At 57.3% G+C, this 114,076-nt stretch carries 113 protein-coding genes and 4 pseudogenes (2 of these 117 cut by a window edge); 60 read left to right on the top strand and 57 right to left on the bottom strand.

Annotated elements, in window-relative coordinates; translation table 11 throughout:
* Positions 1-770, top strand: partial view of a DMT family transporter gene (locus LOY36_RS09730; protein ID WP_258673066.1) — the 3' portion only. It extends 127 nt beyond the left edge of the window; 770 of the gene's 897 nt are visible here — the last part of the coding sequence; the start codon falls outside the window, past its left edge; its stop codon occupies positions 768-770.
* Positions 771-912: 142 nt separating this feature from the next.
* Positions 913-1,458: an Hsp20/alpha crystallin family protein gene (locus LOY36_RS09725; RefSeq protein ID WP_026345838.1), complete on the top strand. Its 546-nt coding sequence runs from the start codon at positions 913-915 to the stop codon at positions 1,456-1,458.
* 76 nt (positions 1,459-1,534) lie between these two features.
* Here the strand turns inward: LOY36_RS09725 and LOY36_RS09720 are convergent, their stop codons facing one another.
* The 3 genes from LOY36_RS09720 to LOY36_RS09710 form a co-directional block, all read right to left on the bottom strand.
* Entirely contained in the window at positions 1,535-2,902 is a 1,368-nt protein-coding gene (locus LOY36_RS09720) for an MBL fold metallo-hydrolase RNA specificity domain-containing protein (RefSeq protein ID WP_258673065.1), read from the bottom strand.
* 79 nt (positions 2,903-2,981) lie between these two features.
* Positions 2,982-3,917 carry a universal stress protein gene (locus LOY36_RS09715; protein WP_258673064.1) on the bottom strand — a complete coding sequence of 312 codons (936 nt, stop codon included), beginning with the start codon at positions 3,915-3,917 and terminating at the stop codon, positions 2,982-2,984.
* Between the two features lie 105 nt (positions 3,918-4,022).
* Positions 4,023-4,943, bottom strand: coding sequence for a universal stress protein (locus LOY36_RS09710; protein WP_019649444.1), 921 nt, complete (start codon positions 4,941-4,943; stop codon positions 4,023-4,025).
* A 224-nt stretch (positions 4,944-5,167) separates the two neighbouring features.
* On the opposite strand from LOY36_RS09710, the gene LOY36_RS09705 reads away from it, so the two are divergent.
* Positions 5,168-5,734: a GNAT family N-acetyltransferase gene (locus LOY36_RS09705; protein ID WP_258673063.1), complete on the top strand. Its 567-nt coding sequence runs from the start codon at positions 5,168-5,170 to the stop codon at positions 5,732-5,734.
* A gap of 62 nt (positions 5,735-5,796) precedes the next feature.
* On the opposite strand, the gene LOY36_RS09700 is transcribed toward LOY36_RS09705, so the two are convergent.
* Positions 5,797-6,714, bottom strand: a complete 918-nt coding sequence (locus tag LOY36_RS09700; RefSeq protein WP_192351359.1) for a universal stress protein — start codon at positions 6,712-6,714, stop codon at positions 5,797-5,799.
* Between the two features lie 107 nt (positions 6,715-6,821).
* The gene (locus LOY36_RS09695; RefSeq protein WP_019649447.1) at positions 6,822-8,060 is read right to left on the bottom strand and encodes a DUF4010 domain-containing protein; all 1,239 of its coding nucleotides are present in this window, start codon (positions 8,058-8,060) and stop codon (positions 6,822-6,824) included.
* A 259-nt stretch (positions 8,061-8,319) separates the two neighbouring features.
* Between LOY36_RS09695 and LOY36_RS09690 the strand changes: the two genes are divergently transcribed.
* Together LOY36_RS09690 and LOY36_RS09685 are read left to right on the top strand one after the other, a co-directional pair.
* Positions 8,320-9,240 (top strand): universal stress protein, encoded by a 921-nt coding sequence (locus LOY36_RS09690; RefSeq protein WP_258673062.1) that lies wholly within the window; start codon positions 8,320-8,322, stop codon positions 9,238-9,240.
* A gap of 186 nt (positions 9,241-9,426) precedes the next feature.
* Positions 9,427-10,794 carry an erythromycin esterase family protein gene (locus LOY36_RS09685; RefSeq protein WP_258673061.1) on the top strand — a complete coding sequence of 456 codons (1,368 nt, stop codon included), beginning with the start codon at positions 9,427-9,429 and terminating at the stop codon, positions 10,792-10,794.
* Positions 10,795-10,828: 34 nt separating this feature from the next.
* On the opposite strand, the gene LOY36_RS09680 is transcribed toward LOY36_RS09685, so the two are convergent.
* Both LOY36_RS09680 and LOY36_RS09675 read right to left on the bottom strand, forming a co-directional pair.
* Positions 10,829-11,479, bottom strand: a complete 651-nt coding sequence (locus LOY36_RS09680; protein ID WP_258673060.1) for a dienelactone hydrolase family protein — start codon at positions 11,477-11,479, stop codon at positions 10,829-10,831.
* Complete coding sequence (locus tag LOY36_RS09675; protein ID WP_408981118.1) at positions 11,472-12,176, bottom strand: phosphoribosyltransferase; 705 nt, start codon at positions 12,174-12,176, stop codon at positions 11,472-11,474. The genes LOY36_RS09680 and LOY36_RS09675 overlap by 8 nt, the downstream gene beginning before the upstream one ends.
* A 187-nt stretch (positions 12,177-12,363) precedes the next feature.
* Between LOY36_RS09675 and LOY36_RS09670 the strand changes: the two are divergent.
* Positions 12,364-12,489, top strand: a pseudogene (locus tag LOY36_RS09670) (phosphoribosyltransferase); the annotation flags it as partial.
* Between the two features lie 13 nt (positions 12,490-12,502).
* On the opposite strand, the gene LOY36_RS09665 reads toward LOY36_RS09670, so the two are convergent.
* Complete coding sequence (locus LOY36_RS09665) at positions 12,503-13,087, bottom strand: Spy/CpxP family protein refolding chaperone (RefSeq protein ID WP_258673058.1); 585 nt, start codon at positions 13,085-13,087, stop codon at positions 12,503-12,505.
* A 459-nt stretch (positions 13,088-13,546) separates the two neighbouring features.
* On the opposite strand from LOY36_RS09665, the gene LOY36_RS09660 reads away from it, so the two are divergent.
* From LOY36_RS09660 to LOY36_RS09625, 8 genes are all read left to right on the top strand, one after another.
* Complete coding sequence (locus LOY36_RS09660; RefSeq protein WP_258673057.1) at positions 13,547-14,404, top strand: polysaccharide deacetylase family protein; 858 nt, start codon at positions 13,547-13,549, stop codon at positions 14,402-14,404.
* The gene (locus LOY36_RS09655) at positions 14,401-15,672 is read left to right on the top strand and encodes a putative glycoside hydrolase (protein ID WP_258673056.1); all 1,272 of its coding nucleotides are present in this window, start codon (positions 14,401-14,403) and stop codon (positions 15,670-15,672) included. Before LOY36_RS09660 ends, LOY36_RS09655 begins: the two co-directional genes overlap by 4 nt.
* A complete protein-coding gene (locus tag LOY36_RS09650; RefSeq protein WP_258673055.1) occupies positions 15,624-18,002 on the top strand; it encodes a serine hydrolase in 2,379 nt (792 codons plus the stop codon). The genes LOY36_RS09655 and LOY36_RS09650 overlap by 49 nt, the downstream gene beginning before the upstream one ends.
* A 94-nt stretch (positions 18,003-18,096) precedes the next feature.
* The gene (gene ftsH / locus LOY36_RS09645; protein WP_258673054.1) at positions 18,097-19,923 is read left to right on the top strand and encodes an ATP-dependent zinc metalloprotease FtsH; all 1,827 of its coding nucleotides are present in this window, start codon (positions 18,097-18,099) and stop codon (positions 19,921-19,923) included.
* Between the two features lie 55 nt (positions 19,924-19,978).
* Positions 19,979-20,404, top strand: coding sequence for a potassium channel family protein (locus tag LOY36_RS09640; RefSeq protein ID WP_019649457.1), 426 nt, complete (start codon positions 19,979-19,981; stop codon positions 20,402-20,404).
* 116 nt (positions 20,405-20,520) lie between these two features.
* Positions 20,521-21,267: a fumarate/nitrate reduction transcriptional regulator Fnr gene (gene fnr, locus LOY36_RS09635; protein ID WP_258673053.1), complete on the top strand. Its 747-nt coding sequence runs from the start codon at positions 20,521-20,523 to the stop codon at positions 21,265-21,267.
* 34 nt (positions 21,268-21,301) lie between these two features.
* Complete coding sequence (locus LOY36_RS09630; protein ID WP_258673051.1) at positions 21,302-22,285, top strand: zinc-dependent alcohol dehydrogenase family protein; 984 nt, start codon at positions 21,302-21,304, stop codon at positions 22,283-22,285.
* A 169-nt stretch (positions 22,286-22,454) separates the two neighbouring features.
* On the top strand, positions 22,455-24,269 hold the full coding sequence (locus LOY36_RS09625; protein ID WP_258673050.1) for a sensor histidine kinase: 1,815 nt from the start codon (positions 22,455-22,457) through the stop codon (positions 24,267-24,269).
* A gap of 152 nt (positions 24,270-24,421) precedes the next feature.
* Here LOY36_RS09625 and LOY36_RS09620 read toward each other — a convergent pair whose 3' ends face one another.
* Positions 24,422-25,240, bottom strand: a complete 819-nt coding sequence (locus tag LOY36_RS09620) for an aldo/keto reductase (protein ID WP_258673049.1) — start codon at positions 25,238-25,240, stop codon at positions 24,422-24,424.
* 246 nt (positions 25,241-25,486) lie between these two features.
* Between LOY36_RS09620 and LOY36_RS09615 the strand changes: the two genes are divergently transcribed.
* The 7 genes from LOY36_RS09615 (at position 25,487) to LOY36_RS09585 (ending at position 32,017) form a co-directional block, all read left to right on the top strand.
* The gene (locus LOY36_RS09615) at positions 25,487-26,275 is read left to right on the top strand and encodes an alpha/beta hydrolase (RefSeq protein WP_258673048.1); all 789 of its coding nucleotides are present in this window, start codon (positions 25,487-25,489) and stop codon (positions 26,273-26,275) included.
* Positions 26,276-26,554: 279 nt separating this feature from the next.
* Entirely contained in the window at positions 26,555-27,532 is a 978-nt protein-coding gene (locus tag LOY36_RS09610) for an NAD-dependent epimerase (protein ID WP_019649464.1), read from the top strand.
* 46 nt (positions 27,533-27,578) lie between these two features.
* Positions 27,579-28,319 (top strand): glycosyltransferase family 2 protein, encoded by a 741-nt coding sequence (locus LOY36_RS09605; protein ID WP_019649465.1) that lies wholly within the window; start codon positions 27,579-27,581, stop codon positions 28,317-28,319.
* Positions 28,316-28,594 (top strand): lipid-A-disaccharide synthase N-terminal domain-containing protein, encoded by a 279-nt coding sequence (locus LOY36_RS09600; RefSeq protein WP_018928220.1) that lies wholly within the window; start codon positions 28,316-28,318, stop codon positions 28,592-28,594. The genes LOY36_RS09605 and LOY36_RS09600 overlap by 4 nt, the downstream gene beginning before the upstream one ends.
* Before the next feature lie 3 nt (positions 28,595-28,597).
* Positions 28,598-30,118: a glycosyltransferase family 39 protein gene (locus LOY36_RS09595; RefSeq protein WP_019649466.1), complete on the top strand. Its 1,521-nt coding sequence runs from the start codon at positions 28,598-28,600 to the stop codon at positions 30,116-30,118.
* Complete coding sequence (locus tag LOY36_RS09590; RefSeq protein ID WP_258673047.1) at positions 30,115-31,050, top strand: SdiA-regulated domain-containing protein; 936 nt, start codon at positions 30,115-30,117, stop codon at positions 31,048-31,050. The genes LOY36_RS09595 and LOY36_RS09590 overlap by 4 nt, the downstream gene beginning before the upstream one ends.
* A gap of 217 nt (positions 31,051-31,267) precedes the next feature.
* On the top strand, positions 31,268-32,017 hold the full coding sequence (locus tag LOY36_RS09585) for an SDR family oxidoreductase (protein ID WP_258673046.1): 750 nt from the start codon (positions 31,268-31,270) through the stop codon (positions 32,015-32,017).
* A gap of 15 nt (positions 32,018-32,032) precedes the next feature.
* On the opposite strand, the gene LOY36_RS09580 is transcribed toward LOY36_RS09585, so the two are convergent.
* Entirely contained in the window at positions 32,033-33,394 is a 1,362-nt protein-coding gene (locus LOY36_RS09580) for an MATE family efflux transporter (RefSeq protein ID WP_258673045.1), read from the bottom strand.
* 210 nt (positions 33,395-33,604) lie between these two features.
* Between LOY36_RS09580 and LOY36_RS09575 the strand changes: the two genes are divergently transcribed.
* Entirely contained in the window at positions 33,605-33,973 is a 369-nt protein-coding gene (locus tag LOY36_RS09575) for a hypothetical protein (protein WP_082920835.1), read from the top strand.
* Positions 33,974-34,044: 71 nt separating this feature from the next.
* A complete protein-coding gene (locus LOY36_RS09570) occupies positions 34,045-34,467 on the top strand; it encodes a hypothetical protein (protein WP_258673044.1) in 423 nt (140 codons plus the stop codon).
* A 36-nt stretch (positions 34,468-34,503) separates the two neighbouring features.
* On the opposite strand, the gene LOY36_RS09565 is transcribed toward LOY36_RS09570, so the two are convergent.
* Positions 34,504-35,277, bottom strand: a complete 774-nt coding sequence (locus LOY36_RS09565; protein ID WP_064616896.1) for a nuclease-related domain-containing protein — start codon at positions 35,275-35,277, stop codon at positions 34,504-34,506.
* 318 nt (positions 35,278-35,595) lie between these two features.
* Here LOY36_RS09565 and LOY36_RS09560 point away from each other — a divergent pair, with 318 nt between their 5' ends.
* Positions 35,596-35,868, top strand: a complete 273-nt coding sequence (locus LOY36_RS09560; RefSeq protein WP_007935387.1) for a hypothetical protein — start codon at positions 35,596-35,598, stop codon at positions 35,866-35,868.
* 81 nt (positions 35,869-35,949) lie between these two features.
* On the opposite strand, the gene LOY36_RS09555 is transcribed toward LOY36_RS09560, so the two are convergent.
* Genes LOY36_RS09555 through LOY36_RS09545 form a run of 3 tightly spaced genes read right to left on the bottom strand, consistent with a single transcriptional unit; the run spans position 35,950 to position 36,503 of the window.
* Entirely contained in the window at positions 35,950-36,192 is a 243-nt protein-coding gene (locus LOY36_RS09555) for a hypothetical protein (protein WP_064616894.1), read from the bottom strand.
* Between the two features lie 12 nt (positions 36,193-36,204).
* Positions 36,205-36,357, bottom strand: a complete 153-nt coding sequence (locus tag LOY36_RS09550) for a hypothetical protein (RefSeq protein WP_258613426.1) — start codon at positions 36,355-36,357, stop codon at positions 36,205-36,207.
* On the bottom strand, positions 36,342-36,503 hold the full coding sequence (locus LOY36_RS09545) for a hypothetical protein (RefSeq protein ID WP_258673043.1): 162 nt from the start codon (positions 36,501-36,503) through the stop codon (positions 36,342-36,344). The genes LOY36_RS09550 and LOY36_RS09545 overlap by 16 nt, the downstream gene beginning before the upstream one ends.
* Before the next feature lie 347 nt (positions 36,504-36,850).
* On the opposite strand from LOY36_RS09545, the gene LOY36_RS09540 reads away from it, so the two are divergent.
* Positions 36,851-37,411, top strand: a complete 561-nt coding sequence (locus LOY36_RS09540; protein ID WP_258673042.1) for a lipid-binding SYLF domain-containing protein — start codon at positions 36,851-36,853, stop codon at positions 37,409-37,411.
* Positions 37,412-37,509: 98 nt separating this feature from the next.
* On the opposite strand, the gene LOY36_RS09535 is transcribed toward LOY36_RS09540, so the two are convergent.
* Positions 37,510-38,448 (bottom strand): LysR family transcriptional regulator, encoded by a 939-nt coding sequence (locus tag LOY36_RS09535; protein WP_258673041.1) that lies wholly within the window; start codon positions 38,446-38,448, stop codon positions 37,510-37,512.
* Between the two features lie 100 nt (positions 38,449-38,548).
* Between LOY36_RS09535 and LOY36_RS09530 the strand changes: the two genes are divergently transcribed.
* From LOY36_RS09530 to LOY36_RS09510, 5 genes and pseudogenes are all read left to right on the top strand, one after another.
* A complete protein-coding gene (locus tag LOY36_RS09530; RefSeq protein WP_258673040.1) occupies positions 38,549-38,839 on the top strand; it encodes a DUF3077 domain-containing protein in 291 nt (96 codons plus the stop codon).
* Between the two features lie 184 nt (positions 38,840-39,023).
* The gene (locus tag LOY36_RS09525; protein ID WP_258673039.1) at positions 39,024-39,311 is read left to right on the top strand and encodes a hypothetical protein; all 288 of its coding nucleotides are present in this window, start codon (positions 39,024-39,026) and stop codon (positions 39,309-39,311) included.
* Between the two features lie 129 nt (positions 39,312-39,440).
* Positions 39,441-40,199: a TSUP family transporter gene (locus LOY36_RS09520; RefSeq protein WP_018928231.1), complete on the top strand. Its 759-nt coding sequence runs from the start codon at positions 39,441-39,443 to the stop codon at positions 40,197-40,199.
* Positions 40,200-40,288: 89 nt separating this feature from the next.
* Complete coding sequence (locus LOY36_RS09515) at positions 40,289-40,828, top strand: hypothetical protein (protein ID WP_258673038.1); 540 nt, start codon at positions 40,289-40,291, stop codon at positions 40,826-40,828.
* A 212-nt stretch (positions 40,829-41,040) separates the two neighbouring features.
* Positions 41,041-41,478: pseudogene (locus LOY36_RS09510) on the top strand (phage infection protein); the annotation flags it as partial.
* 355 nt (positions 41,479-41,833) lie between these two features.
* Here LOY36_RS09510 and LOY36_RS09505 read toward each other — a convergent pair.
* Positions 41,834-42,766, bottom strand: a complete 933-nt coding sequence (locus LOY36_RS09505; protein ID WP_258673036.1) for a Ppx/GppA family phosphatase — start codon at positions 42,764-42,766, stop codon at positions 41,834-41,836.
* A 520-nt stretch (positions 42,767-43,286) separates the two neighbouring features.
* On the opposite strand from LOY36_RS09505, the gene LOY36_RS09500 reads away from it, so the two are divergent.
* Positions 43,287-43,592, top strand: coding sequence for a hypothetical protein (locus LOY36_RS09500; RefSeq protein WP_018928234.1), 306 nt, complete (start codon positions 43,287-43,289; stop codon positions 43,590-43,592).
* A 262-nt stretch (positions 43,593-43,854) separates the two neighbouring features.
* Here LOY36_RS09500 and LOY36_RS09495 read toward each other — a convergent pair whose 3' ends face one another.
* From LOY36_RS09495 to LOY36_RS09485, 3 genes are all read right to left on the bottom strand, one after another.
* A complete protein-coding gene (locus LOY36_RS09495; RefSeq protein ID WP_018928235.1) occupies positions 43,855-44,190 on the bottom strand; it encodes a hypothetical protein in 336 nt (111 codons plus the stop codon).
* 117 nt (positions 44,191-44,307) lie between these two features.
* Positions 44,308-44,697, bottom strand: a complete 390-nt coding sequence (locus LOY36_RS09490) for a cytochrome c family protein (protein ID WP_258673034.1) — start codon at positions 44,695-44,697, stop codon at positions 44,308-44,310.
* 100 nt (positions 44,698-44,797) lie between these two features.
* Entirely contained in the window at positions 44,798-45,763 is a 966-nt protein-coding gene (locus LOY36_RS09485) for a GlxA family transcriptional regulator (RefSeq protein WP_019649485.1), read from the bottom strand.
* A 106-nt stretch (positions 45,764-45,869) separates the two neighbouring features.
* Between LOY36_RS09485 and LOY36_RS09480 the strand changes: the two genes are divergently transcribed.
* Positions 45,870-46,430, top strand: a complete 561-nt coding sequence (locus tag LOY36_RS09480; protein ID WP_026345845.1) for a thioesterase family protein — start codon at positions 45,870-45,872, stop codon at positions 46,428-46,430.
* Between the two features lie 189 nt (positions 46,431-46,619).
* On the opposite strand, the gene LOY36_RS09475 is transcribed toward LOY36_RS09480, so the two are convergent.
* Entirely contained in the window at positions 46,620-47,996 is a 1,377-nt protein-coding gene (locus LOY36_RS09475) for a dicarboxylate/amino acid:cation symporter (RefSeq protein ID WP_258673033.1), read from the bottom strand.
* Positions 47,997-48,103: 107 nt separating this feature from the next.
* The gene (locus tag LOY36_RS09470; RefSeq protein ID WP_007935426.1) at positions 48,104-49,159 is read right to left on the bottom strand and encodes a tartrate dehydrogenase; all 1,056 of its coding nucleotides are present in this window, start codon (positions 49,157-49,159) and stop codon (positions 48,104-48,106) included.
* A 137-nt stretch (positions 49,160-49,296) separates the two neighbouring features.
* Between LOY36_RS09470 and LOY36_RS09465 the strand changes: the two genes are divergently transcribed.
* The gene (locus LOY36_RS09465; RefSeq protein ID WP_258673031.1) at positions 49,297-50,220 is read left to right on the top strand and encodes a LysR family transcriptional regulator; all 924 of its coding nucleotides are present in this window, start codon (positions 49,297-49,299) and stop codon (positions 50,218-50,220) included.
* Between the two features lie 6 nt (positions 50,221-50,226).
* On the opposite strand, the gene LOY36_RS09460 is transcribed toward LOY36_RS09465, so the two are convergent.
* Complete coding sequence (locus tag LOY36_RS09460) at positions 50,227-50,628, bottom strand: DUF1801 domain-containing protein (RefSeq protein ID WP_258673030.1); 402 nt, start codon at positions 50,626-50,628, stop codon at positions 50,227-50,229.
* 164 nt (positions 50,629-50,792) lie between these two features.
* Between LOY36_RS09460 and LOY36_RS09455 the strand changes: the two genes are divergently transcribed.
* From LOY36_RS09455 to LOY36_RS09445, 3 genes are all read left to right on the top strand, one after another.
* The gene (locus LOY36_RS09455) at positions 50,793-51,356 is read left to right on the top strand and encodes a histidine phosphatase family protein (protein ID WP_258673029.1); all 564 of its coding nucleotides are present in this window, start codon (positions 50,793-50,795) and stop codon (positions 51,354-51,356) included.
* A 97-nt stretch (positions 51,357-51,453) separates the two neighbouring features.
* Entirely contained in the window at positions 51,454-51,957 is a 504-nt protein-coding gene (locus tag LOY36_RS09450) for an SLATT domain-containing protein (RefSeq protein WP_258673028.1), read from the top strand.
* A gap of 48 nt (positions 51,958-52,005) precedes the next feature.
* Positions 52,006-52,491, top strand: coding sequence for an adenosine-specific kinase (locus LOY36_RS09445; protein WP_019582007.1), 486 nt, complete (start codon positions 52,006-52,008; stop codon positions 52,489-52,491).
* 48 nt (positions 52,492-52,539) lie between these two features.
* Here the strand turns inward: LOY36_RS09445 and LOY36_RS09440 are convergent, their stop codons facing one another.
* The 3 genes from LOY36_RS09440 to LOY36_RS09430 all read right to left on the bottom strand — a co-directional run bounded on the left by LOY36_RS09440 (position 52,540) and on the right by LOY36_RS09430 (position 54,815).
* Positions 52,540-53,361, bottom strand: a complete 822-nt coding sequence (locus LOY36_RS09440; protein WP_019649494.1) for a MinD/ParA family protein — start codon at positions 53,359-53,361, stop codon at positions 52,540-52,542.
* Positions 53,362-53,531: 170 nt separating this feature from the next.
* Positions 53,532-53,906: a cupin domain-containing protein gene (locus tag LOY36_RS09435; RefSeq protein ID WP_258673027.1), complete on the bottom strand. Its 375-nt coding sequence runs from the start codon at positions 53,904-53,906 to the stop codon at positions 53,532-53,534.
* Positions 53,907-54,002: 96 nt separating this feature from the next.
* Positions 54,003-54,815: an AraC family transcriptional regulator gene (locus LOY36_RS09430; protein WP_258673026.1), complete on the bottom strand. Its 813-nt coding sequence runs from the start codon at positions 54,813-54,815 to the stop codon at positions 54,003-54,005.
* Between the two features lie 247 nt (positions 54,816-55,062).
* Between LOY36_RS09430 and LOY36_RS09425 the strand changes: the two genes are divergently transcribed.
* Positions 55,063-55,923 (top strand): CAP domain-containing protein, encoded by an 861-nt coding sequence (locus LOY36_RS09425; RefSeq protein WP_258673025.1) that lies wholly within the window; start codon positions 55,063-55,065, stop codon positions 55,921-55,923.
* Positions 55,924-56,173: 250 nt separating this feature from the next.
* Here the strand turns inward: LOY36_RS09425 and LOY36_RS09420 are convergent, their stop codons facing one another.
* The 5 genes from LOY36_RS09420 to LOY36_RS09400 form a co-directional block, all read right to left on the bottom strand.
* The gene (locus LOY36_RS09420; RefSeq protein ID WP_258673024.1) at positions 56,174-56,626 is read right to left on the bottom strand and encodes an N-acetyltransferase; all 453 of its coding nucleotides are present in this window, start codon (positions 56,624-56,626) and stop codon (positions 56,174-56,176) included.
* A gap of 24 nt (positions 56,627-56,650) precedes the next feature.
* A complete protein-coding gene (locus tag LOY36_RS09415; protein ID WP_018928249.1) occupies positions 56,651-57,304 on the bottom strand; it encodes a peroxiredoxin in 654 nt (217 codons plus the stop codon).
* A gap of 168 nt (positions 57,305-57,472) precedes the next feature.
* On the bottom strand, positions 57,473-58,885 hold the full coding sequence (locus LOY36_RS09410) for a cytosine permease (protein ID WP_258673022.1): 1,413 nt from the start codon (positions 58,883-58,885) through the stop codon (positions 57,473-57,475).
* Between the two features lie 36 nt (positions 58,886-58,921).
* Positions 58,922-60,787 (bottom strand): amidohydrolase, encoded by a 1,866-nt coding sequence (locus tag LOY36_RS09405; RefSeq protein WP_258673021.1) that lies wholly within the window; start codon positions 60,785-60,787, stop codon positions 58,922-58,924.
* A gap of 140 nt (positions 60,788-60,927) precedes the next feature.
* Positions 60,928-61,950, bottom strand: coding sequence for a helix-turn-helix transcriptional regulator (locus tag LOY36_RS09400; protein ID WP_258674160.1), 1,023 nt, complete (start codon positions 61,948-61,950; stop codon positions 60,928-60,930).
* A gap of 135 nt (positions 61,951-62,085) precedes the next feature.
* On the opposite strand from LOY36_RS09400, the gene LOY36_RS09395 reads away from it, so the two are divergent.
* The gene (locus LOY36_RS09395; RefSeq protein WP_258673020.1) at positions 62,086-62,376 is read left to right on the top strand and encodes a DUF3630 family protein; all 291 of its coding nucleotides are present in this window, start codon (positions 62,086-62,088) and stop codon (positions 62,374-62,376) included.
* A 77-nt stretch (positions 62,377-62,453) separates the two neighbouring features.
* On the opposite strand, the gene LOY36_RS09390 is transcribed toward LOY36_RS09395, so the two are convergent.
* Both LOY36_RS09390 and ggt read right to left on the bottom strand, forming a co-directional pair.
* Positions 62,454-62,987, bottom strand: a complete 534-nt coding sequence (locus LOY36_RS09390; RefSeq protein ID WP_258673019.1) for a cysteine hydrolase family protein — start codon at positions 62,985-62,987, stop codon at positions 62,454-62,456.
* A gap of 252 nt (positions 62,988-63,239) precedes the next feature.
* Positions 63,240-64,967 carry a gamma-glutamyltransferase gene (gene ggt / locus LOY36_RS09385; protein WP_086945328.1) on the bottom strand — a complete coding sequence of 576 codons (1,728 nt, stop codon included), beginning with the start codon at positions 64,965-64,967 and terminating at the stop codon, positions 63,240-63,242.
* Positions 64,968-65,119: 152 nt separating this feature from the next.
* Between ggt and LOY36_RS09380 the strand changes: the two genes are divergently transcribed.
* Positions 65,120-65,635, top strand: a complete 516-nt coding sequence (locus LOY36_RS09380) for a methylated-DNA--[protein]-cysteine S-methyltransferase (protein WP_096480759.1) — start codon at positions 65,120-65,122, stop codon at positions 65,633-65,635.
* Here the strand turns inward: LOY36_RS09380 and LOY36_RS09375 are convergent, their stop codons facing one another.
* On the bottom strand, positions 65,636-67,447 hold the full coding sequence (locus LOY36_RS09375; protein WP_258673018.1) for an ABC transporter ATP-binding protein: 1,812 nt from the start codon (positions 67,445-67,447) through the stop codon (positions 65,636-65,638).
* Positions 67,448-67,693: 246 nt separating this feature from the next.
* Between LOY36_RS09375 and LOY36_RS09370 the strand changes: the two genes are divergently transcribed.
* The 5 genes from LOY36_RS09370 to LOY36_RS09350 all read left to right on the top strand — a co-directional run bounded on the left by LOY36_RS09370 (position 67,694) and on the right by LOY36_RS09350 (position 72,812).
* Positions 67,694-68,107, top strand: a complete 414-nt coding sequence (locus LOY36_RS09370) for a VOC family protein (protein ID WP_258673017.1) — start codon at positions 67,694-67,696, stop codon at positions 68,105-68,107.
* 609 nt (positions 68,108-68,716) lie between these two features.
* Complete coding sequence (locus LOY36_RS09365) at positions 68,717-69,445, top strand: winged helix-turn-helix domain-containing protein (protein ID WP_019649509.1); 729 nt, start codon at positions 68,717-68,719, stop codon at positions 69,443-69,445.
* 12 nt (positions 69,446-69,457) lie between these two features.
* The gene (locus tag LOY36_RS09360) at positions 69,458-70,213 is read left to right on the top strand and encodes an EAL domain-containing protein (protein ID WP_258673016.1); all 756 of its coding nucleotides are present in this window, start codon (positions 69,458-69,460) and stop codon (positions 70,211-70,213) included.
* Positions 70,214-70,251: 38 nt separating this feature from the next.
* Positions 70,252-70,920, top strand: a complete 669-nt coding sequence (locus LOY36_RS09355; protein WP_019649511.1) for a winged helix-turn-helix domain-containing protein — start codon at positions 70,252-70,254, stop codon at positions 70,918-70,920.
* Between the two features lie 497 nt (positions 70,921-71,417).
* Positions 71,418-72,812 carry an undecaprenyl-phosphate glucose phosphotransferase gene (locus tag LOY36_RS09350; protein WP_019649512.1) on the top strand — a complete coding sequence of 465 codons (1,395 nt, stop codon included), beginning with the start codon at positions 71,418-71,420 and terminating at the stop codon, positions 72,810-72,812.
* 417 nt (positions 72,813-73,229) lie between these two features.
* Here LOY36_RS09350 and LOY36_RS09345 read toward each other — a convergent pair.
* From LOY36_RS09345 to LOY36_RS09270, 16 genes and pseudogenes are all read right to left on the bottom strand, one after another.
* A pseudogene (locus LOY36_RS09345) lies at positions 73,230-73,454 on the bottom strand (VanZ family protein); the annotation flags it as partial.
* A 230-nt stretch (positions 73,455-73,684) separates the two neighbouring features.
* A complete protein-coding gene (locus LOY36_RS09340) occupies positions 73,685-74,044 on the bottom strand; it encodes a VanZ family protein (RefSeq protein WP_258673015.1) in 360 nt (119 codons plus the stop codon).
* A complete protein-coding gene (locus tag LOY36_RS09335; protein WP_258673014.1) occupies positions 74,041-76,131 on the bottom strand; it encodes a YjbH domain-containing protein in 2,091 nt (696 codons plus the stop codon). The genes LOY36_RS09340 and LOY36_RS09335 overlap by 4 nt, the downstream gene beginning before the upstream one ends.
* 8 nt (positions 76,132-76,139) lie before the next feature.
* Complete coding sequence (locus tag LOY36_RS09330; protein WP_258673013.1) at positions 76,140-76,907, bottom strand: capsule biosynthesis GfcC family protein; 768 nt, start codon at positions 76,905-76,907, stop codon at positions 76,140-76,142.
* Positions 76,904-77,563, bottom strand: coding sequence for a YjbF family lipoprotein (locus LOY36_RS09325; protein ID WP_309475237.1), 660 nt, complete (start codon positions 77,561-77,563; stop codon positions 76,904-76,906). The genes LOY36_RS09330 and LOY36_RS09325 overlap by 4 nt, the downstream gene beginning before the upstream one ends.
* 14 nt (positions 77,564-77,577) lie before the next feature.
* Positions 77,578-78,690 carry a polysaccharide biosynthesis/export family protein gene (locus LOY36_RS09320; protein ID WP_172901206.1) on the bottom strand — a complete coding sequence of 371 codons (1,113 nt, stop codon included), beginning with the start codon at positions 78,688-78,690 and terminating at the stop codon, positions 77,578-77,580.
* A gap of 87 nt (positions 78,691-78,777) precedes the next feature.
* On the bottom strand, positions 78,778-79,071 hold the full coding sequence (locus LOY36_RS09315; RefSeq protein ID WP_258673009.1) for a hypothetical protein: 294 nt from the start codon (positions 79,069-79,071) through the stop codon (positions 78,778-78,780).
* A 431-nt stretch (positions 79,072-79,502) separates the two neighbouring features.
* Entirely contained in the window at positions 79,503-80,042 is a 540-nt protein-coding gene (rfbC, locus tag LOY36_RS09310; RefSeq protein ID WP_019649523.1) for a dTDP-4-dehydrorhamnose 3,5-epimerase, read from the bottom strand.
* The gene (gene rfbA / locus LOY36_RS09305; RefSeq protein WP_258673008.1) at positions 80,039-80,917 is read right to left on the bottom strand and encodes a glucose-1-phosphate thymidylyltransferase RfbA; all 879 of its coding nucleotides are present in this window, start codon (positions 80,915-80,917) and stop codon (positions 80,039-80,041) included. Before rfbA ends, rfbC begins: the two co-directional genes overlap by 4 nt.
* Positions 80,918-80,962: 45 nt before the next feature.
* Positions 80,963-82,033, bottom strand: coding sequence for a dTDP-glucose 4,6-dehydratase (rfbB, locus tag LOY36_RS09300; protein ID WP_258673007.1), 1,071 nt, complete (start codon positions 82,031-82,033; stop codon positions 80,963-80,965).
* 2 nt (positions 82,034-82,035) lie between these two features.
* The gene (locus LOY36_RS09295; protein WP_258673006.1) at positions 82,036-83,160 is read right to left on the bottom strand and encodes a DUF1972 domain-containing protein; all 1,125 of its coding nucleotides are present in this window, start codon (positions 83,158-83,160) and stop codon (positions 82,036-82,038) included.
* Positions 83,150-84,244, bottom strand: coding sequence for a glycosyltransferase family 4 protein (locus LOY36_RS09290; RefSeq protein WP_258673004.1), 1,095 nt, complete (start codon positions 84,242-84,244; stop codon positions 83,150-83,152). The genes LOY36_RS09295 and LOY36_RS09290 overlap by 11 nt, the downstream gene beginning before the upstream one ends.
* A 301-nt stretch (positions 84,245-84,545) precedes the next feature.
* Entirely contained in the window at positions 84,546-85,679 is a 1,134-nt protein-coding gene (locus LOY36_RS09285; protein ID WP_258673003.1) for a polysaccharide pyruvyl transferase family protein, read from the bottom strand.
* Positions 85,680-85,825: 146 nt separating this feature from the next.
* A complete protein-coding gene (locus LOY36_RS09280; RefSeq protein WP_258673002.1) occupies positions 85,826-87,211 on the bottom strand; it encodes a flippase in 1,386 nt (461 codons plus the stop codon).
* Between the two features lie 122 nt (positions 87,212-87,333).
* Positions 87,334-89,558, bottom strand: a pseudogene (locus tag LOY36_RS09275) (polysaccharide biosynthesis tyrosine autokinase).
* A 46-nt stretch (positions 89,559-89,604) separates the two neighbouring features.
* On the bottom strand, positions 89,605-90,045 hold the full coding sequence (locus LOY36_RS09270; RefSeq protein ID WP_258673001.1) for a low molecular weight protein-tyrosine-phosphatase: 441 nt from the start codon (positions 90,043-90,045) through the stop codon (positions 89,605-89,607).
* Positions 90,046-90,704: 659 nt separating this feature from the next.
* Here LOY36_RS09270 and galU point away from each other — a divergent pair.
* The 3 genes from galU to rfaH are packed head-to-tail and all read left to right on the top strand — an operon-like array spanning position 90,705 to position 92,522.
* Positions 90,705-91,538, top strand: a complete 834-nt coding sequence (gene galU / locus LOY36_RS09265) for a UTP--glucose-1-phosphate uridylyltransferase GalU (RefSeq protein ID WP_018928284.1) — start codon at positions 90,705-90,707, stop codon at positions 91,536-91,538.
* A 49-nt stretch (positions 91,539-91,587) separates the two neighbouring features.
* Positions 91,588-92,019 carry a phosphomannomutase gene (locus LOY36_RS09260; RefSeq protein ID WP_258673000.1) on the top strand — a complete coding sequence of 144 codons (432 nt, stop codon included), beginning with the start codon at positions 91,588-91,590 and terminating at the stop codon, positions 92,017-92,019.
* Positions 92,016-92,522, top strand: coding sequence for a transcription/translation regulatory transformer protein RfaH (rfaH, locus tag LOY36_RS09255; RefSeq protein ID WP_019581966.1), 507 nt, complete (start codon positions 92,016-92,018; stop codon positions 92,520-92,522). The genes LOY36_RS09260 and rfaH overlap by 4 nt, the downstream gene beginning before the upstream one ends.
* Positions 92,523-92,591: 69 nt before the next feature.
* Here the strand turns inward: rfaH and LOY36_RS09250 are convergent, their stop codons facing one another.
* Positions 92,592-93,428 (bottom strand): undecaprenyl-diphosphate phosphatase, encoded by an 837-nt coding sequence (locus LOY36_RS09250; protein WP_019581965.1) that lies wholly within the window; start codon positions 93,426-93,428, stop codon positions 92,592-92,594.
* A gap of 278 nt (positions 93,429-93,706) precedes the next feature.
* On the opposite strand from LOY36_RS09250, the gene LOY36_RS09245 reads away from it, so the two are divergent.
* Together LOY36_RS09245 and LOY36_RS09240 are read left to right on the top strand one after the other, a co-directional pair.
* Positions 93,707-94,123 (top strand): hypothetical protein, encoded by a 417-nt coding sequence (locus LOY36_RS09245; protein WP_258674159.1) that lies wholly within the window; start codon positions 93,707-93,709, stop codon positions 94,121-94,123.
* 539 nt (positions 94,124-94,662) lie between these two features.
* Positions 94,663-95,790 (top strand): UDP-N-acetylmuramate dehydrogenase, encoded by a 1,128-nt coding sequence (locus tag LOY36_RS09240; protein WP_258672999.1) that lies wholly within the window; start codon positions 94,663-94,665, stop codon positions 95,788-95,790.
* Between the two features lie 324 nt (positions 95,791-96,114).
* Here the strand turns inward: LOY36_RS09240 and LOY36_RS09235 are convergent, their stop codons facing one another.
* A complete protein-coding gene (locus LOY36_RS09235) occupies positions 96,115-97,161 on the bottom strand; it encodes a glycoside hydrolase family 99-like domain-containing protein (RefSeq protein WP_258672998.1) in 1,047 nt (348 codons plus the stop codon).
* A gap of 651 nt (positions 97,162-97,812) precedes the next feature.
* Between LOY36_RS09235 and LOY36_RS09230 the strand changes: the two genes are divergently transcribed.
* Positions 97,813-98,991 (top strand): O-antigen ligase, encoded by a 1,179-nt coding sequence (locus LOY36_RS09230; RefSeq protein WP_258672997.1) that lies wholly within the window; start codon positions 97,813-97,815, stop codon positions 98,989-98,991.
* 165 nt (positions 98,992-99,156) lie between these two features.
* Here LOY36_RS09230 and LOY36_RS09225 read toward each other — a convergent pair whose 3' ends face one another.
* From LOY36_RS09225 to LOY36_RS09205, 5 genes are all read right to left on the bottom strand, one after another.
* Positions 99,157-100,071 (bottom strand): universal stress protein, encoded by a 915-nt coding sequence (locus LOY36_RS09225; RefSeq protein ID WP_258672996.1) that lies wholly within the window; start codon positions 100,069-100,071, stop codon positions 99,157-99,159.
* A gap of 189 nt (positions 100,072-100,260) precedes the next feature.
* The gene (locus LOY36_RS09220) at positions 100,261-100,860 is read right to left on the bottom strand and encodes a trypsin-like peptidase domain-containing protein (RefSeq protein WP_018928290.1); all 600 of its coding nucleotides are present in this window, start codon (positions 100,858-100,860) and stop codon (positions 100,261-100,263) included.
* 338 nt (positions 100,861-101,198) lie between these two features.
* Positions 101,199-102,419, bottom strand: a complete 1,221-nt coding sequence (gene arsJ, locus LOY36_RS09215) for an organoarsenical effux MFS transporter ArsJ (protein ID WP_018928291.1) — start codon at positions 102,417-102,419, stop codon at positions 101,199-101,201.
* Positions 102,420-102,428: 9 nt separating this feature from the next.
* Positions 102,429-103,433, bottom strand: a complete 1,005-nt coding sequence (locus LOY36_RS09210; RefSeq protein WP_258672995.1) for an ArsJ-associated glyceraldehyde-3-phosphate dehydrogenase — start codon at positions 103,431-103,433, stop codon at positions 102,429-102,431.
* Between the two features lie 47 nt (positions 103,434-103,480).
* On the bottom strand, positions 103,481-103,843 hold the full coding sequence (locus LOY36_RS09205) for a metalloregulator ArsR/SmtB family transcription factor (RefSeq protein ID WP_258672994.1): 363 nt from the start codon (positions 103,841-103,843) through the stop codon (positions 103,481-103,483).
* Positions 103,844-104,032: 189 nt separating this feature from the next.
* Between LOY36_RS09205 and LOY36_RS09200 the strand changes: the two genes are divergently transcribed.
* Positions 104,033-106,156 carry a TonB-dependent siderophore receptor gene (locus LOY36_RS09200; protein WP_258672993.1) on the top strand — a complete coding sequence of 708 codons (2,124 nt, stop codon included), beginning with the start codon at positions 104,033-104,035 and terminating at the stop codon, positions 106,154-106,156.
* Between the two features lie 109 nt (positions 106,157-106,265).
* Here LOY36_RS09200 and LOY36_RS09195 read toward each other — a convergent pair whose 3' ends face one another.
* Positions 106,266-106,613 (bottom strand): hypothetical protein, encoded by a 348-nt coding sequence (locus LOY36_RS09195; protein ID WP_019581959.1) that lies wholly within the window; start codon positions 106,611-106,613, stop codon positions 106,266-106,268.
* Positions 106,614-106,762: 149 nt separating this feature from the next.
* Here LOY36_RS09195 and LOY36_RS09190 point away from each other — a divergent pair, with 149 nt between their 5' ends.
* From LOY36_RS09190 to LOY36_RS09150, 9 genes are all read left to right on the top strand, one after another.
* Positions 106,763-107,434, top strand: coding sequence for a GntR family transcriptional regulator (locus LOY36_RS09190; protein ID WP_007935506.1), 672 nt, complete (start codon positions 106,763-106,765; stop codon positions 107,432-107,434).
* A gap of 114 nt (positions 107,435-107,548) precedes the next feature.
* Positions 107,549-108,481 (top strand): 4-hydroxyproline epimerase, encoded by a 933-nt coding sequence (locus LOY36_RS09185; protein ID WP_258672992.1) that lies wholly within the window; start codon positions 107,549-107,551, stop codon positions 108,479-108,481.
* Positions 108,478-109,593 carry an FAD-binding oxidoreductase gene (locus LOY36_RS09180; protein WP_258672991.1) on the top strand — a complete coding sequence of 372 codons (1,116 nt, stop codon included), beginning with the start codon at positions 108,478-108,480 and terminating at the stop codon, positions 109,591-109,593. The genes LOY36_RS09185 and LOY36_RS09180 overlap by 4 nt, the downstream gene beginning before the upstream one ends.
* A complete protein-coding gene (locus LOY36_RS09175) occupies positions 109,586-109,822 on the top strand; it encodes a (2Fe-2S)-binding protein (protein ID WP_008074690.1) in 237 nt (78 codons plus the stop codon). The genes LOY36_RS09180 and LOY36_RS09175 overlap by 8 nt, the downstream gene beginning before the upstream one ends.
* On the top strand, positions 109,819-111,072 hold the full coding sequence (locus LOY36_RS09170; protein WP_258674158.1) for an FAD/NAD(P)-binding oxidoreductase: 1,254 nt from the start codon (positions 109,819-109,821) through the stop codon (positions 111,070-111,072). Before LOY36_RS09175 ends, LOY36_RS09170 begins: the two co-directional genes overlap by 4 nt.
* Positions 111,073-111,143: 71 nt before the next feature.
* Complete coding sequence (locus tag LOY36_RS09165) at positions 111,144-111,893, top strand: AraC family transcriptional regulator (protein WP_258672990.1); 750 nt, start codon at positions 111,144-111,146, stop codon at positions 111,891-111,893.
* A gap of 451 nt (positions 111,894-112,344) precedes the next feature.
* Positions 112,345-112,704, top strand: coding sequence for a DUF6124 family protein (locus LOY36_RS09160; RefSeq protein ID WP_019649546.1), 360 nt, complete (start codon positions 112,345-112,347; stop codon positions 112,702-112,704).
* Positions 112,705-113,132: 428 nt separating this feature from the next.
* On the top strand, positions 113,133-113,951 hold the full coding sequence (locus LOY36_RS09155; RefSeq protein ID WP_019581953.1) for a transporter substrate-binding domain-containing protein: 819 nt from the start codon (positions 113,133-113,135) through the stop codon (positions 113,949-113,951).
* 10 nt (positions 113,952-113,961) lie between these two features.
* Positions 113,962-114,076 carry the beginning of an aconitase family protein gene (locus LOY36_RS09150; protein WP_258672989.1) on the top strand. 1,664 nt of this gene lie beyond the right edge of the window, so only the first 115 of its 1,779 coding nucleotides appear in the window; it begins with the start codon at positions 113,962-113,964; its stop codon lies beyond the right edge, outside the window.

The following is a 114,076-nucleotide window of genomic DNA, read 5'->3' as shown; positions in this document are numbered from 1 at the left end:
TCGACCCGGTTTTCCTGACGGTTGCCCGGGCCAGTATCGCTGCCATTGTGGCGCTGTGCTTGCTGTTGCTGTTCAAGGAAAAACGCCCGGCCAGGCATCAACTGTTCTCCCTGGCCATCGTGGCCCTGGGCGTTGTATTAGGGTTTCCGCTGTTGACCGCACTGGCGCTGCAATATGTAACGTCTGCGCACTCCATTGTCTTCGTTGGCCTGTTGCCGCTCGCCACCGCAGCGTTCGGTGTCTGGCGCGGTGGCGAGCGGCCTCGGCCGGTGTTCTGGTTCTTCTCGGTGCTGGGCAGCCTGCTGGTGGTGGGGTTTGCCGTCTCCCAGGGCCTGACAGCTTCTCCGGCGGGGGACATTCTGATGTTGCTGGCCATCCTGGCGTGCGGGCTGGGCTATGCCGAAGGTGCGAAGCTTTCCAAGACACTGGGAGGCTGGCAGGTGATTTCCTGGGCCCTGGTGCTGTCGCTGCCCGTCATGGTCCCGCTGACCTGGTTGCTGGCCCCGCCTTCATTCTCGGCAATCACCCCGCCCGCGTGGTTGAGCCTGGCATACGTGTCGCTGTTCAGCATGTTGATCGGCTTTGTGTTCTGGTATCGCGGCCTGGCTCAGGGCGGAATCGCCGCCGTCGGCCAGCTTCAACTGCTGCAGCCGTTTTTTGGCCTGGCGCTGGCGGCCACGTTGCTGCATGAGCAGGTCAGCCTTGGCATGCTGGGGGTGACCGTCGCGGTGATTCTTTGCGTGACCGGGGCACGCAAATTCTCGAAATAGACAGCTCGGTCAGAAACCGACTGTTGGTCGGCCTTCGGGATCGCAGGAAGACTAATCTTTTAATGTAGGGACTGAATTGTCGTGGTGGACCGGCCTCCGGGATGTTACCGGTCCATCGCAGTACTGGAGAGGAGGAATGAAAATGGCCAACTTCGCGAAAAAATTGCCGGTACACACCGACGAAGACAAAACCAGTCGGCAGCCGACGGTACAAGACCCTTGGCGGCCCCTGGAAAAACTGCGTCAACAGGTCGATCACCTGTTCGAAGACTTCAATCGTGGCTCTATGCTGACGCCCTTCAGACGTGGTCTGTTCGATGTCGAACCGTTCTGGAGCCGGGATTTTATCGGTCGAAGCCTACCTGCCGTGGACATCACCGAGAAAAATGAAAGCTTCGAAATAACCGCAGAGCTGCCGGGCATGGACCAGGATAATATCGAGCTCACACTGTCCAATGGCAACCTGATCATCAAGGGTGAAAAGAAAGAGGACAAGGAAGAAAAAAGAACAGGCTATCACCTGTCGGAGCGTCACTATGGCTCCTTTCAGCGGGCATTCAGCCTGCCTAAAGGCGTCGACACCGACAAGATCGAAGCCAGTTTCAACAAAGGTGTGTTGAGCATTTCGCTGCCAAAAAGGCCCGAAGCCATCAGCGCAGATAAACGGGTACCCATCAAATCCCGTTAACTCGCCGAGACCGCCCTTGACGCAACCAGAAGCCCCTTGTCGGGAAACCGGCGAGGGGCTTTTTTGTGGCTGAGCCCTAAAGAGGCCCCGTCAGCTCCACGCTGTCGCGGTACTCCGGCACCGAGACCGACCAGCCCAGCTCCAGGCTGATTCGCCGGCGCAATACATCCGAGGCATTGGGTTCGCCATGTACCACATAGGTGTGTTTCGGCGGCCGCTTGAAGCCGCGCAACCACAGCATGATTTCATCGCAGTCGGCGTGCGCGGACAGGGTTTCCATCGGCACCACTTCGGCGCGGATCGGCACATCCTTGCCGTGAATACGTACCGACGGGGCGCCTGCGATGATCTGCGCGCCGCGGGTGCCGCCCGCCTGAAAGCCCGGCACCAGCAGCGTATTGAGTGGGTTGGGCGCCAGCGCCTTGAGGTGGTGCAGCACCCGCCCGCCAGTGGCCATGCCGCTGGCGGCGATGATCACCGCGGGTGTGCGCTGCTGGTCCAGCTCGATGGAATCTCTGGTGGAGCGCACAAAACGCGTGACACGGCACATGCCTTCGCACTCTTCCAGGGACAACCGGTGTTCACTGCGAAAGCGCTGGTACAAGCGCGTGACGTCGGTGGCCATGGGGCTGTTGAGGTAGATCGGCAGGTCGGGAATCGCGTGTTTCTGTTGCAAGCGATACAGGTGATACATCAGCAATTGCGCGCGACCGACCGCGAACGATGGCACCAGCGTGATGCCGTGGCGCAGTGCGGTACGGGTGATGACCTCGGCCAGTTGATCTTCCGGGGATTCGTCGGGATGCCGACGGTCACCATAGGTCGACTCCACCAGCAGATAATCGGCCTGCTCGATCGTCTCCGGGGCAAACATCAATGGATCGTTCGGCCGCCCCAGATCCCCGGAGAACACCAGGGTCATGCCATCGGCGACGACTTCCACGGTCGCTGCGCCCAGAATATGCCCGGCACCGCGCAACAGAATGCTCATCCCCGGGACAATGTCGACCCGGTGGTGCAACTGCACCGGCCGCAGCAATTTCAATGCCCGCTCGGCGTCTTGCTCGGTGTACAGCGGCAAGGCCGGAGAGTGTTTGGAGAAGCCGTGGCGATTGGCGAACTCGGCCTCTTCTTCCTGCAAGCGGCCGCTGTCGCACAGCAGGATTTTCACCAATTCACAGGTGGCTGGCGTGGCATATACAGGGCCGCGATAGCCGTTGCGCACCAACACCGGCAGGTAGCCGCTGTGATCCAGATGAGCGTGGGTCAGCACAATGGCTTCGAGGTCACGAACCGGCAACTGGAACGGGTCCCAGTTGTGCAAACGCAGTTGTTTATAGCCCTGGAACAGGCCGCAATCGATCAGCACATGCTGGTCGCGATGTTCCAGCAAGTACTTGCTACCCGTGACCGTGCCCGCAGCACCGAGAAATGTCATTCGCATGGCCGTTTCCTTGAGCATTCATGGAGCACTATTGATCGCTCCTTTGCGCTTGTGGGCAGTTGATTTTTATCAATCGAGGTCACACTGGTTCATCTTCTCTGTCGAGCCGGGGCAATGGCTTGATGATCGTCAGGCTGCAGGGCGACCGGTTCAATACGCTTTCCGCCGTACTGCCGATGAATATATCGATCCCGCGATGGTAGGTCGTTCCCAGCACCACCATGTCGAAGGCATGTTGTTGCGCGAAATGGGCAATGACCTTGGGAGGGATGCCGGGCAGCAGATGGCGCCGTTGTTTCTCGACTCCGTAGCGTTCGGCAAGCGCTTCAAAGGCCTCCAACTGGGCATCGTTGACGGCGTCTTCCAAACTGCCATCGAGAGTCGCCGTCGGCACATTCACTTGCGCCTCGCCCAACTCCGACCAGCCGCTGACATTGAGCAGGTGCAAGGTGGCGCCGCAAGATTCGGCCAGGCTCGAAGCCAGGTCGAGAATCCGGTCATTGAGCCCCTGGGTCAGCTCCTCCAGATGGGACAAATCGATGGTCGCCAGTATGCTCAACGGCTTGGGATTTGTGGTATCGATGACCAGGTGCAAGGGCGCCGGACAGTCGCGCAGCAACTGCCAGTCCAGCGGCCGATGGAAAGCACGATCAAGCGCTGATACGCGGTGGGTGTCCTTGATCACCAGGTCTGCATGGAAGTCATTCACGTACTCCAGCAGATGCGCCAGGGTCGGTCTGGCCCACACCACTTCAGTGCTCACTTGCACGCCTTCGCATCGTTGAAACCGGGCTTGCTGCTCCAGCCATTGACGATGTACCTGCAAGTAACCTTCCCGCGCCTGGGCCATTGCGTCGTGGTCAAACAGGCCGGCCGCCGCCAGCGCCTGGACATAATCGAAAGCGACAATGTGCAACACCGCACCGGTTGCACAGGCCAGGGCCCGCGCCCGTTCGAACGCCGGGGTGCGGACCATTTCGGTCGGGGCAATCAATAGCAAACGTTGAATTTTCACCCTCACCCACCTCATCTGGATAGCTTCAGGTTGTGGCTCAAGTATCGGGGGGCTCTCGCCAGGCGGCTCTGATTTTTATCAACTAATGGCCGGCCAGCGATCGGCTTACCACCCGACGCTCGAACCCGGCTGCCTGACCGCCAGAATGCTGCCCGGCACCGAGTACAACGCCCGCTCGGTGTTGCTGCCGATCAAGCGGTCGATCCCCACGCGATGCACAGTGCCCATCACCACCACATCCGCCAGGTATTGCTCGACAAACTCACTGATCACCGGCACCGGCAGGCCCATGACAAAGTGCCGACGCTCGGGAGGAACACCGTAGCGATCCGCCAGGGTGATAAACGCCCGGTGCAGGGATTCGCGCAACTCCTCGACGAAGTCCATGCCCCAGCCACCGGCGATCAGCGGCGCATCGCCATTGAACGCCGGCGACAAGTCATAGGCGTACAGCAGGTGCAGCGGTGCATCGCATTGCAGCGCCAGTGCGTTGGCCGTCTGGATGATGGTGTCGTTCAGGCCACTGATTTGCGTCGCCGGATCGAACGGGTCCACGGCGGCCACGACCCGGTGCGGCAACCCGTAACGGACCTGATTGACCAAGTGCACGGGGATCGTGCATTCGCGCAGCAGATGGCAATCGAGCGGCGTGATGAACACCCGTTTGAGCGCCGGTTCCAGGGTGACATCCTTGATCAGCAGGTCGGGCTTGAGGTCTTCGATTGTCTTCAAAATATCCAGCAGCGGATGGGTGGTGAAGACCGCTTCAACCGTCACGTCCACGCCCTGCCCACTGAGCCGCTCGACCTCGTCGGCCACCCAACGATGACAGTGGCGCAGATAGCGCTGATACCCCGCCTCGTCGATTTTTTCTTCCCATAAATGAACAATCGGTGCCGGATCGACAAAGGCCCGCACATCCAGCGCGGCCCCGCTCGCCTTGGCCAGCGCGACGGCACGGAGCAAGGCAGGAGACTGATGCAGGGTTCGGTCGGCGATCAGCAACAAACGTTGATATTGACCCATCACACACCTCCGCTCGAAACCGGGCCTTACCCGCCGGCATGGGCCAAGACTGCGCCCGTTGCCCCCTCCCCGAGGTTGATTTACATCAAATACCCGCAAATGAACGCCCTCGTGACGGGTGTCTGATCCAGATCAGATTCAAGGGCTGCCAGTGGCGTAGAAAGGAATCAACCGCGTGATGGGTGAATACGCACCGACCTTTCAAACAAGATGGAGGATCATCCATGCTCACTGTCAAAGACCACAATGATCGGGCCGCGGCCGCCTATGCCGCAGTCACTGGAAAATACTGGATCGAAGCGCTCAAGGACGGGCGCCATGTGCTGATCCGGCCACTGCTGGAAAAGGACCGCGAACTTGAATACGCCTTCATCAAGCGCCTGTCGCCCGAGTCCCGGCACATGCGTTTCCTCGCACAGATCAACGAGCCCGGCGCCGCCATGCTCGATCAGTTGATGGACACCGATAACAAACAGCGCATGGCTTACATCGCGCTGGTTCACGAAAACGGCCAATTGATCGAAATCGGCATCAGCCGCTACGCCGCCACGTCGGAACATGAGTGTGAGTGCGCGGTGACAGTCGCCGATGAATGGCAGCATCTGGGCCTCGGCACCGCCTTGATGGAGCATCTGATCAAGGCCGCCCGCAGAAACGGTTTTCAGCAGATGTATTCGATCGACGCGGCAAGCAATACCTCCATGCGCGACCTGGCCAAAGCCTTGGGTTTCGAGAGGCACAATGACCCCAACGACAGCCGTCAGGTCATCCATCGTCTGTATATGTCATAAAGGCCGATTGCCCCACGACGTACCGGCCAACGGTCCGCCGTGGGGCAAGTCTACGTTCAGGGTTACAACGACCTGTCGGGTTTGATCGCCAGCACACTGCAAGGGGCCCGGTGCAAGAGCTGTTCGGCAGTGGTCCCCAATAGCTTGTTCAACCCCGAGTGCTGCACCGTCCCCATCACAATGACATCGGTGTGATGGTCCTCGGCGAACTTGCAAATACTCGGCACTGGCGCACCTTCGATGAAGTGCCGACGCTGCGACGGCACGCCGTGACGCTCGGCCAGCGCCGTGAACGCCTGGTGTTGCGCCGTGCCCATGGCTTCGTAAAGACCGGAGGCCAACGGGAGTGCGCCAACGCCCATGTCCAGGGCATACACGGCTGTCCAGTCATACGCATGCACCAACTCGATCTGCGCCTCACACTGTTCAGCCAGCTTGGTGGCGGCGTCGATAATCTGGTCATTGAATACCAGGTCCTGCTCTTCGCTGCGCAGCACATCGACGATGGCCAGCACGTTACGTGGCCGCGCGTTCCGGGCGTTGGTCACCAGATGCACCGGCACCGGGCAATCGCGCAACAACTGCCAGTCCAGCGGGGTGAAAAACACCCGTTTCAACGCCGACTCTTCCTGGGCGTCCTTGATGATCAGACTCAGCGACATCTCGTTGACGAATTGCAGGATTTCCTCGTAAGGGTGCTGCACCCACACCACCTCGCTGGTGACCTCGACGCCGTGTTTGCTTATCAAATGGGCTTGCTCGGCAAGCCATTGCCGATGGGTTTGCAAATAGCCTTCCCGGGCCTGGGCAATTTGCTCGGGGGCGAACAGGCCGGCGACGGCCAAGGCCTGCAAGTAATCGAATGCCACGATGTGCAGCGGCGATTGCATCGCGCGGGCCAACGCGGCGGCCCGGTCGAACGCAGGAGTACGGGTCATGGAATGGGGGGCGATCAACAGTAAGCGCTGAGTCTGCGACATGGGACACCTCGGCACGCGGCCATCTCGATGCAATGAGTAGAAGCCTAGAGTGATCGCGGCAGATTCAGGCGACTTGATCTTTGTCAGCTACAGCGCTCGGATGCCCGTTAATGCAGCAACATGCCCACCCACATCGCCAACGTCAGCAAGACCTGGCCGGGAATGACATACGCGGCGAACCGTCGCCCACCGCTGATCCAGGCCACCAGGCATTTGCTCAGGGAGTTACTGCTCACGGCAACCAGCGTGGGCCCGGCAATGGCGTCGAACGGCAACAGCCCGGCCTTGGCCAGGGCGCCAATGGACGCCGTCGAAGAATGGGCATCGGCGAAACCGGTGAGCGTCGTCGTGACCATCACGCCCACTTCGCCAAAGTGATTGAGCACCATCGAAGACACAAAGGTAACGCCGGTCATGGTCAGTGCGATGACCAACGCCAGCTTGAGGTTGAACGCACCGCCGACCTTGACCGGCTGATTGTCGCCACTCGCAGGTTTGGGCAACATCAGGCTCAAGCCATACAGCGCCGTGGCGGCGGCACCCAACAACAGCGGCCCCCACATGTAGCGCAATAGACCGATGTCGACCGCCCCCAGGATCAGGCCGACCTGAATGATGGTCGCCAGGTTGGACAGCATCGCTGCCGCACTCAAGACTTTGATGTTGCCTGGCTCCTTGGCGACAAGGTGCCCCATCGCGGCGATGGTCGCGATGCTGGAAGCAAACCCGGAGGCGATGGCGCTGACCACATAGCCGTAACGGGCACCCAGGGTACGAACGGCAATATGCCCGACCGCCCCGACGGCCATCAGCAACACCGTCAGGGTGCAAATGGTGCGCAGATTGATGGCGGCATAGGGGCCGATAAAGCGATCCGGCGCCAATGGCAACACCACCAGGGCCGCGACCAACAGCACCAGACCGTCGCGCATCTCCCCTTCAGTCAATTGGCTGCGCGCAAAATGATGCAGTTTTTGGCGATACGTCAGCAGCCCCGCCACCACCACGCCAATGGCGATGGCCAGTTCGGGCGCGCTGTTACACAACGCCCCCAGTGCCAATACCGTGAATAACGCCACTTCACTGGTGACACCAGGGTCAGTGCCCAGGCTTCGCCAGTAAGCCACAGTGACCAGCAAGGCCACCGAAACCGCCATGATGCCCACCAGCAAACCACCACCGATTTGCATCGCCACATAACCCAGCAATGCGGTGATCGCGAACGTACGCAATCCGGCACAGGCGCGACTGTCCCCACGCCCCTTGTGCCGTTCACGTTCAAGGCCGACGAGCATGCCGATCCCCAGCGCAGCTGCCGCCCCTGCCAGGCCCAAGGTTTCGTTCATGTGATTCCTGTCCGGGTAAGCCACAACCCCAAGACTGCACCGGCATGACGCAGGAGAGATTGATAGTGGTCAATGTTTTATAGATGGACCTGGCGCCCCCCGCCACACGTCGGGCCGCAAGCTGGATCACTCGCCAGATTGATAAAGATCAATCCCGCCCCCCCGGTCATCGGCAGGATAAAAGCCAGAGAACCACTGCCCAAACGCAGCGGTGCCAGTGAGTACAGGAATATCTACGATTATTGACGGGAGTTTGGTCATGTCTGAGCAATCACGCTTCATGCTGGTCGTCTCGCCCCTCATGGAAAACAGCCCCGCGTTCGACCGCGCCGCTGCGTTGGCCAAGGCCTCGGGCGCGGCCCTGCATATCGTCGCCTTCGATTACCTGCAAGGGCTGGCAACGGCGAGCATGGTCAACGAACAAGCGCTGGAGGAGATGCGGCTGGGGTATGTCGAGCGCCATCGGCAATGGCTCGAAGAACAGGCCCGCCCCTTGCGTAAAATCGGCGTGCCCGTCACCACGGAGGTGATCTGGGTTGAACGACCTTTGCAGGAAATCCTCATTCATCTCAAAGAACAGCCGATGGCGGTACTGATCAAGGCACTGGAATACGAGTCGCTGCTGTCACGGATCATGTTCACGCCCCTGGATATTCATTTGCTGCGCGAATGCCCGGTACCGCTGCATTTTGTCAGCCACGTGAAGCACGCGCTGCCGCGCAAAATCGTCGCCGCGGTCGATCCCTTCCATAGCAATACCCAGTACAAGGATTTCAACGACAGGATTTTGCGCGAGGCCTCAAAACTGGCCAGCAGCTGTAACGCCCAGCTCGACGTAATCTACGCCCACGACCTTTCATCCCTCAGTGCGGACGAGTTCGATTTCGACAGTAGCTCAGCGCTGTTTGCCCCAGGCAAGGCCAAGACGTTATTCGATGCCCAGGCCGATGCCTTCCGCGAACTGGCCGAGCGCAATGGTATTGCGCCAGAGCAGCAGCACATGATCATGGGCAACCCGACCAAGGTTCTTACCCAATACGCCGATGCCTACGACATCGACGTACTTGTCATGGGCCGGGTCGGCCACCGGGGCGTGGGCCGACTGGTGGGCAGCACGGTGGAGCATCTGCTGTACAAAATGCCGTGCAGTGTCTGGGTGGTTTCACCTGAGGAACTGTAGAGAGCTATTTCGTGCCGATCAAAGCCGAGTGACCGCTGGCCCGGCCCTTTGTCGGGAAGCCGGCAGGGGGCTTTTTTTTGAGAGGGAGCGGATCAAAAATGTGTAAGTCAGCACGGCCTCTGGCCGTCGACATGACACTACGCAGCACTGCACGTCGACCAACCCGCCTTTATGGGGATGACGTTCATGAACACACCTTCCCAAAACATGCTGAACCAGCTGTATGGCTCGCATACCCACATTGACGAGGCCTCCATCGTCCCGCTCTTGCGCCAATACGCCGAACCCCTGCCGGAACTGAATTCACCGGCCTTTGGCGAAATGTTCGACCGCTTCGCCGATGCGCGCGTGGTGATGATCGGTGAAGCCAGCCATGGCACCAGTGATTTCTATCGGACCCGGGCGGCGATTACCCAACGGCTGATCGAGCAACACGGATTCAATATCGTGGCCGTTGAAGCAGACTGGCCGGACGCGAGTCATGTAGACCGTTATGCCCGGGGGCTGGCGCGCTCGGCCTGGGCACGACACATTTTCAGCCGGTTCCCGACCTGGATGTGGCGCAACACCGATGTGAGAGCGTTCACCCATTGGCTGCATCAGTACAACCACCAACACGCGCCTGAACAGCGCGTCGAGTTTCGCGGTCTGGACGTTTACAGTTTGCGCAACTCCATCCATGAGGTGCTGAGCTATCTGGACCGTGTCGACCCGCAACTGGCACACGAAGCACGGCGTCGCTATGGCTGTTTGACCCCGTGGCAGGATGATCCTGCGCTGTACGGCCACTTCGTCGAACGCGACGGCATAATGCCCTGCGAGCATGCGGTGGTCGAACAGCTCAATGCCATGCTGACCGAGCAACTGGCCGGGGATATCAAGGACGATGAAGCGTTCTTCGATGCGACCCAGAACGCCCGGGTCATCCTGGCGGCGGAACAATATTACCGAGCGATTTATCGAGGTTCGACGGCCTCCTGGAACCTGCGCGACAGGCACATGTTCGACACCTTACGTGCGTTGCTCGAACACCGCGGTCCGCAAGCCAAGGCCGTGGTGTGGGCGCACAACTCCCATATCGGCAATGCGGCCGCGACGGAGATGGGTTGGAAAGGTCAGTTCAATATCGGTCAACTGTGCCGCAATGCCTATGGGCGCGATGTGGTTCTGATCGGCATGAGCACCGACCGTGGCCAGGTGGCCGCGGCCGACGACTGGGATTGCGAGATGCTCATCAAGGACATCCGGCCGTCCCGGCCAGACAGTTGGGAGCGCAAGTTCCTCGACGCCGGCGTCCCGGCTTCATTGACCGACTGGCGGGATCCACAGCGAAAAGAGCTGCGCCGGGCCCTGTCCAAACCGCTGCTGGAGCGAGCCATCGGTGTGATCTATCGACCCGCAAGCGAGCGCAGCAGCCACTACTTCGAGTCAGTGCTGACCGAACAATTCGACGCCATGGTCTGGATTGAACAGACGCAACCGCTAACAGCGTTGCCCCTGCCAAAAAGCCAGGCGCTGGAACCGGAAGACGAAACCTTTCCATTCGGCATATGACAGGTGTCAGACGGCGGTTGTCTGCGTGGGATGACTACCGTCGCAAATACTGCTCGAACCAGTCGCCAGCCAGTCTGGCGACTTCTTCGAGGGTTCCTGCTTCTTCAAAAAGATGTGTCGCGCCCGCCACCACTTCCAGACGTTGCTCGCACTGCAGGGCGCGACTGCTTTGCACATTGAGATTGAGCACCACCGGGTCCCGCTCACCGACAATCTGCAAGGTCGGGGCCTTCACGCGAGACAGCGCCGCACCCGCAAGATCGGTCCGCCCTCCCCGGCTCACCACCGCATGCACCACGTCCGCCCGCTCGGCCGCTGCCATTAGCGCCGCCGCAGCACCGGTGCTTGCGCCGAACAATCCGATCGGTAGCGGTTGCAGTTCGGCGTCCCGACCCATCCAGTCGATCACCTCCACCAGTCGGCTGGTCAGCAGCGCAATATTGAAACGCAATTCCCGGGTCTGGTTGTCCAGGTATTGCTCCGGCTCCGTGAGCAGATCGAACAGCAACGTGCCCAATCCCCGCTGAGCCAGAGACAGCGCAACGTATTGATTACGCGGGCTTGAACGACCACTGCCGCTGCCATGAACGAACACCACCAGACCACCAGCGTGCACCGGCAGACGCAGATCGGCAGACAGCTCCACGTCCCCCAGGTCGAGCTTTCGATAGCGAAGCTCAAACATCGGAATCCTCCTGACCGGAAACACGCGTACCGGACTCTCTGCGCCAGGCCCGTTGCAAACGATCCATGACTTCTTCATCCGAGGTCTGGGAAAAATTCATGTACCAATTGCCGATCGACATCAGCCACTCGGGGGTGAGCGGGCAGATCACCTCATCGACTTCGCCATACATCGCCGCTACCGTCTCGGGTGGAGCCACCGGCACGGCGACGACAATACGCGACGGTGCTTGCAGGCGCGCCGCCTGTATCGCCGCCATCATCGAGGCGCCGGTCGCCAGGCCATCGTCGACCAGAATCACCACCTGATCCTTGAGCGCCACGGGGGCACGCGAGCCCCGGTACAGGCGCTCGCGACGCAACAGCTCCTGGGTTTCCCGTGCCACCACGTTATCGAGCGTGCGCTGATCGATACGGTTCGCCCGCAGCGTATCGTCATTGACGATCTGGATACCGCCACTGGCAATCGCGCCCATGGCGAACTCCTGATGGAATGGCACCCCGAGCTTGCGGACCAGCATCAGGTCCAGGCGAACCTCCAGGGCCGTGGCAATTTCATAGGCAACCGGCACGCCGCCACGGGGCAAGGCGAGAACGATGACATCCGGTCGATGAGCGTATTTGAGCAGCGGCTCCACCAGCCTTCGACCGGCATCAACCCGGTCGCGCAGGAGGGTTTGCGTTGAGGGACTATGAATCACTTGAAAACCTCCCCAGGCGAGCACACCTGTCGGTTCGTATCACACAGCCATGAGCTCTCCAGACCGCAGGAGCGCTGCAAGGCATCTGAATACTGCAAATGTTCGCGTCCTTACCGGATCAAGCATCTCGCCATAGTTGATCAATATCAATCGGGTTGGGGATGGATGGGTTACGTTACCGACATTGGACAGCGGCTCTCGACGGGAGATTGCCATGCCGACTTTACTTGCGAGCCCGCGATTGCGCTTGTACGACAGCGATGAACTCGACTCGGTGCTGCAGGCAATGGCGCGCCAGGCCGCGACACTACAATGAGTACCGCTCACTGTTTACTTTTTTCGTCCTGGTCGCCTTCCATCATTCGTGGTCTGAACATGTGCATCGGCATCTGCCAACGGTCATTGCCGTAAAGCCGGTGATGCACCACCGTCCAGAACAGATCGAAAATGGTTTTCTGCTCAGCATCCAAAACCTCGTAGAAAGTTTTGGTACGCACCAGCGCAGCATCCATGCGCTCCAGATGCGCCTCCATCCACTTGGTTTGTGTGCGCAAACGCTCTATCTCTCTGGCCATTCTTTCGGGGGTCGTTTCATTCATCGGCGCCCTCTTCGTGCCCGCCCTTTCATCACGTTCGACCTTGGCCTTTTCCTGATGCTGATTGGCGTCCGCCATGACCCCCGTGGCCCATGTATCCCAGGCAGCCATTTGCTCCGGCTTGAGATTGAGCTTGCCCTTGAGATCGTCCAGGGTCTGTTGCGTGTATTTGACCCAATCGAAATCCTGAAAATGATGATACATGCCACCTTGCGCAGACATCGGCGGGTTGGCAAAGACGCTGGAGGATGGCACCAGCAACATGCTTGCCGCCATCAACATGCATTGGCCAATCAGGCTTGATTTGTTCATTTGAGTTCATCTCGATACCGTGGGTTGATTCGAGAATAGGAGTCGGCCTGGGGGCGTATCTGATCCACATCAGAAAACAGGCAGACCGTCGGGCAAGTGGATAAACGGTCGAGCTGCCCCCGTAATTGGAAAAGCAGCCAGCAATCGTTATCGGCGGTGCTAATCCAGCGGATCACTGGCTCCTTCCGGGGGACGGGTACCGGGGCGGGGGGCCCAAGATCGTCTTATCGATGTTCATGGGGGGCATACCTCAAAAGAGTGTCATATCCTTTATAAAGTCATCCGCCCACGAGGGCTTGCTGTTGATCTAAATCAAATCAAGGCACAACCGGCCTCCCGTTTTGTCTGACGACTCGCCCCCCTCGGAGCGGACCACATTGCGCGAAATTGATCTGCATCAGATAGACGATGAACGCTCAATACACACTGCAAGCGTCTGGCTCGCGCAGGAGCGCTGACATGTGCGGGAAAATCATGGTGTGTATCGGTGGGGGTGTCGCGTTCCGGCTGCTGATCCGCATCATGCTGACAAGCGTCTGCGCACTGGCCTGGAGCACGGGCGGCGCCGCACAGAGCGCCGCACAGAACGTCGAACCACGCGTCACGATCCTCGTTTACCACCGTTTCTCGGACACGGCGGACGACTCGATGACCGTGCGCATGAGCACCTTCGAAACCCAGTTGCGCGTCCTGCGCGAGCACGGTTATCACATTGTGTCGCTGCGCGAGGTGGTCGACTGGCTGCGCAATCCCGACGCGACATTAGCGTCGAAGCCGGTGGCGATCACCGTCGACGACGGGCATCGTTCGGTCTTCGACAAACTGCTGCCCGTCATCCAGCGCGAGCGTTTTCCGGTGACCCTGTTTATCTATCCATCGGCCATCTCCAATGCGTCCTATGCGCTGACTTGGGAGCAGTTGCGAACCCTGAAGCAGACCGGGCTCTTCGACATCCAGTCGCATACGTACTGGCATCCCAATTTCAACGTCGAACGCAGGCACCGCACGCCGGCGGACTTCCAGCAATTCGTCCGAACCCAACTGCAAAAATCACGTCAACGCATCGAGTCGCAAACCGGTGTGCAGCAGGTCGACATGCTCGCGTGGCCGTTCGGTATCTATGACGACGAGTTGATCGCACTCGCCTCCGACGAGGGTTACGCAGTGGCCTTCACACTAGACGCGCGCAAGGCCGACCGGCACGCGCGACTGCTCGCCCTGCCGCGCTTTCTGATGAGTGATGCCTACGGCGCGCACGCGTTCGCGCAGTTGCTCGGTGAACCGGACACTCAGCCGACCGCGGGGAACCCGCGATGACCTTCATCCGCGCATTGAGGCGCTATGCGATCCCGGCGCTGCTTGTCGTCACTGCCCTGCTGACCGGGCAAGGCGCACTGGCCCTCACCGGTGTCGTGCTCGATTCGAGCACGCAGAACCCGCTTGCCGACGCGATCATCACGACCTCTGCCGGCGTGATGCGTACCGACGAAAACGGGCGGTTCGAGACGGCCGAGGCGGTCGAGAGTGTCGCCGCCCGCGCCCCTGGGTATTTGCGCACCGAGGCCAAAGTGAGTGACGAAACGCCCGTGACGCTCGCATTGACCCCGTTTCGCCCCAAAGCGGTCTATCTGTCGGTGTTCGGCGTGACCAGTTCGACCCTGCGCAACAACGCTGTCAGCCTTGCTGAAAACACCGAGATCAATGCATTGGTGATCGACGTCAAGGGTGACCGTGGCCTGACGCCCTATCGCAGTGCGGCGCGCGAGGCGATCGGCGCAACGGCCCACTTGACCACACGGGCACCTCAGATGCGCGACTTTCCGGCGCTGCTCGCCAAGCTGCGCGCGCAACACCCGTACCTGATCGCGCGCATCGTGGTGTTCAAGGACGATCCTTTCGCCAGCGCGCATCCAGAGTGGAGCGTGCACACCGCTGACGGCCAGCCGTGGCAGGATCTCGAAAAACTGCAATGGATGGATCCGTTTTCGCACGAGGTCTGGCAGCACAATCTCGATATCGCCGAGGAGGCCGCGCAGATGGGTTTCGACGAGATCCAGTTCGACTATGTGCGTTTTCCCGACAAGAGCGGGCTACGCTTTGCCCTCCCCAACAACCGCGCCAACCGGACCGCGGCGATCATCGGCTTTCTGCAGGCCGCACGCGCACGACTCGCGCCCTACAATGTATTCGTCTCTGCAGACATCTTCGGCTACGTCTGCTGGAACCTCGACGATACGGCGATCGGCCAGCAAATCGAACTGCTGGGCGCGGAGCTCGACTACATCTCGCCAATGTTGTACCCGTCCGGTTTCACATGGGGGCTGCCGGGCTTTACCAACCCGACAGCCGACCCCGGCCAGATTGTCAGGCGTACCCTGGCGGAGGCGATGAAGCGCACCCACCTGCCGGGCGTGCGCTTTCGTCCCTGGTTGCAGGCCTTTCGCGACTATGCCTTCGACCGTCGCCCGTTTGACGAGGCCGCGATCAGTGCGCAGGTTCACGCCGCCGACGACGCCGACACCGATGGATGGATGTTATGGAACCCACGCAATCACTACGAAGCCGCCGATCTGCCACAGCGCTGAAGCGCTGGGCGATGCTGCTTGGCCTGGCGATGGCGGCGCACATTGCATGCGCCGCCGATCTCGATGCGACGACGCGCCTGCAAGCCGCACAGATCGTCGAGGGCCAGATCGCCGCCGGGCGCGTTCCGGGGGCGGTTGTCCTGATCGGTGACTCCACGCAGGTGTTCTATCGCCAGGCCTTTGGACAACGCACAACGACGCCCCCCCGCGAGCCGATGACGCTGGACACCGAGTTCGATCTGGCATCGCTGACCAAAGTCATCGCGACGACCACGGCCATCCTGCAACTGGCCGAAACGGGCCGCATCAACCTGGACGCACCCGTTGCACGGTATTGGCCTGCCTTTGGGTCGCACGGCAAAGAAGCGGTGAAGGTGCGTGACCTGCTTACGCACACGTCCGGGCTGCGGCCAGGTTTGCCTGGGCGGCCACCCCGTGCGGGCCGCAAAGGTGTGTTGAGTGCCATCGCGGCGCAGCAGCTGCGCAACGCGCCGGGTGCCCAAGTCATTTACAGTGACCTGAATTTCGTGGTGCTCGGCGAGCTGGTCGAACGCATCACCCACAGCCCGCTCGACGCCTATTGCCAGGCTCACATCTTCGGGCCGCTGGGCATGCGCGATACGGTTTTTCTGCCGGATACCCTGCGAGCGATACGCAGCGCACCGACACTCGCCACCAAGACTGGCACGCTCCGGGGGCGCGTACACGATCCGACGGCGCAATGGATGGACGGTGTATCCGGTAACGCCGGGCTGTTTTCCACGGCGGACGACCTTGCGCGTTTCGCGCAGATGGTGCTGAACCAGGGGCGCGCAGGCAGCCGGCAGATCCTGCGGCCAGCGAGCATCGCCGCCCTCACGAGCGCCGCCTCGCCGCTCGACAGCGTGCCGTGGCGCGGCCTCGGCTGGGAACTGGCCGCACCGTTCGTATCGAACCATGATCGTCTGCCGCCGATTGGCGTCATCGGCCATACCGGATACACCGGCACGGGGCTGTGGATTGATCTGGTGACCCGCCAATTCATCGTCATCCTGAGCAACCGGGTGTATCCCGATGACCGCGGTGACGCTCGCCCGCTTCGTGCGCAATTGCTCGCATTGATGGCCAGTCGCGGGGCGCCTGCAAGCGGCGCGCAAATCGGCCGGTTGCTGCCCTCAGCGGTGCCGGCGCTGCGGGCCGCCGATCGCCTGCCCACCTCGACAGGCCCGGTGCAGACAGGTATTGACGTGCTTGAGGCACAGCAGTTTGCCCCGCTCGCCGGCCTGCGCGTGGGCTTGATCACCAATCGCAGCGGATTCGACGCCAAAGGCCGACGCACCGTCGACGTCCTCGCCCATGCGCCAGGCGTCAGACTGGTGGCGCTGTTTTCGCCCGAGCATGGGCTGAACATCGACGTGGACGAACGAGTCGGCGACACCCGCGACCCGGCGACGGGCCTCACCGTGCACAGTCTCTACGGCGCAACGAAACGTTTCCCAGCCGGTTCGCTCAAAGGGCTGGATGCGCTGATCTTCGACATTCAGGATGCCGGCGTGCGCTTCTTCACCTATGAGACGACACTCGGCTACGCACTCGAAGCCGCCGCGGCGCAAGGCATTGCGCTGTTCGTGCTGGACCGGCCCGACCCGCTCGGCGCACAACGTTTCGGCGGCCCGGTGATGGACAGTCGCCGCGAATCGTTTACCGGCTATTTCCCTGCACCGCTACGGCCCGGCATGACCGTCGGCGAGCTGGCGAGTCTATTCAACCGCAACAAGCACATTGGTGCGGATCTGCGCGTGGTGCCGATGCAGGGATACCGGCGCGCGATGACCTTTGCCGACACCGGGTTGGGATGGGTGCCGCTCTCGCCAAACCTGCGCACGCTCTCCCAGCTGGACCTGTACCCGGATATCGGTTTGCTCGAAGGCGCGAATCTGAGTGTGGGCCGCGGCACACCGCACCCGTTCGAGTGGGTCGGCGCGCCGTGGATCGACGCGACCCGGCTCGCAACCGCGCTGAATGCGTTTGACGTCGGCGCGCATTTCGAGCCGGTCGACTTCGTCCCCACCGAATCAAACTGGCATGGTCGGCTCTGTCATGGTGTGAGCATCACCCGCCTCTCAACGCCTGCGCAACGTCCTGTAGCCAGCCTGGGCCTGGCCCTGCTCGCCACCTTGCACACGCTCTATCCCCACGTACTCGACCTGGCGGCGACCCGTGATTCGATCGGTTCGCAAAGCGTGTGGCAGGCGATTCACGACGGCGCGACACCTGACGCGGCGCAGGCGCTCGACGCAGTGCCGCTTGCGCGCTTCGCGCGGCTACGGCAGGAGAACTTGCTGTATTGACCCTCTGCGCGAGGGAGAAGCTGAAGCAGTCTATCTTTATTAAACGGGTTGGCCGTTGTCTTACCGATACGCGTTCCCACTCTGAGCCAAGGCCATGAAAAAGAACGACCAGTGGAACCTGTCCTACTTGGCGATCGCATTTATCGTGATGGGCCTCATGCAGGTTTTCTTTGTCGAGCGCCAGGCTGTGCAGCCCCTCCCCTACAGCCAGTTCATGCAATTGTTGAACGAGCAAAAAGTCAGTGACTTGCAGATCGACAAGGACCGGATCAGCGGCAAATTGGTGGAGCCCATCGACGGACGCGACCGTTTCTCCACGGTGCGGGTCGATCCGTCGCTGGCGACCGAACTCTCCCAATCGGGCGTCGGCTTTACCGGGGTCAACGAAAACACCTTTATGAACAGCCTGTTGGGCTGGTTGTTGCCGTTCATAATGATCATGGTGTTCTGGCATTTCCTGTTTCGCGGGATGGCGGACAAACAAGGCCTTGGCGGGTTGATGAATGTCGGCAAGTCGCGGGCCAGGATCTTTGTCGAACGCGACACCGGAGTGACCTTCGCCGATGTCGCGGGCATCGACGAAGCCAAGGCCGAACTGGTGGAAATCGTCTCGTTCCTCAAGGACAAGGCCCGATACGCACGCCTGGGCGCGCACATTCCCAAGGGCACTTTGCTGGTCGGCCCGCCAGGCACCGGCAAGACCCTGGTGGCCAAAGCCATCGCCGGTGAAGCCGGTGTGCCGTTTTTCTCGATTTCGGGGTCCGAATTTGTCGAAATGTTCGTCGGGGTCGGTGCGGCCCGGGTCCGCGACCTGTTCGAACAGGCACGCCAGGCGTCGCCCTGCATCATCTTCATCGATGAACTCGACGCGCTGGGCAAGATGCGTGGCGTCGGCGTGTTAGGCGGCAATGACGAGAAAGAACAGACCCTCAACCAGTTACTGGCCGAGCTGGACGGCTTCGATCCGCGTGAGGGCGTGGTATTGCTGGCTGCGACCAACCGGCCGGAGGTCCTTGATCCGGCGCTGTTGCGCGCCGGGCGCTTCGACCGGCAGATTCTGATCGACCGCCCCGATCGCACCGGCCGGGAAGCGATCCTCAAGGTTCACCTCAAGAAAATCACCGTGGAACCAGGGCTCGATGGCGCACGTATCGCCGAAATCACCACTGGTTTCACCGGCGCCGACTTGGCCAACCTGGTGAACGAAGCGGCCATCGTCGCCACCCGTCGCGGCGCCGAGGCGGTCAGCCTGAACGACTTCACCGCCGCGGTGGAACGCCTTATCGCGGGGCTTGAACGCAAGAGCAGCCTGCTCGATGCCGACGAACGCCGGGTGGTGGCCTATCACGAGATGGGGCATGCCCTGGCCGCGAGCAGCCTGCCGGCCATGGACCCGGTGCATAAAGTCTCGATCGTGCCCCGGGCCATCGGCTCGCTGGGCTATACCTTGCAGCGACCGACCGAGGATCATTTCCTGATCAGTTGCCAGACACTCAAGGACCGGATTGTCGTGCTGATGGCCGGACGCGCCGCCGAGGACCTTGTCTACGGCCAGATCTCCACCGGGGCCGCCGACGATCTGGGCCGCGCGACCGATATCGCCCGGCAACTGATCACCCGCTTCGGCATGAGCCCCGAGCTCGGGCAGTCGGTGCTGGAAAAGCAAACCCCAACGTACCTGGGAGATCGCATGGCCACGATGGGCGAAAAGGATTATTCGGAACAGACAGCCCGGGAAATCGACCTGGGTATTCGCGCCCTGCTCGATGAAGCCTACCAACGGGCCAAGGCGCTGCTCCAGAGTCGTCGAGCCGACCTGGACGAGGGCGCCCGCCTGTTGCTGGAAAAGGAAACCCTCACGCCCGAGGAGTTCCCGCCGCTGATGCCATTCAAGCCCACCCCGGCATTACCTGCACCGTGACGCACCGATCAATCGCCCGCAGACGGCGCCCTGCCCCCATCGCTGAAGGATCATCATGTTCGCAGTCACGCTGATCAATACGTTGGTGGTGGTCATCACGGTGGTGATCCACTACGAATGCCTGCTGCGTCTGAACGATTGGCTGCCCAGGCTCAAACTCTGGAGCCGCTTCCGGATCGTCGTCGGGGTATTCGGCGCGATGGTGGCTCATGCGGTAGAGGTCTGGTGTTTCGCGCTGGTCTATTACCTGCTGATCCGCTCCGGTGAATGGGGCAGCCTGAGCGGCAATTTCGATGGTTCGTTCATGGACTGCGTGTACTTTTCCTTCACCACATTCACGACCATCGGTTTCGGCGACATTTCACCCATGGGTAACCTCAAATACCTGACCGGGTTGGAGGCACTGACGGGGCTGGTGCTGATTTCCTGGACCGCTTCGTTCCTGTTTCTGGAGATGCAGAAATACTGGAAGAGCAAGTAACGCCCGCGTCTCAACAGGGGCAAGCCTTTTCCCGCTCATCGATTGAGCCTGTAAACACCCGATTGAAACGGTGATCCGAACTATGCTCTAAGCTCCTGTTACAGGGGCTTTTCGCAATGCCTGAAACCCGGCCATATCAACATCATTATCTGAAAGCTGCGTGTTCCAATTGCAGCGTTCTGGAGTTGTGTCTGCCGATTGGCTTGACCAGCCACGAAGTCGAACGGCTGGATACCCTGATCATTCAGCGCGTAAAGGTTAAAAAAGGTGCGGCCCTGTACCGGGCCGGCGATCCGTTGCGCTCGCTCTACGCGGTACGGATCGGCTCATTCAAGACCAGCATGCTGTCGGTCGACGGTCGCGAGCAGGTCACCGGGTTTCAGATCCCCGGCGAGATGCTCGGTCTGGACGCTATCAGCGACGATCATCACACCTGCAGTGCCTTTGCCCTGGAGGACAGCGAAGTCTGTCCCTTCAACTTCGCCCAACTGGAGAAACTCGCCCTGGAGCTGCCCTCGTTGCAGCACAACATGAACAAGATCCTGAGCCGGGAAATCGTCCGTGAGCACAACCTGCTGATGATGATGGGCAACATGAACTCCGATGAACGCCTGGCCGCCTTCCTGCTGAACCTGTCGCAACGGCTGAGCATTCGGGGGTACTCGTCCCGAGACTTTGTACTGAAGATGCGTCGCGAAGAGATCGGCTCCTACCTGGGCCTGCGTCTGGAAACCATTTGTCGGGGCATCGCTCATCTGCGGGACTCGGAACTGGTCGAGATTTCCGGGCGTAACGTCAAGGTGCTGGATCTGGACGGGCTCAAGCAACTGGTCGCCGGCTGCCACCGGGAATCCCCCCTGTAACGCCTTGCGGTGCATCGGCTTTTGGAGAATCGTCATGCGCGCCATGGTTCTGCATGCCCCCGGCCAGCCGCTGCAACGCGAAGAGCGTCCCGTGCCGCAGCCCGGCGCGCAGCAACTGTTGATCAAGGTGTTGGCCTGTGGCGTGTGCCGCACCGACCTGCATTTGGTGGACGGTGAACTGCCGCAAGCAGTGCTGCCGCGGGTGCCGGGCCATGAAATCGTCGGTGAAGTGACAGCGGTGGGTGGCGACGTTGCACCCGACTGGGTCGGCAAGCGCGTCGGCGTTCCCTGGCTTGGCTGGACGTGCGGTGAGTGCACGTTTTGCTGCTCGGGCCGGGAAAACCTCTGCGACCGGGCACAGTTCACCGGCTGTCATCGGGATGGCGGTTATGCCGACTATACGGTTGCCGATGCCCACTTCTGTTTCCCCCTCCCGGACGCGCTCTCGGCCACCGAAGCCGCACCGCTGCTGTGTGCCGGGCTGATCGGCTTTCGTGCCTTGCAAATGGCCAAAGGCGCACGCCACCTGGGCCTCTATGGCTTCGGCGCGGCGGCGCATCTGGCGATTCAGGTGGCGCGGGGCCGGGGACAGCAGGTGTACGCCTTCACTCGACCAGGCGACAGCGAGGGCCAGGCCTATGCCCGGACTCTGGGAGCCGTGTGGGCAGGCCCTTCGGATCAGCCGCCACCACACCCGCTCGACGCCAGCCTGATCTTCGCCCCTGTCGGTGCACTGGTGCCACTGGCGCTGGAAGCCACCGTCAAGGGCGGTTGTGTGATTTGCGCCGGCATCCACATGAGCGACATCCCCGGTTTCCCTTATCGACTGCTGTGGGGCGAACGCAGCGTCCGCTCGGTGGCGAACCTGACCCGCGAAGATGGCACGGCGTTTTTTGCAGAGCTGCGCCATACGCCCGTGCACAGCGACGTCACCTGTTTTGCCCTGGACGATGCCAATCAGGCGCTGGCCAGCCTGCGGGCCGGTCAGGTCAAAGGGGCGATCGTGCTCGTCCCCTGACGCTCGCCCCAGCCGTGCGGTGTTTTTTCCGGCACCGTCCACCAACAACGCTAGGCTTACGGATGACGTGGCGATGACTCGTCATTTTGCAGGGAGCGCAAAAAATGGAATTAATTGACCATTGGCAGCCTCTCTCTCAGTACAGCCTGTATCAGGGAGGAATGCCGCCATGCAGATTTCTAATCATTACAAATGGTCTGCCTTGGCAGCCATTGCACTGACCCTCTTCAGCGTACTGATATTTTTGCTGATCAAATCCTACACGTACGACACATCGACCTACTTCGAGTCGCGCGACTTCGTTCGTCAACTCAAGCAATACGATGCCAATTGGAACGTGAAGCTCCTGCGAGCCAAAATCGGCATGAACAACAACCTGTTGCTGGTGGCGCCGCCTGAAGCGGAAGAGCGCTGGCAACAGCTCGATAGCCTCAACGCTGTCGGCCCGCTCCCGACCCTTTGGCAAACCCGACGCCAGGGTTATCTGGAGGCGGTAGAAAACAAAGCCCGGTTGGTTGAGCAATTCAAACAGCACAACACGGCCTTGCGAACAGCATTCGAGGCCCTGCCTACGCTGGAAGATGCCATTCGGGTGTTGCAGGAAGATTCCAACGACAAACTCTCGTCGGTGGATGCCCGGGCGGCCTCAGTGGTGTTCGACCTTACCTTGGACACCCTTGAATACGCCCTCTATGTCAGCAGCGAACGGGCCGAAGAAATCTCCGGGCATCTGGAATATCTGAATGAGTACATCAATCAACTGCCGCCTGAACGGCGCCCGACTTTCACTGCACTTGTAGACGCTGTGAATGCCATTGTTCGAGAGCAGCCCATTGTCAATGACCTGGTTGATCGCATCAGTGTCATTCCGGTTGCACAGCAACTGGACAGCATCAACGAGTTATTGAACGAGACACAACGGCGCACAGCCGCGACAGATCGCCAATACCACCTCTACCTGGGGATCTGCGCCGGCATCATGGCGCTACTGTTGCTGTACCTGGCGGCCCGTCTGATTCGCAGTTATGCGCTGATCAACAAGATGAACAACCAATTGCAGACAGCGAACGAGCGGCTGGAGCAACGCGTCGAGGAACGCACCCGCGAACTGTTGGAAGCCGAGCGCGAGCTGATCGACGCCGCGCGGATGGCCGGTATGGCAGAGATCGCGACCAACGTGCTGCACAACGTCGGTAATGTGTTGAATAGCGTTAATGTCTCCGCGGAGTTGATCACCCGCAAATTGTCGACCAGCAAAACCCTCGGCCTGGGCAAAGCGGTAAAAATGATCAATGAACATGCCGAAGACCTGGGGCAGTTCATGACGCACGATGAAAAAGGCAAACTGCTGCCCCTTTACTTCAATCAACTGGTCGATTCCATCGCGACCGAGCAATCGAGCATCGTTGACGAGCTGGCGCAACTCACCAAGAGCATCGATCACATCAAGGATATCGTCGCCACCCAACAGGCCTATGCCGGCGCCGCCAGGCTGGTCGAGCCGTTGAATGTCGTCGATCTGTTCGAGGATGCGTTACGCATGAATTCCGGCGCCTTGAGTCGGCACCATGTCACGGTCATTAAAGACTACCAGGCCACACCGACCATCATCGGCGACAAACACCGACTGCTGTTGATCCTGATCAACCTGATCAGCAATGCCAAATATGCGATGTCCGAGGTGAGCAATCATGAGCGCCGTATGACGCTGGGTGTCCGGATTATCGACAACGCAACGCTGCGCTTCAGCGTCGAGGACCAAGGTGAAGGGATCGCTGCCGAGAATATGACTCGCATCTTCAATCACGGCTTTACCACGCGCAAGGAAGGTCATGGTTTTGGCCTGCACAGTTGCGCACTCGCGGCGGTGGAAATGAACGGGCACCTTCGCGTCCATAGCGATGGACCCGGCCAGGGAGCGATTTTTACCCTGGAAATTCCGCTGGAGATGGCGCAAGTAATGCCAGCCGCCGTAAGCCTGTAGCAGCTGTCGAGCCTGCGAGGCTGCGTTCGGCGGCGAAGCCGTCGTCAAACCAGAGCTTGCGGTGCATCAGGCAGACCGCGTCAGTCGGACTCACGACTGCTGCGCAGCCGAACGCAGCCTCGCGCTGCTCGGCAGCTGCTACAAGGTAGCCGTCAACCCACCAGCGCAATCAATTGCTGGCGCTGTGCATCCGTGAGCATCGGTCCTCTACCTGCACCGGCGTTTTCCGTCATGTAGCGCGGGTTGCCGGTGCCGGGGATGACGCAGGTCACCGCCGGATGAGCCAGCAGGAACTTGAGCGCCAGTTGCGCCCAGCTGTTGATCCCCACTTGCGCAGCCCATCCCGGTAACGGTTTGCCTTTCAATCGAGCGATCAGGCCGCCACCACCGAAGGGCCGATTGCAGATCACCGCCACACCGCGCTCACGACACAGCGGCAGGATTCGCTTCTCGACAGCGCGGTCGTCCAGGGCATAGTTGATCTGCAAAAAATCCATCGGCTCGGCTTTCAACACCGCCTCCACTTCGTCGTAGGCCGACGCCGTGTAATGGCTGATGCCGATGTAGCGGATGCGCCCTTCTGCCTTCCATTGACGCAAGGTCGGCAAATGGGTTTTCCAGTCCAGCAGGTTGTGAATCTGCATCAGGTCGATCCGGTCGGTCTGCAACAGTTTGAACGACTGCTCCATCTGCGCGATGCCTTCTTCGCGGCCACGGGTCCAGACCTTGGTGGCCAGGAAGGCCGGTGAGCGAGGGCGATGGATCGACAACAGCTCACCGGTGGTCTGCTCGGCGCGACCGTACATGGGCGAACTGTCGATCACCTTTCCACCCTTCTCGAACAACGCGCTGAGCACCGCCTGCAGTTGCTTGTAAGCGGCATCGGCAGGCGTGACATCAAAACCGCGATAAGTACCCAAGCCGACGATGGGCAACGGCTCGTTGCTGGAAGGAATGGCTCGGGTCAGCATGTTCTTGCCTCCGTGTGGCGAGGGGGCTTGCCCCCGTTCGGCTGCGCAGCAGTCGTAAAACCATTGCATGTGGTGTACCGCGATTGCAGGTTTTGGGGCCGCTTCGCGACCCAACGGGGGCGAGCCCCCTCGCCACAGGTGCTCGCACCTACACGGGCATTGGGCGGCGCTTCTGCACAGCTGAAATTGCTGGACTACACTCTGGCGACGCTCCAGCAATAGCTGTCTCAAGGCCCGAAGCAGTCCATGCCGTCCACTAAACTTAGCCGAATGTCGCGAACCCTGGTGTCTCTCTTCGCTTTCATTGCCGTTGCATACCTGCTGCTCTGCATCGCGCTGTTCGTGTTTCAACGGGCCCTCATCTACTACCCGCAACCTCGCACCATCGACACACCCGAATCGCTGCTTGCCTTGTCAGTCGCCGACGCGCAGGTGCTGGTGACCGTCAGGCCGCACGACGGGCCGAAGGCGTTGATCTACTTTGGTGGCAATGCCGAGGACGTTTCCCGCAGCCTGCCCGGGTTTTCGCAGGCGTTTGCAGATCATGCGATCTACTTGCTGCATTACCGAGGCTACGGTGGCAGTACCGGGTCGCCGTCCGAGGAGGCGATTCAGCGTGACGCCATGACCTTGTTCGACTATGTCTACAATAGCCATCCCGATATTGCAGTGATCGGACGCAGCCTGGGCTCAGGCGTTGCCGTGCGCCTGGCCAGCCAGCGCCCGGCGTCGCGGCTGATCCTGATCACGCCCTACAACAGCCTTGAAGACCTCGCCGCCCGCCAGTTTCCCTGGTTCCCGGTGAAATGGCTGTTGCAGGACAAGTTCGAGTCCTGGAAATACGCCGCTCACATCACCGTTCCGACGCTGTTGGTTGCAGCCGAGCACGACGAAGTCATACCACGCGCAAGCACAGACCAGCTCTACACCCATTTCGCCAAAGGCGTGGCCACGCTGCAGGTCATACCGGACACGGGCCACAACTCGATTTCCGAGAGCCCCAACTACCTGCAAATGCTGGGCACCGCGTTGTGAGCGCCCTCACACCAGCACGCGTTTAAGCAAGCGGTCAGAAAAACGAAGTAATTACTTAACGTTTTTTTTACAATCCAACTGGCAGGGTATACGGCTGCCATTTCTGCGGCTCATGATGTGCACTGCACAGAACTTTACCAATACAATGGAGCAAGGCATGGAGCCAATGGTGGCAACAAGCCCAAAAAATATACTGATCAGCGAGTACTTACAGGGGATTGTGATGCAAAAGCGCCCTTTGCGCAGAATCGGAATCAGTCACGCACAGGCGCAGGCCTCATGACTGTTCTGGTTACTGGCGCCGCCGGTTTTATTGGGTATCACACCGTCAAGCGTTTGTGTCAAGAAGGCCTTGAAGTCGTCGGCATCGACAATCTCAACGACTATTACAGCGTAGAACTCAAACACGCACGGCTCAAGGAGCTGGAATCCTTGCCGGGCTTTCGTTTCCAGGCCATGGACATCGTCGACAAACCGGCCTTGATGGCGTTGTTCAAAGACCATGCTTTCACCGAGGTTGTGCACCTGGCCGCCCAGGCGGGTGTTCGCTATTCACTGGACAACCCGGATGTTTATGCGCAGTCCAATCTGGTGGGCTTTCTGAATGTGCTGGAAGCTTGCCGGCACCATCGCCCCGCGCATCTGATCTATGCCTCGAGCAGCTCGGTGTACGGCACCAACAGCAAAATGCCGTTCAGTGTCGAAGACGCCGTCGATCATCCTATTTCGCTGTACGCCGCCAGCAAACGCGCCAATGAACTGCTGGCGCACAGCTATTGCCACCTCTATGGCCTGAAAGCCAGCGGCCTGCGCTTTTTCACCGTATACGGACCTTGGGGGCGCCCCGACATGGCGCTGTTCAAGTTTACCGAGGCAATCCTGAAAGGCTTGCCGATCGACATCTATAACCATGGCCAGATGTCGCGCGATTTCACCTATGTCGACGACATCGTTGAAAGCGTCGCCCGCCTGCGCTCCAAACCACCGGTGCCGAACGAGCCGGGCGCTGGCGTAAACCGGATTTTCAACATCGGCCGTGGCCAACCCGTGCCACTGCTGGAGTTTGTCGACTGCCTGGAGTCGGCGCTGGGCATCAAGGCCCAACGCAATTTCATGCCGCTACAGGCAGGCGATGTGATCAAGACCTGGGCCGATATTTCGGCACTGGCCGAGTGGGTCGACTTCCGTCCTCAAGTGACGGTCGAGACCGGTGTAGCAGAATTTGTGAAGTGGTATCGCCACTTCTATCAGATATGAATCGAGCCCTTGATAAACAAAAGACCAAGGAGCAAGGGGGGACTCTATGAGCCAAGACATTTTTGTATCTGTACTGATTCCAGCAAAGAACGAAGCGAACAACCTCAAACCGTTACTTGAGGAAATCCGCGTCGCATTGGCCGATGAGGCCTACGAAATCATCGTGGTGGACGATGGCAGCACCGATTCCACCTTGCATGAACTGCGGCAGTTGAAAAACAACGGCCTGGACGCGTTGCGTATCCTGCGCCATGAGCGCTCGCTGGGGCAAAGCACCTCGCTCTACCACGCGGCAATCGCCGCCCGGGGGCAATGGCTGGCCACGCTTGATGGCGACGGTCAAAACGACCCTGCGGACATCCCCGGGATGTTGGAGCTGGTGCGCGGTGAAAAGGGTCTGGTCGACGTTCAGCTGGTGGCCGGGCACCGAGTCAACCGCCGCGATACCGCGAGCAAACGCTGGGCTTCGCGCTTCGCCAACGGGCTGCGCAGCCGCCTGCTCAATGACTCGACCCCGGACACCGGCTGCGGGCTGAAGCTGATCGAACGCGCGGCGTTTCTGCGCCTGCCGTACTTCGACCACATGCATCGGTACATTCCCGCGCTGATCCAGCGTCACAACGGCCGAATGATCGTTCACCCGGTCAACCACCGGCCCCGCACCGCGGGTGTGTCCAAATACGGCAACATCGACCGCGCCCTGGTGGGTATTCTCGACCTGTTCGGTGTGTGGTGGCTGATCAAGCGCACGCGGTTGAACACCAACGCGCAGGAGATCGAAGGATGAACCTCTCCCGCGAAACCCTGTGGCTGGTGGTCGGCTTCGCTGGCCAGATCGCCTTTACCGGTCGCTTCATCCTGCAGTGGCTGTATAGCGAGTACAAAAAACGCAGCGTGATCCCGGTGAGTTTCTGGTACCTGAGCATTGTTGGCAGCGCCCTGCTGCTCGCTTATGCCATTTACCGGGCAGACCCGGTGTTCATTGCTGGCCAGGCCTTTGGCTCCATCGTCTATCTGCGCAATTTGCAATTGATTGCCCGCACCAAACACCTGAAGGACTGAGCCATGCGTAAAACCCTGTCGCCCAGCATCGAATGCCTGGGCCTGGTGCTGCTTGCCTTGCTGTTGATCGGCGCTGGCCTGGGGCTGCGTCAACCGCAAAACGTCGACGAGGAACGTTTCCTCGGCGTAGCGCTGGAGATGCTGCACAACGGGTCATGGTTCATCCCTCACCGCGCTGCGGAGATCTACGGCGATAAACCGCCGGTCTTCATGTGGATGGTGGCGTTCTTCGCATGGCTCACCGGCCTGCCCGCCCTCGCCCTGTATATTCCGGGGATGTTGTCGGCGGCGACGGTCACGGCCGTGGTCTACGACCTGGGCCGCCGGTTGTGGAATCAGCGCATCGGTCGAATAGCGGCGCTGTTGTACCTGGCCACGTACCAGACTTACAGCATCCTGCGTACCGGCCAGATCGACAGCCTGTTGATTCTGTTCACCTCCCTGGGCCTGTACGGACTGGCGCGGCACCTGTTGCTCGGGCCAGCCTGGCGCTGGTTTTACGTGGGCTGCGCCGCCATGGGCATTGGCATAATCACCAAAGGGGTCGGCTTCGTCCCGGCCTTGATGCTGATTCCGTATGCCTACGCGGTGCGCAAAAACTGGTCCGGCGTGGTGGCCATGCCTGGCCAGAAGCGCAAATGGTTCCTGGGCTTTTTGGTGGCGCTCGGGGCTATCGCAATCTGGCTGCTGCCTCTGGCACTGTCCATTGTGCTCAATGGCACCGCGGAAGAAGTCGCCTATGCGCGAGAAATCCTGCTGCGCCAGACAGCGGCACGCTATGCCGCCGCGTGGGACCATCGCGAACCGTTCTGGTACTTCTTCGTCAACGTGATCCCGCAATACTGGCTGCCGTTGGTGCTGGCCCTGCCGTGGCTGGTGCCGGCCTGGCGCAAGCAACTGCGCAAGCACGACGGTCGAGTGCTGGTGCTGTTGAGCTGGGTCGTGCTGGTGGTGCTGTTTTTCTGCCTGAGCACCGGCAAGCGCAAGTTGTACATCTATCCGGCGTTGCCCGGTCTGGTGCTGGTGGCGGCGCCACTGATTCCCTGGCTGCTCAAGCGCTGGTTCGGTAAACGTCCACGCGCTATGCGGGTATTCCAGGCGCTGGTGGTGAGCTGGTTCGTTCTGTGGTTCGCCCGCGGGTTTATCGAGCCGATCAAGGAAGGTCCGAACCCCCACGAAGCGATCATGGCGCAGGCGGCGACCATGACCCACGGCGCCGACCTGGTACTGGTCAACTGGCGCGAGGGCCACTGGTTATTCGCCCGGCAGCCGATCGTACATTTCGGGATGAGCAGTTCCTCGGTCGAACAAGCGGCGCAATGGCTACGCGAACACCGTGACGCTTACGCCCTGGTGCCCGACGAAGTGCTGAGCCAGTGTTTCAATCCCGAGGCCGCTCATGAGCTCGGCGAAACGTCTCGTGCGCAATGGTCGATCGTGGGCGCCGATGCCGATAACGGCAAATGCCAGCCCGGACAACCCAAAAAGGTCTATCGCTTCAGCTGGGACAAGGACAAGTCATGAGCAAGAGAGGGAAGCTGGGGATACTTCTCATTGTTGTATTGCTTGGCGCCTATGTGGTTTCCGCACGCTTCATGGTCCACCAGCAGCTGTATGCGTACTGGAAAACTCTTTGGCATGGTAATCAGGCGCCCGATAAAAATATCTGGCTGCCAGACTATAAAGCCGTGATCCAGGCCAAGCCTGTCGCGGACATCACCAATCTGTCCGGCATCGCCTATGACCCGGACCATGATCGACTGCTGGGCATCACCAATGGTGGGCCCATGCAGATTGTGGCCATGAACCGCAACGGCGATCTGCTTGAACGTTACCCGCTGATCGGCTTCCAGGACACCGAAGGCCTTGCTTACATAGGTAACGGACGCGTAGTGATCGCCGATGAACAGTTGCAGCGACTGTATGTCGTCACCTTGCCGGACAGCCCAGGCCCGATCAATGTCGAGAACGCCCCGTTCGTTGCCATCGAGATCAACTTGAGCGAACACAACAAGGGGTTTGAAGGCGTGACCTATGACGCGGCCAATGATCGTATCTTCGCGATCAAGGAACGCGATCCGCGGCAGCTGTTTACGGTCACGGGCATGCTGGCGTCCATCGGCAGTCCGTTGCAGGTGCATATCCAGGACTTGACCCACTGGATCGACCGTAGCGTCTTCGGCCTGGATCTTTCCGAGGGTTACTACGACCCGCGGACCGGTCACTTGCTGTTATTGAGCGAGCAATCCAGCAACGTGACCGAACTGGACCAGGACGGCAACTTCGTCAGCTTCCGCTCCCTGCTCGGCCTGAATGACCTGAAAAAAACCATACCGCAAGCCGAAGGCATGACCATGGACACTTCCGGTGAGCTCTACATTGTGAGCGAGCCCAACCTGTTCTACCGGTTCTCCAAGTCCAAGGCTGCTGTGGCGGAGAATCAGCAGAAGCAATAATGGGTTTTGCACCGGATGGGCCGGCAGCTGCTACGGATCGCATCACGGCTGAACTGACCACCTATCGGACAACTTCCCGCCCCTTGCGCCATTAAGCCGATTCCGGGTCTTTAATGGTTGCAGGATTCCAAGCCAGCCCCCCACTCCGACCAGAAACACGACGTCCAAGCGGGGCTGACACCTCGCACCCCACTGCACACGCATCGGGAGACTCGTCATGAAAATCGTCGTGATTGGCGGTACCGGGCTGATCGGCAGGCAGCTCTGCAAAAACCTGCAAGACCTGGGGCATGAAACCTTGGCCGCGTCACCGAGCACCGGCGTCAACGCCCTCACCGGCGAGGGCTTGCAAAACGCCTTGCAAGGCGCCGATGTAGTGGTCGACGTGGCCAACTCGCCCTCCTTCGAGGACGCTGCCGTGCTCGAGTTCTTCGAAACCTCCGGGCGCAACCTGCTCGCCGCCGAGAAGGCCGCCGGGGTCAAACACCATGTCGCGCTGTCGGTGGTAGGCACCGAGCGCATGCTCGACAGCGGCTATTTCCGGGCAAAAATGGCCCAGGAAAAACTCATCAAGGCATCAGGCATCCCTTACACAATCCTGCGGGCCACGCAGTTCTTCGAATTCATCGGGGCCATTTCCCACTCGGGCGTACAGGAAGGCGACACCGTGCGCTTGACCTCCGCCGCGTTGCAGCCGATTGCCGCGTTCGATGTCGCGACAGCGCTGGCGAAAGTCGCGGTGCAGGCGCCGAGCAATAACACCCTGGAAGTGGCCGGGCCTGAGCGCTGGCCGCTGGTGGAGTTCGTGCGCTTGTTTTTGCAACACACCAACGACCCGCGCCAGGCCCATCCGGACGACACGGTCCCCTACTTCGGCGCGCCGATCGATGACCACTCGCTGACGCCGGGCGAGCACCCCATCGTCGGGCCGACGCGCTTCGAAACCTGGCTCAAGAGCAGCGTTTAACCTTCAATCGAGGGCTTACACCAACCGCTCGATCTTCTGATGCTGCCAGACCATTTTGTAATACAGGGTCTGCAGCATCAGCATGCCCAGATACGCCACCGGAAACGCCATCCACACCCCTGGCAGCCCGAAGCGCGTATCCAGCAGATACGCCACCGGCAACTGCACCCCGACCACGCAAACGATCGACACCGCTACCGGCACCAATACCGTGCCGCTGGCGCGCATGATGCCGCCGACAATTGCCTGAAAGCCAAACACCAGCAGGCTCCAGAGCATGATGTGCAACAGGTGTTCGGCCATCGCCCGGGTGGAATCATCCGTAAGAAACAACCCCAGCAACCAGTGCGACAGCAGATACCCCAACAGCACCAGGCCACCGGTCAGGCACACGTTGATCAACAACCCGGTGCGCAAAATCTCCCCCATGCGCTCAAGGCGCCCTGCCCCGATCGCCTGCGCGCCAAGGATCGATGCCGTGATCGCAATCGACAGCGCCGGGAACTGCACGTAATTGACGATCTGCGTCACCGCCCCGTACGCCGCCGTCGCCTGGGAACCGTGCTGGTTCACCAGCGCCAGAATCACCAACTCCGACAACGACAGCACCACCATCTGCAACCCAGTCGGCAACCCGATGCGCAACACCTTGCCGAGGATGACCCTGTCGAGCCGCATCGCCGCAAACATCTCCCGATCCGGCGCCAACGGATGCCCCTTGCGAATCAACCGCCACGCCAGCCACCCCATCGCCGACAAGTTACCCACCAACCCCGCCCACGCCGCACTCTGAATCCCCATCGGCGGCAGCCCCAACCAACCGAGAATCAACGCCGGCGTCAGCGCCAGCCCGACACACGTCGACACCACCAGCGCCAACAACGGCGACAGCGTATCGCTCACCCCGCGCAGCAACTGCGTGAACAATACAAACACCAACAGCGACGGCAAAATCCACATCATCACATGCGCATACGCCACCGCATCGTCCAGCACATCCCCCGGCATGCCCAAACCCTGTAACGCCGGCCGGGCAAACACACTGCCCAACACCGCCGCCACCACCCCGATCATCGCCCCCAACAGCAACGTCGAACCGGCGATGGCCTTCACCAGATGTGGCTCACGGGCGCCCCAGGCCTGACCGATCAACACCCCAGCGCCCGCGCCGAGGCCAATGACCAGGGCGATGAAGAAGAACACCACGGGGAACATGCCCGATACCGCCGCTAACGCCTGGGTGCCGAGCAATTGGCCGATGTAGATGCTGTTGACGGTGCCGGACATGGATTGGAGGAAGTTGGAGAGGACCATGGGGGCGAGGAATAGGAGGTAGGTTTGCCAGAGGGGGTGTTGAGGTTTGGCTGGGGTTTGCATTGAGAGTCCGTCTCGGGTGGGGGCTGGCATCTTGGAAATTCTACGCTACGGAACTGGGAACAACGCGCTTCTATTTTGGCGGATTTGAGGTGCATGAGTAATGGCTGCTTTCGACAATGGATACAACCGAAAGCGGACAGTAGACAGGTAACCGCTGATGTCCTTAGGCTGGTCAATCTAGTGACAACACAGCGCTAAAGAGGACCATTCATGTTGGTAGTTGCCATTGATCGAGATAGCGTGCATGCGGGGGATGACCTGGAAAGTCACGTGACGTCGATCAAACTCAATCCAGCAGCAACGCTACGCGCCTTATTCGAAGTGATACAGGATATGGGCTACCTCCCTGATATCACTGGAGGCAAGGCTACCTGGATTATTTGTTCGTCTGGCAAACCAATAGGTGTTTTAGCGCAGCAATGGCCAGAACCTAAATTATCCGTGCCTTATGAGAGCATCGTAGATCAATATTTCAGAGCTACGGAACCTCGGCTACTGTTCAGATATTGGTGCCAGGCAGATCCAGATCAGGTCTTTTCCCATATCAAGGCCGGACATGAGCCACCGTCACGATTTTAGGGTTTGTCATTAACTTGGCCGTTCAACAGTGTCCGTATTGCCACCCGTTAATTTACGCGTCAGGTACCACCATGTACGAAGTCAAAGCCCTTGTCTTGTCCGATGTCCCAGTGTTTCCAACGTGGGCGCATCCGGCGGTCTATTACTCAGGTTCAGACCTATACATCTGCTTTGAAGCACACGAAGATGATGTATTTTCCGTGATCTGCCTTACCGGCCTCATCGAGTACCGTGTGCAACCGCTCACCGATGAATCAACCTGGAAGCATCAGTATTTTTCAGCCGGGCTTGAATCCTATAAGTTTCATCTTATGGAAAACTCCCCTCTAACAAAACCCTGGCCAGATTCTCAGCACTGGACCATCACATTTAAAGACGAAATCCACGATGTTGTAGCAAGTTCATTGACTGTAATCAGTAGAGAATTGCGCGCGCCCTCTAAAGAAAAAGCCCTACTAACTTCAATGAAGCCCGAGGCTGCCAGCGTTTCCTGAACAGTAGCGGCTCCACAGGGCGAAGTGCCTGGCGGACTAATCCAAATCCTGTTTCGCTCGACATTTGGGGTAGGCACTGCAGCCCCAGAACCGCTCTCCTGCTCTATCGCCTGTCTTACGAATACGAATGACAAAATCGCTTCCACAACGCGGACAACGGCGTTTTGCTAAAGGGTCGTTTCGCTGTTTCAGGTGTTGTACATGCTCGTGGTGGGTAGCGAGAGAACTGTCCCTCCTCCCGCTCTCAAGCGCCGTCACCATTGCACTCACCTGCGCGTCGTTAAACACAGGCTGCTGAAAGGACTTGATGTAGCGGATGCAGCTGATGCCTTGGGTGACATTGTCCGGCATGACGGTTTTGAAGCTGCTGCCACCGACGAAGGCGATTACAGAATGGATGTGCTCGGGCGGAACGTTGAGCAGCGCTTCTAGCGCCTTCAAGTGTTTGTAATTCTGTCGCAGCGGGTTCTGGAACCTGGAGCGATGCCGAAAGATCTGCTGTGTCCACTGGGCCTGGCGCTCACCTCCGAAGATCCAGCCACGCATGTTTTTGGTCTCCAGCACGAAAATGCCAAAGGGCGACAGGAACACATGATCGATCTGGGTAGTGCCGTCGGGTGTATCCAGTGTGACGTTGTGCAACCGTCGGTAGACCTGGCCATCCAACCCATAGTGGGCGAATGTCCGCACCAGCAGCTCACCAAACCAACCCTTGAACCAAGGCGTCTTGATGATGATGAGCATGACCAACAATGGCATCAGCCACTTCAGCATGTCGAACAGCGGCTGGAGCATAAAGAAAATATTCATCGCTTCCTTTGCGTGGCGTACGCCAGACGAGGCCACACCTTCACCCTTTTGTTCCTTGCTAGCTTAGGCAAGGTAACTAACTTTCGCTTTACCTTGTAGTCTGTGAGTCATGAAATAGACGGTGCTCCTCTTGGATTCAACGCTTCCGACAAAAGTAATCACACCTGCTTTACATACAGGTCCTACACCAACCTCGGAAATCACTACTATCCCACTGGTGCGGAAAAAACTATCTTCACCCCGTCACCTACAAAGCGACCAGGTTTGGCGACCTGCAGATCGGATCAGTCCCTTTAAATCTGATTCGGAGTTTCACCTGTGGATAGATACATGCCCCTCACCGGAATCGACCTGATCCCGGCCTCCCTGCTCATCGACACCCAAGCCCCACTCGACGTCCTGCAAGCCATGGCCGACTACCGCATCCGCACGGTCACACAGGTGCTGGAAAACATCGCCTTCCGCGCCGAGATCGGTTGCGACACGGTGGTGCTGTCGGATTTTGCCAAACTGCTGGCCATTCCCCTGCGCGACGGCTGTGATTTGATGGATGTGATTGGTAGACGCTTGCGGGCGCAAGCAGCGGAGTAAATGAAAACGGACGCCTGACTGGCGCCCGTTTTTTGGTGCCCGCAAATCGTGATGCATCAGCCGCCACCAGACACCTGACCTTTAACCAATCTGCTCGAACCGCCGCCGCTTCATGAACAATCCCATCCCTATCGCCACGGCAAAAACCGACAGCAACCCCAGATCAAACCCCAACAAGCGGATCTGACCTGCCACAACGCAGCCAACCGCACCCGCCGCCACCAACACCACTCCTAGCCACTTGCGTAACAGATACGGTTTGAGGAATTGATCAAGCAGAAAGGACAACACCAAGGCAATGACCAATTGAGTAATTACGGACATGTACGTCTCCAGTCAGGTCTTGATGATCAATGTCGAAAGGGTGCGTTGCGGGCCGATACCGCCGTTGACCTGCGCCTCAATGCTGACCAGTACGTCGCCCACATGGTAGGTGGGTAGGATTTCATTGGCATACGTGCGCACACCGGCGCCTACAGGTATTGCCACGTAAGAGGGGGCCACGGCCTTGGTGGCGGCAGTGAAAAATGCAACTCGCGCAGGCGCCCACGTTCGCTGTCGTTGAGGGTGATCTGCGAGACGTTGAAGACGATCCCGTGAGTGCCCATGTATTGGAAAGTCCCTTCGAACTTCATCCCACGCATCCTTTCGAGGCAAAGACGGCGATTCTCTACAAGGAGCGCATTGGGTTCAAATCATTTCACCTTGCTGGCAAGGTGTGTACTCGGTTTGTCAGTACTTGAATGATGCCAGCGCCTTGTCAGGCGCCCGTTTTGTTTTTTCGAACCCCGCCAACACACAGATGTCGAAACAAGTGATGGCATTGCCACTGATCACAGGCCGCTGGCCTGCTTCATTCAAGGGCGACGCCAGTAGCTCACACACTTTAGGGTGCGCCGGATAATTTCAGCAGGCTCGGATTCTGCCGAGGGCAGGTGCTGACTGCTGCTCACATCCAATGCTCCCGTATCGGAGTACTAACATGACTCAGTCAATGCGGTTCTTCCTATCGATCGTCCTTGCGACAGCCTCACTGGCATCGGCAAGTTTCCTGAACACTGCTGGTGCTGCAACCGCCGAGGATCTGAATGTCGACTCTCGGCAAGCGTTGCAAACGCTCTACAAGGCCAGACCAGTTGCCGAAAAAATCTCACACGACGCTAAAGCGATTCTTGTCTTCCCGAAAATCATCAAAGCGGGCCTGGTGTTTGGCGGCAGCTATGGCGAAGGCGAATTGTTGATGGGTAAGAAAGTCGAGGACTATTACAACTCCGTAACCGGGTCCTGGGGGTTGCAGGCAGGCGCCCAGTCATATGGCTATGCGGTGTTCCTGATGACCGATAAAGCCGTGAAATATTTACGTGAAACCAAGGGTTGGGAAATTGGCGTAGGCCCCACTGTTGTTGTGGTTGATGAAGGGGTGGCGAAGAATCTGTCCAGCTCCACGCTGAAGGACGATGCTTACGCGTTCATTTTCGACCAGCAGGGATTAATGGCTGGGGTCAGCATTGAAGGAACCAAGATTTCCCGGATCAAGCGCTGAAACCGGTCGTTTGGCGCTTGCGGGCGCAAGCGGTGAAGTGAAATGAAAGCGGGCAGCCGAGTGGCGCCCGCTTTTTTATGTCCGCGATTCGTGATGCTTCAGGCCCCCTGGAGCGTTACTGCATGCTTTCGATCAAGGTTTTCACCAAAGCCACGGATCATCTCCAGCAACGACTTCACCCGCAGCGGCAGATTGCCGGCCGGGTACACCGCGTGCATCTGCGGGCTCTCACCACTGCTGGAGGTGAGTTTGTACTCGGGACAGACCCGCAGCAGGCGCCCCGCTTGCACTTCGGGCTCTGCCAGCCAGTCCGCCAGGCGGGCGATGCCGAGGCCCGCCAGGGCCGCCTGGAACACCGCCGAACCAGAGTTGAAGCGAAACTTGGGATGAGCCCGAACGCTGATGGCCTGCGTCTCACTACGAAAATTCCACTCCTTGAGAATCCGTGGTGCCGTGTGCAGGATCAGCGAGTGCACCTCCAGCGCCTCGATAGAGTCGGGCATCCCGTGCCGCTCCAGATACTCGGGGCTGGCGTACAGATACCGTGAATAACTCCAGAGTGGAAAGCCGATCAGGTCACTGGATTGCGGATACCCGCCGCGAATCGAGAAGTCCAGCTTGCTCTTGGCCGGGTCGATGGTTTCATCGGTGAAAATCCCATCGACGTTCACGTCTGGATAACGCTCACCGTACTGCGCGATCAGCCGGGGCAATACCCCGTGCCCGAGAAACTCGGGGGCGGAAAAGCGGACCCAACCGTAGGCCTGGCCGCTGATGCCGGCCAGGTCTTCATCCGCCTCACGTTGCAGATCCAGCATTTTGTAGGCGTGGGGCAACAAGCGCTCACCCGCCTCGGTCAAGCTCACGGCATTGGAGGAGCGATTGAACAACTTGACTCCGACACTTTCCTCCAAGGCCTGAACTGCTCGGGTCAGCGCGCTGGGAGAGCGCCCCAGAGTTCGTGCTGCCGCGACGAAGCTGCGCTTGCGAGCCACCGTCGCGAAGGCTTCAAGTTCCCCCAACATATCCAATGCCATGCGTCACCTCGTTGCACTTTTCACAACGTGGTATTGCAACACAAAAAAAACGCTTCCGTTAACCTTCTCGCTCAATTCACAAGGATGTAAGTAACAGAAAATGACCGAACAAGCAGAAGCAAAAACCATAGGCGTCACCCCCTGCATTTACTGCTCAGCCCCCCTGTTCCATGTAAGCGCTGGCGTACCCGTTAACAAAGCATTGGCAATGGCTTCCGATCTGCTGTGCCTAGCCAAGGTACTTGCAGAAGACGCAGCTTTCGAAAGAGACACGGACCGACATGCCTGGGCCACGCATTACTTAACGTCAATGGGTAAGGCGGTGATTGATGATGTGGTGAAGGCAGTTACTCCGAAACCTGCTCGGACGAGGGACCAAACCGAGATTTAACACTAATCAACCCTGACATGAGCCCGGCGCTTTCGGGACATTCAGATCGCCATGGGGGAGCACTCCCCATGGCCCCAGTGCGGCCAGATAGTCGGGTAATCAGCGGTCCGTATGAGTGCGGTCATCGTGGTCAAGGAGGTGTGGCATGGTCACTCGGTACTCGGTACTCGGTAGGCACGCACAAGTGGCCGAACCGTTGAGCATTCTCACTGAAGAGTTTCCTGCAAAGCTGATGGCCTTCAATGCCCTGACTCGCGACATGCGTGAGGCGGGAGTTGCAATCAAGGCGTTGGTACTTGCTGACAATAAAATTTTCGTCACTCAGCGAAGCGTCGAGCTGCTATCGCGGCATTTTGGGCATGAGCTTCGCGCAATGCACAGCAGCGCCGATGGGCGCTTTGCCCGAAATATGGCAACGATCCGTGGTGTTGGCGTGGTCTGGTTCACTTTGATTAAGGAGCAGGACGATTGATTCAATTTCTCGACTACTCAATTGAGGCTTTACGGGATGCGCCAAGGTGTGACCAATCGACCATGACTTGGGCCGATGCCATGAAACACGTCGAAGCCGCTGCCCCCTTCACCGTCAGAGCCTGATTCCATGATCGATATTGTCATCCTTTGCGTATTCGCCTTCTCTGCCGGCCTGATCGATGCGGCGGTGGGCGGCGGCGGACTGATCCAGATTCCCGCGCTGTTCAACGTGCTGCCCACGGCACAACCGGCGGCGCTGCTGGGGACCAACAAGGTTGCGGCAGCCTGCGGCACTGCATTCGCCGCCCGATCCTTCGTGCGCAAGGTGGTGATCAACTGGAGTCTGGTGATCCCCGCCGCCAGTGCGGCGTTTGTCATGTCCTTCTTCGGAGCGGCCACGGTGTCGTTCGTCCCCCAGTCGGTGATCCGGCCGGCGGTGTTGGTGTTGATCGTGCTGATGGCGATCTACACCTTCTGGAAAAAGGACTTCGGCGCCCTGCACAAGCCCATGCACATCGGCACCAAGGAAAAACTGCTGGCGATCGTCATCGGCGGCGCCATCGGTTTCTACGACGGACTGTTCGGGCCCGGCACTGGCAGCTTCCTGATCTTCCTGTTCATCCGCTGCTTCGCCTTCGACTTCCTGCATGCCTCGGCGTCGGCCAAACTGGTGAACATCGCGACCAACGTAGCAGCGCTGATGTTCTTCATTCCGACGGGGAACGTGCTCTACCTGATCGCCATCCCCATGGCCGCATTCAACATCCTCGGCGCACTGACCGGCACCTGGCTGGCGGTACATAAAGGCGCGCCCTTTGTCCGGGCGCTGTTCCTGGTGTTGCTGCTGATCCTGATCGGCAAACTGTCTTATGACCTGTTCGTGTAAGCGCGTTTTCTGCCGCTACACTCAAGCGGAGCAAGGCATTTCACATAGGCATTACGCCATTTCCATCGTCTATTGAGAGTGAGTCGTTCATGAACCGTCGATTGCTCACCGTTTTCATCGCGATTTCTCTTTCATGGACCAGTGCACAGGCCGGCTACTGGAAGGATTCAAACGGCAATCCAATCCCGGACTCTGAATCAAGACGAACCATCGGGGAGTTTGGTGGCTCGCTATTCATCACTTCCGATCCCGATTGGGAGAAAAAGTGGAATACACCGGCCGAAACCACTCCAGTATTTACCGAAGCCAAAATAGTCACCCGAGGTGAAAGGATCTTCGCGCTTACGTTTTTTGCAAACCCGAAGCTGAATGCCAATCACGAAGCCAACATCACGTGCGATTTGAAAGCCACAAGGCCGAACGGTACAGAATCGATCAATCAGCGAGATGCCGTTTGTTTTCAAGGGCGCCTTAACGGGGATCCGAGCAACATGTATCTCGCCGCCCCCGTGATCGGTTTCATCGGCGAGCCTGACGATCCCACAGGCATCTGGACGCTGGAAATCACGCTCAAAGACAACTTGCGTAAGGTTGTCATGCCGCTCAAAGCAACATTCACGCTGAAGTAAGTGGTTCTTTTCACCGCTGACCGCCGTTGTCGGCCTGGCTGTAGCGGCATAGAGCATCACTCCCGGCGCCGCCAGATTGGCTGGGGTTGCCCACCACGTTTCAACCATTGCTGACGTCGATAGTCACCATCATGTCAATGAAGTTCTCATAAAAAATCCTCGGCGTAACATCTGCTCCATACCCAACCAATAACACCCCGGAGCACACCATCATGAAACGCCAAACCCTTCTCAGCATCGCTTTCTCGGTTTTTGCAGTAAACGCTTTCGCCGCTTCCCCTGCTCACCCGGTCGTCGCTGAAGGCGGCTCGGATCGCCTGATTGAAAGCCGCGTTGCTGAAGGTGGTTCGGATCGTCTGATCGAAAGCCGCGTTGCTGAAGGTGGCTCGGATCGTCTGATCGAAAACCGCGTCGCTGAAGGCGGTTCGGATCGCCTGATCGAAAACCGCGTCGCTGAAGGTGGTTCGGATCGTCTGATCGAAAACCGCGTCGCTGAAGGTGGTTCGGATCGCCTGATCGAGAATCGCGTCGCTGAAGGTGGTTCGGATCGTCTGATCGAAAACCGCGTCGCTGAAGGTGGTTCGGATCGTCTGATCGAAAACCGCGTCGCTGAAGGTGGTTCGGATCGTCTGATCGAAAACCGCGTCGCTGAAGGTGGTTCGGATCGTCTGATCGAAAACCGCGTCGCTGAAGGTGGTTCGGATCGTCTGATCGAAAACCGCGTCGCTGAAGGTGGTTCGGATCGTCTGATCGAAAACCGCGTCGCTGAAGGTGGTTCGGATCGTCTGATCGAAAACCGCGTTGCTGAAGGTGGTTCGGATCGTCTGATCGAAAACCGTGCGGCATGAATGAGTGGCTTTACCGCAACACTCGACCAAAGAACCCGGCCTCATCAGCCGGGTTTTTTCATGCGTTTTTAGTGCCCGGCTGAATGAGCCGGAGGTATGAGCCTCGGTGTGTTTTCACCCTTTTTGATCCGACAGCTTTTTATTGCAGCAGCATCATTCAGTGCCTGGACATCAGGCCATGAAGAACGCCTAACCTTAAGCCCGGCTCAGAAGGACTCATGTGCGAAATGCCGAATACCTTGAATGCCGCCAGCATGAGCACCAGACCACCAGGCAAGATATTCAGGCGATGGGGTGGCAAGCCCGCCAATTTGAGTTGTTTAACATGCCCCACTTCCAGCAGACGCAATGACAAGCGCAACAGACCGCCGTAGGTGATACCGCTTTGACCGTCGTCATTCAGGCCATTGGCCTTGAGCACTTTGGCCAGCATCCGTGCGGTGCCCGAAGAGCCGATAGTCTGCTGCCAGCCCATTGCACGATAACGACGGGTAACTTTTTCAAACTGTAGAGTGGCCACTCGCTCAGCCTCCAGGAGCGCTTGAGCCGTGATACAGCCCCCCTGAAAATAACGCGCGCCAAGGGTGCCGCTGCCAATGGCAATGCTCTCGGTCAACAGGGGCTGCGTACCCTGCCCCAGAATCAATTCAGTGGAGCCGCCGCCGATATCCACGACCAGTCGCATACTCTCTGTATTGGGTATCGCATGGGCAACCCCTGCGTATACCAGTCGAGCCTCTTCATGCCCGGAGATGACGTCTATACGAAAACCCAGGTGCCGCTCCGCGCTGGCCAAGAATAATTGAGCATTGTCGGCTTCGCGCACGGCACTGGTCGCCACCGCACGCACGCGACCCGCTTCAAAGCCGCGCAGTTTTTTGCCAAACCGCGCGAGGGCTTGCCATCCGCGATCCAGCGCCAACTCGTCCAGCGCTCCGCCCTGAAACCCCTCCGCCAAACGGACAGGCTCACGCAGGGTTTTCACTTCCTGGATCACGAACCCCTGATTACGCCTGACCGACTGGCCAATCATCATGCGAAACGCATTGGACCCCAGGTCAATGGCCGCAAACAGGGAGGCGTCTTTCATAGGGGACTCCTGGCAAATTCATCAGCCCGCAGACGGAGTTCCGCTGAGCGCTCAAGACGGTTTGCGAGGATCTTGCCATCAGTTCAATGACACGAAGATGACACCCTCTGGATAGACGGGTGGTCGAGCTGTTTTTAGGTCCCTTTTTCGATGCACAAAAAACAGTCATCGTTCTGTAACCTTCCGACAGTAATACTGAGGCTATTCAATACGTGCTGTTTTTTCTGCTGCCACTTCAGGCAGCTTTTTTTTTGCCTGATGATTTTGGCAGCAGTTTAGCCAGGTCAACCAATTGGGTTTCTGCATTTTCGAGCGCGGCGGCTGCAGAGCTTTGCCAAGTGCTGCCTGCCCTTTCGCCTCGCCTCTGAATCATCAACAACGACCGTCCGTAACCCCGCCCCGACGGCCTCTCACCCTTCGCTATTCTTAACCACACACACCGCAAGCACGGCTTGCGGCATCAGAACCAGGAGTAAGGATCCGGGTAAGGAGTGCGCCACTTCTAACAGAGTATTGAATGATGAAAATGCTACTGATGGTCGAGTTTCCCCATGAGCCTTTCAACGCGTTTGTCAGGTCCGGGAAGGTCGGCGAAATCATGAACCGTATCCTGGACACCATTAAGCCTGAGGCGACTTATTTCACTGAGCAAGATGGCATGCGAAATGGGATTTTTCTGATCGATATCGTGGATCCCTCCGAAATCCCCGGATATGCGGAACCCTTCTTCCTCAACTTCCAGGCCAACTGCAAATTCCGTGTGGTCATGAACCCGCAAGACCTGCAAAACGCCGGTCTGGAGGAGCTCGGAAAAGCGTGGGCGTGAGGCTCGATCAATGAGCCGGGTGATGGCATCTGGAGTGCCTCACCCCGGTCGATGTCCTAAGCCGTAATGCGATCTGTAGCAGCTGCCGAGCTCGCGAGGCTGCGTTCGGCTGCACAGCAGTCGTAAGATCAGAACTTGCGGTGCATCAGGCAGACCGCGTCAGTCGGATTCACGACTGCTTCGCAGCCGAACGCAGCCTCGCGAGCTCGGCAGCTGCTACAAGGAGTGCGCCGCAGCTGAAATGACTGAAGGCGCACTGCACTTACTGAACGGTTTTCAGCTTGACCACATCACCGGAGATTTTGGTGGTGTAACCGGTCAGGACCCAAGCCCAGAACCAGTTTTCCTGCACTTGGGTGTTGATCATGGCATCGCCGCCCTTGGCTTTGATGGCCGCGTCCTGAGCGCGGATGAAGCGGTTGTTCTGCTGGATCGGGATGACGCCGAACAGCAGCAGGCCAGTGGCGGTCGCTTCACTGTGGCCGACAACGGTGTACTGGCTGCTGTCGTATTGCTGGGTCTTCATCGGGGTGCCGGTGCAACCCGCCAGAACCAGGCCAAACAGGGCTACGGCAACCGCTTTGCTGAGGTAATTCACTGTGTCACTCCATTAGAAATACCCGGGATCCATCTCTCGGGCGGCGCATACTCTAACGGATGAAGTGGCCCATTGATATCACTCAGCACTGAAAAAAGCGGATCGATGAGGCACCGATCATTGCGGCTGAAACGTCTGCAGATAGGCCAACAGGTTTTCGATCTTTTCCGGATCGCTGAGGCCCCAGAAAATCATGCGGGTGCCGGGGACCACTGTTTTTGGCGCTTCGATGTAGGCGGTGAGAGTTTCGCGGGTCCAGACGACGCCTGATGATTTCATTGCGTCTGAGTACTGGTAGTCCGCCGTGCTGCCCGCAGGGCGCCCGAAAATCGCATTGAGTTGCGGACCAAAAAAACCTCGCGCCGAACTCCCTACCTGGTGGCAGCCGCCACAGATTCGCTTGAACAGTTTCTCGCCCGCCTCAGCATCACCGGCCGCTGCTGCTTGCGTACTGAACAACCCCATGTTGAGCATCAAGGCCAAGGTGAGTACGGCGGCGTTTTTCATGTTCGGCTCCAAATCAGGCGTTGCTGACAGCAAAAGCGGGCGGCTATTTCATCATGACTGGCGGCTACGTCGAAACACTGATCTGGACCAGACGTGTCACTCAACCCACACTCGCTTGAAACTTCTTCCGGTAAGCCGCCGGTAGCAGGCCCACGCGCTGCTGGAAAAGCCTGCGAAATGAGTTGCTGTCCTCGTAACCTACTTTGTAGGTGATGCTGTCCAGGGTCATTCGTGTGGATTCGAGCAACTGCTTTGCCTTTTCCAGACGCAGTGTTTGCAGGTAGGTCAGCGGCGTGTAACCGGTGGCTTCCTTGAAACGCCTTTTGAAGTTCCTGACGCCGAATCCGAATCGCTCGGCCATGTCATTGATCAGCAGCGGCTGATGGAAGTGATCTTCCAGCCACGCTTGAACCTGCAGGATTTCGCCATCCCCATGGTTCTTCGGCATCGACCACATGACATAGACCGATTGCTCGCTGCGTACGTTGTCGGCCAGCAAGTATTTGCCGCACTTCTGCGCCAGCTCCAGTGATGCGAAGCGGCGGATCAGATGCAGCAACAAGTCCATGGCAGCCGTCGCGCCACCGCTAGTGATCATGCGATTGTCTTCACAGAGGATCTGCGCCGACTCCAGACAGGCCTCTGAATACCGGCGACGAAAAAAATCGGCAAAGGCCCAGTGCGTGGTGGCACGAACGCCGTCCAGCATTCCCGCTTCGGCGAGCATGAACGCCGCCGTACACATGGAAGCCACGACGGCACCTTGCGCGTGCTGTTGACGCAGCCACGGCCCATAACCGGAAAATGCCGGCAAGGCGTCTTTCAGGGTAAAGAGAAACCCCGGGATCAGCACCAGATCGGTTCGGGTGATGTCGGCGATGGATCGGTCCACGCGCAGCGTTTGCCCTCCCCATGCGGCGACATCGGCGCCATCCAGCGAGGCGGCAACCACCTCAAACGGCGGTCTCGCGGTATCGGCGAACAGGTTGGCGGCACTGAGCACTTCCAGCGCCAGGGTGGCGCTGGCGGCGGAACATTGATCAGCCAGTAGCAGGGTGACGTGCATGAATCATCCAGATTGCGCTTTTCGCATGAAAAAAGTCATTTGTGCACCTACCTTATCCGATTTCCGCCCCCTAAAGTTCACCGGTCATTCAATCCTCGGCGTACTTATGAATCTCTGGTTCCGACTTATCCTCATGCTGTTCCGTCGCCCGTGGCGCAAACCGGTGGACGGCCTGGCCACCACCGTCATCCGTATGCGCGTCTGGCCGCTCGACCTCGACCTCAACCGGCACGTCACCAATGGCCGCTATTTCACCCTGGCCGACGTAGGCCGCATGGATTTCGTGCTGCGCAGCGGCGCCTTTCGAGTAGCCTTGCGCAACAAAGCCGTGCCGATCGTTGGCGATACCTGGGGCAAGTTTCGGCGTGAGCTGAAGCTGTTCGAATCGTTCGAGATTCATACCCGCATACTCGGCTGGGACGATAAATGGAGCTTTATGGAACACCGTTTCGTGAGCAAAGGCCGGGTAATCGGCGTCGTCATCATGCGGGGGCTGTTCCGCTCGGCCAAAGGCACGGTTGCACCGGTCGAGTTCGTCCGCGAGCTGGGGTTGGCCGAACAGTCACCCGAGATGTCGATGTGGCTGACGGCCTGGTCGCAAAGCTGCGACGACATGAGCCGTCAGCTGCGAGGGGAAGAAGGCCTGGTTGCCCAACCGCCCCTCTGATCAAGCGAAATCCCTTGTAGGAGCGAGGCTTGTGTGGCGAGGGAGCTTGCTCCCGTTGGGTCGCGCAGCGACCCCGGCATTCCAAAGTTAAACCGCATGCAAAGGGTTTACGACTGCTTCGCAGCCGAGCGGGAGCAAGCTCCCTCGCCACACAAGCCCGCACACATTTCTTGAGCTGCATGGCCCCGGTTACTTGGACTCGAGATATGCCCCTTGCGGGAGCGAGCCTGATCGCGATGAGGCCATCGCGCCGGCTGGCGTCGATGCAGCAACTGCAATAACGTCCGCCTGAACCATCTCGGGTTTTTCCTCTGAGCCCTCCCCGTTCAGCGCCTTGTTCATCTTTACCGTGTCCAACGCGCCGACCCATTTGGCAATAGCCATGGTGCCGACGCCGTTGCCGATGGTGTTGGTGATCGCGCGTGCTTCCGACATGAACCGATCGACGCCCAACAACAGCACCATGCCCGCCACCGGAATGGTGCCGAGGGAGGACAGTGTCGCCGCCAGGATGATGAACCCCGAACCGGTCACCCCCGCCGAGCCTTTGGAGGTGAACATCAGCACCGCCAGCACGATCAACTGATCCATGAGGGTCAGCGGCGTGTTGGTCGCCTGGGCAATGAAGATCGCGGCGATGGTGTAGTAGATCGCCTGGCCGTCCGGGTTGAAGGTCAAGCCCGAGGGAATGATCATCCCGGCGACGGGTTTGGAAACGCCGGCCTTTTCCATCTTGGAAATCATCTGCGGCAGCACCGATTCCGAAGAGCTGGTGCCCAGTACGGTGAACAGTTCTTCCTTGATGAACTTCAGAAATTTCCACAGGCTGAAACCGCTGTAACGGCAGATCGGCCCGAGCACGAAGATCACGAACACCGCGCAGGTCAGGTACACGCACGCCATCAGTTTGCCGAGGGAGAACAGCGAACCGAAGCCGTACTTGCCGATGGTAAAGGCAATCGCCCCGAACGCGCCGATGGGGGCCAGACGCATGACCATGTTGACGATGCGAAACATCCCTTGCATCAGACTATCCAGCGTGTCGACGAACACTTTTGCGCGCGGCCCGACATGCGCCAGGGCCACGCCCAGCAGAATGGAGAACAGCAAGATTTGCAGGACGTTGCCCTTGGCGAAGGCATCCACGATGGTGTCGGGGATGATGTTCATCACGAAGTCCATGAACGACGCATGCTTCACTGCCGTGGTGTAGGTCGCCAGGCTGGAAGTATCCAGCGAGGCGACATCGATGTTCATGCCCGCGCCGGGTTTGAACACATCGACCACGACCAGGCCGACCACCAGCGCCAGTGTGGACACCACTTCGAAATAGAGCAGCGCGCGAAAGCCGACACGCCCCAACTCTTTCATGTTCTCCATGCGCGCAATGCCCGTCACCACCGTGAGGAAAATCACCGGGGCAAGCAGCATTTTGATCAGTTTGATGAACGCGTCACCCAAGGGTTTGAGCGCAGCTCCAGTCTCGGGAATGAACACCCCGACAATGGCACCGAGGATGACTGCGATGAGCACTTGTACATAGAGTTTGCCAAATATTCTTTTCATGACAGGGCCCTGATTTTTTATTGTTGTCAGGAAATGCCAAGGGACCGGATTCAGCGATCTGCCCCTTGGCGTTGTGCCGCAGTACTACTTTGAATCGGGGGAAAATATCAGCGGTTGATCAACGCAATGACTGCATCGGTGATCTGCCGGGTAGTGGCCGTGCCGCCCAGATCCGGGGTATGCAAACCGCTTTCGGTCACGGCTTCGATGGCCGACATCAGCTGTTTCGCCGCGGCCGCTTCGCCCAGGTGCTCGAGCATCATTGCCGCGGTCCAGAATGTGGCGATCGGGTTGGCCACGCCTTTGCCGGTGATGTCGAAGGCCGAGCCGTGGATCGGTTCGAACATCGAGGGGAATTTGCGTGACGGGTTGAGGTTGGCGGTCGGCGCGATGCCCAGGCTGCCGGACAACGCGGCGGCCAGATCGGACAGGATGTCGGCGTGCAGGTTGGTGGCGACGATCACGTCCAGCGTCGACGGTTTGAGCACCATGCGCGTGGTTACGGCGTCGACCAGTTCCTTGTCGATCTTCACGTCCGGAAAGTCCTTGGCGACTTCGTAGAAGATCTCGTCCCACAACACCATGCCGTGACGCTGAGCGTTGGATTTGGTGACCATGGTCAGGTGCTTGCGCGGACGGCTGCGCGCCAGTTCGAAAGCAAAACGGTGAATGCGCTCGACCCCGGCACGGGTGAACACCGACACTTCGGTGGCGACTTCTTCCGGCAGGCCCCGGTGCACGCGACCGCCGTTGCCGGAGTATTCGCCCTCGGAGTTTTCCCGCACCACCACCCAGTCAATCTGATCACCGTTGTGCAGTGGGCTTTTCACCCCTGGCAGTACGCGGGCCGGACGCACGTTGGCGTACTGGTCGAAGCCCTGGCAGATCGGCAGGCGCAGGCCCCACAGGGAAATGTGATCCGGCACATTGAGCGCACCGACTGCGCCGAAGAAAATCGCATCGAAGGTTTTCAGTTCTTCCAGGCCACCTTCCGGGATGTAGTAGCCGTTTTTCAGGTAGTTATCCGAGTTCCAGTCGAAGTGTTTGAAGGCCAGTTCGAAGCCGGACTTTTTCGACAAGGCTTGCAGCACCTCGACACCCGCGGCGATCACTTCCACGCCGATGCCATCACCTGGAACCGCAGCAATTTTGTATGCGCTCATCATCAACTCCACTCTCGTTACGTTCTTGTTGTGCCTGTCGAACGGGGGTGTTCAATCAGGGTGTGAGCGGAGTATATGTAGTGAGCAAATGAGCGTGAGTTACTCCAAATCACTACATAGATGAATTTGAGTTACCAATGAGCCAGACCCTGGATTTGTCTTTTTTCTACCTGCTGGCCAACAAAGGCAGCCTCGCGGCGACGGCGCGAGAGCTGGGCGTGACCCCGCCGGCGGTGAGCAAACGCTTGAGCGCGCTGGAAGCACGGCTGGGCATCCGCCTGGTCAACCGCACCACGCGCTCGATGAGCCTGACCTCGGAAGGTGAGCTGTATTTTTCCCATGCCGCGCGCATCCTGACGCAGATCGATGAGGTCGAGCAGCTCATCAGCAGCAGTCGTGCAACGCCGAAAGGCCTGATTCGCGTCAACGCGTCTTTGGGTTTCGGTCGTCGCTACATCGGCCCGGCATTGGGCGCGTTCTTCGCGCAATACCCGGAGGTGGAAATACAGCTGGAAATCAGCGATCACCCGCTCGACCTGGCAACTCACGGGTTTGACCTGGGCATTCGTTTCGGCACGCTGCCGGACGCGGCCTTTCATGCGCGCAAGATTGCCTCCAATCGCCGCCTGCTCTGCGCCTCGCCGCTGTACCTGGAAAAGCATGGCGTGCCGCAACGCCTGGCGGATTTACAGCAACACAACTGCATCTTCCTGCGGCAAAACGAAACGCCCTACGGCGTATGGAGCTTTACCAACGGCGGGCGCACGCAAAACATCAAAGTGCGTGGCGCGTTAGGCTGCAACGACGGTGAAGTGGCTCTCAATTGGGCGCTGGAAGGTCATGGGATTTTGCTGCGGGCCGAATGGGACATCGCCCGCTACGTGCGCAGTGGCCGCTTGCGCCTGGTGCTGGAGGACCAGACACCGACCCGCGCCGATGTCTATGCCATCTACCCGCAACAGTTGCACCTGTCGGCGCGAGTGCGCAGCCTGATCGATTTTCTGGTCGAGCGTTTCAAGCACATCGATCACCTGGATGAACCGGAATCTGTGCTCGACTGAACGGCGCTACGACATGTTGAACGCCACGGCGGCGCGAATCAGCGCCTTCAAGGCTGTTTCATCAATCCGGTCGCCCTCATGAATATCGATGGCACGCCGGGTGTTGCCATCGAGGCTGGCGTTGAACAGTCCTGAAGGGTCTTCCAGCGAGGCGCCCTTGGCGAACGTCATCTTCACGGCATTCTTGTACGTCTCGCCGGTGCAGATGATGCCGGCATGCGACCACACCGGAACGCCCCGCCACTTCAACTCCTCGACCACATCGGGGTCGGCCTGTTTGATGAGCGCTCGAACCCGAGCGAGCGTCTCGCCCCGCCAATCATCCAGTGCCTTGATTTTCGCCTCGATCAGCGCAGAGGCAGAGCCTTGCTCCTCAGTGTCCTTTGAACCGGCCGTCTCCTTGCTCATGGTGGTTATCCCTCTTCATAATGATTGTCGCTCGCCCGCCTCTTGAGTATCGCTGACAGGACTACAACGCAGGCGTTGCAGTTTGACCCGAAACGGGTCGTTTGCCTTCAAATCTCCGATGGGTGCGACCACTCACGGAATAGCAAAACAAGGACGTAACAACAGTGGAAAAGGAAATCATCTTGATGCGTCATGGCCAGCCAGATCTGGCCGTGCAAGACAAAGTTTCAGCGCGCGATATGAAACGCTGGATCGAGCAATACGACCTGTCAGAAATCATCGACCAACCCGCTCCACAATCGAGTGTGGCGCTGGCGCGTACCGCCAGAATGATCGTGTCGAGCAGTGCGCCCCGGGCGCTGACGTCGGTTCGAGCGCTAGGCCTTCAAGCCGGCCTTGTCGATGATATGTTCTGCGAAGCGCAGCTCCCCCATGGACGATGGTCACTGCCGCGCCTTTCACCGTTTACGTGGGCATTTATTCTTCGTGTTTTATGGTTGTGCGGTTTCTCGGGGAAGGTCGAGTCAGCCAGTAAGGCCAGAATGCGCGCCAATACGGCCGCTCAACGGCTTCAATCCCTTGCCGACGAAGGGCCCGTTTTACTGCTCGGTCATGGAATAATGAATCGAATGATTGCCAAGCACCTGGAGGCTACCGGATGGATTCGCCATACCAGCAATGGTAACCGGTACTGGAGCGCGACGGCCTATCGTATGAAACCGCGTTAAGGTACGACGACAGCCCACAGACCGAATCCCGGCGCCCTGGCTGGTGGTCAAATAGGAGCTAATATTCATCTGTATTCCCCTGCAAAGGACTGCAATCATGAGCCGGCTCGAGTTACTGACCAAATGGAATCGCATGATCGTGCGGTTGCAGATCGAGCACGAAATCAGTGCCCGGGATTTCGAGAAGTTCAGCTGGAAACTGGGCATCCCTTGCGTGGTGTTGTCGGCGATAGTCAGCGCCAGCGTCTTTGGTTCAATCAGTGACTCATCGCCAGCATGGCTTCAATATGCAGCCGGCATCCTTTCACTGCTGACCCTGGTGCTGAGTTCAGTGCAGACCTTCCTGAACTTTGACACCCGGGCTGCCGGGCATAAAGACACCTCCGAGAAGCTCGGTGCGATGTCTCGCGAGATTCAGGACGAAATCGCCAGCGGCAAGGACGAGGCTATCCTGGGCCCGATCGTGCTGGACATCCGCAAGCGCATTGATTCGATTCTTCTGGATGCCCCGACCTTGCCCAAGTCAACCATAAGGAGACTGGGTGATGTTCGCATCCACCCGGAGACACAGCCAGAGGAGCAGGAGATCGTCCCGGCTTGAATAGAGGCCCGATGCCGGTCCGCGACATCGTGACAGGAGGCGTTTGAGATGCAACTCATCACGTTGAAAATCGACAAACCGGAAGCGACGAATTTCATTTTTGGTCAGACGCACTTCATCAAGTCCGTTGAAGACCTCCACGAAGCGTTGATAAACGCCGTGCCAGGTATCCAGTTTGGCGTGGCTTTTTGTGAAGCCTCCGGCAAATGCCTGGTGCGATGGTCTGGCACCAATACCGCCATGATCGAGCTGGCCCAGAAAAACGCGCAAGCCATTGCCGCCGGCCATAGCTTCATCATTTTCCTCGGCGACGGTTTCTATCCGCTGAACGTGTTGAACGCCGTCAAAATGGTGCCAGAGGTGTGCCGCATTTTTTGTGCAACAGCCAATCCAACCGAAGTGATTCTTGCCGAGACGGAACAGGGACGCGCGATCCTGGGCGTCGTGGATGGCTTCTGTGCCAATGGCATTGAAGGCGACGAAGACATCCTGTGGCGCAAGAATTTGTTGCGGCAGATTGGCTACAAGCTGTGAAACACGTTTCGCTGCTGAGCTAACGATGGGCTGCCGCCGTCGACAGCCTCACCTGCCGGAATTCTGCACGAGTTGCTCAACGAAGAACTCCACGTGCCCTCTCGGATGAGTCGGCAATGGCCAGCTGTCGACGTTGTGAGCAAGGGCCTGGAAAGCTTGAGCGCACCTGGAGCGCGGGAAGGCTTCAAACACTGCGCGTCCCTTCTGCACGGCTTTGTGCGCACTTTCGTCGTTCGGCACCGCGCCGACGTATTGCAGCGAGACATCCAGGAACATTTCGGTAATCTTTTCCAGCTTGGCAAACAGGTTGCGACCTTCCGCCGGGCTGCCCGTCATGTTGGCCAGCACGCGAAAACGCTGCAGACCGTAGTTCAGGTTGAGCAATTTGATCAGCCCGTAGGCGCCGCTGATCGAGGTGGGTTCATCGCACACCACCACCAGCACTTCCTGAGACGCGCGGATGAAATTGATCACTGAGCCACCGATACCGGCGGCCGTATCGATGATCAGCACATCCAGTTTGTCGCCGATATCGCTAAAGGCCTGGATCAGCGCGCGGTATTGCGCAGGCTCCAGATGAGTCATGTTCTGCAAACCAGAAGAAGCCGGGGCCACACGAATGCCTCCAGGCCCAGGCATGAGTGCCTCGGACAGCTCGCAACGCCCTTCGAGAACATCGGCCAGTGTGTAGCGCGGAGTCAGCCCCAGCAGAATATCGATATTCGCCAGGCCAAGATCGGCATCCAGCAATACGACGCGCCGCCCCATTTTCGCCAACGCCAACGAGAGGTTAACCGCTACCGTTGTCTTGCCCACGCCCCCTTTACCGCCAGTCACAGCGATAACTTGCACGCAATGCACATCATCCATTTGTCTTTCCCTTCCCTGCGCATCGTGTGCCAGCACGTAATGGCACCCTCCAGATGCCGCAAGAATAGCTGAAAAGTGCGCAATAGCTGCTTTATCTCCCGACGAGAGGCATTTTGCCGGCCTCCATCGAATCGTTTCAACGAAAAGGCCGGCAAAAACCACCAAAACGTCTAGATCCACACATCATTCATTGCGGTTCTTTCCCCGGCTTGATCACCGGTATTCAGCACACCTCGCGGCTCGATCAGCAACAGTTTCACCTCGCGTTCTGCATAAGGCTTGTGTTCGACGCCCTTGGGGACGACGTACATTTCTCCTTGCCCAACCACGACGGCCCGCTCCCGAAGATCGATGCGAAGCTCGCCTTCAAGGACGATGAAGGCTTCATCGGTATCAGCATGGGAATGCCAGACAAAGTCGCCTTCGATTTTCACCACTTTGAACTGATAGTCGTTCATTTCGGCGATGACCTTGGGCGTCCATTGCTCGCTGAACAAGGCATATTTTTCGGCAAAGTTAATCGCGGTGCAGGCTTGGGAATTCATTTGAGTCGCTCTCACTGGACAAGATATCGAGCCCTGACTCTAAGGATGACCTAACGCTGCGTATTGCATGATTGTGCAAGTTGGCCGAGCCCCTGCTCAATCAAGGCCCAACCTCTTCAGCCACCGACCGGGGGAGACGCCGTAGGTCTGGACGAATTGACGCGTCATGTGACTTTGATCGAAAAAACCTGCGCATACAGCCGCCTCTGCCATCGAGTGGCCCCCAATCATCAATGCTCTTGCCAGGTCGAGCCGGCGCTGGGTCATGTACCGATAGGGGCTGGTGCCGTACAGCGCCCGAAAATCACGGCTCAGGCTCCAGCGGTCTCGACCACTCGCCTGGGATAACTCATCCAGGGTAATGACTCGATCCAGCGAGTCATGAATCAGCGCACGCGCGCGCTCGGCTGCTGCAAAATCAAACGACTTGCGCCGCCCACGCTGACCCGAGATCGCATCCAGCGCTTGTGCGAGATCGTAAATGGCATCGTCTTCTTCCAGGGGCTCGATGCAAGCGTCGAGGTTTTGCAGCAGTACCTGGGTTGCGGCACCCAGCCGTGGGTCGCTCGATAAGCCACCCTCGATAAATGGCAACGGCTTGCCGCCCAGCACCTGCTGAATCAAGGCAGGTTCGATGTAGATCATCCGGTAATGAAAACCCGCTTCGGTACCAGCCTCACCGTCATGCACCTCGTCCGGATGCAAGACGATGGTTTTACCAGGCAGGCTGTGGCGCTGGGATTTGCGGTACTGGAAACTTTGCACACCCGACAGCGTTCGCCCGATGGCGTAAGTATCGTGGCGATGCGGCGTAAAGCCATGGCCGCCAAAAAAGGCTTCGATGCGCTCTATCTTCAACGGCTGCGCCGAGCGCTTGACCCAATCCTTGTCGCCCTTGGTTTTAGTCATGTCCCTGTACACCTGGATGATGTCAATACGTTACCAGTACGAGCATCTGCTGTCCCAGACTCGTGACCCGTCTGAATCAGCCCTCTCGGCGTAGCCGTCAAATTTGTCTGTTCCCTTCGTGAACCAGTTTTGAGACCCGCAGTCATAGCCGTGCCGTAAAAGACGCTCGCCCAAAGAAGCGCTCATGCGGTTATTGCTCATCTTTATCCCACCCTTATCGTCGTCAACTCATCAGAGCTGTCTGTTCATGCGCCCGACTGTCCGCTGCTGCCGCTTTATTTCGCTGTGCCTGATGCCTTTGTTTCCGCTGTTCGCCAGCCCCGCCCATGCCAGTGGGGAACGGCAACTGGTGGAAGTCATCAACGATTACCGCGCCGATCCCGACCGCTGCGCGGGGCGTGCGGTCAGGCCGTTACGGCCACTGGCGCTGAAATCGGACTTGTCCTTGCCGATCGGCTATGGCGGTGGCTTGCGGGAGGGGTTGAAGGCTAACGGCTATCAGGCTGTAACGGTGCGGACCATCCGCCTGGTCGGCGCGCAAGACGCCGATGAGGCGTTCGACATGCTTCAGAGCGATTACTGTGGGGCGCTGCTCGATACCCAATACGCCGACATCGGCGTCACTCGTGCCCGCAGCGAATGGCGGGTGGTGCTGGCGCAACCGGTACTCGACGGGCGTATCGGCGATTCGCGCGCCGCGGGCAAGACGTTGCTGGCGCAGGTCAACGCGGCAAGGGCCAGGCCACGCATGTGTGGGCGCCAACGTTTTGCCGCCGCACGGCCATTAACCTGGAATCCCGCCTTGGGCGCCGCCGCTCAAGGGCACAGCAAGGCAATGGCCTACGGCAACTACTTCGCCCACCAGGACCCCGACGGCGATATGCCGGCGGATCGCGCCAAAGCCGCCGGTTACCGCGGCCGGCAGATCGGCGAGAACATCGCCGCCGGGCAAGGCTCGCCCAGCCAGGCGATGTCCGGCTGGCTGGCCAGCCCCGGGCATTGCGCCAACCTGATGAACCCAATGTTTACCCAGGTCGGCGCGGCGTATGCCAGCGATTCGCGCAGCAACAAAGGGGTTTATTGGACGATGCTGTTTGGCGCGCCTTGAGTGAGGGTTTCGAACCGTCCATAGAAAATGGCTGGCGCTGGGGTCAGTCAGTTAGGGGCTTGAACACCGCAGACTTGTGTGGCGAGGGGGCTTGCCCCCGTTGGGTTGCGAAGCGGCCCCAAAACCTGCAATCGCGGTATATCAGGTACACCGCATGCAATGGTTTTACGACTGCTACGCAGCCGAACGGGGCGATGCGGCGTTCCGACAAGCCCCCTCGCCACACAGGCTCGTTTCCACAAGTTTGCGCCTACTTCAAGTCGAGACAGTAGGTGTAGTAACCCGTATCGCGCACATAGCCCAATGACTCATACAACCGTTGCGCGAGGTGATTGTCCGTGGCCGTTTCCAGCACCATGCCCTTGGCGCCGGTCAACAGCGCAAAGGCTCGGGCGGTGTTCATCAGCAACGTCCCTACCCCTTTGCCTCGGGCGGCAGGTGTGGTGAAGAGATCGCTGAGCAACCAGGTGCGGTGGGCATCGATGGAGGAGAACGTCGGGTACAACTGGACAAAGCCGAGCGCTTCGCCCGCGGAGTCCTCGGCGAAGAAAATCACCGATTCATCCCTGGCGATGCGCTCTGCGATGAAATCGCGGGACTGCATCAGGTTCGAGGGCTGGCCGTAAAAGCCTCGATAGGCGTCGAAGAGACTGGCGACTTTGTCGATGTGGGTTGCATCAACGCGCAGGACCTGGACGGCCATGTGGGTGGTCTCCGAACAGAGGGGTTACTTCGGTTGCGCCACGGTGCGCAAATAAGGTTTGAGCGTCTTGAAGCCATCCGGGTATTTCTTCCTGGCATCCTCATCGGAGACCGAAGTGGGAATGATGACGTCCTCGCCCGGACGCCAGTTCACCGGCGTGGCAACGGTGTGCTTGGCGTTCAGTTGCAGAGAATCGAGCAGACGCAGCACTTCATCGAAGTTGCGCCCGGCGCTCATCGGGTAGATCAGCATCGCCTTGACCTTTTTGTCCGGGCCGATAATGAACACCGAACGCACCGTGGCGTTGTCCACGGCAGTCCGAGCGCCGCCACTGGCATTCGGATGAATCATGTCGTAGAGCTTCGCCACCACCAGGTTCTCGTCGCCGATCATGGGATAGTTGACCGCATGTCCCTGGGTTTCTTCGATGTCTTTGGCCCAGGTCTTATGGTTACTGACAGGGTCGACGCTGAGCCCGACGATTTTGGTGTTGCGCTTATCGAACTCCGGCTTGAGCCCCGCCATGTAGCCGAGCTCAGTGGTGCACACCGGGGTGAAGTCCTTGGGATGCGAGAACAGAATCGCCCACTTGTCACCGATCCACTCATGGAAATGCAGCGGGCCTTCGGTGCTTTCAGCGGTAAAGTCCGGTGCTTCGTCGCCAATACGGATTGCCATGTTCGTTCTCCTTACTGTTGAGTCGTAGGGAAGTCGCCGGAACGCTGGCTGCTGTTCCGGCGGCATTCGGTGTCTGTGTTGAACCGTCAACGCGGATCAGTATAGGAGACGCTTGAGGACCCGGTAGTTAGCCGCGCGCCCGCCCTGCCCCCTTTGATGACCGGGCATTCAAGCCTGCGAACTGCGCTCGACCGACACCGCAAGTGCTGATGTCCTGGCCAGCCAGTAATAGAGCATGCCCGGCACCACCAGCCCGACGATCCAGGAAATATCGACACCGCCGAGCTGCGCGACCATTGGTCCGGAGTAGAAGTGAGTGTCGACAAAAGGCAGCTGGACCAACACACCGAGCACATACACGCTGATCCCCAACACATTCCAACGGCCATAACGCCCCGCCGGGTCGGACAACGCCGGGATGTCATAGCGCTCCTTGTTGATGAAGTAATAATCCACCAGATTGATCGCGCTCCACGGCGTGAAGAACGTCAGCAGAAAGAGGATGAAGTACTTGAACGTGCTCAGAAACGAGTACTGCCCCAGCAGCGCGAGCGTGGTGGACGCGCCGACAATCGCCAGCACAAACAGCATGCGTTTGCCGGCGGATATTTCGAAGCCACGACGAAAGCCACTGATAATGGTGGCCACGCACATGAAGCTGCCATAAGCGTTGAGGGTCGACACCGTGACCTTGCCAAACACCACGCTCAAATACAGCAGGGAGGCCATCACCCCGGTACTGCCCAACCCGACGATGGTGGCGACCTCATGTCCACGAAAATTTGCGCCCGCCAACGCAGCGGCGAATACCCCCAGCACCATGGAAGCCTGAGCACCCACCACCGTCCCCAGGCCGACGGCGGTGAACGTCTTCCAGGACGAGGTCTTGCTCGGCAGGTAGCGTGAGTAGTCGGCCACATAAGGGCCGAACGCGATCTGCCAGGATGCGGAAAGAGACACCGCCAGCAAGAAAGTACTCCAGCCGAAATGGCGGTTTTCCAGTAACAGACCGATGTCGTTGAGCGTCATCAACCGGGTAAACAGATACACGAAGGCGATGATGCCCAGCACGCTCGCCACCCTGCCCACCAGGTGGATGACCCGATAACCGAAGAGGGTCAGAAACGCGATGCAGGTGGCGAATATCAGGATGCCGGCGCTGTCGCTGACATGGACCAACTGAGCAATCGCCTGCCCCGACAGTACCGCGCCGGTGGCGCTGAAGCCGAGGTACATCAGGCACACCAGCACAATCGGAATCGCCGCCCCATAGACACCGAACTGCACGCGACTGGAGATCATCTGCGGCAGCCCGAGCTTCGGTCCTTGTGCAGCGTGCAGCGCCACCACCGCACCGCCGAGCAACTGACCGATCAGCAAACCAATGAGTGACCAGAACACATCGCCACCCAGCACCACGGCCAGCGCGCCGGTCACAATCGCTGTGATCTGCAGATTGGCGCCGAGCCACAGGGTGAACTGGCTGTAGAGGCTGCCATGGCGCTCGGCCTCGGGAATGTAATCGATCGAACGTGTCTCGATCAGGGGACTTCGCTGCTGTGTATCGCTGACCTTGGTCATTTTTTTGTTCTCTTCTAATGGAGTAGACGCGTGCTTTTATTTTTGTTGTTCAGTAACGGCTACTTGAGTCGCCCGTTGTTCAAAACCAACGAACGGCGCCTTGGCCCATACGACCTTGCCGCCGACCACCGTCAGCAGCACGTCATTGCGGGCCAGTTCATCCTCGGGCACCTGCATGAAGTTCTTGTCCAGAACGATCACGTCAGCAAACTTACCCACTTCTATCGAGCCAACGACCGAGTCTAGTCGCAACTGCTCGGCAGCGTTCATCGTGATGCTTTTCAACACATCAGCGCGCGACAACGCCGGGGCAGCATTCAACCTGCCTGCATATTTTGGACCATAGCTGTGCGGGTTAAGCGGATCGCCTGAGCGAGTGACCCCAATCTTCAGCGCAAGGAATTCGTCGAGCGGGTCGACGGGCCAGTCGCTGCCATACGCCACCCGGCCACCGGCACGGCTGATACTGCCCGATGGCTCCATGCGGGCGAAGCGATCGACTCCCAGATGTTCGCTGGTGCCGTCGACCGTGGACGGCGCCTGCTGGGCCCACTGGAAGGACATGTTGGCAGTCACGTCGAGCGCCTTGAAGCGCCCATAGTCGGCGGGGTCCACCGACTCGGCGTGAGTAATGGTCGGACGAAAGCCATTGCCCGGCAGTTGCCGGCGCACGTATTCGATACCGTTCAACGAGTCACGCACTGCTCGGTCTCCGGTGGCGTGAAGGTGCGGATCGAGGCCGGCCTGGACCGCCTTCAGCAGCAGCGGATTGAGTACTTGCGCAGGAAAATACAGCTCGCCGACGTTGTTGCCTGATGTCCACTTGGGCGCGGCATCGGTGCCGGTATTGCGCAGGTACGGGGTCAACATCGCCCCGGTGTCCGCTGGCGCGTTGATGATGCCGTCCATGAACAATTTGACGTGGCGCATGCTCACCCCCGGCGCGACTTTGGCTTCGCCCTGATCGTAGGTGTTGGCCAATGCCTTGGCCTCGGCAATGGTCTTCGCCGGGTCTGCCGCGGCGGCGGCAGGGTCGAGTTTGATTGCCAGCAAGGCCCGTGCGGTCAACTCGCCCGACTGCTGCAAGGTGGTGAACGCTTTGCCATTTTCCGGCCCCGACAAGGCATCGAAGAAACTGGTAATGCCTTGCCGGCGCATGGCATCGAGCGCTGCGCGGGTCTGGTTGAGCTTCTCGGCGTCGGTGGCTGGCGGCACCACGGCGGCCATGGCATCGGCGGCACCGTCTTCGCAGATCCCGGTCGGGTTGCCGGCGCTGTCACGCACGTACTTGCCATCCCCCGGATTGGTCGTGTGCCTGTTGATGCCAGCGACCGCCAGGCCGCGGGAGTTTGTCAGCACGGAGTGGAAATCGGTGGAGCGGACCTGGATCGGGCGAGTGGTCTTGAGCGCGTCCAGCGTTGATTTGTCGGGATCGCCGTCAAGCCCGGTCATGCCCATGCGGTCCCAGCTGCCCACTTCAAGCCAGACATCCGGGCCTTTGTCCTTGTCGGCATCCAGACATGCCTGAATGGTTTGCTGGAAAACCTTACGGGTCATCGTCTGGTATTTCAGGTCGCACAAGGTCATGGCGCGACCGCCGTCCCCCGGGTGCATGTGTGCATCGACGAAGCCGGGCATCAACATGCGTCCCGCCAGATCAATCAGTTGTGTCTGCGTGCCGATGTACGCGGCAACCCCTTCATCGCTGCCCACGTAAACGATCTTCCCACCCGTGACGGCAATCGCCTGCTGCACGGAGTTCTTGCCATCGACGGTGTAGACATAGCCGTTACGCATCACCATGTCAGCCGGTGTCGAACCGTGTGTCTGACACCCCACCAGCGCCATGCAAGAAAATGCCGTTGTCGTCGCAACGGCCATAAACAACCGGGAAAGTTTCAACTGCCTCACCTCTGTTTTTATAGTTCTGGAAGTGGCCCGAACGAACTGCCGCAAGCCCCTGATATGCAGGGCACACGATATAGAGCGCAGCGGTTGGATGGACCTCTGCAAATGAGGAGGGTGAGGCAACTTGACCGCACCTAATCGCGACGCGCTGCATCCGCAAACGAGGTCGGCGAACGCAGCACGGAACCCAGCTCCACCTTGCTCTTCACGCCGAGCTGCAGGTAGCAGTTGCGCAGGTAGGTGCGCACCGTCGCGGGACTCAAGGCAAGGATTTTGGCAATCTCCTTGTAGGAATGACCGGCGGCGAACAGCATCGCTGCCGTCCGCTCGCGAGGCGCAAGCACCGCTCCCCGCGACTGAGCTTCGAGTGACAGGATGACGTGCTCGGCGTTAGGGCTCAGTGTCAGTGCACAGCGGCCCAGGCGCATCACGCAGGGTGCCTTTGGCAGTTGCGCGATCACCTGCGCGGGAAGCATTGAACCGCCCCACCCTGGCAACTCACGCTCAATCGCTGCGCACAGCGTGGCCCCCACGTACAGCAGGCTGCCGTCCATGCGCGCGACGCCAAAGTCAGACGCCCCGTTGCCCGTATCGAAGCGGATCATGTCCTGCACCTGAAATCGCCAGAGCTGCAACAGATGGTCGCAGAATGCCGAAAACAGCTCCGCCTCACTGTCGTTGAACGCCGGAGCTTCAATGCCTCGGTAGAGACAGACGAAGAACATCAAGCCGCTTTCGGGTAACTCGAAAGTGATGCACATCAGGTGGTAGAGGGCGTGGCGCCGAGCGAACGCGTCCACTTCTACATCGGGGTCGGTGAACCCGCTGTCACGCACGACCTCACCGGGTCGGCTCAGGGTGTCATGGGAAAATCTGTCGCTGCCCGCACTCTTGTGCCATTCGGCGGCAAACGACTCGGGCAGATTGATTCGCCCGTGCATCCAGCTTCTGGGCGGAGCATCAACGTCCGACGCGGACATCTCACCCCACCAGGCGGAAGCGAAGGGCAGCAGTTCACGGAATGCCTGCAGGCCTTCGGCGATGAACCCGGATGCACCGCGATCCCGAGCAAGGCGACCAAGGTGCAACACGCAATGATTGAATGCTCTCAGCGTTGCCATCGACATCTTGGCGCCGACCTCATCACCCTCCTCCATCGTACTGATCTCACTCGCTGCATGGCCTGTCATTTTGACCATGCCATAGGCGCGGTAATGGCGTCCAGCTCCTGGCTCGCTCGCCACAAATCTCGCAGGAAGCGTAAAGTCACGTTCATTCTCAAGGAGTAAAACATGACTGATCCGTCGCCCCCGCCATCACGGGAAATTTATCTCTCGCAGACATCCGACCGGGATTTGTTCAATCGCATCGCCAGTGAATTGGCACGAGGGCTGGGCGGAACCTGGACGGCACAGATCAATGGGTTGGACCAGCGTTATTGGGATCTGGCCGTCGAGGGGCAGACGATTACGCTGCATCTGGAACACTACCTGGGGATCATGCTGCTGGTGGGGGACGCGGATCCGGACTGGATTGCGTCGGAGCGTTTTCAGGCGGTGGTACGGCGGCTACAAGCGGATTGAACAAAGAACGGGCGCCATGATCGGCACCCGTTTTATTTGAAGCGAGAGGGAAATACATCCAGTAACCACCGATGCTTTCAGATATTAATTTCGCTGGCCCGCACGACATCGATCCGCGCCACGGAACCGGTCAGATGCGCCAGATCCTTGTTGTGTTCGGTGATGATGTCTTCGGCGCTCATCGTGCCATTGTCGATCGTGGAATGAGCATCGGACGCCAGCACCACGTCGTAGCCTCGCGATAATGCCTCGCGGACCGTGGCGTTGACGCAGTAATCGGTTTGCAGGCCGCAGATAATCAGGCGGTCGACGTCCAGCTCTTGCAGATGTTCATGCAGGTGGGTCTGGTAGAACGAATCCGGAGTGGTTTTGCGCACGCGCAGGTCTTTGGGTGACGTCTTCAGGCCGTCGGCCAGTTGCCAGCCTTCGGCGCCGTATTGCAGCAGGTCGCCCTCTTCTTCGTGCTGGATCAGGATGACCGGAATATTGGCGGCTCGGGCTTTGGTGCTGAGGCCGTTGATGGTTTCGATGACGCGCTGGATGTCGAAGCATTCATACTCGCCGGTGCACAGCGCGCGTTGGACATCGATGATCAGGAGTGCGGTGCTCATGGCTTCCTTCCTTAGACAGGTCGCTGGAACGATGGATTTCAACTCCCTTCTAGCCTATGTAGCCGGTGTAGCAGCTGTCGAGCTTGCGAGGCTGCGTTCGAGCGCGTAGCGCTCGCCATATCAGCGAATGCGGTTTGCCCGAATGAACGTGGCTAACCGACTTTACGACTGCTACGCAGCCTCGCGGGCTCGGCAGCTGCTACCCGGGATCGAGGCCACCCAGGGAGTCGGGGTGGCCGATGATCGCCTGTTTCAGTAACCGAGCGACAGCCCGGTATTGCGCCGTGGATCGTTCGCCCCATAGAAGCGGTTCTTGCCCACAGGTTTGCCTTCCAGCGAAGGCGCACCTACCAGAATAGCTGCAATATGGTTGGGGTCCTGCGGGCCGGCAAACTTGTGCCCCCAACTTTCGAGCATCTTCTTGGTGTCCGGACTGGTGGCGAAGTTCTCCAGGTTGGTTTCCTCCGGCAGCCATTGCTGGTGGAAACGCGGCGCATCCACCGCTTCCTGGATGTTCATGCCGTAGTCGATCACGTTGAGGATGGTCAGCAAGGTTGCGGTGATGATGCGACTGCCACCGGGGGTGCCAACGACCATGACGACTTTGCCATCCTTGGTGACGATGGTCGGGCTCATGGACGACAGCGGTGCCTTGCCAGGGGCGATGGCATTCGCTTCGCCCTGCACCAGGCCGTACATGTTAGGCACGCCGATTTTCGAGGTGAAGTCGTCCATTTCGTCATTAAGGATGACCCCGGTTTTGCTCGCCATCACGCCGGCACCGAACCAGTCGTTGAGGGTGTAGGTCACCGACACCGCGTTGCCCCATTTGTCGACGATCGAGTAATGGGTGGTGTTGCTGCCTTCGTGAGGCGCTACGCCGGGTTTGAGTTCGCGGGACACGCCGGCCTTTTGCGGATCGATGGCAGCGCGGATTTTGGTCGCGTAGTTTTTATCCAGCAAATGGGCGATCGGATTTTTCACGAAGTCCGGGTCGCCGAGGTAGCTGTTGCGGTCCACATACGCGTGGCGCATCGCTTCGATCTGGTAGTGCATGGCCTGCGCCGAGCGGTAGCCGAGGTCTTTCATCGGGTAGCCGTCGAGGATGTTCATGATCTCGCAGATCACCACCCCGCCGGAGCTTGGCGGCGGCGCCGAGACCACGTGGTAGCCGCGGTAGTCGCACTCAATGGGTGCCAGTTCGCGGGTCTGGTATTTGTCGAGGTCGGCCTGGGTAATGATGCCCTTGTTGGCCTGACTGGAGGTGACGATGGCGTCGGCCACCCAGCCTTTATAGAAACCGTCGGCGCCCTTTTCGGAAATTTCCCGCAGGGTTTTGCTCAGGTCTTTTTGTACGAGTTTCTGGCCGACCTGCATCGGCTCGCCATTGCTCAGGAAGATCGAGCCCGAGTCGCGCATGTCTTTCTTGAAGACGTCTGTGGCGTACTCCAGCAAATCGACATCGCCCTGCTCCAGCACAAAACCGTCTTCGGCAAGCTTGATCGCCGGGGCGATCACTTCCTTGCGGGGTTTGGTGCCGAATTTCTTCAGCGCCAGCTCCATGCCAGACACAGTGCCCGGCACGCCGACGGCCAAGTGGCCGCGGGTGCTGAGATCAGGGATGACGTTGCCCTGCTTGTCGAGGTACATGTCGGCCGTGGCGGCCAGCGGCGCTTTTTCACGGAAGTCGAGGAAGGTCTTGCGCCCGTCCGCCAATTGAATCGTCATGAAACCGCCGCCGCCCAGGTTGCCTGCAGCGGGGTACACCACCGCCAGCGCATAACCCACCGCAACCGCTGCATCGACGGCGTTGCCGCCATTCTTGAGGACATCGACGCCGACGTGGCTGGCCAGATGCTGGGCGGTGACGACCATGCCGTTTTCGGCCGCGACCGGGGCGACGGAGGCCGCATGAGCCATCAGGCAGCTCAGCGCCAATGAGGTCGCCATGAGCGATTTGGCAAAAGGTTCAAACTTCATGGGTCGGTCTCTTTTTTGTTTTTAGGCTCTGTGGAAAAACAGAGGGAACGGTTCAAAAGCACTTGGCAAGTATGGCTGCAATTGCGTATTGCGCCTCCCCGGCGAGGCAGTATGCTGGGCCCCTGTTCAGCACGTGTGCGGAGTCCGCCGGCATGACCTACACCTTCACCACCCTGGCGTCGCCGGTCGGCGAGTTGAAACTGGTCGCGAAAGGCACCCGTCTGGCGGCCATCCTCTGGGAAAACGACAAACCCGGCCGGGTAAGACTGGGGCCGATGAGTGAAGCGGCGGACAACCCGATCCTGATACGCGCCGCACAACAGTTGCGGGAATACTTTGCCGGCACGCGTAATCATTTCGAGCTGGAACTGGACTTTGCCGGGACGGATTTTCAGAAGCAGGTGTGGCAGGCGTTGCTGACGATTCCGTTTGGCGAGACGCGCAGCTATAGCGAAATAGCCCGACAGATCGGAAATCCCAGCGCGGTTCGGGCGGTGGGTGCGGCCAACGGCAAAAATCCAATATCGATCGTCGCGCCGTGTCATCGGGTGATCGGGGCGTCGGGGAAATTGACGGGGTTTGCCGGGGGGCTTGAGGCGAAAGAGCGGTTGCTGACGCTGGAGGGCTGTGAATGGTCGGGGGCCGGCAGGATGGGTGATTTGTTTTGATTATCGATAACCACGAGCCTGCACGTTGAACAACTGCGCATAACGCCCACCCGCCGCGACCAGGCTGTCGTGATCACCCCGCTCAAGGATCGACCCCTGGTCCAGCACGATGATGTGGTCGGCATTGCGCACACTGGAGAAGCGGTGAGAAATCAGCAACGTCATGCGCCCTTCAGTGTGTTGGCTGAAATGCTCGAACACCGCAGCCTCCGCTGCCGGATCCAGGGCCGAGGTCGGTTCGTCCAGGATCAGGATATCGGCGTCGCGGCGCATGTAGGCGCGAGACAAGGCGATCTTTTGCCATTGCCCACCGGACAGTTCCTGTCCACCGGCAAACCACCGCCCCAATTGCGTGGCGTAACCACGATCCAGACGCTCGATGAAGGACGCAGCCATACCCTCGGCGGCCGCTTGCTGCCAACGGGTTTCATCGTTGAACGCCAGGGTGTCGCCCACACCAATGTTCTCGCCGACGGAGAACTGGTAGCGAATGTAGTCCTGGAAGATCACGCCGATGCGCCGTCTCAGCGCCTCTTCTTCCCAAGCCTGCAAATCACTGCCATCTAACAGAATGCGGCCCTGATCAGGGCGATACAGCCGAGTCAGCAACTTGATCAGCGTGGTTTTGCCCGAGCCGTTTTCCCCCACCAGCGCAACACTGTGTCCGGGCAACAGATGCAGATCGATGCCCTGCAAAGCAGCGCGGCTCGCCCCCGGATAACGGAAACCGACACTCTCGAAACGCAACCCATCGCCGGGCACCGCACCCACTGTAAGGCTTCCGGCATCGGCCACCACCGGTTCGGCCAGATACTCATAGAGGCTCGACAGGTAAAGACCATCCTCATAGAGACCGCTGATCGCGCTCAAGCTGCTGCTCACCGCCGTCTGCCCTTGCTTGAACAGCACCAGGTACATGGTCATTTGCCCGAGGCTGATGCTGCCGTGAACGGTATCGACCACGACCCACGCATAAGCCAGATAAAACGCCGCGGTGCCCAGCAGTCCCAGCACAAATCCCCAGCCATCGCGACGCAATGTCAGGCGCCGGTCTTCGGCGTAGAGACGAGCAAACGTGTCCCGATAACGCTGCAACAACAGCGGCGCGAAGCCGAACAGCTTCACCTCTTTGATGTAGCCCTCATGGGAGAGCAGTGTCTCGATGTAGTTCTGCTGCCGACTCTCCGGCGCCCGGCGCGTGAACAGCCGAAAGGCATCCCCAGAAAAGTGCGCTTCGGCAAAGAACACCGGCAACGCCCCGACCACCAGCAGTACCAGCGCCCAGGGCGAAAAATGCACCAGCAACACGCCAAAGCTGATCAACACGATCAGGTTCTGGATCAGCCCCAGCGACTTCATCACCAGCGCCAATGGCCGGGTCGATGCCTCGCGCCGCACCCGAACCAGCTTGTCGTAGAACTCGGAGTTCTCGAACTGCACCAACGATAACGTCTGGGCCTTCTCCAGAATCATCGTGTTGACCTTCTGCCCCAACTGCACCCGCAACAGCGACTGCTGCACCGACAGCGCACGCTGCGTCCCGGACAGCAACGCAAGCACGCCCGCTTCAAACAGCACATAGCGCACGACCGGCCACAACGGTGCGCTGCCCTGTTGCGCGTGCAACTGCATCGCGGTCACTACCGCGTCGACAATCCGCTGCCCCAACCAGGCTGCCAGTGCCGGCAGCACACCAGCGATCAGCGTCGCCAGCACCAACCCCAGAAACAGCCCGCGGGACGTACCCCAGACCAACAACAAGGCACGCCTCGCCTGATCGAGCAAAGAGGCGAAACGGGTAAGGACAGGCATGGGCGATGGACTCGGTGGCGGATGTAAAGGGGCGCTGCAGGTCATACTGTATGGGGAATGAGCGACGCCCGCTTTACGTGGATATGAGGCGATAAGCCTCGCCTCGCCCATAGGAAAAACATCTAAAAAAGTATCGTCGCTCACCACGTTTTAGCGCTTTGCTATGAGGAGTCAATGCCTATCGGGATTGGAAGACGAACCTGAACGTCCAACCAATGTGCCCCACTCCATCACCGGAAGCAGAACATGAAAATCAACCCCTACCTGATCTTCAACGGCGACTGCCAGGATGCCTTCAACTTCTACGCCAAAAGCCTGCCTGGCAAGATCGAAGTCATGATGACCTTCGGCGAAACTCCGGCTCGCGACCATGTGCCAGCGGACTGCCACAACCTGATCATTCATACGCGCCTGTTGGTCGGGGATCAGTCGATCATGGGGTCGGATACCACACCCGATCGCCCTAGCGCCGGCATGAGTGGCTGTTCGGTGTCGTTGAATGTCGACAGTGTCGTTGAGGCAGAGCGAGTGTTTGCGGCATTGGCGCAAGGCGGGAGTATTCAGATGCCATTGGAGACGACGTTCTGGGCGGCACGCTTCGGGATGCTGGTCGATCGATTTGGCGTGTCATGGATGATTAATTGCGAAAAAGACCAATGAACGGATCTCCCGCTTAGACTAATACTTTAGTATAATGGCCATTTAACATCAATCTTGGCTTTTTGTATTCAATCACTAGACGGAATAACTACACTGTTCACAAAATCAGCTCTTGACATAAAATATTACAAATATAATGTAAAAGGAGTCAATTAATATACCCCCCGCTCGAATTTGCCCTAAAAAGAGGCGACAGTTGAACTGGCGCCTTTCGAGCGCGCACCCAAACTGCCATAGAACACCGTGGAATATCCTTATAAATCAACTCCAGAAATCAAAAATGCGGACTTCCGCACAATTTATACGCAAGACTTCTCTGTGATGCCTCGTTCTGTAGCCCGATCCGCGGATCAGCCACGCTTCAGTGTTGATCATAGAAAAGTCAACCTAGAGGGCCTAGTCCGACGCAAAGGCGCTCACCAACTAAATCGGATATCAAAAAATCAAATTGGCTAAAGCCTCCTCAGTTGGCTATGTCATTGATTCAACTGAAACTACTGGCAATGGAATGGCACCTGCTGACAAGCTCAAAATGTTATAAAAAGTCAGATAATTTCAGTATTTTGTGTATTAAGATTGCAACGCCAGCACATATGAGTAATTTGCACGATGAGTACTGAGAGCAAGATCGAAAATAGCCAGAGGGGTATTCTCGCTATTGGGCGCACTTGGCGCTCGGCAGAGAAACTTCGACAGTTATTTGCACCCAATCTCACGCATATATATACATTAGATTACACAAACCCATTAAACCCAGATAGCGAAACTCAAGCCCACGATGCCGTACTAATCGACATTGAAAGCCCTTCTATACTTAATGACTGCCTGGCGCTCATCAAGAAATTACGTACGAGCCCAACAGAACGGTCCATTATCGTTGCAATCAATTTTCGCGCTCCGCAAACCAAAATTGAATGTTACCTGGCCGGTGCAGATCATTGTATCAATGTACCTAACGACCAGGATGAAAAAGCCAGGTTAATTTCAGAGTTACTCGAAACACCTGAATGGCAGCCCGCCATTAAGTTGACCCTGGACCAAACATGCCTGCACTTATACAACGATGAGTTCAAACTGGATCTGGCTTATCAGGAAATGAAAGCCCTGGATGCGCTTATCAATGCAGAAGGTAATATCCTGCACCATGATTCCATGGCCGAATCCATGGGTTTGAATATCAAGCTCTATGACTCACGTGTTCTGGAGAAATCCATAAGCCGACTTCGAAACAAAATCAAAAAGCACTTCGGCATTAACATTATTCATAGTGTTCGCGGTTATGGCTATCGATTGCTTCGAGGAGTCGTTTCAGTAAAGCAAGCAAACTTTCATTCTTAAAGGGACTAAACGATGGAGTCCAGCAGGCAATATACCGTGCAAGATAACTTCGCAATGGTTTTCTTCAGGCAATCAATTCTCAAGCGAAACGATGAATTGTTCGGCAGTGAGATTTATGCCAAAGCGACCAAACAACAGACACCTCTGAACAAGGGGTATCAGCCATTGCATCCCGATCACCCGCTGGCGATTTATCGTGAAGTACTGATGCGGATCCAATTAAATGCCCTTTCACAGATCGAGGCCACGTCGTCCCCATCCGTACAGACACCCAATAAATTGTTCGTGACCATGAACCAATCCGCGTTATTGGATAAAGCGTTCATCCGAGAACTGAACGACGCTCAAACGACACTCAAGAAGCATGAACAACAGTTAATCCCCAGCATTAACGGCAGTTCGCTCCTTTCGTTCAATCTCAAAGAAAAAAGAACCATTATCAATCACATTCATTTATTGAAGGACAACGGGATCGAGATCGCTTTCGATGGCTATGACTTAAGCGATGACAGCGCTGAAAAACTGATCAGCCCGAAGCTGTTTGATTACATAAAAGTGGACCTGACCCGGTCCAATTTCGACATCATGGTCGATAACAGTCAGGACTTTTTCAACAGGTCTTACGACTGTCTGAGCAGCATGATCCATGACAGCAAGATCAGATTCATTGCGGACCGGGTCGAGCACAAAGCACTGCACACACTGGCCCGCAGCATGCCTTTCGATTTTTTCCAGGGGAGGTACTACTCGCCTACCGAGGTTATTTAAGCTTAAAAAATTTCACCAAACTAGGAAGGAGCCTTATTGTGAATACGCCAAACAACAGCTTTCTAATTTTCACCCGAGATCAACTGGCACGACAAGCTATAGAATCGCTTCTCGCACAACGCCTGCATCTATCTTTTGAAATCGAATCTGGCAAACTCAGCAGCGAACGCATCCGAAAGAGTCGATTCACGCACATCCTGCTCGACCAGGCCGATATATCGCTGAGCGATGTCAGCTTTATCCGCAAAAATCAAAAAGATGCGGAAATCATACTCATTACTCCCAACTCGGAGCATTCAGAACTTCATCACTTCTCGCACTTCGGGGTTGATGGCTTTCTCAAGAAACCGGTGGCAGACGAAGAGTTCATCTCTGCAGTCAGCCGGATTAAAGAGTCGCAGGGTAACCCCGACATCTGGTGGTTTAATGCCGACGACAGAACATTAATCAAGGAAGATATAACCATCCCATTGACCGGCACCGAATCGTTAATGCTCACCCAACTGGTCATCAGTGATCGACGGGTACTCAGCAAGAACGATCTTATTCTACGCATCGATAAAGACCCGGAGAATTACAGCGGCCTTGAAATGTGCTTGAGCCGACTGCAGAAAAAATTCAAGACTGCCGCCAACGGGGAACGCCTGATTCGCTCGGTCAGAAACCGTGGTTATTGCCTGGCACAAAGGATCAGAATCGCATACTGAGAGAGATCGCAAAAACAATAATAATAAATGCGATTTTCCGACCCGCCCGATACCGCTTGACTGCCTAACCACCTCACCTCGTACTTCCCGCCGCCTGTCCCTCGCACATATTTCTCTCCATAGTTCCTGCCCATCTCCCTCCCCATGGCATGGCGGGCAAGCGCTTATCGGAATGCTGCAATTTTATAGACGATTTAGTGATGCCCTCCAAATAAAAGAGCACGACCTTTTATAACAGGGGCGCTGGAAGTGGCACCCGTTATAATTCGTCAGACACCCACAAAGATTAAGGTACTAGTATAAAAACCGGACACTGAGACAACCGTATCAGCTGACTTGAAAACAACATTCGGATGGCCAGCCATAGCCCGCGTTATTCCCTTCCAATAATAAAAATAATCTCTGACCGAACTGCGCTCGCTCAGCCTTTGCGCGCGGCTGCCATTTATTAACCGTCGACTGATACACAACGTGGCGCACGCCCGAGGGACACCGCGATGGTACATAATCGTATTAATCGAAACAGCATATCCAAAGGACTGACCTTCTGGGGGCAATGGATAATTGCCATCACTTCGGTCAATGCGTTGTTATTTGCTCTGGCGTTGTACCAGACAGGAGAAATCGAAGCTCATTATCGTGTGCTTGCCGTGCTGACTTTCCTGGGCTCGGTCCCTTCTTACTCCCTGCTGCTGGTCTATCACAAGCAACATGGATACCTCTCCGGCCTGGGTCGACTGCTGCTGGGGTGGCTGCTGCTGCTGGCCGGGATGACCAGCATTGGCTTTCTCAGCAAGACCAGCGAATTGTTCTCCCGGGAAATCATCATGGTCTGGGCTGTGGCAGGTTATTGCGTGCAGGCCTTGCTGTACCTGCCTCTGCATAGTTTTTCCAGGCACTACCACCGGCAATTGCACAGCCAAAACAACACCCTGATCATCGGCACCGACCAACTGGCGGTGAATCTGGCAGACAAACTGGCCAAAACCGAGTATCCGCCGCTGGTCGGCCTGATCAGCTCAAGACCCAATGAGTTGTCGACCAACATCAATACCCACCGGATCGTGGGCCAGTTGCAGGAGCTACGCGAGCTGATCCGGGTGCATGATGTCCGGCGGTTGTACATCGCGCTGCCCTTGAGCGAAGCCAAACAGGTCGAAGCGCTGTACATCGACCTTCTCGACTCGAATGTCGATGTGGTCTGGGTTCCCGACCTGGGCAGCATGACGTTGCTCAATCATTCCGTCAGCGAGCTGGATGGCCTGCCCGCTATTCACCTCAATGAAAGCCCGCTGACCAGTTACCCGACAGCGGCGCTCAGCAAGACCCTGCTGGACAGAGGTCTCGCCGCCCTGGCGCTGATCGCCTTCAGTCCACTGCTGCTGGTGATCGCCGTCGCAGTGAAGATCTCCTCCCCGGGGCCGATCATTTTCAAACAGGAACGGCACGGCTGGAATGGCAAGATCATCAAGGTCTGGAAGTTCCGCTCCATGCGCCTGCACGACGACCATCAAGTCCGCCAGGCCGGCCGTGAAGACCCACGTATTACCCCTGTTGGCCGTTTCATTCGACGCACGTCCATCGATGAACTGCCGCAGTTCTTCAACGTACTGCAAGGCCATATGGCGCTGGTCGGACCGCGGCCGCATGCGATTGCCCACAACGACTACTACACCGGCAAGATCCAGGCCTACATGGCCCGCCATCGAATCAAACCGGGCATCACAGGGCTGGCCCAGATCAGTGGCTGCCGTGGCGAAACCGAGACCCTCGACAAGATGCAAAAGCGCGTGGAGATCGACCTCAACTACATCAACAACTGGTCGTTGTGGCTCGACATCAAGATCCTGATCAAGACGCCCTTTACGCTCTTTTCAAAGGACATCTATTAATCGCTGCGATTCGCCCCCCCCGCCTGTTCTTCAGCTTGTGGCTAACTGAGCCGCAGTCCGGGCAGTCAGATCTCTGACTGCCCGGAGCCTCTCTCCCCGCCTCACCCCATTCGCCCTCTGTTTTTTAGTAGCTACCGACGGCTGCGTTCGCCCGTAGCAGCTGTCGAGCCTGCGAGGCTGCGTTCGTCTGCGCAGCAGTCGTCAAACCAGAACTTGCGGTGCATCAGGCAAACCACGTCAGCCGGATTCACGACTGCTGCGCAGCCGAACGCAGCCTCGCAGGCTCGGCAGCTGCTACAGATTGCATTACGGAACATATGCCGGATGGAGTGGCAAAAGAGGTGTTGCTGGAGAGGGGATATAGCGAGGGTCAACGGTTACAACATACCGACAAACTGCCAGGTGCCTAACGCCTTTTCAACGTACCCAGTACCTTGAAATCAATAACCCCATCAACACGCCGATACTATTTGCCAGCATGTCGTAGGGCGAAGCCGTGCGCAGCGGCATCAAACCTTGCGCGAGCTCAATGAGTACGCCGATGAGCAAACACCCCAAGGCTGTCCAGACAAACTTCACATTGGGGAAAGCCAGACGGCAACTGCATGCAAACACCAGAAAGCCGATCCAGTGCTGCGTTCGACTGCGCAGCAGTCGTCCAGCCAGAACTTGCGGTGTATCAGGCAGATCGCGTCAGCCGGATTCACGACTGCTGCGCAGCCGAACGCAGCCTCGCAGGCTCGGCAGCTGCTACAGATTGCATTACGGAACATATGCCGGATGGAGTGGCAAGAGAGGTGTTGCTGGAGGGGGATATAGCGAGGATCAACGGTTACAACATGCCGACGAACTGCCTGGTGTCTAACGCCTTTTCAACGTACCCAGTACCTTGAAATCAATAACCCCATCAACACGCCGATACTATTTGCCAGCATGTCGTAGGGCGAAGCCGTGCGCAGCGGCATCAAACCTTGCGCGAGTTCAATGAGTACGCCGATGAGCAAACACCCCAAGGCTGTCCAGACAAACTTCACATTGGGGAAAGCCAGACGGCAACTGCATGCAAACACCAGAAAGCCGATCCAGTGATGGATCTTGTCCTCTTCGGCGAACAGTTCCGGGATCGGCTGCGAGCGCAATCCCGCGAACAGCAGAATCGCCGTCACCATGGCAAAGGCCAGGCACCGGAGCCAGAATGGCAACTCGATCAAGCCTTTGAGCCACGTGATCATTCAGTAATTTTCTCGAAGTTGTTGTAGAACAAGCTGCTGTCACGCCCGTCGGTCATGGTCTGCAATGAGTAGGCACGGTTCAGGCGCGCACCACCATCGCGAGTCAGTGGCGCCCAAATGATGTTGGCGCGGCGCATGGTCGAGGTACTCATCAACTCGTCGAACGGGATGGAAATGTAGATGCCTTTGTCAAAGCTGCCCTCGCCATATTCCGCCTTCGACGCAGTGGTCAGGGTGACCCAGCCGCCAAACTTCACGCCGTTCTTGAACTCCCGCGACAAGTCGACAGTGGTGCCCCAGTCCCGTGCCAGGTAACGCCCGACGCTGACCGCTGCAAGCATGTCATTGGGCAATTCAGTATAGCTGGTGACATGACCCGTTATGGTCTGGTAATCGCGCAGGCCAAAGCCCTGATCAAAATCCCGCTGGCGCACAAAATTCAGATCGGCGCCCAATGACCAGCGTTTCCCCGTGGGTCGATACAGCACTTCGCTGCCGACCCCGGCATACATGGATTCCAGATAGCCGCCATAGACCATGCCATACCAGTCCCGATCCAGCTGCGCCGCGTGGTTGAACTGAAACGTCGGCATCGTCACATCGGAGGTGGTCAGGTATTGACGCAAATCGGTGCGCACTCGCGGCAACCCGCTCGGTGCGTCATAGGTGAACTTGTCGTAGTTGTTCAGCAGGTTGGCGCTGAGCAAGCCGCTCCACCAGGTGTTGCGGGTGAAACGGTACTCCGCGTCGGCATCGGCGGTGAACTGATAGAGCAAGCCGTCGGGGCCGCCGATGTTCTGTTTGTAGCCCAGGCCCAAACCATAGCTGAACGGCTCCAGCGCCTGGGTATAGAGCGTGGTTTCCCGGTGTGCAGTCGCCGGATTGACCTCGGTCGTACGGTGCAGATCCTTCAGCGGCTGGTCGTTGTTCACCACCGCGCGGAAGGTTTCTCGCGGCACGCTGGTTTCTTCGATAGACATGTCATAACGCTGATTCACCAGGGTGAACCAGTCGATGTCCTGATTGACGCTGTTATCGAGAATCCGGCTGGCCCGCCCGACAGCCTTGGCCGAATAAAAATAGCGAGACTGCTCGCCATACACCATCAGCTCCGAACCGCGCTGGGTAATGCGTTTGACCTTATAGCCAGCATTTTGCTGTAACCGATTGGAGACATCGGCCCAGTTGACCTGGTCGGCCGGAGTCGACGGTGCCTGCGCCGGCAGCGGCTCGGCGGGAGGATCATAGGTCTTGACCGGTGCCTTGCGGCTGACAAAGTTGGTGTGCAGGGTGATGCCAAACATCGCCGTATTGCCACGCTCCCAACCAGCGCTCAGGTCGACGCTGTCGGCCAGCTTGTAGACCACACCGACGTTGATCGGCAGGTCTTGCTTGAGCGGGTTGTCCAGTGGCTCGTTCTTGTAATCGTTGCCCTCGTACTCGATCTTCAGGCTCAGTGGTTCCCAAGGCGTTTGATAGGCAATCCCGCCAAACAACGAAGGGTGGCCCCTGAAGTACGCGTTGGTGTTCACGTCCCCTGCCCTGGCCACAGCCGCCGTGCTCTGCGGCCGGTCGTTGAATTGGCTGCCCAATACCGACAGCGGGTTACTGAAATCCCCACGATTACCCAGATAACCCCAGGCAATGCCGAGGCTGAAATCCAGGTCGCCATAACGCTTGTTGGCGACGAAATACTCGCTGGAAAACAGCCCGGTACCGCCAATGTCCCGGGCGCCGATAGCGACCTGGGGCGCCCAGTGAGTTTCTTCCCAAAGCCGCGCTTTCAAGTCGATGGCCTTGTCTTTAAAGCTCTGGTCGCCGCTCAATTGCTCCGTGCCGTACTTACGGTTGGTGATCGCGGTGTAACGAAACGACCCTTCCAGCCAATCGAGTGGCTGCAAGGAAAAACTGTAGCGCGAATAAGGGTCGGTACGACTGGCCGTGACGCTCAACTCCCCCGCCGGGGCCATGCGCGCGGTGGGGGTCTGTAACAGACCGACGCCACCAAAATCACTCTGGGTGTAGCGCGATTCACCGTGAGCCAATCCGCAGGGCAGGAGCAACGCAGCAGCAAAACGTAACTTCAACGGGCACTTCAAGGGGCCACCTCAGCCAGCGGTTGAGTGGCGAGAAACTCGGCCAGTTGTTGATTGAGCTCAGGGGTCGGCGTCTCGAGATCGTCGCTCCTGATCGGCACCAGGATCTTGCTGCCGGGCGCCACCACGACGCCGCCCTCACGATTCCACGCCGCCACGCCCAGGCGCCGTACCTGGCCGTCAGGCTGGATCAGCCACAGATAGTCGCCCTCGGCGTCGCCAAGAATGGCGCAGTCACGGGCATAGGCACGCACTTCCTGCAGGGCTCGGTAAGGCACCTGACAAGGCTGCGCGACCGCCCCGAAAACCTCCACGGTGGACGGCCGCTGGGGGTAAATCAGATGGTCGCCATCATCCAGCAGCGCGTTGCGGGCGAACCCCGTTTCCACAGCGATCGGATCGAGCACCGCGACCTGACGTCCGGTGACCGGCAGTTGCGCGACCTGCTCATATAGGCGCGCGCTCAATTCTGCTCGCGTGTTTTTGCCATCGAGCAAGGCCCCTCGTTGCAGCAGTTTCAGATCGAACAGAACACCTGCCTTCAAGCGCGTCTGCTTGTCCACTAATGAACGGTGCAGCCACGCCGCACCCAGCCAGTAACTTTCGGCATTGGGTTGGGCGTTACGAATGACATCCAGCAAGCGCGCACCGGGCTTGATTTCGAATTGGCCTGGGCTGCGCACGTCACCGCTGACCGTGACGGCCGCCTGGCCCAGGCCCGGGCCGATCAACAGCAGGCCAAGCAAGAAAAGGTTTGAACGCTTCACCGGGCAACTCCCCGATCACGGCGCACCTGCACGATTTTCAGAAACAGTTGCGGCGTCAGATGCTGCTCGCTGCGCAGGATGAAACCGTCCTGGGGGTCGACCCAGTAGCGGTTGGTGGCGCGGAAATTCAGGGTGGGTGCATCCACCTGCTCGTCGATGCGCAGCAAGGCGTAATCCTTGTCCAGAATGCTGATGGTCTCGATGCCATGGGGACTGAAACGGCTGTTGACCGCGATACCGATGCGGTTGCCGTTATAGATGTCGATCCAGCGCGTGCTGGTATAGCCGTCGGGCAAATGCTGAAGACCGCGCTTGAAGGGCGACTCTTCTTTGAAGCGAGTGCCATCCAGGGAAACGCCCAGCCCGACAGTGCGCACCACCAGGCCGTCGCGCATCAGCAGCACTTGCTTGCCGGAAGCGACCCAGAACTGCAGGTCGCCCCGCCGGCGAGCCAAGGCCATCACGCCCTCACTGGAGGAGGTGGTGACCAGGATCTGCGGATACGGCACGGCGTCGACCTGAGCACGGGTCAAATTGATGGAGGCAGGCCCCGCGACAGATGTTTCAAGGGTGTCCCAGGAGGCCTTCATCAACGGGTTACACCCGCACAGCAAGAGCGCCATCGTCAGACCGGCGCAGGTAGGCAAAGTTTTCACGGCGGGATAGAGCCTTATCTGCTGTTGGCTTCGCTGAGGTTATTGAGAGAACTGGCGCCGGTCCCCAGGACACTGGCCGTAGGCAGAAGCTGGCTGATCAGACGGTTCCAGCGCGTCACGCCGGCCGGGCCGACATAGACGATGTCTTGCGGTTGCAAGTCGAAACGGGTGGCCAGTACCAGGGCCGAAGGGGATTCGGCGTCGAGCTGGAACACCTTGGCCGGTTCAGTTTCCAGGTGATCGGCGCCGCGAATCACGTACACCGCATTGCCGTTGGAGGTGGTCTGGTTCAAGCCCCCCACTGTGCCCAGCGCATCGGTCAGGTTGATCGATTTGCCTTTGAAGCTCAGCGCGCGAGGCAAGTTGACCTCACCCATGACGTAGATCCGCTTTTGGTCGTTATAGGGCAAGTACAGCCGGTCGCCGCCCTTGAGGTAAACGGCTTGCAACTGTGAGTCCTGGCGATTGAGGGTGTCCAGATCGAGCTTGTATTCGCGCCCGTCCCGGGTCAGCGTCAGGCCTGACAGGTCTGCGTTCGAGGGATCCACACCGGCCGCGCCAACGGCCTCCACCACGCTCAGCGGCGTGGTAGTGATCGGCTGCTGCCCAGCTTTGAGCACTGCACCGGAAATCACCACGGTCTGGCTGGCGAAGCGCAATACGCTGACGTCGACCTGAGGGCTTTCGACAAATTGCGACAAACGCTCGGCAATAAAGGCTCGCAACTCTTCGATGGTTTTACCGGCGGCCGGAATATTACCGATGTAGGGATAAAACAACGTGCCGTCCGGACGTACCAGACGCCCGTTGGCATCGATTTGCTGTTGCGGCCCCGATGGCGCCGTCAACTCGGGGTGATCCCAGACCGTGATAAACAACAGGTCGTTGGCACCCACGCGGTAACCGCCTGGAACATAAGACAACAATGCCGGGGGAACGGATTCGCGAACTTGCGTGGCGGCATCCATGGCAATCAATTTAGGCGTGATGGGAATAAGCTCCACCCGGCTACTTTCCGGAGAGCCGTCACTAACCATTTGACTGGTGTCCATGTGTTGACCAGGCGAAAACATACAGCCGTGCAAGCTGATACTTGCCAGCATAACAACAGATAATCTACGGATCATAATGGCACTACGCTAGTCGAGGGCAAATCTAAAACAAGATCACCCAGAAAGTTCTGAGTGATCTTGAACAACATACTTCGTAGGGTATTAGTTGGTACCGGTAGTACCGGTAGTACCAGTGGACCCCGTCGTTCCGCCATTGGAACTGCCACCGGAGTTTGAAGCGGCCGCCGCAGCGCCGACAATGGCCGCACCGATCACCACGGTTTCGGCGACCGTCACTCCCCCAACCAGCGGGGTACTCAAGGACAATGGCTCGCTCACTGCTTCGCTCACTGCTTCGCTCGACGCTTCGCTAGCCGTTTCGCTCGCCGGCTCTTCCACCGCCAACGCTGCAGTGCTCATGACAGCCAGCAAGCCGGCCGTAAGTAGTTTCTTCATATCAGACTCCTTCTCGACATCAACTCTGCATTAGATTTGAGACTAAGGGACCGGGAATGGAACAGCAGGTGAATGAACTGACACCCGTCAATTGAACGAGACAGTTCATGCACATTGCCTCCTTTGGAGAATGTCATTTATAGGGAGTGCATGCCATACGCCAAACCTCGTCACATCATGGACAAAAGCGCTTGCACCGGGCAGGACTTATTGACGGAAAAAGGTGATTTTCCAAGATGTTTACTACATGACAAGGTATTTTCGGCACAAACTCCCGAGCAAAAATCACTCACCCTTCGCGCCAATTGTTATTATTAGTCAGGATTTTCCCGGCATCTTGTCCCGCAAGGTTCTATTGTGACTGAACATTCAAGGCTAAATAACATCAGGTCATAAATAGTTAATGTTAACTATAGACCATTATTAGCCCGTCATTCCCCGTTCAACACCGCGCGCAAGCGAGGGTTGCGCAAGTCTTTTTCCGAGAGTTGAGGCGATTCAATGGGCCAGGTAATGCCCAGCTCCGGATCATTCCAGAGCAGCCCACCCTCATCCTCGGGGAAATACAGATCGGTGCATTTGTATTGAAAATCGGCGGTATCGCTGAGCACGCAGAAGCCGTGGGCATAACCCGGCGGCACCCATAGCTGCAGATGGTTGTCGGCGGTCAACTTGACCCCTACATGTTCACCACAAGTGGCCGATTCGGGATTGATGTCCACCACCACGTCGTACACCGCACCTTGGGTAACCCGCACCAACTTGCCCTGGGGCCGGGTCCGCTGGAAGTGCAAACCACGCAGTACGCCATACTGCGAGCGTGAGTGATTGTCCTGGACGAAAGGCAACTCGATGCCGGCGTCGCGATAACGCTGTTCGTGATAACTCTCGAGAAAGAACCCACGGGCATCGCCAAACACCTTGGGCTCGATAATCAGTACGCCGGGCAACCGGGTGTTGACGACATTCATCTCGAAGGCTCCATCGTCAGTACGCGCGCCAGGTATTGTCCGTAACCGGTTTTGTGTAACGCGGTGGCTTGTTTATCCAGTTCCGCAGCCGACAACCAACCCTGGTGAAAGGCCACTTCTTCAAGGCAGGCCACTTTCAAGCCCTGCCGCGCTTCGATGGTCTGGACGAAATGTCCGGCCTCCATCAACGAATCATGGGTGCCGGTGTCCAGCCAGGCAAAACCACGCCCCAGCACACTGACGTGCAGATCCCCGCGTTGTAGATAAGCATTGTTCACGTCGGTGATTTCAAGCTCACCGCGTACCGAAGGCTTGACTTGCTTGGCGATGCTCACCACGTCTTTGTCGTAGAAATACAAACCGGTGACAGCATGGTCGGACTTCGGATGTGCAGGCTTCTCTTCGATCGAGATCGCCTTGCCGCTCTCGTCGAACTCGACAACGCCAAAACGCTCCGGGTCGCTGACCCGATAACCAAAGACGGTGGCACCGGTTTGTCGTTGAGACGCTTCGCGCAACAAGGCGCTGAAGCCATAACCGTAGAAGATGTTGTCACCCAGGATCAGCGCCACATTGCTGTCGCCGATGAACTCCTCGCCGATCAGAAAGGCTTGCGCCAGGCCATCAGGAGAAGGCTGTTCTGCATAACTGAGTTCAATGCCGAAAGAAGAACCATCACCCAGCAAGTTCTGGAAGTTGGGCAAGTCCTGCGGCGTGGAAATAATCAATATCTCGCGAATGCCCGCCAGCATTAATACCGACAGCGGATAATAAATCATCGGCTTGTCGTAGACCGGCAGCAGCTGTTTGGACACACCACGGGTAATGGGATGCAAGCGGGTGCCGGAGCCTCCCGCCAGAATGATACCTTTCATGTGAGGATTCCCTTCGAAAATAAGTAAAGGCAGGGCTTGAATGGTTCAGCCGGTGTGGCCAAGACGGACCGGCCGGTACTGACCGTTAAGGACCCGTTGCCACCAACCTTGATGCTCCAGGTACCACTGAACCGTTTTGCGTATACCGCTCTCAAAGGTTTCCTGTGGTCGCCAACCGAGTTCGCGCTCGATCTTGCCTGCATCGATGGCGTAACGAAGATCATGGCCGGGCCGATCCTTGACGAACGTAATCAGGTCGCGATAACGCTCGACGCCCGCAGGCTTGTTGGGCGCCAACTCTTCAAGGAGATCGCACAGGGTTTCCACCACCTCGAGATTGGTTTTCTCGTTATGGCCACCGATGTTGTAAGTTTCACCGACCTCGCCCCGGCACACGACCTCACATAAAGCGCGCGCATGATCCTCTACAAACAACCAGTCGCGAATCTGCAAGCCGTCGCCATAGACCGGCAGAGGCCGGCCGTGAATGGCATTCAGAATCACATGGGGAATCAACTTTTCGGGGAAGTGATAAGGGCCGTAGTTGTTCGAGCAATTGGTCACCAACACCGGCAGGCCATACGTACGTTGCCAGGCCCGAACCAAATGGTCCGAACTGGCCTTGGACGCCGAATAAGGTGAACTGGGCGCATAAGGCGTGGTTTCACTGAACAGACTATCGGTCCCTTCCAGATCGCCATACACCTCATCGGTGGAGATATGGTGAAAGCGAAAAGCCTGTTTGACCTCCTCCGACAGTCCGTTCCAATAACGCCGGGTCGCTTCGAGCAACGTATAGGTGCCAACAATATTGGTCTGGATAAAGTCCGCGGGGCCGTCGATGGAACGGTCGACATGGGACTCCGCGGCCAGGTGCATCACTGCATCCGGTTGAAATGCCGCGAATACCTGATCCAGCGCCTGAGCGTCACAGATATCGACGTTAAAAAAGTGATAACGCGGTGACTCGGCGACGTCGATCAACGACTCCAGATTGCCGGCGTACGTTAACTTATCGAGGTTCGCAACTTCGAATCGAGTATTTTCAATCAGGTGCCTGACGACGGCAGAACCAATAAAACCGGCTCCACCCGTCAGCAGAATACGCATCGTCATCGTCATCTCCCTACCGGCTGATCGGGATACCACTCAGCCAACAATTCTTCATACTGAAGCAGGATTTGATTCCACGTAAACCGCTGATGAAAGCGTGTGCGACTGGCCGCCTCCATCTGCTGTTGTGTTGAATCATCCGCCAAAAGTTGAGCAAACAAAGCAGAACAAGAGGCTTCATCCTTGAAGTACGCGGCGCCACTTTCCGTTACCCAGCGATTAAATGGGTTGTCATGGGCAATGACTGCACAACCTGCGCCGAGCGCCTCGACCAACGATGGATTGGTTCCACCGACACGATGCCCGTGCAGGTAAAACCGGCAGTAAAAGCGCAGCGCCTGCACGACTGCAGTCTCATATATCGCCCCGGGAAAGATGACCTCTGCACTGGCCGCTTCCATAACCTGTTTATGGTATGGATTATCATTCGGTTGAAAGTTACCCAGAACGACAAGTGTGTGGTTGCGCAAAGTGGAACTGAACGCGCGCACCATCTCCAGGAACGAGTTCTCGGGTTCGGGTCGGGCAATAATCACCGAAAACCGACCCGGCTCCAGGGCATAAGTTGCCAGTAACGTTGCATCAGCGCCGGTGACCTCATCCCCGCCATAAGGAATCATCGTGATTCTGGATGCGGAAACCCGTGTCGCGAGGTGCTCTTTGATCTTGGGGTGATCGGCGACCAAGTGATTGCCCATCCAGCAACCGGCCCGCTCATTGAGCCAGAACCAGGTCTTGGCAATGGTTCCCCATTTGTCACGCCGCCACTCAATACCATCCATATTAATGATATTGGTCTGGCCTTTAAGTCTTTGCAGCAAACTGAATACAGCAGTGTTGTAACCCAAGGTCAGGAACAACCCCTGTTGCGATGCCGCATGACGCGTGGCTTTCCAGTCAAAAACCACCGTCCCCAGCGCACCCGCCTGGGTCACCGGGATATGAATTCTGTTGACACCGTTCCAAGTGCTATACGTGAACTCCCCGCGGCCCTCTTCCTGGCAATAGACATACACCTGCCAGCCGTGCGCCGTTAAATACAGCGATAGCTTTTCCGCAAAAGTTTCAAAACCACCGTGTTGAGCCGGGACACCTCTAATGCCAAGGATATAAAGTTTTTTAGGTGTCATGCTGCATCTCGTTGAATAATGTTGTGAACTTGCTTTCAAATACTTCCAGGCTGAAGTCCCGAGTACGGGATAACGCATTATCAGACAGCATCTTGTACTTCTTCGGATCCAACGAGATCCTGCACAATGCACTGTAAAGCGCCTCGATGTCGTACGAAGAGATTAAATAACCTTCGATATCACTGCGTACCAATTCGGTGGGGCCACCGACAGGAGGAACGATCACAGGCAAACCGTGGGACATCCCCTCAAGAATGGTCAAACCGAATGTTTCTATCCAGCCATCAGGTCGAGAAAGATTCAGCAGCAAGTCGGATCGAGAATAAAAACCCGACAGGTCTGTTTGACGAGGATAAATCGCTACATTTCCCGGAATGTCGATGCTGGCGAAGAAATCATCAATCTCATTCAGGCTGGCATTGAGTACCAAGGTGAAATTCAAGTGCTTGTCATCCTTGCTGCGCCGCGCCAGCGCCAGGAATTCCATAACGCCCTTGTAGGCCTTCAAGGAGCAGATCATCAACGAAGTGAAACCGGCCTCTTCCTTGACTCGATACTGCTTCTCGACCTCGCTATCCAGCGCATTATGAATAATCACCTGGGGAAGTTTGGTGAACCCCTCCACCTGCATCAGATAGTTTGAGACGAAGACAACCTTGGTACTGGTCTTCTCAATAACCAGCCTGAGAAACCGCTTCAGGATATTCGGTTTTATCGATGTTTCATGCACATGATAATAGACCGGGATTTTCAACAATTTCCCCGCCAGTGCCGCACCAAAGGGCATCATGGTATTGACATAAAACACCACATCCTGCCGCCTGTATTTCAGGCACTGAATAAACAACAACCCTTGCGAGACCAGATAGTAGCCAAGGGTCAGCAACTTATTTTCTGATCTCTTATAAAAAAGCCTGCTCTGCACATCGGCCACGCCGGCCAGAAAGCCGTCGCCATGAGCACTGGTGATCACTTCGGTGGCAATATTGTTATTCGCCGCCGCCTTGACCACTTGAGACAAGACTTTTGGGCTCCCACTTCTGTCGTTGAACAGATGAATGAACACCAACTTCTTTGAGTGCATGTTTAAGTTCTTTTAATAAGTGAGCGACTGAGTGTGGTGAACCGCTCGGTGAGCGCCAGACACACCCAAAAAATGGCGATCGAATGCGCTGGAATAGTCTGACTCGAGAAGGTCATGGCCAGGAAAAACGCAACCACCCACGCCAAAATTATCGCTACTTCCGGAAGACGCAAAAAGGTATTCGAACTAACCAAAAGAAGTACAGCCAATATTATTGAACCCCACGGTGATGCCAACAATGACTGCCAGCACATGCGTATATTGATACTTGAGGGACTCAAGCTAGCGCCAGGCTGGCTCATCATGAAAATTCGATTGACTTCGTTACTACATTACTGGCAAGCGCCCCATCAAGATAATTCCAGGTTACCTGCCTCAGCGCCTCCAATTGTTGATGACTGTGCGTAAAATTGATGGGTTTTACGACAACCGAGTTGACATCACTTAAGCTGCTCACCAGACGATCGGCCAAACCGACTTTATCCAGGAGCCCCTTGATTCTGTTCAATCCACTTTCCGGCAATGCGGTAACAAATGGAATACCAAAATTCAAGGCAAAGGCGGTGCCATGGAACGAATTAGTGATCACAAAGGAGGCATTGGCGAATAGCGAAACATAATCAACCGGACTGGCATCCATTATGTGCCGATCGCTTTTGTAGCCCAGGAATGGGTCTTGATCGATCGCCACAACTCGGAACCCTAAAACACTCTTTATTCTGTTGATGGTCTCCCGGACCAGTGTATTTTTCTTCAGGGTATAAACGAGAATGTATTTATCATCGTTGCCTGGCGCCTGACTGGAAAGCTGCAGGCTCTGCATCCACTCTTGCTTGTTAAGCATTAAGGTGGGGTCGAGGGTATGATCAATCTTTTGATTACCCAACATACTGCGCAACCTTTGCGCCGTGTCCTCCTCCCGAACGGAAATACTGTCAAAGGTCGACAACGCCTTTCTGACCTTGAGTTCCTCCTCGTCGGAATAGCGGTAAGAGCCCGAACTTGAGGAAAACGAAATCTTCTTTTTCGCTCGAGAAAACGCCAGCATATAGTTCAGGTCCAGCTCGCCCGTAATCATCGGATTCCATATCTGGTCGCTGCCACACACCACACAATCAAAATCACCGGACAGGGTTTGAAGTGCTTGAAAATCCTGGCATGCAGAGGTCAGCTTGTAGTGAGCCCGCATAAACTCTCTAAATTTCGCGATCAACCTCCTGCGAGGAATAATTCGAAAAAAGTCCTTACCGGCTCTCAAAATACTGCGCGGGTTACTGTCAACCCGAATCAGTTTCAACGTATTTTCTAACTCTTTGCTTTTGTAATCGATGATGTTGACATCACCATATTTCGATAGCACATTCTGGCTGGCAAGCGCCTGTAGTGTTCCGCCATAACTGTTGGCATGGTGTATGGTGATCAATGCAATTTTCAAGGTGCTGAATCCTTTGCGACTAAGGGTGAGTACTTACTGACCGAACAGCCTGGTATACACTTCACTGATGGGGCGACGTGACGAAGCACAGACCGTGTTTTGCTCGTTCGGATAACCGATCGCCACTGTCGGTGGTCCTAAGTAATTTAGGCATGGGGCGCAGCACCTGCTATCGGAACTTTATTCTTGAAAACCAACCGTTGGGCGCCATAAAAATATAACGATAACAGCAGTAGGTTACTGACCACAGTCGCAACCGCGGCACCACGCAGGTCAAAGCGAGGGATTAAGGCCAGGTTGAGCAATACATTGATGATCGCAACCATCGCCATGTATTTAACTTTCACTTTCATGTGTTCTTGGGTCACCAATGTGGCGCCAGCACTGAAGGCCAGAAAAATAATAGGTGCCGACAGCGAAAGAATTTTCAAGATCGACGCAGCGTCTCGATAAGCCTCACCAAACAGCAACGGCACGGCCCAATCCGCACAGACCAGAATCACCAACATGGCCAGCGTTCCAAGCAGCAGCATCAACCAGTTGCCCTTTCGGTATATCTGATAAAACATTTCTCGATCATGGTTCGCCCAACGATGCATCTTGGGTAGCAGGAACCGCTGATAAATCACGCTCGGAAACAAATACACGGCGGTCATGATGGTGAACGCAACGCTGTAGATACCGGCAGAGCTGTTACTTGAGAGATGTTTGAGCAAGATAATGTTGCTTTGAAAATAAATCAGATAAGAGAACGCAGCGACACCGAACGGCCAACTGGCGCCGGCAACGCTTAACATGCTCGGGTTCGCCGACGGAGTTGCGAATTCAGGGGTCACTTCGTGGCCTTTCAGGGCCAACTTTCCACCTGTCATGTGCAGTAACTGGGGAACGGCCAACAAAAAAAACACCACTGCAATGACCGAGAAAAATATCGCGTAGTATTCCGCGGCGATCGGCGTAGCACTCATGACCGTCGTGACGAAGACCATTGAGCAACGAAGAAAATGCGGAAAAAACTGCCAAAGCGCCAGATGCAAATATTTTTCTTCAAGCTGAAACTTGCTGCTCACCAGTTCTACCGACAGCTGACCGAGTATGTACAGGGACAGGATCAACAGCAGGTTCTGCGTTAACCGGTCATGGCTGGAATAAAGCGCCCACGCCACAATGGAGCAGATGAGAAACAGAGTACTTAAGGCAATGAACTGAAATGACGGCTTCAACCAGCGTTGCGCCGCCCAGCCCTCTTGGCCAAAAGCCTTGAGCCAATACTGCGATATCCCGAAACCCGCCAGGGGCGCGAATAGCGTGATGGTGCTGAGTGCTGACGAAAAAGCGCCGAAATCATTGCTACCCAACTTTCTCGCCAGGAATACCTGAGTGAGAAAAGCGAACCCGGCTCCCGCCAGGGAACCGACCCAGAGGAGCGATATAGCCTTGAACGCTGTGGTTTTATTCATTGACCTGCCATTCGCAATCACGCTACCGCCCCAGGATTTTTCGTCATTTTCCTCAGGACGTGGTGTTTCCATGAAATATCGGTTTGATCATGCCTATTGGCTTTTGATCCGGCGTAGCAATAACGATAAAAACTCAAGAGCAACAACAGCGGCGTCAAAAATCTGAACTTATGACGCGACCTCTTCAATCCCCATCAGTTTCTGTCGGAGGCGTAGGCATAGTGGTAATAACCATAATCACTGTAGCCATACTTGTTGGAAGCCTTTCTCTCCACGCCATTGAAAATCGCACCTTTAATGACAACGCCATTCTGGGTGAACCGGCGCACTGTCAACTCGATTTCTTTCGCCGGGTTCAGGCCATAGCGCGTCACGATCAGATTGGTCCCGGACAGACGCCCGACGATCGCCGCATCTGTCACTGCCAGTAGTGGCGGTGTATCGAGAATCACCAAATCATATTGCTCACTCACCTGCTCCAATAGCGCGCTGAAATTGGCGTGCATCAGTAACTCGGAAGGATTGGGCGGGATCTGGCCTCGACTGACAAAATCGAAGTTGTCGATTGGGGTCTTGTGGATGGCGGTGGCCACATCACAGCGTCGGGCCAGAACATCGGAGAGCCCATTGTCTGAAGAAACACCTAACACTTTGTGCAAATAGCCTTTGCGCATGTCGACATCGATCAACAATACCCGCAGCCCGGTCTGTGCTATCACCACCGCGAGGTTGACCGAGACAAACGTTTTGCCCACCTGAGGGCTGGGCCCGGAAATCATCAAGCGGTTATTGTCGGCCTCATGCATGGCGAAGTGCAGACTGGTACGCAAACTGCGCAATGCCTCGATTGCCAGATCGGTAGGATGAGTGACGGCCAGCAATGAAGCCCCATTGGAACGCCCTCGTCCGCGGGAGACTTTATCTTCTTCGGCTTTCTGCAGAGTGCTGTAGGGAATCGACGCATAGACCGGCAACCCAAGTTGCTCGATGGCTTCCGGACTCTCCAGCCCGCGGTTCAGTGCCTTGCGTACCAGCACCAGGGCCACCGCCAGGAAGCCGCCAAGAATAGTGGCGATCAATACAATCAAGGCTTTTTTCGGCTTGACCGGTTTGAGGAAATTGACGTCCGCCGCGTCGATCAGACGCACGTTACCGACAGTCCCCGCGCGCATAACATCCAGCTCCTGAGACTTGTTCAGCAACTGGGTATAAATGGCCGTACCGACCTCTACATCCCGGGTAAGGCTCAACAGTTCCTGCTGAGTGGAAGGAAGCCCTTCCACCTTGCTCGCCAAACTTTTCTGCTTGCTGCTCAACTCACCGATCTGGGTCAACAATGCTCGATAGGCAGGATGTTGACGGGTAAACTTGCGGTCCATCTCGGCTTGCTGCAACTTCAACTCGGAAATACTGGTATCGAGCCCGACTATTTGATCGAGAATGGCTTTGGTTTCAAGCGTGATGTCCACAGACTTGCTGCGCGTCTGGTACTCATTCAACGCATTTCCGGCTTTTTCCAGGTCCTTCTTGACCTCCGGAAGTTGCTCTTTGAGAAACGCCAGGCTCTGCGCTGCCTCTGCTGAAGTGCGCTCTACGTTTTGCCGAACATATATAGCTGCAATTTCATTGAGTATGTTAATGGCCTGATCCGGATCGGTACTTTCCAGTGCCAGACCGATCATGCCCGAGTCTTTTCCGCGCTCGACTACATCCAGAGCCTCTTGATAGTCGAGGATACTGGTCAGGCGGGAGTTACGAATAATACGGAAGCGGGTTCCAGGATTGGCGTGCATTTCCTCTATTTGAAACGTTACGCCATTTTGCTCGAAAAGCTCTCCGGCCCGACTGGCGGCCAATAGGTTGTCATCTTCATCCACCAACGTGAAGTGACCATTTTCACCCGCGGTCAGGGTCAATTTCTTGCCCAGTTGCGAGTCGGGAGATCCAGTTTGAATATCTTCAGCGACTCCCCTCCCCAGGCGAAACTGTTCAACCCCAACAAGGGGTCGGCTATTTCACCGGGATTTTTATCCTGGAATCGACGCGCCAGGAACTCACCGAAAACCGGGAAATACTTCGGCTGTATGACAATATCAAGTTTCAAGTTATCGACAGTTTTACCAATCACGGAGCGGGACTGGATCAACTCGATTTCGGTGGCCGAAGGAGACTCCTTGCCCAGCATGCTGCCGATATCCGAAAAACCCAGCAAGTCGTTCTTCTTCGCTTCGACCTGTAACAGCGCATTCGCCTGGTATACCGGTGTCGCCAGCACCGCATACGCGGCCCCGGCCACCATGAAGGCACCGGTAATCGCACCTATCAGCCATTTATGGTCGATGAGTGTTCCAAACAGGCCGAGAAGATCAATCTCGTCATTGTCGTCGTCCCGCACGTTGACTACCGGTGCTTGCTGCATAAGTCGGATTCTTTGCCTTGATTACGATTCAAAAAGGAAGTGGCCATCAGCGTGCCAGACGCTGTGCCCATGCGTGTACGGCTTCTTCGATCAACGCATAAGCGTGCACAAAAGCAGGTTTGCCTTGACGGTAGGGGTCGCTGATCTCTCGATCGTCCTGCCATTTGCCCAACAACAAGACTTTGCCCCGAGCTTCAGGGGCAATGTTGAGCACGCCACTGACATGCCGCCGCTCCATCACCAGAATCAAGTCCGCCTCACTGACGGCTTGAGAAGTGAGCTGAACGGCCTGGTGCTCATGGGGCAGATGACCATGCTCCGTAAGTACGGCGTGTGCTGCCGGCTCGATGGGCTTGCCCGTCAGGGCGGCAAGGCCGGCTGAACTGACCTGAATATCGGAATGGACGAGTGCCCCGCGCAGCAAATGCTCCGCGGTGGGACTGCGGCATATATTGCCAACACAGACAATCAAAACCCTTTTAAGCAAGATGACCTTCCCCGTCTTGTCAACATTGGCGGTGACCTAGCACTTGCCGAACATAAGAGCTTTAAATTACGAATGAGCCCGGGCACTTATAATGGCCAGGAACTGCGACTGAAACTTTCAAACAATCAATGCGTATTTATTACCATGACGTTTGAACAGCCCCCAACTTTTTATCCAGACAAAAAATAACACCACACTCTCCAGAGTGTGAAAATAACAGTTATCGAATTTATCCAGACAATTTCTAACAGTTGTCGTTTTATGGCGACCGTTCAATCTAAATTACACTGAAATAGAGAATGGCTAATGTATAGCCGTTCCGCTAGTGCATTGCCAGGGTGTCGAACATTTGGTTAGTAGTTGGGTAAGGGACGCCTTGGGCAATAACTCTATGTACAGCGGGTTACGTCACGAGCATGCCGTGGAACAACCGGTCATGCTCGCCGGCCAATCGGCTGCTCGATGTCTCCCCTGCCCACGCCTGGCGAGAAGCATGGCGTGCAGACCATTCGCAGCCCCTGGCGCGTTGCGAACATTTTTCTCGAGTGACCGGGCCGCTTCGAGCCCGCACTCCCCAGCGTGACCGGTTCGGCCAGCCTGGATCGAACCTTTCCTACTGCCATTAGCCACTCCATCAGTCTACTTTCAAGGACGCTTCCATGATTCGTAAATGCCTGTTCCCCGCCGCCGGCTATGGAACCCGCTTTTTACCCGCCACCAAGGCCATGCCGAAGGAGATGCTGCCGATCGTCAGTAAGCCGCTGATCCAGTACGCCGTCGAGGAAGCGCGTGACGCCGGCCTGCAACACATGGCCATCGTGACCGGTCGCGGCAAGCGCGCGCTGGAGGATCATTTCGATACCAGCTACGAGCTGGAGCACCAGATTCGTGGCACCGATAAGGAAAAGTTCCTGCACGGCACTCGCGAGCTGATCGATACCTGCAGCTTTTCCTACACCCGTCAGGTGGAAATGAAAGGCCTGGGACACGCCATTCTCAGCGGCCGCTCGTTGATCGGTGATGAGCCATTCGCCGTGGTGCTGGCCGACGACCTGTGCCTGAACCTGGAGGGGGATGGAGTCCTGGCGCAAATGCTCAAGCTTTATGAGCAGTTCCGCTGTTCGATCGTGGCGATCCAGGAAGTACCCCGCGAGCAGACTCAGAAGTACGGCGTGATTGCCGGCGAGTTGATTCGCGAGGGGATTTACCGGGTCAACAGCATGGTCGAAAAACCCCGTCCGGAAGACGCTCCGTCCAACCTGGCGATCATCGGTCGATACATTCTGACCCCCGACATCTTTGACCTGATCGCTGACACCGAACCTGGCAAGGGCGGTGAAATCCAGATCACCGATGCGCTGATGAAGCAGGCCCAGAACGGCTGCGTGCTGGCTTACAAGTTCGAGGGTCGACGCTTCGACTGTGGCGGTGCTGAAGGTTATATCGAAGCCACCAACTTCTGCTTCGAGCATCTGCATCAAAACGCCCTGTGATGTTGCTGTCCCCCGATATGGTCTTTATCACCTTATGGACGAAGCCTCTATGAATACGTTGAGCGGTTTCAAGGCAGATGACAGTCGCCACCCGTATAGCGCTGACCTTAAGCACAACCTCGCGTACCGCATCGTGCGCGCCTATGCGTCGGAACTGATTTCCCCTCGCGTGAGAAAACCACCGGTACTGCTGGTGGAACGCATCGGCGCGTTTCCCTCCTCCGGGGAAATCCGCCGCCAAGTCAAGGATGGTCCGGCGCTGCTGGCGAGCATCAAGCAGCGTTACGCCCGCGACGCCCTTGACCTCAACGAGAGCAGCGGGCTGAACCTGGTCTTTGCCGACTGGCGCTTCAGCTTGCGCCTCTCGGGCGAGGGTTGCGTAGCTTGCCTGACCGTGGAAAGTCGGGGCGACAGCTCACTCCTGCAGCGCAAAACCGCCGAGCTGCTGGAGCAGATCGATGCAGGGAGGGCATTTGAATGAACGCGATTGCCGAACACGCCACCAAAGCCTGGTACCTGGTCCAGTGCAAGCCCAAACAAGATGAGCGCGCCGAAGAACATTTGCAGCGCCAAGGCTATGCCTGCTTTCGCAAGACCTACAGACGTGAGCGCATGTTGCGCGGGCAACGTCGAGTGATCAGCGAGTCGCTGTTTCCGGGCTACCTGTTTATTCAACTGAGCCTTCAGGACAGCTGGGGTCCACTGCGCTCGACCCGCGGCGTTTCGCGGGTCGTCGGGTTCGGCGGTCAGCCACTGCCGATCCGCGATGCGCTGATCGACGAACTCCAGGAACCGGACAGCCAGGCGATCGTGACCACGCTGTTGAAACACGGAGATGCGGTGCGCATCACTGAAGGTCCGTTCTGCGATCTCGAAGCGGTGTTCCTGGCCATGGACGGCGAAGAACGGGTGCTGCTGATGATGAATTTACTGCAGCGTGAACAGCAAATCAGCCTGCCACTGGCGCGGGTCAACAAGCTTTAGATGCTTTTAGCTGCTCACACAAAAACGCCGCTCAACAACAAGCGGCGTTTTTTATCAACAGAGGAAAACCTACGCCCCTTCCGAGAGGTGATTCCAGTCCACCCAACCCAAAAACCACGTCGCCAGAATCAGTAAACCGAAGGCGATCCGGTACCAGGCAAACACCGCATAACTATGGTTGGCGATGAACTTGAGCAACCCGCGCACGGCAATCATCGCAAAGACGAAAGCGGCGACAAACCCCAGGGCAAACACCGGCAAATCTGCGGCCTGGAACAGGTCGCGATATTTATAGCCCGAGTACACCGCGGCCCCCACCATTGTCGGCATCGCCAGGAAGAACGAAAACTCGGTGGCCGTCTTGCGTGACAGGCCAAACAGCAACCCGCCGATAATCGTCGATCCCGAACGCGAAGTGCCGGGAATCATCGCCAGGCATTGTGCACATCCGACTTTCAAGGCATCGGTCCAGCGCATCTCGTCCACGTGATCGACCACTACCACGTGCTCGCGCTGTTCGGCCCACAACATGATGATCCCCCCGATCACCAGCGCCACGGCCACGGTGATCGGGTTGAACAGATACTGATGGATTTTATCGGCGAACATCACCCCCAGGACCACCGCCGGCAAAAAACCGATCAGCAAATTCAGAGTAAAACGTTGCGCATTACGCTGGGTCGGCAAACCCGTGGTGATGTCCAGAATCTTGCGACGGAACTCCCAGACGACCGCCAGAATAGCGCCCAACTGAATAATGATATTGAACGCCATGGCTCGCTCACCGCCAAAGTCGAGCAGGTCCGCGGCAATAATCTGGTGGCCTGTACTGGAGATCGGCAAAAACTCTGTGAGTCCTTCAACCAGCCCTAGAATCGATACTTGCGTGGTGGTCCAGAAGTCCATTAATCCCCCGTTAACCCCTTTCGGCTGAAAGGTCTGTTGTTGGTTCCGAGCAGCTGTCGGGTCAACGGAGAATTAAAACGCATTACCCGCCGGCTTGAGCCAAACGTTATAAAACGTCCATGACCAGGGCGATGACCACTTCTACGACTCCGTCCGCCTGCTACGCTTTGCGTTCATGACTGGAGGACTCGCCACTCATCGTCAGCTCGTTGACGTTTTGAGTTTGGACGCGCGCAATGTCTACCCCAAAAAATGATCGCCCGGAGAGAACACTCAACATGGCAAAGATCATAGTGCTCGCCGGTGATTTCCCGCAGTGCGATGGGGAGTATCACTCGGGAACCATCACGCTCAAAACAGCCCTTAAACCACGACAGGGGAAGAGTTTCTCCGTCTCGGAACTTAAGGATCTGACGGTCCAGAGCACGGACTCCAGTAAAAATCTAACGAGCGCCATCGGCTTTGGCATTGCGGGCGCTATGTTGCTGGGTCCGGTCGGAGCCATCGCCGGCTATCTGCTGGCCGGCAAGAGCACCGAGGTGACCTTCATGGCCACCCTGAAGGGCGGCGCCAAGCTCCTGGCAGCAACCGATAGCGATACCTACCGGGATATCTCGGAACGTGCCCTCAAAAAGTCCCGCACCAGCCGCCGAGACGCGCTTTGCGAGTCATTTGATAACGGATTCATTCACTGATCCGCTGACCCCTTGCCCCCGCGCCCACGGATTAGATCGAGCTCATCCTTGAGCCACTTATGGCTCGAAAAACAAACTGATCAACTCTTCAGCAATGCTGGGAATCTGATAAGTGTTAAAGTTGGCATATGACGATATAGTTAATAAGTAAAGCGTTGCGCTAGCAAGATCGGGGCGGCGCGAATGCAACGGCGGCTTTAACTGCTACTCCCGTAAAGGCACCACTTTCAAGGCCAGTGCCGCTATCTTTTAAGAAGAATGTAGACTTTTTTTAACATTCGTATGCCTTTGCATGTGCTGCCCATATGATGTAGCTAGCAGATCATGAGTCAGCGCAATCGAGCAACGAAGCGTTGGATTTCTAGTTGAATGGCTTGGCTCTAAAAGCTAGAGGGGATTATTTAGCATCATAATTGAGTGAGCGTCTTGCAAGTTGAGATTTATTAGTCGAGCGAGGATAAAGTTATCGCTTGATACTGGACCTCATGTAAATTCTTGAAATAAACCTTCACTTTAACAAGTGCTAATTCGGAAAAAAAATGAACGCGGAAAAATCGATCGAAAAAATCCAAAGCAGAGATGTACACTCAATGGACCAGGAACTGTTTGACGTGAGAACGTTCTTGATCCAAGAAGAAATTTGGTTTAAAGAAAACTACGACATAAAGTACGACACGTACTTTAAGTCCGGCGGATTAGTAAAGCTTTTCATCTGTCCCCAAACACGAGGAAAGATGAAAAAAATAATTGAAAAGCTAATTAAAAGCAAAGTCGCATACAAAGTAATTGGATTTACTTCCAATGTGCTATTTTTCGATCAGATCGAATACTCCATAATTTTATCAACGAAAAACCTGACCAGTATAACCAAGAAAGACGGTGTAGTTGAGGTAGACAGCGGTTATTCTTTGCAGGACTTTGTTCGCATTGCTGTGCTTGAAGAAGCAAACGGATTTGAGGGATTAGAAGGAATCCCTGGAAGTATCGGCGGCGGGGTATGCATGAATGCGGGTGCATACGGATATGCAATATCTCAAAACATCATATCAGTAGATTGCATAGATGAAAGTGGAAATGCAATAACACTGACAAAAGAAGAATGCGGCTTTAGCCATCGGAAATCCCTATTTCAAACTCGCGATCTTATAATCCTTTGCGCCCGCTTTAAATTCTTTAAAGGGAGCGCAAAAAAAATCGCGGACAATATCGAGACGTTCCATATTGCTCGCCACTCGTATCAAGAGTTTGTATATCCTAATCTAGGAAGCATGTTCTCCATAAGCGGCGACCCTTATGGTGCACTGCTTAAGCACGAAGGAAGAGTGGAGAGAGTCATTTATTACATATTCAAATTACTATATAAAAACCCAGTGGTAAAATTCATTAACAGGAAGAGACCTAGAAACACAGCAATGAATAGCTTGTTCTTTGACAGGTTCAAACACACGCAGTACACACCCTCTAATAAAAGTCTGAACATACTAATTAACGATGGAAAAACCTCAGTCGAATCGCACCTAAAATACATTATGGAGTTTGAGAAACGGCTAGGCGATCGATTTAGCATAGAAAACGAAATGATTATTGAGCCCGCCTATCGCGTAGAGAATGGGTTTAAGTCTAATCACGCAAAAATAATCAGTTTTCTATCATCAAAAACCAAGTAAAAATACAAATAACTCTGAAAAAATAGAAGCTGCCAGAGTCGGAATATCCTGTGAAAGATAGGTAAGATTGCATCAGAAGGATCTGATCAGGTGTTTATTCTACACATCCATAAAAAGCCGGGCCATTCAAGTCCGGCTTCATTTTATGCAGGCAGACACTGATATTCTGATTTAATATTTTCTACTATGAATGCCACAAAATATTTATTGGCTCTGCCACATTGCACTGCCAAAAACTCAGAAAACTCAGAAAACTCAGTATAAATGCTAAAAATACCGCCTATACGACCATTAGCCCCCTGCGATAGCCACAATAAAATCTTCCTACTTCAGGTACTTTCGAACCCCCTCCAGGTATTTAAATTGATGCTGCTTTGTTGGCTCTATATATGAACCCTCCCCGTACTCATTCCAACAGCAAATAACAACTGAGTTTAGCGTTTTATCGGGATATCTATTTAGAATACTCTTGGCTTTTTGTAAGTGTTCATAAAACTTCTCAGGCGTGCTTACTGATTTGTCATGACTTGGATCGACGCTACCCCCCCAAGGGGATCGATCCCAACCTGAAGTTAATGGCAGGATGTAGGGGATATTACTATTTTTGATAATCCACTTCCATGACTGAGCATAACCAGCGGCAAGATCCGGATAGCTGACAGATAGCTTCCTGCTTGATTTTTTTTCAGCAAACCCGAGGTGGTAGTTGTAAGCTGATAAGGCATCATATGTACTTCCTAAATCTGCAAAGTCCAAAAGTTTTTTATCTGCTGATGCTGAACCTATAAAGTATATACCTTTGTATCCAGCTTTTACCGCTGCCACTCGGGCGCGCTCAAGCAATTCTTTAGGTGTTGCTCCAAATGTTTTCGCGTCAGCGCTCAGTCGATCGTGAGAAAATACAAAAACCACCGGTTTGCCGTTGATTTTTTTGTACCGCTCGTTACCAAAATAATGAGTAATCCAGTAGTTGACGATTTCATCGAACTGCTGGTAACTGACTGGTGTTCCGGAGTGGTTAGCCCAGAGCAAGGAGAATCCAATGGAGGATGAGTTCGAATTTTTTATAAACGAATCAACCGCGTAAGTTGTATCCTTTACCCCACCATTCTTTTCCCAATACCAGTCATAAATGACATAATCAACTCCATATTTCTTCATCCATGTAATATACGTTTTGGTATATGTGTCAGTTCCTTCCTTATACCACCCCAATAACGGCTCCCTGTCCGAGTAAGGTTTAATTCTAGCCCAAGAATCGATGTTCGGCTTATTCCATCCAGGGTAGTAGAAAACACCTACATCAGTCGCCCCTGCGCCCCTGACGAATAACATCAAGCAAAAAGATATTGCCAAGGTGAAATATTTCATCGGGAGTCCTATAAAAATAATTGCCTATCAGAATCTTGACAAAACAATCAAGCTGATACCACCTGCAAACACAGACAAATACTAACATTTTTCATGCCGCGCCAAGAAAATAATGCAAAACTCAAATGGGACCTCTTGTTATTTACAAAACCATCGTAGAGAGAGAATGGCCGACTTTGACAGGGCACTGTTATTTTTAGTCACCTACGCACTCTCGCAACAAGGGTGTTTTTATGCTAAAAATTGCAATGGCTTTTATAATAGTCCTGTGGACTCCGAATCTGTTTATGCGTACTTGTGTGATTCAACTGACTGGTGGTTTTCTACTCCATTTCAAATCATGCCGAGACAGATGAGAACGTGATGTCAAAGATTATATCGTTTAATGTTCTGAATTTCGTGTCTTGCTTTTGATGAAAACCTTATCAGAAATACGAGGGCGATGCACTTGCTCAAGCGAATAAAGTCCATGAAAACTTCCTCCTGGGGCCCTCCTCACCATGCCCTTGCAACTAATTAAGAAAGTTAAAAAGCAGGAACATTATGACATCGTTACACGCCTATAGCATCCCGACCTCAAGACTATCAACTCGGTATGTGCTAGCTCTAATCATAGGCTTTACCGTAACTTTTAATAATATAGAGTGGTCCTTGGGTGGTAACACCTTGACCCTGGAACGGATACTATCCGTTCCACTCTTCTTAATCATTTGCGTATTGTTAATTGGATCAAAAATTCCGCTTAAACTTCCTAACACTGGATTGATTCTTCTTGTATGGATCGTGCTAACGTTTTTTTCATCTGCAATGGGTCCCGTTCCTACCTGGTCTCTCAAAATGTTCTTGGGACTTCTTTTTGCCATCAGCTTTTATTATATGACTATCTGGCTTAGGGCTAACCCATTCACCATATTTAAGTCTAGAGCTTTTTTATCCTTGGCGTGGTTTTGTGGGCCATTTCTTTCTATAGTTTACGTGGCGTCACTGCTTCACTTACAACTCCCCGAGGTTGCACTTCATTGGCTTCAAGAAGGGAGTGGTGGTACACGAATCAGAGGGGGTATAACTGAGGCTAATCTGTTTGGCGTGTTTGTTTCCCTCATAACGCTGGCTGTGGTTGCGCTTGGCAAAACCAAGAAGGTTTGGTGGTGGATTCTGGTCTTGGGACTGCATACTTCTTTGCTGTTTTCCTTCTCTCGAGCTCCTTGGATTTCCTATATATTGTCTGTCGGGATATATTATGCGCTGATTAAGCGAAGCCATTACAAGGCCAGAAGCTTCGTTTGGTACACGCTTGCGGCATTATTGCTGATTGGCCTTATAGTTGCAGCATCCTATTTTGTAATGGCCGAATTTGGCGACAATGAAATAATTGGCAGAACGCACTCTGTTAGAACAAGGTTTATCATGTGGGGGCTTGCCGCTGAGTCGATACTCAAGAACCCGTTCTTAGGAAATGGAATCTATAGCTTTAGTGAAATATATTCATTCGCTCCAGAATTAGTAGGTTCGGATAGCCATCGTAGCGCATGGATATCAAATCTACCTTTGGCGTTACTTCATGACACTGGTATTTTTGGCTTACTACTTTTCTTCTTTTTTATGATTTCTGTCATTCGACGTGGTTTAGTAGCTGTTCGTAAGGCCGCAGTAAGCCGGACGACTGATATTTATCAAGTAAAAATTGGTGCGGCGCTTGTAGCATTCTTGATGGCAATGGTCTTTTCAAGCCAGTCTATTCCGGCACACTCCATTGCCATTTTTTGGGTCTGTATAGCACTTACTGAGCGCTTTTCTACACTGAGTAACTCCTCATCTTTAAAGGACTAGCATATAAAGTAGAGAAAAATAGTTTTCTTTCATCTTTTTAATAATTGAGGTGCTAATTCCTGGCAGCAACCGATAGCGATACCTACTGGGATATCTCGGAACGTGCCCTCAAAAAATCCCGCACCAGCCGCCGAGACGCGTTTTGCGAGTCATTTGATAACGGATTCATTCACTGATCCGCTGACCCCGTGACCCCGTGACCGCGAAGATGTTGCAGGGCACTCGATACAGAACATGCTCTGTCGTACTGCCTACCCACTTGCCCACCCCCTTGCGATGCGCATTGCCCATGACGATCACATCGGCCCGGTGATGCGCTGCAAAGTCAGCCAGCGCTTTGCCGGGCGGGCCCGCAACGAAGTGTTGTCGCTCGGTGGGCACGCCAAAGTGGTCGGCCAATGCGATGAATGACTTATGCAGAGACCTGCGCACGTCACTGTTGAAGCCTGGCATCGTCACTGCACCCGCGCCTGCGTCGGCTATATGCGTCAGCGACAGATCATAGGCATGTAGCAAATGCAGTTCTGCGTTGCATTGCATGGCCAGTCCGTTCGCTGCCTGGATGATGCGGTCGTTGATGCCGGTGATCTGCGTCTCGGGTTGCGACGGATCGACCGCCGCCACGATCACCCGCGGCAGCGGACACCTGACTTCGCTGACCAGATGCACAGGCACCGGACATTCGCGCAACAGGTGCCAATCCAGAGGCGTAACGAAAACACGCTTGAGTGCAGACTCGTGCTGCACGTCCTTGATCACCAGATCCGGCTGCATTTCTGCCACGTGCCGAAGGATTTCTTGCAACGCGCTGCGGGTTATAAGCACTTCGGTGCTCACCGTGACCCCGCGCCCGCGTATCAGATCTGCTTCATCCTTCAGCCACTTTTCGTTCTCTTGCTGACAGGCCTCACGAAACCGCGCACCGGCGCTCATCAAACCCAAAAGATGAGAGTCTTCGATAAACACCGTGATGTGCAGCGCGGCGCCAGTGGCTTCGGCAATGGCGACAGCTCGTTCCAACGCCGGGGTGTGACGCATGGCTGGGCCGGCTATCAGAAAGAGTCGTTGATATTGGCTCATGTAACACCTCCAAACGTTCCGGGATATCTAACTCCCCCCAACGCTCTCGCCTGTCAAACCACCGACGATTGGCTATCGCCTCAACTAACGGGATCGACACTATCAATATACGCCTTGATTGAATAAGCGAGTGATAGAGGTGCCACGTCACACCGAATCCGATGTTCCGGATTCGGTGATGACCCAACGCTACTTCTGCGCGTATTTCGTGCCGTGCGAATCGTTAAGCTGTGCCTGCATCAACCCCCACTCACGCTGAATGATCGAGTAAGGAATAAAGATACTGATCCGTTCAGCGCCCTTTACCCCAGGGTGAAAACTCACATCGTGAAGTGTGGTGGAGAAGAATCCGACATTAATACCGACAATGCTGCCGTCATTGGCGATAACCGGCCCACCCGACATCCCCTTGATCATCGGGGCATCATGGATGGCATAGCGTTCGCCGCTGCCTTCATCACTGTTGATGAAAGGCGCCGGATACACCTTGCCTTGCCCGCTGACCGTTGTCATATACGGGCTCGTTCCCACGGCAGTGATGTGCTCACCCACGCGCGGTGCGCGCCATGACGGATAATGGCCGTCGGCCTTGTGCTTGATGAAGACCAGATCGCAACCGGTGCTGCAGCTGTATATCACGTTGCGAATGAGTGGGGTGTGGCGGGTGGTGACGGCGTAATCCTCGTTCCATTGCACAGCCGAGGCCGTGTACAGATAGGGCAAGGGAAAGCCTGAGAAGACTGAGAAATATGAATCATTGGCAGGTCCCGACAAGTCGGGTTTTACCATACCGTTGCATCCTGCAATACCAGCTCCTATTAAAAAGTAGGCCATGACTTTAATCATGATGCTCACCGACTTATAAGGAGATTTTAGTTTTTGTTGTGTCAGGTTTTTAGTGATCAGGTTGTTGTAGTTATTCCTCGCCGCCTGTTCTGGTGGGTAATGTATGGCTTAGGTTGTAAGCGTGTGTATGAATTAATTGCGCTAAGAACAATCGCTTTTCGTTACATATAAAAAATTTCAAATATTTGGCGCCTGAAAAATGTCACACGCGCCAAAATAAATATAAATGGAAGTTGCACTTAATAAGTGTAAAACGCGTGAAACAGCACTTTTAGAGCGATTTAGAGCACGTTGGAATGCCGCGGCAACCTAACAGAAATCAGTGCCGCGAAAATAACAAATGCGCTGGATATCCATAAACACGCTTCCAGCCCGAAGACCTGAAAAACCCAACCGGAGAGCACGGTGCCGATCAGCCGTCCCATGGCGTTGGACATGTAGTAGAAGCCCACATCCAGCGATACGCCGTCTTCCTTGGCGTAGGACACGATCAGGTAGCTGTGCAGCGAGGAATTCACCGCGAACAACGCACCAAAGATCATCAAACCGCCCAACAGCACCCACTGCGGCGACAACCCGGTGTTCAGCCCCAGCGCGATTGCCGCTGGCAGGCCCGCCAAGGCAACCGCCCAAAGAAACGCCGCGCGACCATCCGGGACATGCCCTCGTTGCTTGCCGGTGATCCGCGGCGCGAGCGATTGCACGATGCCGTAGCCAATCACCCAGGCCGCGAGGAATCCACCGACCTTCCAGAAGTCCCAGCCAAAAACGCTGCTCAAGTACACCGGTAAAGCCACGACGAACCAGACATCGCGGGCACCGAACAGGAACATCCGTGCCGCCGACAAGATGTTGATGGCCCGGCTCTTGGAGAGGATGTCGCGGAACCTGGGCTTGGCTTTCGCCTTGCCCAGGTCCTTTTTCAACAGGATCAGGCTGCCGAGCCAGATCAGCGAAAGAACGCCTGCCATAGCCAGCAACGCCCCTCTGAAACCGATCAGGGCGAGCAATGCCCCGCCGAGAAAGAAACCGACGCCCTTGAGGGCATTCTTCGAGCCGGTGAGGATCGCTATCCATTGATAAAGCGTGCCCTGTTGCCCGTCGGGCACCAGAAGTTTGATCGAGCTTTTGGCGCTCATCTTGTTCAGGTCTTTGGCAATCCCCGACAGCGCCTGAGCCCCCATCACCCAAGGGATCGTCAGCCAGGTGACTGGCACCGTCAGCATCAACAGCGCCACCACCTGCATCCCCAGCCCGATGTTCATGGTCCGGTTCAACCCCAGTCGCGCGCCGAGATAACCGCCCAGCAGGTTGGTGATCACGCCAAAGAGTTCGTAGAACAGAAACAACGCCGCGATTTGCAACGGGCTGTAGCCCAACCCGTGAAAGTGCAGCACCACCAACATGCGCAAGGCACCGTCGGTGAGGGTAAAAGCCCAGTAATTGCCCGTAACAAGCAGGTATTGCCGCACTGACGGCGCGAGGGCTGACAAGGCTTTCATCAACGCTCCTTAAACGGCCAGACCGACCATCCTGGCCAATTCGACGGTGCGGTTCGCGTAACCCCATTCGTTGTCGTACCAGGCATAGAGTTTGACCTGGGTGCCGTTGATGACCATGGTCGACAGCGCATCGATGATCGATGAGCGCGGATCGGTGCGGTAGTCGATGGACACCAGCGGACGCTCCTCGAAGCCGAGGATGTCTTTGAGTTCGTTCTCGGACGCGTCCTTGAGAAACCGATTCACTTCGTCAACCGTGGTGACGCGCTCGACCTCGAACACACAATCAGTCAGCGACGCATTGGCCAACGGTACGCGCACCGCGTGACCGTTCAGACGCCCGCGCAGCTCAGGGAAAATTTCCGCGATGGCGGTGGCCGAACCGGTGCTGGTCGGGATCAGGCTCATGCCCGAAGCCCGCGCACGACGCAGATCCTTGTGGGGTTGGTCGAGAATGCTTTGGGTGTTGGTCAAGTCGTGAATGGTGGTGATCGAGCCGTGGCGAATGCCTAGCGCTTCATGGATCACCTTGACCACTGGCGCGAGGCAATTGGTGGTGCACGACGCAGCGGTAACGATGCGATGTTCCGCCGGATTGAACAGTTGATGGTTGACGCCCATGACGATGTTCAGCGCGCCCTCTTCTTTCACCGGAGCGCTGACCACCACGCGCTTGACGCCCTGGTCGAGGTACGCCTGAAGCACCGCGACAGTCTTCATCTTACCGCTGGCTTCAATCACCAGATCGCAGCCCGACCAATCGGTATCGGCAATCGCCTTGTTGGCAGAAACCTTGATGCGCTTGCCGTCGATGACAATACAGTTGCCCTCGGCGCTGGCTTGATCATTCCAGCGGCCATGCACCGAATCGAAATTCAGCAGGTGCGCATGCGTCGCCGCGTCGCCTGCCGGGTCGTTGATCTGCACGAACTCAAACTCCGGCCAGTGCCAGGCGGCGCGCATGGCGAGACGACCGATGCGGCCAAAACCATTGATGCCCACTTTGATAGTCATGTCGAGGTGCTCTGTAGCGGTTGTCAGGGAGGGTGCTTTGGCAATCATCAAGCCGGACAGCAGGCGGCTGCCCGTTCAGGACGGTCGCCCATTTGTGCAAGGCGTTTGGCATCGGGGCTCAACCAGTGCGTGTTGGCTTCGAGTGCCACGATCAGCATCTGATTCACCCAGTCAGGAAGAGTCGGGTGCAGTCGGTAGTAAACCCACTGGCCTTGTCGACGGTCCACCAGCAATCCGCAGGTGCGCAACTGCGCCAGGTGCCTGGAGATTTTCGGCTGGCTCTCGTTCAACGCGCAGGTCAACTCGCAAACACACAACTCTCCCTCACGGGCGATGAGCAGCATCATGCGGACGCGGTTGTCGTCAGCCAGGCATTTGAAAACGGTGGTCGGCGTCAGAGAGTCAGACATTTCGGTTCTCGCTGGTTTGGGCTATGCGTCACAACGGAGCATCAGCTTATATGCGCTTGGCCGAATATATGTTTTTCCGTATGTGCGGTAAAGCACCAACAGTCAGTGTGTCGACTTCATAGCTGAATGATATTTATTTACTTACAAAAGGTAATCGTTATCATTAGCGCCATAACTAAAAAGGAGCTCATGGTGGCTTTACCGCGCATTTACCCAGCCTCTCTCTCGCTGCTGGGGCTGTTGGCAGTCCCCGATTTACAGGCAGAAACCCAATCGGCAGTCACCCTGCCTGCCACCGCTGTGACCAGTGATTACAGCGAACAAAGCTACAGGCCGACCGACAGCCGCAGTGCGCTGAAGATCGATGCCCCGCTGCGCGACATTCCGCAAACGGTGAACGTGATCCCGCAGAGCGTGATCAAGGACCAGGGCGCGCAATCGATGGAAGACGTGCTGAAAAACGTTCCTGGCATCGGTCTTTCCAACGGCGATGGCCAGCGCGATCAGGTCACCATTCGCGGCTTCAGTGCGATTGGCGACATGTACGTCGACGGTGTCCGCGACGACGCGCTGTACTTCCGCGATCTGTCTAACGTCGAGCGGGTGGAAGTGATCAAGGGGCCGGCAGCGGTGCTCTATGGCCGCGGTTCATCCGGTGGCCTGATCAACAGCATCAGCAAGAAACCCAACTTCACCCCCAAGCAGGAAGTGGGTGTCAGCTTCGACAGCGAAGGCAAAAAGCGCACGCAGTTCGACGCGGGCTGGGCCGATCAGCAGCAAAACGACAAGGCCTTCCGGGTAACTGGCGCTCTGGAGAACAGCGACACCTTCCGCGATGACGGTTACATCGACCGCAAGGCCATTGCACCTTCGGCCTACTTCAAGCTCTCCGATGATCTTGAGCTGAATCTGGGCGCCACGTACCTCTACGATAAACGCCTGATCGACTTCGGCATCCCCGCGCTGGGCAACCGTCCGGTCAATGTCGACCGGGACAAGCGCTTCGGCGCCGCCGACCCGGATGATGATTACACTCGCAGCGAAGTGTTCTCGTTCACGGCGGGCGTCGACTACCGCCTCAACGACGACTTCACCCTGAGCAACACCAGCCGCTACTACCACTACGACCTGGATCGCAACAACACCCTCGCCGACTCCAGCCCGACACGCTTCGTCACTGCCCCCAACGGCGAATTGCTGGTCAAGCTCAACCGCGGCAACGTGCAGCGCAAGGAAGACGGCTGGTTCAACCAGACCGAACTCAAGCAACAGGCCACGCTCGCCGGGATGAACCACAACCTGCTCTATGGTGTGGAACTGGGGCGCCAGGTCAAGGATCAATCCGTCTTCAGCCAGAACAACGTAGCGCGGGTTCCGGTGTACCGCGATGCTCTGGTCGACGTACCGTTCCAGGCCAATCGGCAAACCGCCAAGGGCACCAATACCCAGGACACGGCCGGTTTCTACGTCCAGGATCTGATTGAACTGACCCCGCACTGGAAAGCGCTGCTGGGCGTGCGCTATGACGTGTTCGACCAGGAATATTCGGATGACCTGACCCGCGCCACCATGTCTCGAACCGACAACACCTGGAGCCCGCGTGCAGGCCTGGTCTACCAGCCTGATCAGGTCCAGTCCTACTACATTTCGGTGAGTCGCTCTTACCAGCCGTCTTCCGAAGTCTTCGCCCTGAGCACCACCAACCAGGACCTTGAACCGGAGCAAACCACTAACTTCGAAATCGGCGGCAAGTGGGACCTGCTCGACAATCGCCTGGCGTTGACGGCGGCGCTGTTCCGCCTGGAACGCACCAACATGAAAACCACCGACCCGGCGAACCCGACCAAACTGGTCCTGTCGGGCGAGCAGCGCACCGACGGCCTGGAACTGACCGCCAGCGGGCAGTTGAGCGACAAGTGGCAGGTCTATGCCGGCTACGCCTTCCTGGATGCCGAGATCACCAAGTCCAACAGCCGTACCAACGGCGTCGCCAACGAAGGCCAGACACCGACCCTGACCCCGCGTCACAGTGCCAACCTCTGGCTGGTGCGCTCGCTGACCAACACCTGGCGTGTCGGCATGGGCGCGAACTATGTCGATGACCGCTACACCGCCCTGGACAATCAGGTGGTCATGCCCGCTTACACCACCGTGGACGCGGCATTGCTCTATAACCTGCCGAAGTGGGACATGGCGCTGCGTTTGCGCAACGTCTTCGACAAGGACTATTACGCCTCGGCCCATGGCTCCGTGGACCTGATCACCCCCGGAGCGCCACGGACCCTGGAGTTGAGTACCAACTACCGGTTCTGACTGAACACCTGAAATCAAACGCCCTTGCCGGTCAGGTAAGCAAAATACCCGTGGGAGCGAGTCTGCTCGCCCCCACGCGTTTTGCGCAGTTTACTGACAGGCATTCGTTTTAAAGCGGGCAGACTGCGATAACTGCACCATCAGTGCTTGGGGTGGTCATCTGCACAGTCCAGCCTGGGGCAAAAACCAAGTCGTGATACTCAACGATGGCACTGATTTCGGAGCAAAGTTTTTTGGCCTCCTCCGGAGAGTGATCTACATCGATGTTGACCGAACGATTCTCGGCTGAGTATTCGCTAGCCTGGGTCAAGTTCATCGTGTCATTCCCATCCAGTATTTTGCTGAGCAGTGAGGCGTTCTCGACGGACTCGTCCATACCGCTGGAATAAGCACATTGAACAGCCACAATCGTCAGTAAAAAAAACAGACCCGCTGCGTATTTGTTTCTCACATCCATGTTCCTTGAAGTCGGGATTGGTCGAGCCTGCACTGCGTGGCGAAGCGATCCGGGGTACAGCATACGTCCTGAGGTTCATACGGCCCAAGGAAGATCAGCGAAAGGATTTCGTATACCCTATCGCTATCTCACTTCAAACGATCGCCGCCGTGAACCTACCCAAACTCAACGCTCCCGACCTTGGCAATACGCCTTCGACCTCGGAAATCATCACCCGTCATCTGCGCGACGCGATCGTCGCCGGGCATTTCGCCGAAGATGAGCCGATTCGCCAGGACGACATTGCCCGCCAGTTCAACGTCAGCAAGATTCCGGTGCGCGAGGCCCTCAAGCGGCTGGAGGCCGAAGGGTTGGTGATGTTCCAGCGCAATCGCGGGGCGATGGTCACGCGGGTTTCCGATGCCGAGCTGGCGCAGATGTTCGAAGTGCGCATGTTGCTGGAAGACAAAATACTGCGCCTGGCCATCCCCAACATGACCGAAGAAACCTTCGCCCGTGCCGAGCGTATCTGTCAGGAATTCATCGGCGAGGACGACGTGGGCCGCTGGGCCGAGCTCAATTGGGAGCTGCATGCCTGCCTCTACGAACCGGCACAACGGCCGTTTCTGGTCAGCCTGATTCGTTCGGTCAACGACAAGCTGGAGCGCTACCTGCGCATGCAAATGAGCCTGTCGGCTGGTAAGGAACGGGCCGATCACGAACACCGTGAGATCCTCGCGGCCTGTCGTGCCGGCGATGTGGAGCTGGCGGTGAAGCTGCTGGACGAACACATTGCCGGGGTCTGCAAGACCCTGTTCGAACACCTGCCCCACGCCCACTGACGGCTCAGGATGCTGTGCCGATTTCGTCATCGGCACAGGATAAATCCATCAAGCCGGCACCCCGCCGCACAGGCCACTCTTGCGTTCACTCATCTGAACGGACGTGGCCCTCCCATGAAACGCATCACCGTGATCGACTCCCACACCGGCGGCGAACCGACCCGCCTGGTGACCGCCGGTTTTCCTGACCTGGGCACCGGCAGCATGGCCGAACGGCGCAAGCGGCTGGCCGACCATCACGATCAATGGCGCGCGGCCTGCGTGCTGGAACCACGAGGCAGCGACGTACTGGTGGGTGCCCTGCTCTGCACACCTGTGGACCCGAGCGCCTGTGCCGGGGTGATTTTCTTCAACAACAGCGGTTACCTGGGCATGTGCGGCCACGGCACCATCGGCCTGGTGGCGTCGTTGGCGCACTTGGGCAAAATCGGCCCCGGCGTGCATCGTATCGAGACGCCGGTGGGGATGGTGCAGGCGACCCTGCACGAAGACCATTCGGTGAGCGTGCGCAATGTGCCGGCCTACCGTTACCGCAAGGCGTTGGTGTTGCAGGTGCCGGGCATCGGCCAGGTGGTCGGCGATATCGCCTGGGGCGGCAACTGGTTTTTCCTGATTGCCGAGCATGGCCTGAGGGTCGCCGGCGACAACCTCGACGCGCTGACCGCTTATACCTACGCCGTGCAGCAAGCGCTGGAAGCCCAGGGCATTCGTGGCGAAGACGGCGGGCTAATCGATCATATCGAGCTGTTCGCCGATGACGATCACGCCGACAGTCGCAACTTTGTCCTATGCCCCGGCAAAGCCTATGACCGCTCACCGTGCGGTACCGGCACCAGTGCCAAACTGGCGTGCCTGGCGGCGGACGACAAGTTGCAACCGGGGCAGATCTGGCGCCAGGCCAGTGTCATCGGCAGCGAGTTCGAAGGCTCTTATGAATGGCAAGGCGAGCGCATCGTGCCGACCATTCGCGGCCGTGCCTTTATCAGCGCCGAAGCCAGTTTGATCATCGAACAGGATGACCCGTTCGCCTGGGGCATTCGCCCATGAGCGAGGGCCTGGTGGCCGATGTGATCGTGATCGGCGCAGGCATCATCGGCGCCGCCTGCGCCCAGGCGCTGGCCCGTCGTGGCTTGCAGGTGCTGGTGCTGGACGCCGGCCTGCACGGTGCGACGGCGGCAGGCATGGGCCACCTGCTGGTGCTCGACGACAACCCGGCCGAACTGGCCCTGAGCCAATATTCCCTGCAACGCTGGCGCGAACTGGCGCCGGACCTGCCCGACGGCTGCGCTTACCGCAACAACGGCACACTGTGGCTGGCGGCCAACGCCGAGGAAATGGCGGTCGCCCACAGCAAATACCTGAACCTGAAAGCCCAAGGCGTGGCGTGCGAATTGATCAGCGCCAGCGCTTTGCGTCAGCGTGAACCGGAACTGCGCGAGGGTCTGGAAGGCGGCTTGTTGATCAATGGCGACGGCATTCTGTATGCGCCGGCGACGGCCCGCTGGATGCTCGACACACCGAACATCCGTCAGCACCGGGCGCGGGTCAGCGCCGTCGATGGTCACCGCGTTTGCCTCGATGACGGCCACTGGTTGCGGGCCGAAGCGGTGGTGTTGGCCAACGGCATTCAGGCCAACGAACTGTGCCCGGAATTGCCCATCGAGCCGAAAAAAGGCCACCTGCTAATTACCGACCGCTACCCCCGCACCGTCACCCACACCTTGGTGGAGCTGGGTTACGTCACCAGCGCGCACAACGCCACCGGCCCATCGACCGCCTGCAATATTCAGCCGCGCCCGACCGGGCAATTGTTCATCGGAGCCTCACGGCAATTCGGCACCACCGACCCGCAGGTCGAAGGCTGGATGCTGGCAAAAATGCTCAAGCGAGCCGCCGAGTACATGCCAGGGCTGGCCCGGCTCAACGGCATCCGCGCCTGGACCGGCTTTCGCGCCGCCAGCCCCGACGGCCTGCCGCTGGTTGGCCAGCACCCACAGCAGCAGGGTTTGTGGCTGGCGGTCGGGCACGAAGGGTTGGGCGTCACTACGGCCCCCGGCACCGCCGATTTGCTGGTGGCGCAGCTGTTCAACGAAACCCCGCCACTGGCCGCGCAACCCTATCTGCCCCAGCGTTTCCTCGGAGAACCCGCCTATGCCTGAATTACTGCTGGACGGCCGCGCCTTGAAGGTGGCCGAGGGCACCAGCGTCGCCGCAGCCTTGGCGCTGGGCAGCGACGGATGCACACGCACTTCGGTCAGTGGCCAACGCCGCGCACCGCTGTGCGGCATGGGCATTTGCCAGGAATGCCGGGTGACCATCGACGGCCGGCGACGCCTGGCCTGCCAGACTCTGTGCCGCGACGGCATGCAGGTGCAAACATGCCCATGAACGAATACGCCGATCTGCTGATCATCGGAGCCGGCCCCGCTGGCATGACCGCTGCTCTTGCCGCCGCCCCCAGTGGCGCACGCATCGTCATGCTCGACGACAATCCGCTGCCGGGCGGGCAAATCTGGCGTGACGGCCCTCAAGCCAATGTGCCCGATCAGGCCCTTCGCCTGCGTGAACGTTTGCAGGCTTGCAGCAACATCCGCCGCCACGCCGGCACTCGGGTGATCGCCAGTCCCGGTCCGAAACAACTGTTGGTCGAAAATGACGATGACGGCTGGCTGATCAGTTATCACCGATTGATTCTGTGCACCGGCGCCCGCGAGTTGCTGCTGCCCTTCCCCGGCTGGACGTTGCCTGGCGTGACCGGGGCCGGTGGCTTGCAGGCGCTGATCAAGGCGGGCCTGCCGGTGCAGGGTGAACGCGTGGTGATCGCCGGCAGCGGTCCGCTGTTACTGGCCAGTGCCGCCACCGCGAAAAAACACGGCGCGCAGGTCCAGCGCATCGCCGAGCAAGCCTCGCGCACCGCCGTCGCCGGTTTCGCCGCACAACTGCCCCGCTGGCCTGGCAAATGGCTGCAATCGTTCAGCCTGTTCGACCGCCATTACCGCACCGCGACGCATGTGCTGGCCGCCCTTGGCACTGACCGGCTGGAAGGTGTGCGCCTGCAACAGCAGGGCAAAATCATCGAACTGGCCTGTGATCGGCTGGCCTGTGGTTTCGGCTTGATCCCGAACATTCAGTTGGGTCAGGCACTGGGTTACGCCATCGAGGGGCAGGCGTTGGCCGTGGATGCCTGGCAGGCCAGTCGCGTCGATCATTATGCCGCGGGTGAATGCACCGGGTTTGGTGGCAGTGAACTGGCGTTGGTCGAAGGTGCCATTGCTGGGCACGCGGCGGTCGGTGACCTTGAAGCGGCACGCCAGTTGTGGCCACGCCGGGCACGCTGGCAGGGTTTCGCCAAGGCACTGAATCAGGCCTTCGCCCTCGACCCGCAACTCAAGTCCCTGGCCCGCCCCGACACCCTGGTCTGCCGCTGCGAAGACGTGCCCTACGGCGCATTGACCGGGCACACCGACTGGCGCGAAGCCAAGCTGGCCAGTCGCTGCGGCATGGGCGCCTGTCAGGGCCGGGTGTGTGGCGGCGCGGCGCAGCACCTGTTTGGCTGGCAACCCTCGGCGCCCCGCCCGCCCTTCAGCCCGGCCCGAATCGAGAGCTTGATGTGCCTGGACGACACCCCGCCAACCTGATTCCCCCTCGGGGGTTTCAGCCGCGCTGTCGAGCCTCTATGATCCCGGGGTCGCCCTCAGACCCCAGCGCCATGTACCCCTCGCTCAGCACTTTTAGACCCTGCGACCTGCCCACGCTGTTGAACAGCCTGCAGCCGATTGCGCCGCTGCTCGACACCCTGGCGGACGTGGTGTTTTTCATCAAGGACCGCGAAGCCCGCTACGCCTTCGTCAACCAGACCCTGGCCCGGCGTTGCGGTTTCAAACATCGCGAGGATCTGCTGGGGCTCACCGCCGAGATGGTCTTCCCGGAACGCTTCGGCCCGCTGTACACCGAACAGGATCGGCGGGTGCTGTCCAGCGGCCGCGAACTGGCTGACCAACTGGAGCTGCACCTGTATTACGGCAACCAGCCGATCTGGTGCCTGACCCACAAACTCGCCTTGAAGGATGAACAGGGTCACATCGTGGGCCTGGCCGGGATCTCCCGCGACCTGCAATCGCCACAGTCCAATCACCCCGCATTCCAGAAACTCGCCGCGGTGGATGCGCACATCCGCAGCCACTTCGCCCGCCCCGTCAGCCTCGCTGAATTGACCGCAATCGCCGGTTATTCCGTGGCGCAACTGGAGCGTCACTGCAAACGGGTGTTCCAGCTCACCCCACGGCAGATGATCAACAAGGCGCGCCTGGAAGAAGGTTCTCGGCTGTTGCTGCACAGCGACCTGCCGATCACCGAGATCGCCCTGCGCTGCGGTTACACCGATCACAGTGCGTTTAGCCGGCAGTTTCGTGCGTTGACCGGTCTGTCACCGAGTCAGTATCGCGATACTCAGCGTTAGGCCAGCAGGAAAGATCAAAAGATCGCAGCCTTCGGCAGCTCCTACAGAGGAATGGTGAACCCCGGTAGGAGCTGCCGAAGGCTGCGATCTTTTTGATCTTAAACGGTGATGTTTAAACGACACTTCCAGATACTCACCCAGGCTACACATCCTTGCGCCTCTGCCTACGACTACGCCAGAATCCGCCGGCTTGTGCGCCTTGATGCCGGGCTCTATCGTTTCCGGGTCGCTGATGAATCAGCGATCGGATTTGACCGTCCGAATAAATCAAGGCGCGCCAGCGTCCAAGACCTTTTCAGGCATTGCCTGATATATCGTGTCGCGGTGGCTGTGCGTGGGACACCTTCGGTGTGCCGGATTCCTTGATGTCCGGTCGGTCAACCCGCGTACAGCTGCCACCTTGTTCGTTTGACCGCGAACGGCGGTAGCTCCACTCATCAAGGAGCTTCACATGTTCAAACCAACGCCAAATCCACCGGAAACCGACGACGTTTCCCCCTACGAATCTCTCGATTCCAAAAAACTCCACGCAGCCGCCGACCGCGCCCTAGATCACTACCTCAAACCGCCCACCCCCAAAGACACCAAGCGCAAACCCAGCACCATTTACCATGTGGGTGCGAAGGTCGATAACGAAACCCTGCTGGTCAACGCCTGCGAATCCCTGGCGTCAGCCAGCATGATGCTCACTGAGTTCGCCGGGTTGATGGACATGCCCCATCGCAACATGATGTTGGGGATTCAATCGGTGGTCATGCTCGGGGAGCTGGCGGTGAACCGCGTGCTGGATAACCTCGATCCACAAGGCTAGCGAGAATCTGTGGCAAAGGGGCTTGTTGTGGCGAGGGGGCTTGCCCCCGTTCGGCTGCGAAGCAGTCGTCAATCCGGTGTATGCGATTTCTCTGATACACCGCGGTTGCAGGTTTTGGGGTCGCTTCGCAACCCAACGGGGGCAAGCCCCCTCGCCACATGAAGTGTGTCAGAGCACGGATTGATCACAGGGCGCCGATGTTCCCTAAAGGGGCGCCCCGCACAACCATTGCTCCCATCTGTAACACCCGCCATCGCGGACCTCGCCCCTCACTACATCCCTCTGACGCACCGCAACACCTCTACTCCAAGGCCTGCCAACAAATTCACGCCTCGGCCTGGAAACGGGCACGTTGATTGCTATATTTAATATCGTATACGAAATCCCCAATACGATATCCAACAGCACTTCACATCAACGAGGCCTCTATGAAAAACCCCGCATTTGCCGTAGCCCTCAGCGCTGTTCTCAGTACCTCCTTTATTGCCACCGCCCAGGCCGACAAGCTCGATGACATCATCGGTTCGGGCAAGCTGCGCTGCGCCGTGACCCTGGACTTCCCGCCCATGGGTTTTCGCGATGCCGGTAACAACCCGGCCGGTTTCGACGTGGACTACTGCCGTGACCTGGCGAAAATCCTCGGGGTCGAGGCCGAAGTGGTCGAGACGCCGTTCCCGGACCGTATTCCGGCGCTGGTCTCCGGGCGGGCCGATGTGATCGTCGCCTCCACTTCCGACACCCTCGAACGGGCCAAGACCGTCGGCCTCACGGTGCCTTACTTCGCCTTCCAGATGGTGGTGCTGACCCGCGACGACACCGGCATCAACAGCTTCGATGACCTCAAGGGCAAACCTGTGGGCAACACCAGCGGCACCTATGAGGCCATCGCGCTGGAGAAAGACGTGAAGAACTGGGGCACTGGCACCTTCCGCGCCTATCAGTCGCAGAACGACACCCTGCTGGCGGTTGCCCAAGGCCATATCGACGCCACCGTGGTCACCAACACCGTGGCCGCCGCCACCCTCAAATCGGGCAAATACAAAAACCTGAAAGTCGCCGGTAACGCGCCGTACGTGATCGACTACGTCTCCCTCGGCGCCAAGCGTAACGAGTATGGCCTGCTCAACTACCTCAACCTGTTCGTCAACCAGCAGGTGCGCACCGGTCGTTACAAAGAGTTGTTCGTCAAATGGGTCGGCACTGAAATCCCGCCGACCAACCTGACCGTGCCACAGGTCTACTACTGAGGTGTCCGGCATGCCTAGGCCCACTTCTCTGACCGGCCGCAGCCTGGTCGCGGGCGCCGCCGAGGGCGCCCTGCTGTTCGCCGATATCGGGTTGAGTTTCTGGGGCGGGGTCGATCCGTTCAGCG

The sequence above is a fragment of the Pseudomonas sp. B21-019 genome, from assembly GCF_024749225.1.
Lineage (GTDB): Bacteria > Pseudomonadota > Gammaproteobacteria > Pseudomonadales > Pseudomonadaceae > Aquipseudomonas.
Note: the sequence above shows the minus strand (reverse complement) of the source record. Positions and strands in the feature narration are given on the sequence as shown.

Bases quoted from the DNA above. Each gene is read 5' to 3' on its own strand.
- LOY36_RS09280 (WP_258673002.1), bottom strand. From the start codon at position 87,211: ATGGAAACACCACGTCCTGAGGAAAATGACGAAAAATCCTGGGGCGGT.
- rfaH (WP_019581966.1), top strand. From the start codon at position 92,016: ATGAACGCGATTGCCGAACACGCCACCAAAGCCTGGTACCTGGTCCAG.
- LOY36_RS09180 (WP_258672991.1), top strand. From the start codon at position 108,478: ATGAGCGAGGGCCTGGTGGCCGATGTGATCGTGATCGGCGCAGGCATC.
- LOY36_RS09400 (WP_258674160.1), bottom strand. From the start codon at position 61,950: ATGGAGGAGGGTGATGAGGTCGGCGCCAAGATGTCGATGGCAACGCTG.
- LOY36_RS09220 (WP_018928290.1), bottom strand. From the start codon at position 100,860: ATGGTAAAACCCGACTTGTCGGGACCTGCCAATGATTCATATTTCTCA.
- LOY36_RS09600 (WP_018928220.1), top strand. From the start codon at position 28,316: ATGAACCTCTCCCGCGAAACCCTGTGGCTGGTGGTCGGCTTCGCTGGC.
- LOY36_RS09415 (WP_018928249.1), bottom strand. From the start codon at position 57,304: ATGGCAATCCGTATTGGCGACGAAGCACCGGACTTTACCGCTGAAAGC.
- LOY36_RS09225 (WP_258672996.1), bottom strand. From the start codon at position 100,071: ATGAGCCAATATCAACGACTCTTTCTGATAGCCGGCCCAGCCATGCGT.
- LOY36_RS09160 (WP_019649546.1), top strand. From the start codon at position 112,345: ATGTTCAAACCAACGCCAAATCCACCGGAAACCGACGACGTTTCCCCC.
- LOY36_RS09410 (WP_258673022.1), bottom strand. From the start codon at position 58,885: ATGACCAAGGTCAGCGATACACAGCAGCGAAGTCCCCTGATCGAGACA.
- LOY36_RS09630 (WP_258673051.1), top strand. From the start codon at position 21,302: ATGCGCGCCATGGTTCTGCATGCCCCCGGCCAGCCGCTGCAACGCGAA.
- LOY36_RS09475 (WP_258673033.1), bottom strand. From the start codon at position 47,996: ATGAAAAGAATATTTGGCAAACTCTATGTACAAGTGCTCATCGCAGTC.
- LOY36_RS09710 (WP_019649444.1), bottom strand. From the start codon at position 4,943: ATGGGTCAATATCAACGTTTGTTGCTGATCGCCGACCGAACCCTGCAT.
- galU (WP_018928284.1), top strand. From the start codon at position 90,705: ATGATTCGTAAATGCCTGTTCCCCGCCGCCGGCTATGGAACCCGCTTT.
- LOY36_RS09375 (WP_258673018.1), bottom strand. From the start codon at position 67,447: ATGCCTGTCCTTACCCGTTTCGCCTCTTTGCTCGATCAGGCGAGGCGT.
- LOY36_RS09340 (WP_258673015.1), bottom strand. From the start codon at position 74,044: ATGATCACGTGGCTCAAAGGCTTGATCGAGTTGCCATTCTGGCTCCGG.
- LOY36_RS09350 (WP_019649512.1), top strand. From the start codon at position 71,418: ATGGTACATAATCGTATTAATCGAAACAGCATATCCAAAGGACTGACC.
- LOY36_RS09315 (WP_258673009.1), bottom strand. From the start codon at position 79,071: ATGAAGAAACTACTTACGGCCGGCTTGCTGGCTGTCATGAGCACTGCA.
- LOY36_RS09570 (WP_258673044.1), top strand. From the start codon at position 34,045: ATGTACGAAGTCAAAGCCCTTGTCTTGTCCGATGTCCCAGTGTTTCCA.
- LOY36_RS09505 (WP_258673036.1), bottom strand. From the start codon at position 42,766: ATGAAAGACGCCTCCCTGTTTGCGGCCATTGACCTGGGGTCCAATGCG.
- ggt (WP_086945328.1), bottom strand. From the start codon at position 64,967: ATGAAGTTTGAACCTTTTGCCAAATCGCTCATGGCGACCTCATTGGCG.
- LOY36_RS09420 (WP_258673024.1), bottom strand. From the start codon at position 56,626: ATGGCCGTCCAGGTCCTGCGCGTTGATGCAACCCACATCGACAAAGTC.
- LOY36_RS09680 (WP_258673060.1), bottom strand. From the start codon at position 11,479: ATGTTTGAGCTTCGCTATCGAAAGCTCGACCTGGGGGACGTGGAGCTG.
- LOY36_RS09450 (WP_258673028.1), top strand. From the start codon at position 51,454: ATGAGCCGGCTCGAGTTACTGACCAAATGGAATCGCATGATCGTGCGG.
- LOY36_RS09170 (WP_258674158.1), top strand. From the start codon at position 109,819: ATGAACGAATACGCCGATCTGCTGATCATCGGAGCCGGCCCCGCTGGC.
- LOY36_RS09695 (WP_019649447.1), bottom strand. From the start codon at position 8,060: ATGAACGAAACCTTGGGCCTGGCAGGGGCGGCAGCTGCGCTGGGGATC.
- LOY36_RS09440 (WP_019649494.1), bottom strand. From the start codon at position 53,361: ATGGATGATGTGCATTGCGTGCAAGTTATCGCTGTGACTGGCGGTAAA.
- LOY36_RS09210 (WP_258672995.1), bottom strand. From the start codon at position 103,433: ATGACTATCAAAGTGGGCATCAATGGTTTTGGCCGCATCGGTCGTCTC.
- LOY36_RS09175 (WP_008074690.1), top strand. From the start codon at position 109,586: ATGCCTGAATTACTGCTGGACGGCCGCGCCTTGAAGGTGGCCGAGGGC.
- rfbA (WP_258673008.1), bottom strand. From the start codon at position 80,917: ATGAAAGGTATCATTCTGGCGGGAGGCTCCGGCACCCGCTTGCATCCC.
- LOY36_RS09465 (WP_258673031.1), top strand. From the start codon at position 49,297: ATGAGCCAGACCCTGGATTTGTCTTTTTTCTACCTGCTGGCCAACAAA.
- LOY36_RS09360 (WP_258673016.1), top strand. From the start codon at position 69,458: ATGGAGTCCAGCAGGCAATATACCGTGCAAGATAACTTCGCAATGGTT.
- LOY36_RS09445 (WP_019582007.1), top strand. From the start codon at position 52,006: ATGCAACTCATCACGTTGAAAATCGACAAACCGGAAGCGACGAATTTC.
- LOY36_RS09290 (WP_258673004.1), bottom strand. From the start codon at position 84,244: ATGCACTCAAAGAAGTTGGTGTTCATTCATCTGTTCAACGACAGAAGT.
- LOY36_RS09155 (WP_019581953.1), top strand. From the start codon at position 113,133: ATGAAAAACCCCGCATTTGCCGTAGCCCTCAGCGCTGTTCTCAGTACC.
- LOY36_RS09640 (WP_019649457.1), top strand. From the start codon at position 19,979: ATGTTCGCAGTCACGCTGATCAATACGTTGGTGGTGGTCATCACGGTG.
- LOY36_RS09235 (WP_258672998.1), bottom strand. From the start codon at position 97,161: ATGAAATATTTCACCTTGGCAATATCTTTTTGCTTGATGTTATTCGTC.
- LOY36_RS09700 (WP_192351359.1), bottom strand. From the start codon at position 6,714: ATGTCGCAGACTCAGCGCTTACTGTTGATCGCCCCCCATTCCATGACC.
- LOY36_RS09555 (WP_064616894.1), bottom strand. From the start codon at position 36,192: ATGTCCGTAATTACTCAATTGGTCATTGCCTTGGTGTTGTCCTTTCTG.
- LOY36_RS09425 (WP_258673025.1), top strand. From the start codon at position 55,063: ATGCGCCCGACTGTCCGCTGCTGCCGCTTTATTTCGCTGTGCCTGATG.
- LOY36_RS09470 (WP_007935426.1), bottom strand. From the start codon at position 49,159: ATGAGCGCATACAAAATTGCTGCGGTTCCAGGTGATGGCATCGGCGTG.
- LOY36_RS09725 (WP_026345838.1), top strand. From the start codon at position 913: ATGGCCAACTTCGCGAAAAAATTGCCGGTACACACCGACGAAGACAAA.
- LOY36_RS09295 (WP_258673006.1), bottom strand. From the start codon at position 83,160: ATGACACCTAAAAAACTTTATATCCTTGGCATTAGAGGTGTCCCGGCT.
- LOY36_RS09480 (WP_026345845.1), top strand. From the start codon at position 45,870: ATGAATCTCTGGTTCCGACTTATCCTCATGCTGTTCCGTCGCCCGTGG.
- LOY36_RS09545 (WP_258673043.1), bottom strand. From the start codon at position 36,503: ATGAAGTTCGAAGGGACTTTCCAATACATGGGCACTCACGGGATCGTC.
- LOY36_RS09515 (WP_258673038.1), top strand. From the start codon at position 40,289: ATGAACCGTCGATTGCTCACCGTTTTCATCGCGATTTCTCTTTCATGG.
- LOY36_RS09690 (WP_258673062.1), top strand. From the start codon at position 8,320: ATGTCTGAGCAATCACGCTTCATGCTGGTCGTCTCGCCCCTCATGGAA.
- LOY36_RS09610 (WP_019649464.1), top strand. From the start codon at position 26,555: ATGACTGTTCTGGTTACTGGCGCCGCCGGTTTTATTGGGTATCACACC.
- LOY36_RS09500 (WP_018928234.1), top strand. From the start codon at position 43,287: ATGAAAATGCTACTGATGGTCGAGTTTCCCCATGAGCCTTTCAACGCG.
- LOY36_RS09520 (WP_018928231.1), top strand. From the start codon at position 39,441: ATGATCGATATTGTCATCCTTTGCGTATTCGCCTTCTCTGCCGGCCTG.
- LOY36_RS09430 (WP_258673026.1), bottom strand. From the start codon at position 54,815: ATGACTAAAACCAAGGGCGACAAGGATTGGGTCAAGCGCTCGGCGCAG.
- LOY36_RS09320 (WP_172901206.1), bottom strand. From the start codon at position 78,690: ATGATCCGTAGATTATCTGTTGTTATGCTGGCAAGTATCAGCTTGCAC.
- LOY36_RS09615 (WP_258673048.1), top strand. From the start codon at position 25,487: ATGCCGTCCACTAAACTTAGCCGAATGTCGCGAACCCTGGTGTCTCTC.
- LOY36_RS09540 (WP_258673042.1), top strand. From the start codon at position 36,851: ATGACTCAGTCAATGCGGTTCTTCCTATCGATCGTCCTTGCGACAGCC.
- LOY36_RS09435 (WP_258673027.1), bottom strand. From the start codon at position 53,906: ATGAATTCCCAAGCCTGCACCGCGATTAACTTTGCCGAAAAATATGCC.
- LOY36_RS09370 (WP_258673017.1), top strand. From the start codon at position 67,694: ATGAAAATCAACCCCTACCTGATCTTCAACGGCGACTGCCAGGATGCC.
- LOY36_RS09605 (WP_019649465.1), top strand. From the start codon at position 27,579: ATGAGCCAAGACATTTTTGTATCTGTACTGATTCCAGCAAAGAACGAA.
- fnr (WP_258673053.1), top strand. From the start codon at position 20,521: ATGCCTGAAACCCGGCCATATCAACATCATTATCTGAAAGCTGCGTGT.
- LOY36_RS09595 (WP_019649466.1), top strand. From the start codon at position 28,598: ATGCGTAAAACCCTGTCGCCCAGCATCGAATGCCTGGGCCTGGTGCTG.
- LOY36_RS09260 (WP_258673000.1), top strand. From the start codon at position 91,588: ATGAATACGTTGAGCGGTTTCAAGGCAGATGACAGTCGCCACCCGTAT.
- LOY36_RS09530 (WP_258673040.1), top strand. From the start codon at position 38,549: ATGACCGAACAAGCAGAAGCAAAAACCATAGGCGTCACCCCCTGCATT.
- rfbB (WP_258673007.1), bottom strand. From the start codon at position 82,033: ATGACGATGCGTATTCTGCTGACGGGTGGAGCCGGTTTTATTGGTTCT.
- LOY36_RS09380 (WP_096480759.1), top strand. From the start codon at position 65,120: ATGACCTACACCTTCACCACCCTGGCGTCGCCGGTCGGCGAGTTGAAA.
- LOY36_RS09200 (WP_258672993.1), top strand. From the start codon at position 104,033: ATGGTGGCTTTACCGCGCATTTACCCAGCCTCTCTCTCGCTGCTGGGG.
- LOY36_RS09390 (WP_258673019.1), bottom strand. From the start codon at position 62,987: ATGAGCACCGCACTCCTGATCATCGATGTCCAACGCGCGCTGTGCACC.
- LOY36_RS09240 (WP_258672999.1), top strand. From the start codon at position 94,663: ATGAACGCGGAAAAATCGATCGAAAAAATCCAAAGCAGAGATGTACAC.
- LOY36_RS09195 (WP_019581959.1), bottom strand. From the start codon at position 106,613: ATGGATGTGAGAAACAAATACGCAGCGGGTCTGTTTTTTTTACTGACG.
- LOY36_RS09250 (WP_019581965.1), bottom strand. From the start codon at position 93,428: ATGGACTTCTGGACCACCACGCAAGTATCGATTCTAGGGCTGGTTGAA.
- LOY36_RS09665 (WP_258673058.1), bottom strand. From the start codon at position 13,087: ATGAACAAATCAAGCCTGATTGGCCAATGCATGTTGATGGCGGCAAGC.
- LOY36_RS09650 (WP_258673055.1), top strand. From the start codon at position 15,624: ATGGAACCCACGCAATCACTACGAAGCCGCCGATCTGCCACAGCGCTG.
- rfbC (WP_019649523.1), bottom strand. From the start codon at position 80,042: ATGAATGTCGTCAACACCCGGTTGCCCGGCGTACTGATTATCGAGCCC.
- LOY36_RS09460 (WP_258673030.1), bottom strand. From the start codon at position 50,628: ATGAGCAAGGAGACGGCCGGTTCAAAGGACACTGAGGAGCAAGGCTCT.
- LOY36_RS09705 (WP_258673063.1), top strand. From the start codon at position 5,168: ATGCTCACTGTCAAAGACCACAATGATCGGGCCGCGGCCGCCTATGCC.
- LOY36_RS09685 (WP_258673061.1), top strand. From the start codon at position 9,427: ATGAACACACCTTCCCAAAACATGCTGAACCAGCTGTATGGCTCGCAT.
- LOY36_RS09395 (WP_258673020.1), top strand. From the start codon at position 62,086: ATGACTGATCCGTCGCCCCCGCCATCACGGGAAATTTATCTCTCGCAG.
- LOY36_RS09590 (WP_258673047.1), top strand. From the start codon at position 30,115: ATGAGCAAGAGAGGGAAGCTGGGGATACTTCTCATTGTTGTATTGCTT.
- LOY36_RS09165 (WP_258672990.1), top strand. From the start codon at position 111,144: ATGTACCCCTCGCTCAGCACTTTTAGACCCTGCGACCTGCCCACGCTG.
- LOY36_RS09575 (WP_082920835.1), top strand. From the start codon at position 33,605: ATGTTGGTAGTTGCCATTGATCGAGATAGCGTGCATGCGGGGGATGAC.
- LOY36_RS09625 (WP_258673050.1), top strand. From the start codon at position 22,455: ATGCAGATTTCTAATCATTACAAATGGTCTGCCTTGGCAGCCATTGCA.
- LOY36_RS09565 (WP_064616896.1), bottom strand. From the start codon at position 35,277: ATGAATATTTTCTTTATGCTCCAGCCGCTGTTCGACATGCTGAAGTGG.
- LOY36_RS09365 (WP_019649509.1), top strand. From the start codon at position 68,717: ATGAGTACTGAGAGCAAGATCGAAAATAGCCAGAGGGGTATTCTCGCT.
- ftsH (WP_258673054.1), top strand. From the start codon at position 18,097: ATGAAAAAGAACGACCAGTGGAACCTGTCCTACTTGGCGATCGCATTT.
- LOY36_RS09620 (WP_258673049.1), bottom strand. From the start codon at position 25,240: ATGCTGACCCGAGCCATTCCTTCCAGCAACGAGCCGTTGCCCATCGTC.
- LOY36_RS09720 (WP_258673065.1), bottom strand. From the start codon at position 2,902: ATGCGAATGACATTTCTCGGTGCTGCGGGCACGGTCACGGGTAGCAAG.
- LOY36_RS09585 (WP_258673046.1), top strand. From the start codon at position 31,268: ATGAAAATCGTCGTGATTGGCGGTACCGGGCTGATCGGCAGGCAGCTC.
- LOY36_RS09245 (WP_258674159.1), top strand. From the start codon at position 93,707: ATGGCAAAGATCATAGTGCTCGCCGGTGATTTCCCGCAGTGCGATGGG.
- arsJ (WP_018928291.1), bottom strand. From the start codon at position 102,419: ATGAAAGCCTTGTCAGCCCTCGCGCCGTCAGTGCGGCAATACCTGCTT.
- LOY36_RS09185 (WP_258672992.1), top strand. From the start codon at position 107,549: ATGAAACGCATCACCGTGATCGACTCCCACACCGGCGGCGAACCGACC.
- LOY36_RS09655 (WP_258673056.1), top strand. From the start codon at position 14,401: ATGACCTTCATCCGCGCATTGAGGCGCTATGCGATCCCGGCGCTGCTT.
- LOY36_RS09535 (WP_258673041.1), bottom strand. From the start codon at position 38,448: ATGGCATTGGATATGTTGGGGGAACTTGAAGCCTTCGCGACGGTGGCT.
- LOY36_RS09490 (WP_258673034.1), bottom strand. From the start codon at position 44,697: ATGAAAAACGCCGCCGTACTCACCTTGGCCTTGATGCTCAACATGGGG.
- LOY36_RS09485 (WP_019649485.1), bottom strand. From the start codon at position 45,763: ATGCACGTCACCCTGCTACTGGCTGATCAATGTTCCGCCGCCAGCGCC.
- LOY36_RS09205 (WP_258672994.1), bottom strand. From the start codon at position 103,843: ATGTCTGACTCTCTGACGCCGACCACCGTTTTCAAATGCCTGGCTGAC.
- LOY36_RS09580 (WP_258673045.1), bottom strand. From the start codon at position 33,394: ATGCAAACCCCAGCCAAACCTCAACACCCCCTCTGGCAAACCTACCTC.
- LOY36_RS09660 (WP_258673057.1), top strand. From the start codon at position 13,547: ATGTGCGGGAAAATCATGGTGTGTATCGGTGGGGGTGTCGCGTTCCGG.